This is a genomic window from Arthrobacter sp. MDB1-55 (assembly GCF_059092925.1).
This window is the reverse complement of sequence record NZ_JBNHID010000001.1, coordinates 1,194,160-1,309,502: the sequence shown is the minus strand read 5'-3', so window position 1 is coordinate 1,309,502 and position 115,343 is coordinate 1,194,160. Positions and strand designations below refer to the sequence as shown.

Annotated in this window: 103 protein-coding genes, 1 tRNA gene and 1 riboswitch (2 of these 105 only partly in view); of the genes, 71 read left to right on the top strand and 33 right to left on the bottom strand. The window is 64.4% G+C overall.

Going from position 1 to position 115,343, the window contains the following annotated elements:
• Window positions 1-1,766 carry the start of a Pls/PosA family non-ribosomal peptide synthetase gene (locus AC5RU3_RS06225; RefSeq protein WP_493965153.1) on the bottom strand. The gene continues 2,110 nt to the left of window position 1, outside the view, so only the first 1,766 of its 3,876 coding nucleotides appear in the window; the start codon lies at window positions 1,764-1,766; its stop codon lies beyond the left edge, outside the window.
• A gap of 174 nt (window positions 1,767-1,940) precedes the next feature.
• Between AC5RU3_RS06225 and AC5RU3_RS06220 the strand changes: the two genes are divergently transcribed.
• Together AC5RU3_RS06220 and AC5RU3_RS06215 are read left to right on the top strand one after the other, a co-directional pair.
• A complete protein-coding gene (locus tag AC5RU3_RS06220) occupies window positions 1,941-2,648 on the top strand; it encodes a lipoyl protein ligase domain-containing protein (protein ID WP_493965051.1) in 708 nt (235 codons plus the stop codon).
• Between the two features lie 61 nt (window positions 2,649-2,709).
• Window positions 2,710-3,507, top strand: coding sequence for a PIG-L deacetylase family protein (locus tag AC5RU3_RS06215; protein WP_493965050.1), 798 nt, complete (start codon window positions 2,710-2,712; stop codon window positions 3,505-3,507).
• Window positions 3,508-3,528: 21 nt separating this feature from the next.
• Here the strand turns inward: AC5RU3_RS06215 and AC5RU3_RS06210 are convergent, their stop codons facing one another.
• The 3 genes from AC5RU3_RS06210 to AC5RU3_RS06200 all read right to left on the bottom strand — a co-directional run bounded on the left by AC5RU3_RS06210 (window position 3,529) and on the right by AC5RU3_RS06200 (window position 5,633).
• Window positions 3,529-4,158, bottom strand: a complete 630-nt coding sequence (locus tag AC5RU3_RS06210; RefSeq protein ID WP_493965049.1) for an MBL fold metallo-hydrolase — start codon at window positions 4,156-4,158, stop codon at window positions 3,529-3,531.
• The gene (locus tag AC5RU3_RS06205) at window positions 4,158-5,243 is read right to left on the bottom strand and encodes an S-(hydroxymethyl)mycothiol dehydrogenase (protein ID WP_493965048.1); all 1,086 of its coding nucleotides are present in this window, start codon (window positions 5,241-5,243) and stop codon (window positions 4,158-4,160) included. Before AC5RU3_RS06205 ends, AC5RU3_RS06210 begins: the two co-directional genes overlap by 1 nt.
• A 132-nt stretch (window positions 5,244-5,375) precedes the next feature.
• Entirely contained in the window at window positions 5,376-5,633 is a 258-nt protein-coding gene (locus AC5RU3_RS06200; protein WP_309071908.1) for a mycoredoxin, read from the bottom strand.
• 267 nt (window positions 5,634-5,900) lie between these two features.
• Between AC5RU3_RS06200 and thrS the strand changes: the two genes are divergently transcribed.
• The 6 genes from thrS to AC5RU3_RS06170 all read left to right on the top strand — a co-directional run bounded on the left by thrS (window position 5,901) and on the right by AC5RU3_RS06170 (window position 11,901).
• Entirely contained in the window at window positions 5,901-7,916 is a 2,016-nt protein-coding gene (thrS, locus tag AC5RU3_RS06195) for a threonine--tRNA ligase (RefSeq protein ID WP_309071907.1), read from the top strand.
• 6 nt (window positions 7,917-7,922) lie between these two features.
• Window positions 7,923-8,540, top strand: a complete 618-nt coding sequence (locus AC5RU3_RS06190; RefSeq protein WP_493965047.1) for an HIT family protein — start codon at window positions 7,923-7,925, stop codon at window positions 8,538-8,540.
• Complete coding sequence (pgsA, locus tag AC5RU3_RS06185) at window positions 8,530-9,141, top strand: phosphatidylinositol phosphate synthase (RefSeq protein ID WP_309071905.1); 612 nt, start codon at window positions 8,530-8,532, stop codon at window positions 9,139-9,141. Before AC5RU3_RS06190 ends, pgsA begins: the two co-directional genes overlap by 11 nt.
• Window positions 9,142-9,290: 149 nt before the next feature.
• The gene (pdxS, locus tag AC5RU3_RS06180; RefSeq protein ID WP_309071904.1) at window positions 9,291-10,205 is read left to right on the top strand and encodes a pyridoxal 5'-phosphate synthase lyase subunit PdxS; all 915 of its coding nucleotides are present in this window, start codon (window positions 9,291-9,293) and stop codon (window positions 10,203-10,205) included.
• Window positions 10,206-10,540: 335 nt separating this feature from the next.
• Window positions 10,541-11,557: a CapA family protein gene (locus AC5RU3_RS06175; RefSeq protein WP_309123648.1), complete on the top strand. Its 1,017-nt coding sequence runs from the start codon at window positions 10,541-10,543 to the stop codon at window positions 11,555-11,557.
• Between the two features lie 14 nt (window positions 11,558-11,571).
• Window positions 11,572-11,901, top strand: a complete 330-nt coding sequence (locus AC5RU3_RS06170) for a TfoX/Sxy family protein (protein ID WP_309123649.1) — start codon at window positions 11,572-11,574, stop codon at window positions 11,899-11,901.
• 44 nt (window positions 11,902-11,945) lie between these two features.
• On the opposite strand, the gene AC5RU3_RS06165 is transcribed toward AC5RU3_RS06170, so the two are convergent.
• The 4 genes from AC5RU3_RS06165 to AC5RU3_RS06150 form a co-directional block, all read right to left on the bottom strand.
• Window positions 11,946-12,782 carry a polysaccharide deacetylase family protein gene (locus AC5RU3_RS06165; RefSeq protein ID WP_493965046.1) on the bottom strand — a complete coding sequence of 279 codons (837 nt, stop codon included), beginning with the start codon at window positions 12,780-12,782 and terminating at the stop codon, window positions 11,946-11,948.
• Window positions 12,783-12,843: 61 nt separating this feature from the next.
• The gene (locus AC5RU3_RS06160) at window positions 12,844-13,554 is read right to left on the bottom strand and encodes a GNAT family N-acetyltransferase (protein WP_309071850.1); all 711 of its coding nucleotides are present in this window, start codon (window positions 13,552-13,554) and stop codon (window positions 12,844-12,846) included.
• Window positions 13,551-15,569 (bottom strand): M3 family metallopeptidase, encoded by a 2,019-nt coding sequence (locus AC5RU3_RS06155; RefSeq protein ID WP_309071851.1) that lies wholly within the window; start codon window positions 15,567-15,569, stop codon window positions 13,551-13,553. The genes AC5RU3_RS06160 and AC5RU3_RS06155 overlap by 4 nt, the downstream gene beginning before the upstream one ends.
• A 96-nt stretch (window positions 15,570-15,665) precedes the next feature.
• A complete protein-coding gene (locus tag AC5RU3_RS06150) occupies window positions 15,666-15,929 on the bottom strand; it encodes a hypothetical protein (protein ID WP_309071852.1) in 264 nt (87 codons plus the stop codon).
• Here AC5RU3_RS06150 and AC5RU3_RS06145 point away from each other — a divergent pair.
• On the top strand, window positions 15,928-16,941 hold the full coding sequence (locus tag AC5RU3_RS06145) for a CapA family protein (RefSeq protein ID WP_309071853.1): 1,014 nt from the start codon (window positions 15,928-15,930) through the stop codon (window positions 16,939-16,941). The genes AC5RU3_RS06150 and AC5RU3_RS06145 overlap by 2 nt on opposite strands.
• A gap of 45 nt (window positions 16,942-16,986) precedes the next feature.
• Here the strand turns inward: AC5RU3_RS06145 and AC5RU3_RS06140 are convergent, their stop codons facing one another.
• Complete coding sequence (locus AC5RU3_RS06140; RefSeq protein WP_309071854.1) at window positions 16,987-17,754, bottom strand: type 1 glutamine amidotransferase; 768 nt, start codon at window positions 17,752-17,754, stop codon at window positions 16,987-16,989.
• Entirely contained in the window at window positions 17,751-19,022 is a 1,272-nt protein-coding gene (locus tag AC5RU3_RS06135; protein ID WP_309071863.1) for a Mur ligase family protein, read from the bottom strand. The genes AC5RU3_RS06140 and AC5RU3_RS06135 overlap by 4 nt, the downstream gene beginning before the upstream one ends.
• 125 nt (window positions 19,023-19,147) lie before the next feature.
• On the opposite strand from AC5RU3_RS06135, the gene pdxT reads away from it, so the two are divergent.
• The 9 genes from pdxT (at window position 19,148) to AC5RU3_RS06090 (ending at window position 29,312) form a co-directional block, all read left to right on the top strand.
• Window positions 19,148-19,873 carry a pyridoxal 5'-phosphate synthase glutaminase subunit PdxT gene (gene pdxT, locus AC5RU3_RS06130; protein ID WP_309071855.1) on the top strand — a complete coding sequence of 242 codons (726 nt, stop codon included), beginning with the start codon at window positions 19,148-19,150 and terminating at the stop codon, window positions 19,871-19,873.
• Window positions 19,857-20,615, top strand: coding sequence for a YebC/PmpR family DNA-binding transcriptional regulator (locus AC5RU3_RS06125; RefSeq protein WP_309071856.1), 759 nt, complete (start codon window positions 19,857-19,859; stop codon window positions 20,613-20,615). The genes pdxT and AC5RU3_RS06125 overlap by 17 nt, the downstream gene beginning before the upstream one ends.
• 30 nt (window positions 20,616-20,645) lie before the next feature.
• Complete coding sequence (gene ruvC / locus AC5RU3_RS06120) at window positions 20,646-21,218, top strand: crossover junction endodeoxyribonuclease RuvC (RefSeq protein ID WP_309071857.1); 573 nt, start codon at window positions 20,646-20,648, stop codon at window positions 21,216-21,218.
• 134 nt (window positions 21,219-21,352) lie between these two features.
• Entirely contained in the window at window positions 21,353-21,982 is a 630-nt protein-coding gene (gene ruvA / locus AC5RU3_RS06115) for a Holliday junction branch migration protein RuvA (RefSeq protein ID WP_309071858.1), read from the top strand.
• The gene (gene ruvB / locus AC5RU3_RS06110; protein WP_309071859.1) at window positions 21,982-23,097 is read left to right on the top strand and encodes a Holliday junction branch migration DNA helicase RuvB; all 1,116 of its coding nucleotides are present in this window, start codon (window positions 21,982-21,984) and stop codon (window positions 23,095-23,097) included. Before ruvA ends, ruvB begins: the two co-directional genes overlap by 1 nt.
• 239 nt (window positions 23,098-23,336) lie before the next feature.
• Window positions 23,337-23,801 (top strand): preprotein translocase subunit YajC, encoded by a 465-nt coding sequence (locus AC5RU3_RS06105; RefSeq protein WP_309071860.1) that lies wholly within the window; start codon window positions 23,337-23,339, stop codon window positions 23,799-23,801.
• A gap of 68 nt (window positions 23,802-23,869) precedes the next feature.
• Entirely contained in the window at window positions 23,870-25,630 is a 1,761-nt protein-coding gene (gene secD, locus AC5RU3_RS06100; protein ID WP_309071861.1) for a protein translocase subunit SecD, read from the top strand.
• Window positions 25,627-26,643, top strand: coding sequence for a protein translocase subunit SecF (gene secF / locus AC5RU3_RS06095; protein ID WP_493965045.1), 1,017 nt, complete (start codon window positions 25,627-25,629; stop codon window positions 26,641-26,643). The genes secD and secF overlap by 4 nt, the downstream gene beginning before the upstream one ends.
• 365 nt (window positions 26,644-27,008) lie before the next feature.
• Window positions 27,009-29,312, top strand: coding sequence for a RelA/SpoT family protein (locus tag AC5RU3_RS06090; protein ID WP_309072580.1), 2,304 nt, complete (start codon window positions 27,009-27,011; stop codon window positions 29,310-29,312).
• Here the strand turns inward: AC5RU3_RS06090 and AC5RU3_RS06085 are convergent.
• The 3 genes from AC5RU3_RS06085 to AC5RU3_RS06075 form a co-directional block, all read right to left on the bottom strand.
• The gene (locus AC5RU3_RS06085) at window positions 29,309-29,944 is read right to left on the bottom strand and encodes a hypothetical protein (protein WP_493965044.1); all 636 of its coding nucleotides are present in this window, start codon (window positions 29,942-29,944) and stop codon (window positions 29,309-29,311) included. The genes AC5RU3_RS06090 and AC5RU3_RS06085 overlap by 4 nt on opposite strands.
• Window positions 29,945-30,054: 110 nt before the next feature.
• Window positions 30,055-31,668, bottom strand: a complete 1,614-nt coding sequence (locus AC5RU3_RS06080) for a DUF349 domain-containing protein (protein WP_493965043.1) — start codon at window positions 31,666-31,668, stop codon at window positions 30,055-30,057.
• 51 nt (window positions 31,669-31,719) lie between these two features.
• Window positions 31,720-32,493: a peptidylprolyl isomerase gene (locus tag AC5RU3_RS06075; protein WP_493965042.1), complete on the bottom strand. Its 774-nt coding sequence runs from the start codon at window positions 32,491-32,493 to the stop codon at window positions 31,720-31,722.
• Window positions 32,494-32,710: 217 nt separating this feature from the next.
• Between AC5RU3_RS06075 and hisS the strand changes: the two genes are divergently transcribed.
• Window positions 32,711-34,048 carry a histidine--tRNA ligase gene (hisS, locus tag AC5RU3_RS06070; protein WP_309123657.1) on the top strand — a complete coding sequence of 446 codons (1,338 nt, stop codon included), beginning with the start codon at window positions 32,711-32,713 and terminating at the stop codon, window positions 34,046-34,048.
• A gap of 11 nt (window positions 34,049-34,059) precedes the next feature.
• On the opposite strand, the gene AC5RU3_RS06065 is transcribed toward hisS, so the two are convergent.
• Window positions 34,060-35,298: an APC family permease gene (locus AC5RU3_RS06065; protein WP_493965041.1), complete on the bottom strand. Its 1,239-nt coding sequence runs from the start codon at window positions 35,296-35,298 to the stop codon at window positions 34,060-34,062.
• A 113-nt stretch (window positions 35,299-35,411) separates the two neighbouring features.
• Between AC5RU3_RS06065 and aspS the strand changes: the two genes are divergently transcribed.
• The 9 genes from aspS to hisF all read left to right on the top strand — a co-directional run bounded on the left by aspS (window position 35,412) and on the right by hisF (window position 43,231).
• Window positions 35,412-37,214, top strand: a complete 1,803-nt coding sequence (gene aspS / locus AC5RU3_RS06060) for an aspartate--tRNA ligase (RefSeq protein ID WP_309072070.1) — start codon at window positions 35,412-35,414, stop codon at window positions 37,212-37,214.
• Window positions 37,215-37,297: 83 nt separating this feature from the next.
• Window positions 37,298-37,436, top strand: a riboswitch (FMN riboswitch).
• 186 nt (window positions 37,437-37,622) lie between these two features.
• Window positions 37,623-38,696 (top strand): bifunctional diaminohydroxyphosphoribosylaminopyrimidine deaminase/5-amino-6-(5-phosphoribosylamino)uracil reductase RibD, encoded by a 1,074-nt coding sequence (ribD, locus tag AC5RU3_RS06055; RefSeq protein WP_309072071.1) that lies wholly within the window; start codon window positions 37,623-37,625, stop codon window positions 38,694-38,696.
• Window positions 38,697-39,326 (top strand): riboflavin synthase, encoded by a 630-nt coding sequence (locus AC5RU3_RS06050; RefSeq protein ID WP_493965040.1) that lies wholly within the window; start codon window positions 38,697-38,699, stop codon window positions 39,324-39,326. It abuts the gene before it with no gap.
• A complete protein-coding gene (gene ribB, locus AC5RU3_RS06045; protein ID WP_493965152.1) occupies window positions 39,326-40,006 on the top strand; it encodes a 3,4-dihydroxy-2-butanone-4-phosphate synthase in 681 nt (226 codons plus the stop codon). The genes AC5RU3_RS06050 and ribB overlap by 1 nt, the downstream gene beginning before the upstream one ends.
• Window positions 40,003-40,647 carry a GTP cyclohydrolase II gene (gene ribA / locus AC5RU3_RS06040; RefSeq protein WP_458117062.1) on the top strand — a complete coding sequence of 215 codons (645 nt, stop codon included), beginning with the start codon at window positions 40,003-40,005 and terminating at the stop codon, window positions 40,645-40,647. The genes ribB and ribA overlap by 4 nt, the downstream gene beginning before the upstream one ends.
• A 43-nt stretch (window positions 40,648-40,690) precedes the next feature.
• The gene (gene ribH / locus AC5RU3_RS06035; RefSeq protein ID WP_309072074.1) at window positions 40,691-41,182 is read left to right on the top strand and encodes a 6,7-dimethyl-8-ribityllumazine synthase; all 492 of its coding nucleotides are present in this window, start codon (window positions 40,691-40,693) and stop codon (window positions 41,180-41,182) included.
• A 73-nt stretch (window positions 41,183-41,255) separates the two neighbouring features.
• Window positions 41,256-41,519, top strand: coding sequence for a phosphoribosyl-ATP diphosphatase (locus AC5RU3_RS06030; RefSeq protein WP_309072075.1), 264 nt, complete (start codon window positions 41,256-41,258; stop codon window positions 41,517-41,519).
• Between the two features lie 84 nt (window positions 41,520-41,603).
• Window positions 41,604-42,446, top strand: a complete 843-nt coding sequence (gene hisG / locus AC5RU3_RS06025) for an ATP phosphoribosyltransferase (protein ID WP_309072076.1) — start codon at window positions 41,604-41,606, stop codon at window positions 42,444-42,446.
• Window positions 42,447-42,460: 14 nt separating this feature from the next.
• A complete protein-coding gene (hisF, locus tag AC5RU3_RS06020) occupies window positions 42,461-43,231 on the top strand; it encodes an imidazole glycerol phosphate synthase subunit HisF (protein WP_493965039.1) in 771 nt (256 codons plus the stop codon).
• A 33-nt stretch (window positions 43,232-43,264) separates the two neighbouring features.
• Here the strand turns inward: hisF and AC5RU3_RS06015 are convergent, their stop codons facing one another.
• Window positions 43,265-43,909 carry a TIGR03085 family metal-binding protein gene (locus tag AC5RU3_RS06015; RefSeq protein ID WP_309072079.1) on the bottom strand — a complete coding sequence of 215 codons (645 nt, stop codon included), beginning with the start codon at window positions 43,907-43,909 and terminating at the stop codon, window positions 43,265-43,267.
• A 142-nt stretch (window positions 43,910-44,051) separates the two neighbouring features.
• On the opposite strand from AC5RU3_RS06015, the gene hisI reads away from it, so the two are divergent.
• The 11 genes from hisI (at window position 44,052) to pyk (ending at window position 59,014) form a co-directional block, all read left to right on the top strand.
• Window positions 44,052-44,453 (top strand): phosphoribosyl-AMP cyclohydrolase, encoded by a 402-nt coding sequence (gene hisI, locus AC5RU3_RS06010; protein WP_309071864.1) that lies wholly within the window; start codon window positions 44,052-44,054, stop codon window positions 44,451-44,453.
• Window positions 44,454-44,539: 86 nt separating this feature from the next.
• Window positions 44,540-46,102: an anthranilate synthase component I gene (locus AC5RU3_RS06005; RefSeq protein WP_493965038.1), complete on the top strand. Its 1,563-nt coding sequence runs from the start codon at window positions 44,540-44,542 to the stop codon at window positions 46,100-46,102.
• Window positions 46,099-46,746 carry a Trp biosynthesis-associated membrane protein gene (locus tag AC5RU3_RS06000; RefSeq protein ID WP_493965037.1) on the top strand — a complete coding sequence of 216 codons (648 nt, stop codon included), beginning with the start codon at window positions 46,099-46,101 and terminating at the stop codon, window positions 46,744-46,746. Before AC5RU3_RS06005 ends, AC5RU3_RS06000 begins: the two co-directional genes overlap by 4 nt.
• 62 nt (window positions 46,747-46,808) lie before the next feature.
• Window positions 46,809-47,117, top strand: coding sequence for an HGxxPAAW family protein (locus AC5RU3_RS05995; RefSeq protein WP_458117066.1), 309 nt, complete (start codon window positions 46,809-46,811; stop codon window positions 47,115-47,117).
• Window positions 47,118-47,918, top strand: a complete 801-nt coding sequence (trpC, locus tag AC5RU3_RS05990) for an indole-3-glycerol phosphate synthase TrpC (RefSeq protein ID WP_309071867.1) — start codon at window positions 47,118-47,120, stop codon at window positions 47,916-47,918.
• A gap of 53 nt (window positions 47,919-47,971) precedes the next feature.
• Window positions 47,972-49,291: a tryptophan synthase subunit beta gene (trpB, locus tag AC5RU3_RS05985; protein ID WP_309071868.1), complete on the top strand. Its 1,320-nt coding sequence runs from the start codon at window positions 47,972-47,974 to the stop codon at window positions 49,289-49,291.
• 2 nt (window positions 49,292-49,293) lie between these two features.
• Window positions 49,294-50,088 carry a tryptophan synthase subunit alpha gene (gene trpA / locus AC5RU3_RS05980; protein WP_458117161.1) on the top strand — a complete coding sequence of 265 codons (795 nt, stop codon included), beginning with the start codon at window positions 49,294-49,296 and terminating at the stop codon, window positions 50,086-50,088.
• A 2-nt stretch (window positions 50,089-50,090) separates the two neighbouring features.
• Complete coding sequence (gene lgt / locus AC5RU3_RS05975) at window positions 50,091-51,146, top strand: prolipoprotein diacylglyceryl transferase (protein WP_493965036.1); 1,056 nt, start codon at window positions 50,091-50,093, stop codon at window positions 51,144-51,146.
• A gap of 268 nt (window positions 51,147-51,414) precedes the next feature.
• On the top strand, window positions 51,415-56,010 hold the full coding sequence (gltB, locus tag AC5RU3_RS05970; protein ID WP_309071870.1) for a glutamate synthase large subunit: 4,596 nt from the start codon (window positions 51,415-51,417) through the stop codon (window positions 56,008-56,010).
• On the top strand, window positions 56,003-57,460 hold the full coding sequence (locus AC5RU3_RS05965; protein ID WP_309071871.1) for a glutamate synthase subunit beta: 1,458 nt from the start codon (window positions 56,003-56,005) through the stop codon (window positions 57,458-57,460). The genes gltB and AC5RU3_RS05965 overlap by 8 nt, the downstream gene beginning before the upstream one ends.
• A gap of 60 nt (window positions 57,461-57,520) precedes the next feature.
• The gene (gene pyk, locus AC5RU3_RS05960) at window positions 57,521-59,014 is read left to right on the top strand and encodes a pyruvate kinase (protein WP_309124067.1); all 1,494 of its coding nucleotides are present in this window, start codon (window positions 57,521-57,523) and stop codon (window positions 59,012-59,014) included.
• A 97-nt stretch (window positions 59,015-59,111) separates the two neighbouring features.
• Here pyk and AC5RU3_RS05955 read toward each other — a convergent pair whose 3' ends face one another.
• Window positions 59,112-59,714, bottom strand: a complete 603-nt coding sequence (locus AC5RU3_RS05955) for an ANTAR domain-containing response regulator (RefSeq protein ID WP_309071875.1) — start codon at window positions 59,712-59,714, stop codon at window positions 59,112-59,114.
• A gap of 162 nt (window positions 59,715-59,876) precedes the next feature.
• Between AC5RU3_RS05955 and AC5RU3_RS05950 the strand changes: the two genes are divergently transcribed.
• Together AC5RU3_RS05950 and AC5RU3_RS05945 are read left to right on the top strand one after the other, a co-directional pair.
• Window positions 59,877-59,961: transfer RNA gene (locus AC5RU3_RS05950), tRNA-Leu, on the top strand.
• An 87-nt stretch (window positions 59,962-60,048) separates the two neighbouring features.
• A complete protein-coding gene (locus AC5RU3_RS05945; protein ID WP_493965035.1) occupies window positions 60,049-60,684 on the top strand; it encodes a LysE family translocator in 636 nt (211 codons plus the stop codon).
• Window positions 60,685-60,709: 25 nt separating this feature from the next.
• Here AC5RU3_RS05945 and AC5RU3_RS05940 read toward each other — a convergent pair whose 3' ends face one another.
• A complete protein-coding gene (locus AC5RU3_RS05940; protein ID WP_309071877.1) occupies window positions 60,710-61,192 on the bottom strand; it encodes a hotdog fold thioesterase in 483 nt (160 codons plus the stop codon).
• On the opposite strand from AC5RU3_RS05940, the gene polA reads away from it, so the two are divergent.
• The 3 genes from polA to rpsA all read left to right on the top strand — a co-directional run bounded on the left by polA (window position 61,191) and on the right by rpsA (window position 67,116).
• Window positions 61,191-63,989 (top strand): DNA polymerase I, encoded by a 2,799-nt coding sequence (polA, locus tag AC5RU3_RS05935; RefSeq protein ID WP_493965034.1) that lies wholly within the window; start codon window positions 61,191-61,193, stop codon window positions 63,987-63,989. The two genes, AC5RU3_RS05940 and polA, sit on opposite strands and share 2 nt — an antisense overlap.
• 54 nt (window positions 63,990-64,043) lie before the next feature.
• Complete coding sequence (locus AC5RU3_RS05930; protein ID WP_493965033.1) at window positions 64,044-65,363, top strand: GNAT family N-acetyltransferase; 1,320 nt, start codon at window positions 64,044-64,046, stop codon at window positions 65,361-65,363.
• A 277-nt stretch (window positions 65,364-65,640) separates the two neighbouring features.
• The gene (gene rpsA, locus AC5RU3_RS05925; protein ID WP_309071880.1) at window positions 65,641-67,116 is read left to right on the top strand and encodes a 30S ribosomal protein S1; all 1,476 of its coding nucleotides are present in this window, start codon (window positions 65,641-65,643) and stop codon (window positions 67,114-67,116) included.
• 84 nt (window positions 67,117-67,200) lie between these two features.
• On the opposite strand, the gene AC5RU3_RS05920 is transcribed toward rpsA, so the two are convergent.
• Both AC5RU3_RS05920 and AC5RU3_RS05915 read right to left on the bottom strand, forming a co-directional pair.
• The gene (locus AC5RU3_RS05920) at window positions 67,201-68,328 is read right to left on the bottom strand and encodes a class I SAM-dependent methyltransferase (RefSeq protein ID WP_309071881.1); all 1,128 of its coding nucleotides are present in this window, start codon (window positions 68,326-68,328) and stop codon (window positions 67,201-67,203) included.
• Window positions 68,321-68,998: an IMPACT family protein gene (locus AC5RU3_RS05915; protein WP_493965032.1), complete on the bottom strand. Its 678-nt coding sequence runs from the start codon at window positions 68,996-68,998 to the stop codon at window positions 68,321-68,323. Before AC5RU3_RS05915 ends, AC5RU3_RS05920 begins: the two co-directional genes overlap by 8 nt.
• 61 nt (window positions 68,999-69,059) lie before the next feature.
• Here AC5RU3_RS05915 and coaE point away from each other — a divergent pair, with 61 nt between their 5' ends.
• The 4 genes from coaE to AC5RU3_RS05895 all read left to right on the top strand — a co-directional run bounded on the left by coaE (window position 69,060) and on the right by AC5RU3_RS05895 (window position 75,428).
• Window positions 69,060-70,280: a dephospho-CoA kinase gene (gene coaE / locus AC5RU3_RS05910; protein WP_493965031.1), complete on the top strand. Its 1,221-nt coding sequence runs from the start codon at window positions 69,060-69,062 to the stop codon at window positions 70,278-70,280.
• A gap of 74 nt (window positions 70,281-70,354) precedes the next feature.
• Complete coding sequence (gene uvrB, locus AC5RU3_RS05905) at window positions 70,355-72,442, top strand: excinuclease ABC subunit UvrB (protein ID WP_309071884.1); 2,088 nt, start codon at window positions 70,355-70,357, stop codon at window positions 72,440-72,442.
• 3 nt (window positions 72,443-72,445) lie between these two features.
• On the top strand, window positions 72,446-74,212 hold the full coding sequence (locus tag AC5RU3_RS05900; protein ID WP_493965030.1) for a hypothetical protein: 1,767 nt from the start codon (window positions 72,446-72,448) through the stop codon (window positions 74,210-74,212).
• A 181-nt stretch (window positions 74,213-74,393) separates the two neighbouring features.
• Window positions 74,394-75,428, top strand: coding sequence for a TerC family protein (locus AC5RU3_RS05895; RefSeq protein ID WP_309072399.1), 1,035 nt, complete (start codon window positions 74,394-74,396; stop codon window positions 75,426-75,428).
• Window positions 75,429-75,504: 76 nt separating this feature from the next.
• On the opposite strand, the gene AC5RU3_RS05890 is transcribed toward AC5RU3_RS05895, so the two are convergent.
• From AC5RU3_RS05890 to AC5RU3_RS05880, 3 genes are all read right to left on the bottom strand, one after another.
• A complete protein-coding gene (locus AC5RU3_RS05890) occupies window positions 75,505-76,806 on the bottom strand; it encodes an alpha/beta fold hydrolase (protein WP_493965029.1) in 1,302 nt (433 codons plus the stop codon).
• Window positions 76,803-77,285, bottom strand: coding sequence for a GNAT family N-acetyltransferase (locus AC5RU3_RS05885; RefSeq protein WP_493965028.1), 483 nt, complete (start codon window positions 77,283-77,285; stop codon window positions 76,803-76,805). Before AC5RU3_RS05885 ends, AC5RU3_RS05890 begins: the two co-directional genes overlap by 4 nt.
• An 85-nt stretch (window positions 77,286-77,370) precedes the next feature.
• Window positions 77,371-79,905, bottom strand: a complete 2,535-nt coding sequence (locus tag AC5RU3_RS05880; RefSeq protein ID WP_309072396.1) for a DEAD/DEAH box helicase — start codon at window positions 79,903-79,905, stop codon at window positions 77,371-77,373.
• A gap of 76 nt (window positions 79,906-79,981) precedes the next feature.
• Here AC5RU3_RS05880 and AC5RU3_RS05875 point away from each other — a divergent pair, with 76 nt between their 5' ends.
• Window positions 79,982-80,785 (top strand): trans-aconitate 2-methyltransferase, encoded by an 804-nt coding sequence (locus AC5RU3_RS05875; RefSeq protein WP_493965027.1) that lies wholly within the window; start codon window positions 79,982-79,984, stop codon window positions 80,783-80,785.
• Here AC5RU3_RS05875 and AC5RU3_RS05870 read toward each other — a convergent pair.
• Window positions 80,771-81,409: an MBL fold metallo-hydrolase gene (locus AC5RU3_RS05870; protein WP_309072394.1), complete on the bottom strand. Its 639-nt coding sequence runs from the start codon at window positions 81,407-81,409 to the stop codon at window positions 80,771-80,773. The two genes, AC5RU3_RS05875 and AC5RU3_RS05870, sit on opposite strands and share 15 nt — an antisense overlap.
• A gap of 87 nt (window positions 81,410-81,496) precedes the next feature.
• Here AC5RU3_RS05870 and AC5RU3_RS05865 point away from each other — a divergent pair, with 87 nt between their 5' ends.
• The 14 genes from AC5RU3_RS05865 (at window position 81,497) to AC5RU3_RS05800 (ending at window position 96,205) form a co-directional block, all read left to right on the top strand.
• A complete protein-coding gene (locus tag AC5RU3_RS05865) occupies window positions 81,497-81,874 on the top strand; it encodes a GntR family transcriptional regulator (protein ID WP_309072320.1) in 378 nt (125 codons plus the stop codon).
• A 132-nt stretch (window positions 81,875-82,006) separates the two neighbouring features.
• A complete protein-coding gene (gene uvrA, locus AC5RU3_RS05860) occupies window positions 82,007-84,868 on the top strand; it encodes an excinuclease ABC subunit UvrA (RefSeq protein WP_309124209.1) in 2,862 nt (953 codons plus the stop codon).
• Between the two features lie 58 nt (window positions 84,869-84,926).
• A complete protein-coding gene (locus AC5RU3_RS05855) occupies window positions 84,927-85,631 on the top strand; it encodes an HAD hydrolase-like protein (protein WP_309072318.1) in 705 nt (234 codons plus the stop codon).
• A complete protein-coding gene (locus tag AC5RU3_RS05850; protein ID WP_309072317.1) occupies window positions 85,618-86,283 on the top strand; it encodes a lysophospholipid acyltransferase family protein in 666 nt (221 codons plus the stop codon). Before AC5RU3_RS05855 ends, AC5RU3_RS05850 begins: the two co-directional genes overlap by 14 nt.
• Before the next feature lie 65 nt (window positions 86,284-86,348).
• Window positions 86,349-88,343, top strand: coding sequence for an excinuclease ABC subunit UvrC (gene uvrC, locus AC5RU3_RS05845; RefSeq protein ID WP_309072316.1), 1,995 nt, complete (start codon window positions 86,349-86,351; stop codon window positions 88,341-88,343).
• Between the two features lie 72 nt (window positions 88,344-88,415).
• Window positions 88,416-89,315, top strand: coding sequence for an RNase adapter RapZ (gene rapZ / locus AC5RU3_RS05840; protein WP_309072315.1), 900 nt, complete (start codon window positions 88,416-88,418; stop codon window positions 89,313-89,315).
• Entirely contained in the window at window positions 89,315-90,346 is a 1,032-nt protein-coding gene (locus AC5RU3_RS05835) for a gluconeogenesis factor YvcK family protein (protein WP_309124207.1), read from the top strand. The genes rapZ and AC5RU3_RS05835 overlap by 1 nt, the downstream gene beginning before the upstream one ends.
• A gap of 10 nt (window positions 90,347-90,356) precedes the next feature.
• Window positions 90,357-91,337: a DNA-binding protein WhiA gene (gene whiA / locus AC5RU3_RS05830; protein WP_493965026.1), complete on the top strand. Its 981-nt coding sequence runs from the start codon at window positions 90,357-90,359 to the stop codon at window positions 91,335-91,337.
• 123 nt (window positions 91,338-91,460) lie between these two features.
• Window positions 91,461-92,087: a superoxide dismutase gene (locus AC5RU3_RS05825; RefSeq protein ID WP_309071160.1), complete on the top strand. Its 627-nt coding sequence runs from the start codon at window positions 91,461-91,463 to the stop codon at window positions 92,085-92,087.
• 220 nt (window positions 92,088-92,307) lie between these two features.
• Window positions 92,308-93,318 (top strand): type I glyceraldehyde-3-phosphate dehydrogenase, encoded by a 1,011-nt coding sequence (gap, locus tag AC5RU3_RS05820; RefSeq protein WP_493965025.1) that lies wholly within the window; start codon window positions 92,308-92,310, stop codon window positions 93,316-93,318.
• A 7-nt stretch (window positions 93,319-93,325) separates the two neighbouring features.
• Window positions 93,326-94,573 carry a phosphoglycerate kinase gene (locus AC5RU3_RS05815; protein ID WP_493965024.1) on the top strand — a complete coding sequence of 416 codons (1,248 nt, stop codon included), beginning with the start codon at window positions 93,326-93,328 and terminating at the stop codon, window positions 94,571-94,573.
• Window positions 94,574-94,606: 33 nt separating this feature from the next.
• Window positions 94,607-95,422: a triose-phosphate isomerase gene (gene tpiA, locus AC5RU3_RS05810; protein WP_493965023.1), complete on the top strand. Its 816-nt coding sequence runs from the start codon at window positions 94,607-94,609 to the stop codon at window positions 95,420-95,422.
• Between the two features lie 20 nt (window positions 95,423-95,442).
• Window positions 95,443-95,694: a preprotein translocase subunit SecG gene (secG, locus tag AC5RU3_RS05805; RefSeq protein WP_026543639.1), complete on the top strand. Its 252-nt coding sequence runs from the start codon at window positions 95,443-95,445 to the stop codon at window positions 95,692-95,694.
• A gap of 136 nt (window positions 95,695-95,830) precedes the next feature.
• Window positions 95,831-96,205 carry an RNA polymerase-binding protein RbpA gene (locus AC5RU3_RS05800; protein ID WP_309071156.1) on the top strand — a complete coding sequence of 125 codons (375 nt, stop codon included), beginning with the start codon at window positions 95,831-95,833 and terminating at the stop codon, window positions 96,203-96,205.
• Here AC5RU3_RS05800 and pgl read toward each other — a convergent pair.
• From pgl to tkt, 6 genes are read right to left on the bottom strand one after another with little or no spacing between them, the layout of a single operon-like run.
• Window positions 96,202-97,011 (bottom strand): 6-phosphogluconolactonase, encoded by an 810-nt coding sequence (pgl, locus tag AC5RU3_RS05795; RefSeq protein ID WP_493965022.1) that lies wholly within the window; start codon window positions 97,009-97,011, stop codon window positions 96,202-96,204. The two genes, AC5RU3_RS05800 and pgl, sit on opposite strands and share 4 nt — an antisense overlap.
• On the bottom strand, window positions 97,001-97,942 hold the full coding sequence (locus AC5RU3_RS05790; protein WP_309071154.1) for a glucose-6-phosphate dehydrogenase assembly protein OpcA: 942 nt from the start codon (window positions 97,940-97,942) through the stop codon (window positions 97,001-97,003). The genes pgl and AC5RU3_RS05790 overlap by 11 nt, the downstream gene beginning before the upstream one ends.
• A complete protein-coding gene (gene zwf / locus AC5RU3_RS05785; protein WP_493965021.1) occupies window positions 97,939-99,480 on the bottom strand; it encodes a glucose-6-phosphate dehydrogenase in 1,542 nt (513 codons plus the stop codon). Before zwf ends, AC5RU3_RS05790 begins: the two co-directional genes overlap by 4 nt.
• A complete protein-coding gene (locus tag AC5RU3_RS05780; protein WP_493965020.1) occupies window positions 99,481-101,118 on the bottom strand; it encodes a phosphoglucose isomerase-related protein in 1,638 nt (545 codons plus the stop codon).
• A 6-nt stretch (window positions 101,119-101,124) separates the two neighbouring features.
• Window positions 101,125-102,237 carry a transaldolase gene (tal, locus tag AC5RU3_RS05775; protein WP_309071151.1) on the bottom strand — a complete coding sequence of 371 codons (1,113 nt, stop codon included), beginning with the start codon at window positions 102,235-102,237 and terminating at the stop codon, window positions 101,125-101,127.
• A gap of 47 nt (window positions 102,238-102,284) precedes the next feature.
• Window positions 102,285-104,456: a transketolase gene (tkt, locus tag AC5RU3_RS05770; protein WP_493965151.1), complete on the bottom strand. Its 2,172-nt coding sequence runs from the start codon at window positions 104,454-104,456 to the stop codon at window positions 102,285-102,287.
• Between the two features lie 440 nt (window positions 104,457-104,896).
• Here tkt and AC5RU3_RS05765 point away from each other — a divergent pair, with 440 nt between their 5' ends.
• Together AC5RU3_RS05765 and AC5RU3_RS05760 are read left to right on the top strand one after the other, a co-directional pair.
• Window positions 104,897-105,847: a heme o synthase gene (locus tag AC5RU3_RS05765; RefSeq protein ID WP_309071150.1), complete on the top strand. Its 951-nt coding sequence runs from the start codon at window positions 104,897-104,899 to the stop codon at window positions 105,845-105,847.
• Between the two features lie 31 nt (window positions 105,848-105,878).
• Window positions 105,879-106,784: a dihydrodipicolinate synthase family protein gene (locus AC5RU3_RS05760; protein ID WP_309071149.1), complete on the top strand. Its 906-nt coding sequence runs from the start codon at window positions 105,879-105,881 to the stop codon at window positions 106,782-106,784.
• A gap of 3 nt (window positions 106,785-106,787) precedes the next feature.
• Here the strand turns inward: AC5RU3_RS05760 and AC5RU3_RS05755 are convergent, their stop codons facing one another.
• From AC5RU3_RS05755 to AC5RU3_RS05745, 3 genes are read right to left on the bottom strand one after another with little or no spacing between them, the layout of a single operon-like run.
• Window positions 106,788-107,738 (bottom strand): COX15/CtaA family protein, encoded by a 951-nt coding sequence (locus AC5RU3_RS05755; protein WP_309071148.1) that lies wholly within the window; start codon window positions 107,736-107,738, stop codon window positions 106,788-106,790.
• A gap of 4 nt (window positions 107,739-107,742) precedes the next feature.
• Window positions 107,743-108,483, bottom strand: a complete 741-nt coding sequence (locus AC5RU3_RS05750; protein WP_309124019.1) for an ABC transporter permease — start codon at window positions 108,481-108,483, stop codon at window positions 107,743-107,745.
• A complete protein-coding gene (locus AC5RU3_RS05745) occupies window positions 108,480-109,427 on the bottom strand; it encodes an ABC transporter ATP-binding protein (protein ID WP_309071146.1) in 948 nt (315 codons plus the stop codon). The genes AC5RU3_RS05750 and AC5RU3_RS05745 overlap by 4 nt, the downstream gene beginning before the upstream one ends.
• A 167-nt stretch (window positions 109,428-109,594) precedes the next feature.
• Here AC5RU3_RS05745 and AC5RU3_RS05740 point away from each other — a divergent pair, with 167 nt between their 5' ends.
• The 6 genes from AC5RU3_RS05740 (at window position 109,595) to AC5RU3_RS05715 (ending at window position 114,805) form a co-directional block, all read left to right on the top strand.
• Window positions 109,595-110,434 (top strand): helix-turn-helix transcriptional regulator, encoded by an 840-nt coding sequence (locus tag AC5RU3_RS05740; protein ID WP_309071145.1) that lies wholly within the window; start codon window positions 109,595-109,597, stop codon window positions 110,432-110,434.
• On the top strand, window positions 110,434-111,909 hold the full coding sequence (sufB, locus tag AC5RU3_RS05735) for a Fe-S cluster assembly protein SufB (RefSeq protein ID WP_309071144.1): 1,476 nt from the start codon (window positions 110,434-110,436) through the stop codon (window positions 111,907-111,909). The genes AC5RU3_RS05740 and sufB overlap by 1 nt, the downstream gene beginning before the upstream one ends.
• Complete coding sequence (gene sufD / locus AC5RU3_RS05730; protein WP_309071143.1) at window positions 111,909-113,219, top strand: Fe-S cluster assembly protein SufD; 1,311 nt, start codon at window positions 111,909-111,911, stop codon at window positions 113,217-113,219. The genes sufB and sufD overlap by 1 nt, the downstream gene beginning before the upstream one ends.
• Window positions 113,219-113,596 carry a non-heme iron oxygenase ferredoxin subunit gene (locus AC5RU3_RS05725; protein ID WP_458117095.1) on the top strand — a complete coding sequence of 126 codons (378 nt, stop codon included), beginning with the start codon at window positions 113,219-113,221 and terminating at the stop codon, window positions 113,594-113,596. Before sufD ends, AC5RU3_RS05725 begins: the two co-directional genes overlap by 1 nt.
• Before the next feature lie 72 nt (window positions 113,597-113,668).
• Window positions 113,669-114,442 (top strand): Fe-S cluster assembly ATPase SufC, encoded by a 774-nt coding sequence (gene sufC / locus AC5RU3_RS05720; protein WP_309071141.1) that lies wholly within the window; start codon window positions 113,669-113,671, stop codon window positions 114,440-114,442.
• Between the two features lie 33 nt (window positions 114,443-114,475).
• The gene (locus AC5RU3_RS05715) at window positions 114,476-114,805 is read left to right on the top strand and encodes a metal-sulfur cluster assembly factor (RefSeq protein ID WP_309071140.1); all 330 of its coding nucleotides are present in this window, start codon (window positions 114,476-114,478) and stop codon (window positions 114,803-114,805) included.
• A 91-nt stretch (window positions 114,806-114,896) separates the two neighbouring features.
• On the opposite strand, the gene AC5RU3_RS05710 is transcribed toward AC5RU3_RS05715, so the two are convergent.
• Window positions 114,897-115,343, bottom strand: partial view of an O-acetyl-ADP-ribose deacetylase gene (locus tag AC5RU3_RS05710; protein WP_458117096.1) — the 3' portion only. 78 nt of this gene lie beyond the right edge of the window; the window shows 447 of its 525 coding nt (coding positions 79-525); the start codon falls outside the window, past its right edge; its stop codon occupies window positions 114,897-114,899.

The window sequence follows — 115,343 nt, the reverse complement described above, 5'->3', positions numbered from 1 at the left end:
AACACCTGTGCCTTGCGGCTGGTCCGGACCACGCGACGTTCAACCGCATCAGCTGCGACCTCCGTCTGCCGCACCATGTCGATCAGGGCACCCACACGGGGATGCGAGTACACGTCGGCAACCGTGATGCCCGGATAGCGGCGCCGTAGTGCGGAGACCAGCTGCGCCGCGGACAGGCTGCCGCCCCCCAGCGCGAAGAAGTCGGCGTCAAGGGAGGTGACGGGCGCCCCAAGGATGGCGGCGAACTGGTCGGCTATCCACTGGGCGGTTTCATCGAGGTCAAGCGAGGCACCGTCGTCGTCGTGCCCTGCGCCGGGCAATGGCCACAGCAGGGCTGCCCGGTCCACCTTCCCGCTGGTTTTCGTGGGAAGCGAGTCGGACTCGGTGAGTAGGGGGATGAGCGGTGCGGGGAGGGAGGCGGCCAGTTTCTCGCGGAGGGCCACCAGATCCAGGGGGTGGCCCGTCGGCACGAGGTAGCCCACCAATACCTGGGTGCCGGCGGCTGTGTCCTTGACCGCCGCAGCTGCTCCGGACACTCCCGGAAGCGCCTGAAGGGCCGCGTCAATCTCGCCCAGTTCAATGCGGCGGCCGCCGAGCTTGACCTGCTCATCCGCCCGCCCCTTGAAGATGAGCCCCTCGGGTTCGAACTGGACCAGGTCCCCGGAACGGTAGGCGCGTTCCCACCCCAGGGTGGGGAACGGAGCGTACTTCTCTCGATCCTTCGCCTCGTCGAGGTAGCGGGCAAGACCGACGCCGCCGATGATCAGCTCCCCGACTCCACCCTCGGCCACCGGAAGGCCTTCCGGATCGACGACGGCGAGATCCCATCCGTCCAGCGGAAGCCCGATGCGCACTGGGCCGGTCCCGGTCAGCGGCGCTGCACAGGCGACGACCGTCGCCTCGGTGGGCCCATAGGTGTTCCATACCTCCCGTTCACCGTCGGCAAGCCGTGCTGCGAGCTCGGGAGGACAGGCTTCGCCCCCGAAGATGAGCAGGCGCACCGACTCGAGCGCTTCCACTGGCCAGAGCGCCGCGAGCGTCGGAACAGTGGAGACGATCGTGACGCCGCGCGTCACCAGCCATGGTCCGAGGTCCATTCCGGTCCTGACCAGAGCGCGCGGGGCGGGGACCAGGCATGCGCCGTGCCGCCAGGCCAGCCACATCTCCTCACAGGAGGCGTCAAAGGCTACGGACAGTCCAGCAAGCACACGGTCGCCTTGTCCTGCCGGATCCCGCTGCAGGAAGATCCGGGCTTCAGCGTCGACGAAGGCAGCAGCGGAGCGGTGGCTCACCGCCACGCCCTTCGGCGTGCCCGTGGAACCGGAGGTGAAAATGACCCACGCGTCGTCATCCGGCAGCGGCTGCCGGGGCCGGGGAAAGGGTCCTTTCCGGTCCTTGCGTACCTTGATACGGCCACCCGTCAGGATGACACCGGCAACCTCCGCCTCACTGAAGACGAGCTTCGCGCGCTCCTCCGGGTCGTCGGCGTCAACGGGCACGTAGGCCGCCCCGATCATGAGCGTGGCCAGAATGGAGACATACAGCTCGGCCGTGCCCGACTGTATGCGGATCCCGATGCGATCTTCTGCGCCCAGCCCGGCGCTGTGCAGTGTGCGTCCCACGGCGCGCGCCGCATCCAACAGCTCGGTGTAGCTCATCCGGCTGGTGCCGTCGTCCAGGGCCGACGCGTCGGGGTATGCTTCGGCGGTTGCTGCCAGGACGTCGATCAGCGTCCGGGGTGGGGGAGTGGACTGGCTGCCGGGCATCTGGGGGGCATGGGTTGTCACGGGGTCATGATGTCATCAGACAAGCCCGATCGCGCCATTCCACGCACGCGCCCGAAGGAACTGTGACGAGTTCCATTGGCGACACCGAACCTGCAGAAGTGACCCCGGAGGATATAAATGGGAAGGAAAACCACAGATGGGAGCCGGAACCTCGTGAGTGCCCAACCGTGGTCGTGCGGCCAGCTCGCCATTGTCCATGATCCTTCGAGGGGCGCTGCGGCGGACCTTGCACGCGGCATCGAGCTGCTGCGTGCTGCCGCGTCCGGTCAACTCCCGCCGACGCTCCGGCTGTACCGGCCGTACCCCACCGTTGCCTTCGGGCAGAGGGATGCGCGCCTGCCCGGATTCGATGAAGCGGCCGAGGCCGCACGCGGTGCCGGTTTCGAGCCGCTGATCCGCAAGGCGGGCGGGAGGGCGGCGGCCTATCATCAGGGCTGCCTGATCGTTGACCATATTGAACAGCACGACGACGCGATCGCCGGCTCACACGCCCGTTTCGGCCTGCTCGGTGAGCTCCTCGCTGAGGCGCTGCGCCGGGTCGGCGTCGATGCGTCTGTGGGCGAGATTCCGGGCGAGTACTGCCCCGGAGAGTTCAGCGTCCACGGTAACGGTCCGGTCCAGGTGAAGCTGGTCGGGACGGCCCAGCGGGTTGTTTCGGGTGCCTGGCTGTTCTCATCCGTCATTGTGGTCGAGGACTCGGCACCGATCAGGGCGGTACTGGAGAAGACCTACGCCGCCCTGGGTCTCGAATGGAATCCGGCAACCGCCGGGGCGGCCGACGACCTCGTGCCCGGCCTGACGGTCGATACGGTCGCGGACGCCGTCGTCGCCGTTTACGAGGATGCGGTACGGCGCAGTTGATGCTTTTCCTGATCCGGGTGAGCTGCTGGTCGTTGACTGGGGCGCGGCGCTAGGGTGAGCCATGGCGAACAGACCCTCGCGCACTCTGATGCTCGTTGTCGCCCACCCGGACGACGACGCGTACGGGCTCGCTGGAACGGTGGCACTTCACGCTGATGATCCTGACTTCCGATTCGTCCTTGTGCATGCGACCGACGGCGCGGCTGGGGACATCGCGCATGGTTTTCCTGCTACGCGCGAGAACCTCGGACTAATTCGCCGGGAGGAATGTAGCCGCGCCTGGCGGTCACTCGGCCGGGAGCCGGACCGGCACGACTGGCTGGACTACGACGACGGCACCGTTGCCCAGGCGCCCTTCGCAGAGCTCGTCGACCGTATCGCCGCAATCATGAGGGAAGAAGCACCCGACGTCGTTGCCACCTTCGGTCCGGACGGGATAACCGGACATCCGGACCACATCGTCGTGGGCGCGGCGACGGATGAGGCGTTTCACCGGGTCCGCGCCTCCGGCAGCGCGGGACTGCACCGGCTGTTGCACGGGGCCCTGCGCGAGTCCACTTTTCGCCGCTGGAACACAGCGCGGGCCAAAGAGGGCGACGAGCCCTGGGATCCCTCCCGCGTCTATCACCTGCGCGGCGTGGGCGATGACCAGATCGGCGTGGAGGTCGACACGACTTCTGTTGCATCGCGCATCGTGGCCGGGCTGAACGAACACCGCAGCCAACGCCACGTAATCTACGGTCAGGACCGTTCAAACGAGCAGTGGGAGCGTTCTGTTGGACGGGAGAGCATGGTGATTGCGTGGCCCCCGGTGACACCGGGGGCGCCGCTTCTTTCGGACGTGTTCGAAGGCCTCTGAGCCGCCGGAAGGCGACGCAAATCAGTGCCCGCGGGCGATCCATTCCTCAAGTTGTGGAGCTTCCTCGGCGATGCTGGTCGAGTCACCGTGCCCGGTTCGCACCACGGTGTCGGGCGGAAGGGTCAACAGCCGGGCGCGGATCGACTCGATGATGGTGGGGAAGTCGCTGTACGAGCGGCCGGTCGCTCCCGGCCCGCCGCGAAAGAGGGTGTCTCCGCTGAACAGCGTGCCGGCGTCGGGCAGGTAGAAGCACACCGAGCCAGGTGAGTGGCCGGGGGTATGAATTGCCTGAAGGGTCGCTCCGGCGACGGTAAAGGTGTCTCCGTCCGCGATGGTGCCGCCCGGAGAGGTGTCCGGGTACACGGCATTCCAGAGCATGCGGTCGTCGGGGTGGAGGTGGATCGGTGCCCGTACCGCGTCGAACAGATCGCCGACCGCCCGGATATGGTCATCATGTCCGTGCGTCAGCAGGATCGCGCGGACCTGACGTCCGTTGATCTGATCAATGATCGCATCGGCGTCGTGCGGAGCGTCGATGACGATGCACTCCGAATCATCACCGATGATCCAGACGTTGTTGTCCACCTCCCACGTCCCACCGTCGAGGGAGAACGTGCCGGAAGTGACGAGGTGATCGATGCGTGCGCCCATCAGAGCTCCACCACCGAACGCAGCACCACGCCGTCGTGCATTTTGGCGAAAGCGGCCTCAACCTGGTCGAGCGCGATCCGCTCGGTGACGAAGGCGTCAAGGTCAAGGTTGCCCTGCTTGTAGTGGCTGACAAGCATGGGGAAGTCCCGGGAGGGAAGGCAATCGCCGTACCAGGACGATTTCAGCGCTCCACCGCGGCCGAAGACGTCCAGCAGCGGCAGTTCAAGCGTCATCTCCGGTGTCGGCACGCCCACCAGCACAACGGTCCCGGCGAGGTCACGGGCGTAAAACGCCTGCTTGTAGGTTTCAGGGCGTCCGACGGCGTCAATCACCACGTCGGCACCGTTGCCGTCGGTCAGCTCCCGGATTGCCTCGACCGGGTCGGACTCCTTGGAGTTCACGGTATCCGTGGCACCCAGGCCCTTCGCGAGATCCAGCTTGCGGCTGTCGATGTCGACGGCGATGATCCGCGTTGCCCCGGCGAGCTTTGCGCCGGCGATCGCTGCGATGCCCACGCCGCCGCAGCCGATCACAGCTACGGAATCACCACGCCGGACGTTTCCGGTGTTGATGGCCGCGCCGATGCCGGCCATGATCCCGCAACCTAGCAGGCCCACAGCTGCCGGATCCACATCGGGATCAACCTTGGTGCACTGGCCCGAAGCCACGAGCGTTTTCTCCGCGAAGGCGCCGATCCCGAGGGCGGGGGAGAGTTCGGTGCCGTCGTCGAGCGTCATTTTCTGGGTGGCGTTGTGCGTATTGAAGCAGTATTGCGCTTCCCCGCGCAGACACGCCCGGCACTGTCCGCAAACGGCCCGCCAGTTGAGGATGACGCGATCGCCCGGCTGCACATTGGTGACGTCCGGTCCGACGGCGCTGACGACGCCGGTGGCTTCGTGCCCCAGCAGGAAGGGGTAGTCATCGCTGATGCCGCCCTGCTTGTAGTGCAGGTCCGTGTGGCACACGCCGCACGTGAGAATGTCGACCAGTGCCTCGCCCGGACCGGGGTCGGGCACATTGATGGTGACGACGGTGGCCGGCGCATCCTTTTCCATGACGACGACGCCCTTGACGCTGTGTGGCATTGACACTGTCCTTTTCCTCGAGGGTGGGGGAACGCCTCCAGCTTATAGATAGTGGACGGACGACTATCGAAAAAGCAGGACACGCCCCTTATCCACTCGGACAAGGGGCGTGTCCTGCCGAATCACCGCGGGCTAGACGCCGACGCGCGCCTTCACCTCGGATGCCGAGGGGTTGGTGGCGGTGCTTCCGTCCGGGAAGATGACGGTAGGCACGGTCTGGTTTCCGCCATTCAGGGACGCAACGAGTTCCGCCGTTCCGTCAACTTCCTCGATGTTGATCTCCTGGTATCCGATGCCCTGCGCATCGAGTTGTGACTTGAGCCTGCGGCAGTAACCGCACCACGAGGTGCTGAACATGGTGATGGTGCCGGCAGCGGGTGTGTAATCCACAGTGCTCCTTTGGTGCGTGGCGGACTCGTTCCGAATCCGCCTGAGAGGTGGTTTCTGTCGGCAGGTATAACGCCCGGGGAGCGAGGCGCATTCCCCGAGAGCACTGCCGCTACGGCCCGGAGTTCGGTTGGTTGGCCGCTGACGTAACGGATACCATCGAGAAGACCGCGGCGGGAGTGTTGGGGGATTGTGCCCCTCGTCCGCCGGTACGGTTGATTGACCAATTTTGGAACCCGTTCAGTTCACCCTTATCAAGAGGAGACCTTAGTGTCAGCGCCCCCATCACTCACCCTCATCGTCGACGGCGAAGAGCAGCGGGTGACCACCGGCACTACGGGAGCGGACCTCTTCAAGGAGCAGCGCGACGTCGTCGTAGTCCGGGTTAACGACGAACTGTGGGATCTAAGCCGCGAACTGGAGGACGGTGCGCGCGTTGAGCCCGTCACCATCGATTCCCCCGACGGCCTGAACGTTCTTCGCCACTCCGCCGCGCACGTCATGGCGCAGGCTGTCCAGCAGCTCCGTCCCGATGCCAAGCTTGGCATCGGCCCGTACATCACTGACGGCTTCTACTTCGATTTCGATGTCAACGATCCCTTCACGCCGGAGGATCTGAAGCAGCTCGAGAAGATGATGCTGAAGATCGTCAACGCGAACCAGCTCTTTGAGCGCCGGGTCGCGAGCGAGGATGAAGCCCGCGAAGCCATGAAGGACGAGCCCTACAAGCTCGAACTCATCGGCCTCAAGGGCGGCAACGGAGACATCACCGACGACGACGGCGCATCCGTCGAGGTCGGCGCGGGCGAATTGACCATCTACGACAACGTGGACCGCAAGTCCGGGGACGTGGTGTGGAAGGACCTGTGCCGCGGCCCGCACCTGCCCAACACCAAGCTGATCTCGAACGCCTATGCGCTGACCCGTTCGGCTGCGGCCTACTGGCGGGGCAGCGAAAAGAACAAGCAGCTGCAGCGCATCTACGGCACGGCCTGGCCCACCAAGGATGACCTCAAGGCCTACCAGGAGCGGCTGGCCGAGGCTGAGCGCCGCGACCACCGCAAGCTCGGCAGCGAACTTGACCTGTTCTCTTTCCCGGACGAGCTCGGATCCGGGTTGCCCGTTTTCCATCCTCGCGGCGGCATCATCCGCAAGGCGATGGAGGACTACTCGCGTCAGCGGCATGTCGAAGCCGGTTACGAATTCGTCTACACCCCGCACATCACCAAGGGACACCTCTACGAGGTGTCCGGACACCTTGACTGGTACCGCGACGGCATGTTTCCGCCCATGCACGTGGACGCTGAGCTCGACGCCGACGGCAAGGTGCGCAAGCCCGGCCAGGATTACTACCTGAAGCCGATGAACTGCCCCATGCACAACCTGATCTTTCGTTCCCGCGGACGGTCCTACCGCGAACTGCCGCTTCGGCTCTTTGAATTCGGGTCGGTGTACCGGTACGAGAAGTCGGGAGTGGTGCACGGGCTGACCCGCGTGCGGGGCATGACCCAGGACGACGCCCACATCTACTGCACCCGGGAACAGATGAAGGACGAGCTGACCACCACGCTCAACTTCGTCCTCGGGCTGCTGAAGGATTACGGACTGGACGACTTCTATCTGGAACTCTCCACGAAGGACCCTGAGAAGTACGTGGGGGATGACCAGACCTGGGAAGAAGCGACCCGGACACTGGCCGAAGTCGCTGAGGCATCCGGGCTGGACCTGGTCCCCGATCCCGGAGGAGCGGCGTTCTACGGACCGAAGATCTCCGTGCAGGCCCGCGACGCCATCGGCCGGACCTGGCAGATGTCCACCATCCAGCTGGACTTCAACCTGCCGGAGCGTTTCGAACTTGAATACCAGGCAGCGGATGGTACGCGCCAACGGCCGGTCATGATTCACCGTGCACTGTTCGGCTCCATCGAACGGTTCCTGGGCGTGCTCACCGAGCACTACGCAGGGGCCTTCCCCGCCTGGCTGGCTCCGGTGCAGGTGCGTGCCATTCCGGTGGCGGACGCGTTCAACGACTACCTGTTCGACGTCGTCGACAAGCTCAAGGCGGAGGGTATCCGGGCCGAGGTGGACATCAGCTCCGACCGGTTCCCCAAGAAGATCCGCACGGCAAGCAAGGAGAAGATTCCGTTCGTCCTGATCGCGGGCGGAGATGACGTCGACGCCGGCGCTGTGTCCTTCCGCTTCCGGGATGGAAGCCAGGAGAATCAGGTGCCGGTCGACCAAGCCGTGAAGCGGATTGTGGAAGCCGTCCGCAGCAGGGAACAGTAGCGGTCCATGGGGAACACAGGCGCTGACGGGCAGTATGGCGACGACGGGGACGTAACGGACAGGTTTGAGCTGGCCGGTGTGCCCGATGCCTTCCAGCGCCTGTGGACTCCGCACCGGCTGGCCTACATCAAGGGTGGCCAGGGTCAGTTCAGCAAGCAGGAGGACTGTCCCTTCTGTGCCGCGCCCGCGCGGTCTGACGAGGAATCGCTCATTGTCCACCGCGGAGAAAGTGCGTACGTCGTCCTGAACCTCTTCCCGTACAACCCCGGCCACCTGCTGGTATGTCCCTACCGCCACGTGCCCGACTACACCGACATCACGTCGGAAGAAACGTTGGAGATCGCGCAGCTTACGCAGGCAGCCATGCATGCGCTGCGCAGCGTGGCGCGGCCCACCGGATTCAACCTCGGCATGAACCAGGGAGTCACCGGCGGCGCGGGCATCGCAGCACACCTGCATCAGCATGTGGTTCCTCGGTGGAACGGCGACGGCAACTTCTTCCCAATTATTGCCCAGACCAAGGCCATCACCCAGACCCTCGATGAGGTAAGGGAACAATTGGCAGCGGCCTGGGATGAAGCAGCTGCAGCCTCGATGGACACCGGTGCGGGCCATGCTGAATAAGTACGCCCGGTCCTTCTTCACCTCCCTCTTCACACCGCTGGCGACGCTGCTCCTGAAATGGCGGGTATCGCCGGATACCGTCACCGTTATCGGAACGGTCGGTGTTGCGGGGGGAGCGCTGGTCTTCTATCCCTTGGGGCAGCTGTTCTGGGGCACGGTCTTCATCACACTTTTTGTCTTCTCGGACGTGGTTGACGGGATCATGGCGCGCATGCAGGGGCGCAGCAGTTCCTGGGGAAGCTTCCTCGACTCGACCCTGGACCGCATCGCGGACGGTGCACTTTTCGCCGGCGTCGCTGTCTGGTTCTTCCTCGGCGGCAGTAACAACGCGATCGCACTCGCCGCGCTGGCCTGCCTCGTGCTCGGCATGATCGTTTCCTACGCACGGGCCAAAGCTGAGTCGCTGGGCTTCACTGCCAACGTAGGCATAGCCGAGCGTGCGGAGCGGCTGGTTTCGGTGTTGGTAGTGACCGGGCTGACCGGACTGGGCCTGCCGGAGGTGGTTCTCCTGGCTGTGCTGGTCCTCCTGGCTCTGGCGAGTGTCATCACCATCGTGCAGCGCATCATGACGGTGCGGGTCCAGGCCGCCGCCGCAACCTGAGCGCGGTTCCTGGCGCCGGCTTCGTGCGGGGAGCCGCTGTCCGGTTGCACAACTTCAATTCCGTTACGTCTGGTTGCTGACCGACGCTTTGCGGCTGCGCGCGGGCGTATCATGGATTGTTATCTTTTCTCTACCCGAGGGGCCAAACTGTGTCCACTGTTGAAGAAGCTTCCACCACCGCGCCAGTGACCGGGAGCAGCCGGGTCAAGCGCGGGATGGCGGAGATGCTCAAGGGCGGCGTCATCATGGATGTCGTCACTGCGGAGCAGGCGCGCATCGCTGAGGATGCCGGTGCCGTTGCTGTGATGGCTCTTGAGCGCGTTCCCGCTGATATCCGTGCTCAGGGCGGAGTGTCCCGGATGTCTGATCCGGACATGATCGAGAGCATCATCGAGGCTGTGTCCATTCCGGTCATGGCCAAGGCCCGGATCGGTCACTTCGTCGAGGCGCAGGTGCTGCAGTCCCTCGGTGTTGACTACATTGACGAGTCCGAGGTCCTGACCCCGGCGGATTTCACCAACCACATCGACAAGTGGAAGTTCACTGTCCCCTTCGTGTGCGGTGCCACGAATCTCGGTGAGGCGCTTCGCCGGATCAACGAGGGTGCGGCGATGATCCGTTCCAAGGGTGAAGCCGGTACCGGGGATGTCTCCAACGCCACCATGCACATGCGTAAGATCCGGGCGGAGATTGCCCGGCTCAGTTCCATGCCGGAGGACGAGCTGTATGTCGCGGCCAAGGAGCTTCAGGCGCCGTATGAGCTGGTCAAGGAGGTTGCCGCTGCGGGCAAGCTCCCGGTAGTGCTGTTCACCGCCGGCGGTATCGCCACCCCGGCTGACGCTGCGATGATGATGCAGCTCGGCGCCGACGGCGTTTTTGTCGGGTCGGGTATCTTCAAGTCCGGCAACCCGGCCGAGCGGGCCGCGGCGATCGTGAAGGCCACCACCTTCCACGATGATCCCGATATGATCGCCAAGGTCTCCCGAGGCCTGGGCGAAGCAATGGTCGGCATCAACGTCGACGAGATCCCGCAGCCGCACCGCCTCGCCGAGCGCGGCTGGTAATACCCGCTTCACTATGAAGGGTCGGACGAATTCGTCCGGCCCTTCGTTGTTTCCAGGGGCGGGGCTAGGCTTGTCGCGTGAGCGGGCGCAGGAGAACCATCGGGAAAGCCGTGACGCTTGTGATGCTTCTGTCGCTCACCGGTTGTACGGCGGGCGGCCCGCCTCCCCAGGGCGTGCCATCGGGCACTCCTCCGCCGTCCGCACCATCATCGGCCGCACCATCATCCTCCGGCCCGGCAACCTCCGCCACGGCATCATCTCCGCCGCAACCACCAGCGCCCGCTTCAACGGAGCCGGAACCGGGCGGCTGTCCAGGGGAAGATTGCCTCTCGGTTGTGTTCACCGGGGACCTTCTCCTTCATGAGAGACTCTGGCAACAGGCAACGCTCGACGGCGGTGGGGACCTCGATTTCCGGCCGCTCCTGGCCGCGCAGGAAGCGTATGTCGCGCCCGCAGATCTTGCTGTCTGCCACCAGGAGACACCGCTGGCGGAGCCCAGCGGACCGTTCTCAGGCTTTCCCGCCTTCAACGTGCCGCCGCAGATCGCCGACGCCGTCGCCGCGTTGGGCTACGACGCCTGTACGACCGCCAGCAACCACACGCTCGACGCCGGCACGGATGGGCTGAACCGCACCCTCGACACCCTGGATCAGGCGGGAATCGAACATACCGGTTCCTACCGCACAGCCGAGGAGGCAGCAGAACCGTTCATCATGGACAACGGAGAGGCGAAGGTTGCGATAGTCTCCGGCACTTACGCGCTCAACGGGATCGTCCCGGAGTTTGACTGGCAGGTAGACCGGTTGGATACAGCCGCGATGATCGCGAAGGCGGACGCCGCGCGCCATGCGGGTGCCGACGTCGTACTCGCAGCTGTGCATGCCGGCGACGAGTACGCCGACTACGCCAATGCTCAGCAGCAGGAGGTGGCGCACGCACTGGTGGACAGCGGCCGCTTCGATCTGATCTACGGACACCACAGCCACTCGGTGCTGCCCATCGAGAAGTACAACGGCGTGTGGATCGTCTATGGTCTCGGGAACACCATTGCCGCCCATCTCACGCCGGATATCCGCAACACGGAGGGCCTTCTGGTCCGTGCGGACTTCGAACGCGACGACGACGGCGGGTTCCAGGTGGCCGAGCTTCGCTGGCTGCCGGCCACCTGGAATGGTCCTGAACATCGCTGGTGCCCTGTGGCAGCCTCCAGCCTGCAGGAGATGGCCGCCTCGGGAGCGTCATGCGTCTCGAATGAGGAGGACGCCGCGAGCCGCGCGCGCACCAAGGCAACGGTGGAGTCTCTGGGAGCAGCGGAGGCGGGTGCAGTGGAGTGGCCTGGAGTTGAGGACTAGGACAGGGAGATGGGATGACTGCAGAGCGTGAGGCACTGGCTGCCCGGATCAGGTCGATGATTCAAGACGGCGGGCCCGTTCGCGAGGTCGCCATGTTCGGCGGGATAGCGTTCATGCTGGAGGACCGGATGCTGGTATCCGCTGGTCGTGACGGGTCACTCCTCGTCCGGGTTGATCCGGCCGACAGCGAAGAATTACTGCAGCGGAAGGGCGCCGGCCTGTCATTCATGGGTATAGAACGGCCCATGGGTCCGGGTTGGCTCACCGTGCAGCCCGACGCGCTGCTGGGGGACGAGGACCTCATGCAGTGGATCGGCGTCGCTCTTGACTTTCACTCGCGCTAGAGCGGCGGGTGCAGGTGCAACGTGTGTCAGTGTGAGCGCGAATTTCACCGTGCGCCCGGCGCCCAGGGGGTGAAGATGTCGTTCAACGTCACGGTGATGAGTTGACGGTCGTTGATCAGCTGACGAAGTTGTGGGAACACGTTGGTGACGGGCAGGTAATTGAGATGACCAATGATGATGTGCGCGGGCCTGAACCACTCGGTGGCGAGATTAACGATTTCTTGCTCGGGCAGCAGACCCGAATCAGCGAGGGAGCCGTACCACAGGACTGGGCACGTGTAGCCGATCGACGCTGCGAGAGCGTCCGTACGCGCGTCGCGGTACCCGTAGGGCGGGCGGTAGTACGGGCGTGCGTCGACGCCGAAGGTGGCGGAGATGAAATCGTGGTTGCGCTGGAGTTCGGCGACCACTTCCGCGTCGCTCACGCTGGTGAGATCGGCATGGGACCACGTGTGGTTGGCGACCTGCACCTGCCCGGACGCGACGAGCGGCTTCAGGAGGGAAGCGTGCTCGGTCCAGCCCGGGTATGAGCCGTTGAGGAAGAACGTAAGCCGGGTGCCGCTGTCACGGGCGAACTCGGCGTATCGCCGCACGACTTCGCTGTCAGACCCATCGTCGACCGTCCAGGCGAGGACGGGTTCCGTCGTGGGAAGGCCGGTGATGATGCCGGGAGGCAGGGGCACCTTCGTTACGGCGGGAGGAGCCGGCACCGGACTCGGAGTGGGGGAGGTTGAGATCGGTGAAGGAGTAGGTTTTGGTGCTGCGGGCGGCTTCGTCAGGACCTGTGCGCCGCTTGAGCTTCGCTCGGCGCCGGCGCAGGCCGCCAGCCCACAACCGATTCCGGTAGCTGCCAGCGCACCGATAAACGCCCGTCGTTCCACAGTGAAACCTTCCCCCAAGAATTTTGCCGCAGCTAGAAGCGTATAACGGCTGAGAGGCCGCTCAGTCCAGCCGCAGCCACCAGGTCTGCCCACGCCCGATCAGTTCGAAGCCGCGGCGGGAATACAGCTCGTAACCTTCGGGCGTGGCATTCAACGCGAGCTCCCTGGCGCCCGCCGCCGCGGCCTCCCGGGCAAGGGCTGCAAGAAGAGCTGTGCCGTGCCCGCGACGACGGAACCCGGGGTGGACTTCCATGTTGAAGACGCCGCCGAGGCCGCGGGGGTTGTCGATCCCGTCATAAAACGAATACGCCGACCCAACGAGGGACTCACCCTGCCGCGCCACCGCGTGCCAGGCCCTCCGCGGTTCGGCCCGGGCGACAGCCAGTTCAGTGGCAGGCGGCCCATCGAACTCAGAAACCGACGCCGTAATGGTCGTTCCACTGCTGTCGAAGGCAGTGACAGCGTCAACCGGAGCGCTCATCCACCACGGCTGCCAGCCCTGTTCGAAGCCGAAGCTTCCAAGCTCCTGTCCCCGAACCGCACCATTGAGCCATACACCCACGGTCCCCGCCCCAAGCCGGACCCCCTCGGCGAGGCCGGGCCTCAACCCGGCAGGGGACACTGCAGTCGGGAACATCAGCATGAGCTCGCGCCGTGCAGGCAGCCAGATCCAGTCACACTCGTGCGTCGAGAAAGTCCTGCCGCCGGTTGCCCGGGCCATCGCAGCGAACCATGCCCGCTGCAGCCTCTGGCAACCGGCGATCGTGGTCATGGCTTCTCAGCCAGCCCTCGACGCGCCAACAGCGGATCGATGCTTGCAGCCCGCCCACGGAATGCAGCGAACGCCTCGAGCGGGTCGACGCTGTAGCCGCGCGAGAGCAGCTCACGACGGAAGTGCTCGCCGTTCTCGCGGGTGAGCCCGCCGGACTCCTTGAACCACTCGACGCTGTCCGCATCAAGGACTTCACTCCAGATGTAGGCGTAGTACGCTGCCGCGTAGCCGCCCGCGAAAATATGCTTGAAATAACCGGTGCGGTACCGCGGCGGCACAAGTGCGTAGTCCACTCCGGCGTCGTGCAGTGCCTGCTTCTCAAAGGCTAGTGGATCCTCCACCGTTGTCCCCGGCGGCAGCTCGTGCCAGGCCAAGTCCAGAAGTGCAGCGGCGAGATACTCGGTCGTGGCGAATCCCTCACCCCACTGCCGTGCGGCAACCAGCTTGTCGATCGTGTCCTGGGCAAGCGGCTCGCCGGTCTGGTGGTGGCGCGCGTAATTATTCACCACTTCCGGCCAGAGCATCCACATCTCGTTGACCTGTGAGGGGTACTCCACGAAGTCGCGGGGCACGCTCGTGCCCGAGAACAGCGGATAGGCGACGTTCGAGAACAGACCGTGCAGTGCGTGTCCGAACTCGTGGAACGTGGTCCGGACCTCGTCGAACGTCAGCAACGTGGGTTCACCCGCCGGCGGCCGGGTGACATTGAGATTATTGACGACGACGGCGCGCGTCCCGGCCAGCCGGGATTGCTCCACGAAGGAATTCATCCAGGCGCCGCCGTTCTTGGTCTCGCGCGTGTAGTAGTCCCCGAGGAACAGCCCGAGTTCCGTTCCGTCCTCCTCGCGGACCTCCCAGACCCGCACATCCGGATGGTAACCCTGCAGGTCGTCACTCTCATGGAACGACAGCCCGTACAACTTGTTCGCGGCGAAGAAAACCCCGTCCTTGAGTACCCGGTCCAGCTCGAAGTAGGGGCGCAGCGCGGACAGATCGACGTCGTAACGCTCCGAGCGCACCTTCTCGGAGTAGAAGGACCAGTCCCATGCCTCGATCGGGTGGCCGGCAACGCTCTCCAGCTGTTCAGCTTCGGCACGCGCATTCCGCACCGCAGGTCCTGCCAACCGGCCCAGCATGTCGTGGATGGCGTCCAACGAAGGTGCCGTCTGGTCGTCCGTGGCGAGCTCGGCGTGATTGGCGAAGCCGAGCAGGGCGGCGCGTTCTGCACGCAGGGCGGCCATGGTCGCCGCGACGCCGACTGTGTTGTTGGAGTTGTCGCGGAAGCCGCGGTTGATGGAGGCTTCGTGGAGGCGGCGCCGGGTTTCCCGGTTGGTCAGGGACTCCAGTGCAGGCTGGGAGGTGGGCAGGATGAGGGTCAGGAGGTATTTGCCCGGATGTCCTGCTGCCTTGGCGGCGTCGGCCGCTGACGCGACGTCGTCCGCTGTCAGGCCGTCCAGTTCCGCCGGGTCGTCGATCAGAAGCGCAGAATCATTCGTTTCCCGGAGCAGCCGTTGGCTGAACTCGGTGCCGAGTTCGGAGAGCTTTCCGTTCAGTTCGCGCAGGCGGTGCTGCGCATCATCGTCGAGCTGGGCACCCGCGCGGACGAAACGCTGCCTGTATTCATCGGCGAGCCGCGCCGATTCGGGGTCCATGTCGGAGGCATCGACAGCGTTGACGCGCGCAAAGAGAGCGGTGTTCAGGTAAATGTTGTCCCCGTGCGCAGCGAGCCGCGGTGCAATCTCCTTCTCCACCGCCTGTATACCGTCGGTGGAGTGCGCCGACGAGTTGTTGTAGAACACCAGAGAGACGCGGCGGAGAGTCTCACCGGCCAGTTCCAGCTCAACGATCGTATTGTCGAACGTCGCTGGTTCAGGGTTGGAGACGATCGCGTCGATCTCGCTCAGATGCTCCTGCATGCCTGCTTCGAAGGCCGGAAGGTAGTCCTCTTCTCGGATCTGGGCGAAGGGCGGCAGCTGATACGGCAGCGTACTGGGACTGAGGAAGGGATTGCTCATGGAAACCAACCTTGGCATAACGGTTGGCGCCACTCCAGCAGATCGGGGCCGTTTCTCCCCGAATCCGTGCTGTGCCGCACCTATCATTGAGAGTCATCACCCGAGGGAGGAAGCTGTGTCCGAAAAGGCGCTAGTACGAGGCAGGTGGGCAGCGCTGGGACTGGCGCTCACGCTTGCGTGCTCAGGCTGCATGGGGGCAGGGGAAGGGCGAACCACGGAGGGCGCAGAACCATCGACGACAGCGCCCGCCGCCTCCTCGGCGCCTGAAACCGCCTCCACGTCGGAGGCGCCGGAACCCACGCCGGAGCCGACTCCCGGCAGGGGTCCCGACTGCCCCACCGACCGGTGTTTCTCGTTCATGGCTTCGGGCGATCTTCTGGTACACCCGCAGTTATGGGAGCAGGCCACCGCCGATGCCCAGCAGACCGGCAAGGGCTCTCTCGACTTCGAGCCGCTCCTGTCCGGACAGCGTCCGTACATCCAGGCCAGTGATCTCGCCATGTGCCACATGGAAACCCCGGTTGCCGCACCGGAAGGACCGTTCAGCGGCTACCCGCAGTTCAACGTGCCCCCGCAGATCCTCGACGCCGCAAAGGCCGTCGGCTACGACGCCTGCACCACTGCAAGCAACCACACGATCGACGCCGGCACCGAAGGGCTGGTGCGCACCCTGGACACACTCGATCGGCTGGAATTGCCGCACACCGGCTCCTACCGGACGGAGGAAGAATCGCGCGAGCTGATGATTCTCGAGACACCCGCGGCGAAGGTAGCGGTCATCGAGGCGACCTACGGGCTGAACGGGCTGATCGCGGAGTTCCCGTGGCAGGTGGACATGCTCGACTCCGCAACAATGATCGCGAAGGCAGAACGGGCGCGTGCGGAAGGCGCCGACGTCGTTATCGCTGCCATCCACGCCGGAGATGAGTACGCTTCACTGCCCAACCAGCAGCAGATCGACCTCGCCCACGCGCTGGCGGACAGCGGGGCCGTCGACTTCATCTATGGACACCACACGCACTCGGTGCTTCCCATCGAGTATTACAACGACACCTGGATCGTGTACGGACTCGGCAACGGAGTGACCGAGCTGTCACCGGTGTATGACGTGAACAACGAAGGGCTGACCATCCGGGCTCAATTCGCCGCTGACGAATCGGGTGAGTGGACGGTCAGCGATCTGGCCTGGGTTCCTTCCGTCATCGTCCGGGACCCGTACCGCTGGTGCTCGCTGGCACCGGACCGGGAGCCCGGCTCGTGCTCGACTCCCGAGCACGAGGAAGCCGTCAAGGCGCGCACCCTCGCAACGGTGGACGCCTTCGGAGCGTCCGACGACGGTGCTCACCAGTGGCTGGTGTCTGAAGAGGAATAGTCCGGCCGGGGACTGGTTCAGCGGAGCTGGTGGCTCAGGGCCCGGTCAGCGTGGGCGGGTCGCGGCGTGCCGGCGCGCAAGCTCAGCCAGGCTGTCGTCCACGTCACCGGGCTCGAAAGACCCGAACTTGCGGGTGGCTGCTTCACGGATGAGGAAGTCCGCGATCGCCGGGTTTTTCGGCAACAGTGAACCGTGGAGGTAACTTGCAACAATGTTGAGGTGGCGGGCGCCCTCGTGATCCTCGGAAGAGTTGTTGCCCTCGCCTTTGGTCACTGTCGCAAGAGGCCGGACACCGGGACCGAGGTAGGTCTGGCCGCTGTGGTTCTCATAGCCGTGGATGTCGCCGAATTCCTCGCTGCGGGCAACGACGTTACCGATCAGCCGCTCGCTGCCGCCGTGTGTCTCGATGTCCAGGATGCTGATGCCGGGGATGACTGTGCCGTCGTGCGTCTTGAAGAAGTTGCCGAACAGTTGGTAGAGGCCGCAGATGGCCAGCATCGGCGTGCCGTCCTCCGCCAGCGCGCGAAGGTGCGCCGCATTGGACTGCAGGTCCTGCTGGATCACCACCTGCCCGCTGTCCTGGCCGCCGCCGCCGATCAGGATGTCGACGTCGTCCGGGAAGGTATCACCGGCGTTGTGTTCGAGGATCTCGGCATCGTAGCCGTGCCAGGCAAGGCGCTGCTTGAGCACCAGTACGTTGCCCCAGTCACCGTAGATGTTCATGTCCCGCGGGTACAGCTGCAGGATGCGCAGCGTGCCCTTGTGTGCTGAATTGCTGTGTACTGGAGTGCTCTCCTGGGCGCCGGAAGTCATGAAACCACCTTCACATCGGTAATTTTGGACAGATCCCTGCGGATGGCGAGCATCGCCGTGTAGGTGCAGAAGATTCGTTTCGGCTGACCCTTCGCGCGGCTGATGAAGGTGCGCAGGGCGGAACCGGTGTCCGGGTCGATGTCGCGGGCGGCGACGTCGTCGTACTGGAGGCGAAGGGCCATGTCATAGGCGCGGACGCCGCTGACCATGTCGACGCCGTCGTTCCTCAGGCTGTCGAAATCGACATCCCAGAGCCACGACATGTCCCTGCCGTCCGCATAGTTGTCATTGATGGCGATCATGGTCGCGTACCCGGCGGCATCGAATGATTTCAGGCCCAGCCGGAAACCGCTCGGATTCTTCACGAGGACGAGTTCGAGGGGCTGACCGTCCACAACGAGCGATTCACCGCGGCCGAAGGCAGGCTCAACCGCTGCCAGCGAACTGAGCATCTCTGCGCGTTTCGCGTTACCACCCAGGATGATTCGCGCCATCGCCAGCGCAGCGGCGGCGTTGAAGATGTTGTAGACGCCGCGCAGGCTCAGCTCGATTGTGCTCGTTTCGCCGTCCATCGAGAACGTCGCGGTATTCGAGTTCACAGACTCAAGCACGACGTCGGCCGGAAGACTCGAGGCCGGAGCGGTGCCGGTGGCGCCGCGCAGGTCATCATCGCTGGGGAAGGTCGAACGCAACGATTCGTCCAGGCCGAAGTAGGCCACCGATGCCGACCGGACCGACGACGCGATGGAGGCGACCCGCGGGTCCTCCCGGTTTAGGACGACGGTGCCGGTGGTTTTCACCGCGATCTGCTCAAGCAGCCGGGTTGTCTTGTCGATCTCACCGAAGCGGTCCAGCTGGTCGCGCAGGACGTTGAGCAGCAGGCAGTGCGTCGGCGGAACCAGGTTCACGAAGTGGACCGCGTGGGCCTCGTCCAGTTCGAGGACGGCGACGTCGGCCTTCAGACGGCCCCGCCAGTCGACGTCGCCCAGGAGTGCAGCGGCGACCCCGCGGGTGAAGTTGCTGCCGGTCCGGTTGGTGAAAACGTTCAGGCCCTGGCCTTCGAGGAGCTCAACGACCATCTTGGTAGTGGTGGTCTTGCCATTGGTCCCACTCACGACGATGACCCCGTGGGGGAGGTTGCGTAGCGCTCGCGCCATGAAACCGGGGTCGATCCGCTCGACTACCAGACCCGGGAACGCAGAACCGCCACCCCGTAAACGGGAAAGCGCCCGCACTGTTTTGCCCAGGGGCACGCTCACGCTCGACAGAACAGACATGATGTCTAACTTATCGCGGTTTGCAAGCGTCTTAGGCATGCGCACCTCAGCGGCGGGAGGAGCCGGCGTCGTGATCGATTCGGTGGGAAGGGCTCTGGCCAAACTAGAATGGGTCGGTGACTTCCACCAATTCTCCTCAGGGCTCCGCGCTGCGCGTGGGCGTTCTCGCCGTCCAGGGTGACGTCCGCGAACACATCCGGGTGATCGAATCCCTCGGAGGCGTCGCTTCGCCCGTCCGGCGTCCCGACGAGCTGGACCAGGTCGAAGGCCTGATCATTCCCGGCGGCGAGTCGACTACCATGGACAAGCTGACCCGCGCCTTCGACCTTGCCGAGCCGCTCCGTGAACGCATTCGTGACGGGTTTCCTGTCTACGGATCCTGTGCCGGAATGATCATGCTGGCCGACACCATTGCGGATCCTTCGGTGGACCTGCAGGGCAGTCCCCAGCAGACTATCGGCGGGCTGGATATCGTTGTGCGCCGCAATGCCTTCGGCCGGCAGCGGGAATCCTTCGAGACGGATCTGCCGTTCGCCGAGCTGCCGGGAGACGGCGACGATGTCCACGCGGTATTCATCCGTGCGCCGTGGGTGGAAAAGGTAGGAGAGTCGGTGAAGATCCTCGCGCAGGTCGAGGCGCCTGATACTCCGCCGGCCGAACACGGCGCTGAGCAGGACGCCGGCAAGGGCCACGCACCGCCGATCGCTAGAATTGTTGCAGTTCGCTCGGGAAACCTGCTTGCCACCAGCTTCCATCCGGAGGTCACCGGTGAGCACCGCATCCACGAGCTTTTCCTATCGATGATCGCTACCAGAAGGGCAGAGCATGTCGGGGCACTCTAAATGGGCAACCACCAAACACAAGAAGGCCGTGATCGATGCCAAACGTGCAAAGTCCTTCGCGAAGCTGATCAAGAACATTGAGGTTGCCGCCCGTGCCGGTGGAGCCGACCTGTCGGGCAACCCTGCACTGGAACTCGCCGTACAGAAAGCCAAGAAGACCTCTGTTCCCAACGACAACATCGACCGCGCGATCAAGCGCGGCGCCGGCCTGACCGGCGAGGTCATCGATTACTCGGAGATCATTTACGAAGCGCGCGGCCCCCAGGGCTCAGCCCTGCTGATCGAGTGCCTGACGGACAACAAGAACCGTGCCGCCTCCGAGGTCCGGGTAGCCATCACCCGCAACGGCGGAACCGTTGCCGATCCTGGTTCGGTGGCGTACCTGTTTGCACGCAAGGGCGTTGTCTCGCTGCCGAAGAAGGACCTGTCCGAAGATGACGTGCTGATGGCAGTCCTCGACGCCGGCGCTGAAGAAGTCAAGGAATCGGGGGACTCCTTCGACGTTCACTCCGAGCCCTCCGACCTGCGCGCCGTCGTTGCCGGCCTGGAGGAAGCAGGGATCGAGTACGAGACCGATGAGGTCGAGTTTGTCCCCTCCATGCAGGTGGAGCTCGACGCCGATGCCGCACGCAAGTTCCTCAAGCTGGTTGACGCGCTCGAAGAGCTGGACGACGTGCAGAACGTGTACTCGAACGCAGACCTCAGCGAAGACGTCATGGCCGAGTTGGAGAGCGACGATTAGTCTCATTCAGGCGGTCCCGGAGCGTTCCGGGTGACCTTGCGCGTCCTGGGTATCGACCCTGGCCTCACGCGCTGCGGGTTGGCGGTGGTCGATGTCGAACCAAACCGCCGGGCCACGCTCGTGGCCGTCGGAGTGGTTGGCACACCCGCTGACCACACGCTCGACCGGCGGCTTCTCATGATTGCGGAGTCGGTCGACACGTGGCTTGATACCCATGCGCCGGACGTCCTCGCCGTCGAACGTGTCTTCAGTCAACTGAACGTGAGCACCGTGATGGGTACAGCGCAGGCATCCGGCGTCGTGATTGCTGCGGCTGCACGCCGCGGGATTCCTGTCGCACTGCACACGCCCACCGAGGTCAAGGCCGCTGTTACCGGCAACGGCCAGTCAGACAAGGCTGCGGTGACGAAGATGGTCACGAAGATCCTGCGGCTTTCCACCGCACCGACCCCCGCCGACGCGGCGGACGCACTGGCGCTGGCCATCACGCACGCCTGGCGAACCGGTTCGTCGTCGTCCGTCCGTGCGCAAGGCGGTTCCGGCCTGACCGCAGCGCAACGACTGTGGGCAGAAGCAGAAGCGAAAGCCCGACGACGGCGCTAAGCGCCCGTATGCGAATCCGCCTCTGCCTCGGCATCGGTGTGGCGGGCGTGAAATAGTCACCGCCTGCCCGTACGCTGATTCGTAGATATGTTCGGTGTTATTCGTTTCAATCCTCAGCACCTGGAGCCGCACGCATGATCAGCTCTCTGACCGGGACCGTAAGCCACGTCGGCCTGCACTCGGCTGTCCTCGACGTCAACGGGTTCGGCATGCAGGTGCAGGCAACGCCCCAGACCCTCTCAACATTGCGTCCCGGGAACCAGGCCAAGGTCTTCACATCGATGATCGTCCGTGAGGACTCGATGACCCTGTTCGGTTTCACCGAGCCGGAGGAGCGCGAGGTCTTTGAAACGCTGCTAGGGGTCAGCGGTGTCGGCCCAAGGCTCGCGCTGGCTGTCCTCGCCGTGCATGCTCCGGCAGCCATCCGCACCGCGGCGTCGTCGGGTGATGACAAGGCCTTCAGCAAGGTTCCCGGCATCGGGCCCAAGGGGGCCCGGCGAATAGTGCTCGAACTCGCGGACAAGCTTGTTCCGCTCGAGGCTGACTCACCAGCAACCTCAGCCGGTGCCTGGCAGTCGCAGGTCCTCGCAGCCATGATGGGCCTCGGTTGGTCGGAGAAGGACGCCGGCTCGGCCATAGAGGCAGCCGTCAAGGAATCGCCGGAGACCGCTGCTGCCGGTGACGTCGGCGCCATCCTGAAGCTCACCCTGCGCCGGCTCGGCCAGGACGGTGCGCGCAGCTCGGCACGGGCCTCGGTGAACTGATGGCGGCAGATCAGGAACAACCTCTCGTCTCGCCCTCGGTCGATCCTGAGGACCGGGCCGTCGAGGCAGCCCTCCGGCCGAAGAACCTCGACGACTTCGTGGGCCAGGCGAGGGTGCGCCGACAGTTGTCCCTGGTTCTTGAAGCGTCGCGCATGCGCGGTCGAAGCGCAGACCATGTGCTGCTGTCCGGCCCGCCCGGACTCGGAAAAACCACCCTCGCCATGATCATCGCAGCAGAAATGAACGCCCCGCTGCGGATCAGTTCCGGTCCTGCGATCCAGCACGCCGGGGATCTCGCGGCTATCCTCTCGTCACTCACTGAAGGTGAGGTGCTGTTCCTCGACGAGATCCACCGGATGTCGCGCCCCGCCGAGGAAATGCTGTACATGGCCATGGAGGACTTCCGGGTCGACATCGTTGTGGGCAAGGGCCCCGGGGCGACCGCGATCCCGCTGGAACTTCCGCCATTCACGCTGGTTGGGGCCACTACCCGGGCAGGGCTGCTTCCGGGTCCCCTGCGTGACCGGTTTGGGTTCACGGGGCACCTTGAGTTCTACTCCACCGCGGAGCTTGAACTCGTGCTCCGGCGTTCGGCAATGATGATGGACATGCGGGTCAACTCCGCGGCCTTTGCCGAGATTGCGGGTCGATCGCGGGGCACTCCCCGAATCGCGAACCGGTTGCTGCGCCGCGTTCGTGACTGGGCACTCGTGCACGGCGTGGACGTCATAGACGCACGATGCGCCGGTTCCGCCCTGGACATGTACGAAGTCGACGCGAAGGGCCTTGACCGGCTAGACCGGTCGGTGCTGACCGCCCTGATCACGAAGTTCAACGGGGGACCGGTGGGCCTCTCCACGCTCGCGATCGCGGTAGGTGAGGAGCCCGAGACCGTGGAAACCGTGGCCGAGCCCTATCTTGTGCGTGAAGGGATGCTCGGCCGAACGCCCCGGGGACGTATTGCCACGGCTGCTGCATGGGAACACCTCGGACTGGTCATGCCGCCAACCGTCGCTGCCGCCATGCCTGAGGACCTGTTCTCCGTCTATCAGGAAGATCCCGCCCTGGGAACCGCTCTGGAGAACGAAACGGAATGGAGTCGTAACGAGGGCTAGGCGTCAGTTGCGCCGGGTTCCCCGTAGACTGGTATGACGTGTGGCACACGCATGGTCTAAATCGCCGGAAACGCTGTTCACGGTTTCCTGTCCCGTCTCACCGTTGTGAAATACGGGGCACGGAGTCGATACCCTGAAGGCAGTACCCCTGCAGACCGCGCGTGGCCGCGGAATTCGGCGTCGCAACCGCATGTGTTGCGGCCCGCTGCGCCGACCAAATATAGAAACGGATCTTCTCTGTGCTCGCAAACGTAGTTGCCCAGACCACTCAGACAACCGGCGGCTTTGACATCTTCAGCCTGCTGCTCCCGTTGGCCCTGGCTTTCCTGATCTTCACCATGTTCCGCAAGCAACGGAAGATGAAGCAGCAGGTTGCCGAGCAGCGCACCCAGATGGTTTCGGGAACCGAAGTCATGACCAACTTCGGCTTGTTCGGCACCATCGTTTCCCTCGATGACGAACACAACAAGGCCGTCATTGAAATCTCGCCGGGTGTCACGGCCACGGTCCATACCCAGACGCTGACCAAGGTTGTCACCCCTGAGCCGGTGGTCGAGGATGAAGGTACCGTTCCGAACGATGCCTCCTCACTGACGGACCCGGCCACGGATGACCAGCGCCCGGTACGCGAGGAGACCCCGGAAGAGACCGTCGAGCGACTGAACCGGGAAAACTCCCGCGACCGAAACGACAAAGACCAGTAACCTGCGACCCGGCCCCTATGTAGGCTCCGTCAAGTCTCGCGCTCCAACACCCGAAGGATTCACCCACCATGGCACGAACCGGCCCAGGCTCCGCCGCCAGACGCACACTCGTCTGGCTCGGCGTCGTCTTTGCACTCCTCGCGCTGCTGCTCGGCGGCGGCTCGCTGTGGAGTAGCGCCAGCTGGGCACCAAAGCTGGCCCTCGATCTCGAGGGTGGTACCCAGATGATCCTTGCGCCTCAGGTTCAGGGGGGTAGCGACGAAATCACCCCCGAGCAGCTTGACCAAGCGGTCGAAATCATTCGACAGCGCGTCGACGGCAGCGGCGTGGCCGAGGCCGAGATCAGCACGCAGTCCGGTCGAAACGTCATTGTTGCTCTCCCCGGCATCCCGGAACCTGAAACACGGGAGCTGATCCAGGCTTCCGCGCAGATGGAGTTCCGGCCGGTCCTGTTCGGCGGGCCCGGGCTTGCCCCGGCCGCTGAGACGCCGACGCCCGAAGACCAGCTGCCGACGCCCAGCGCGGAACCCACGGATGGGAGTGATCCGAACTGGATCACCGCTGAACTGATGCAGGAATTCGAGACAACGGACTGCACGAATCCCGAAGCCCTGCAGCCTGCGGTGGAGCCCGCGCCGGCCGACCAGCCCATGGTTGCGTGTGAGCCGGACACGCAGGGCAAGTACATCCTCGGACCGGTCGAGGTTCGCGGTACGGAGATCGACTCCGCCGACTACGGCATGGCGCGCAGCTCGCAGGGCCAGACCCTCAATGAGTGGGTCGTCAACATCGACTTCAACGATGAGGCAACGGAAACTTTCCGCTCGGTCACGGAGCGGTTGTTCGCGATCGGCTCCGGCGACCCGAGGAACCAGTTCGCCATCGTGCTCGACGGCATCATTGTCTCGGCCCCGACAACCAACGCTGTGATCCCTGACGGGCGGCCGCAGATCAGCGGCAGCTTCACCGAGGAGTCATCGGCGGCTCTGGCCGAACAGTTGAAGTACGGCGCGTTGCCGATCAGCTTCGAAATCCAGAGTGAGCAGCAGATCTCCGCCACCCTGGGCGCCGACCAGCTGCGCCTCGGCCTCATCGCGGGCGTGATCGGCCTGGTTCTCGTCGCCGTGTACTCGCTGTTCCAGTACCGGATGCTCGGCCTGGTGACGATTGCCTCCCTGGTGGTGGCCGGCGCGCTCACCTACCTTGCGATCTGTATCCTCGGCTGGACTGAGAACTACCGCCTGTCGCTCGCCGGTGTGGCCGGACTGATCGTCGCAATTGGCCAGACCGCCGACTCGTTCATCGTGTACTTCGAACGTATCCGGGACGAGCTTCGCGACGGTCGCGGCCTGGTATCCGCGGTCGAGAACGGCTGGAGGCGAGCCAAGCGCACGGTACTCGCCTCCAAGGCAATGAACCTGCTTGCCGCCGTCGTGCTCTACTTCGTGGCCGTCGGCAACGTACGTGGGTTTGCGTTCACACTCGGCCTCACCGCCATTGCCGACCTCGTGGTCGTGTTCCTCTTCACCCACCCCATGATGCGGTTGCTGGCGATGACCCGGTTCTTCGGTGAAGGCCACCGCTGGTCGGGCCTCGACCCGTCACGCCTCGGTGCGCTTCCGCTATACCGCGGAGCCGGTCGAGTGCGGCACAAGCCAGTGGAACGGCCTGAGGTTGAACTGCGCGGCCGGAACAAGGCAGCGGCAGGAGAAGCGGAACGGCGCATGACCATTGCGGAGCGGCGCCTCGCCGAACAGCGGAAGGCCGCTGAAGAACAAAAGACCGTTACTGCGCAAGCACGCGGATCCGAGGAAGGGGATAACCGATGAGCCGTTTCAGTTTCGCCGAGTTCGGAAATGAGCTGTATTCCGGCAAGCGGTCGTACCCCTTTGTGGGCAAGCGCAAGCTATGGTTCCTCATCGCGGCGGCTGCCATCCTGCTGTCGATTCTGATCCCGATCGTCAAGGGCGGGTTCAACCTCGGTATCGACTTCCGGGGCGGGTCGGAGTTCACGGTGTCGAACGTGGAGAACACGGATGTCACCGCCGGTGAACAGGCGGTCACCAACGTCGTACCGGAAGCTGTTCCACGGGTGACCAACATCGCGCCTGGAACCATGCGGATCCAGACGGAGCGGCTGACCGACGACCAGACCCTGAGTGTTCGCGACGCGCTGATCGGCGCCTATGACGTTACGGAGGAGGAGGTCACCTCCAACTTCGTGGGACCGACCTGGGGTGAGGACGTCAGCCGTCAGGCGATCATCGGACTCATTGTTTTTGTCGCCCTTGCTGCGCTGCTGATGGCTATTTATTTCCGCACGTGGAAGATGTCCGTGGCCGCGATGGCGGCGCTGGTCGTGGTGATGACCACGTCCGCGGGCATCTATGCGCTCAGCGACTTCGAAGTAACGCCGTCCGCCGTCATCGGGTTCCTCACCATCCTGAGTTATTCGCTCTATGACACAGTCGTGGTCTTCGACAAGATCCGCGAGAACACCGCGGATCTGGAGGTGTCCAGCAAACGGACCTTCAGCGAGCAGGTGAACCTCGCGGTCAATCAAACCCTGGTCCGGTCCATCAATACGTCGGTCGTGGCCGTCCTGCCGGTGGCCGCCATCCTCTTCATCGGGGCAATGCTGCTGGGCGCGGGTACGCTGCGGGACCTGTCGCTGGCCCTCTTCGTCGGCATCATCATCGGTACGCTGACCACGGTATTCGTGGCGGCTCCGATGTACGCGATGCTGCGGATGAATGAGCCGGAGATCCGCAAACAGGAAAAGCGCGTGCTGCACCGTCGCTCGCTTGAAGCAAGCGAACCGTCGCCCACGGTACCCGCCTAGCGGAAGCCCTGACGGAAGATCAAGGCCCGGAAAGCGGCCCGGTACCCCTGGATATCGGGCCGCTTTCCCGTTCCCGGTTCGGCAGCGGCTCGAGCCCGGCACCAGCGTGCAGCCAGGCAGGATCCGATCCTTACTCCGTGAGGCGAAACGTGCACGGGAAGTCTCGCGCGGTGGATAAACTTGGATAGTCAACCAGGGTGTGGCATGTTGTAGCCTTACCCGCGGCGGCGGGGTTGGCGAAAACTTTAACGGAAGTAGGGTATTGGGTGGCTGAAGCCAGTGGTCCCGGACGCCCGTCCGGTACCGGACCGTCCACAGGGTCCGGCGTCGAATCGCGCCCCCAACCCATCCGCGCCGTGACGCCCGTGCAGGCACGCCCAGGGCCGGGGTCGGCCGTTCCCGTGGAGCCGCCCAGCTCTCCTGGTCGCAGGGAGCGCACCCGTGCACGCCTCGCGCGCCTGGCCGGCCGCGGAAGCACCGGTTATTCCCCCATTCTTGAACCACTCCTGCGCACGGTGCGCGCGAACAATCCCAAAGAGGACCTGGAGTTCATCAAACGCGCCTATGAGGTCGCTGAGCGCAGCCACGAAGGGCAGAAGCGCAAGAGCGGTGATCCGTACATCACCCACCCGGTGGCCGTTGCCACCATTCTGGCCGAGCTGGGCATGACGGGCACCACGCTCGCCGCAGCACTCCTGCATGACACGGTGGAAGACACCAACTGCACCCTCGACGACATCCGCCGGGACTTCGGCCAGGAAGTTGCCATGCTGGTGGACGGCGTCACCAAGCTGGACAAGGTGTCCTTCGGTGACGCAGCGCAGGCCGAAACCGTCCGCAAGATGGTCGTGGCGATGGCGAAGGACATCCGGGTCCTCGTCATCAAGCTCGCTGACCGGCTGCACAACGCCCGGACCTGGCGGTTCGTCTCACCGGAATCTTCCGCCCGTAAGGCGAGGGAAACGCTCGAAATCTTCGCTCCGCTTGCACATCGCCTCGGCATGAACACCATCAAGTGGGAACTGGAAGATCTTTCCTTTGCGGCGCTGCACCCGAAGGTTTACGAGGAAATCGTCCGGATGGTCGGCGACCGCACCCCGGAACGGGAGAAGCACCTGAACCTGGTCCGCGACCAGATCGGTGAGGACCTGCGGTCAGTCAAGATCAAGGCCACCATCACCGGACGCCCGAAGCACTACTACTCGATCTACCAAAAGATGATCGTCAGGGGTAAGGACTTCGACGACATTCATGACCTGATGGGCGTGCGAGTCCTCGTTGACTCGGTTCGCGACTGTTATGCGACCCTTGGCCAGCTGCACGCACGGTGGAATCCGCTCCCGGGCCGCTTCAAGGATTACATCGCGATGCCCAAGTTCAACATGTACCAGTCGCTGCACACCACGGTTATCGGACCCGGCGGACGGCCCGTTGAAATCCAGATCCGCACCCACGACATGCACCGGCGTGCCGAGTACGGTGTGGCGGCGCACTGGAAGTACAAGAACCAGGGCGGCGCCGGCACCAGTGGTGCCCCGGACAACAGCGACATGGGTTGGCTTCGCAGCCTCGTGGACTGGCAGCAGGAGACTTCCGACCCTGACGAGTTCCTCGATTCATTGCGGTTCGAGATCAACGCCCGTGAAGTGTTCGTCTTCACTCCCAAGGGCGAGGTCATGGCGCTGCCCGCTGGGTCAACCCCTGTGGATTTCGCCTACGCAGTGCACACGGAGGTCGGCCACCGGACCATTGGCGCCCGTGTCAACGGCAAGCTTGTTCCGCTCAACAGCGAACTCAATCACGGCGACTGGGTGGAGATCTTCACCTCGAAGGCCGAGGGCGCCGGACCGAGCCAGGACTGGCAGGGCTTCGTCAAGAGTCCGCGAGCACGTAACAAGATCCGGCAGTGGTTCACCAAGGAACGCCGCGAGGAAGCGATCGAGAAGGGCAAAGATCAGCTCACCCGCACCATGCGGAAGCAGAACCTCCCCCTTCAGCGCATGATGACCCACGACGCGCTCCTTGCCGTAGCACAGGAACTGCGGCACGCGGACATTTCTGCGCTCTACGCGGCCGTCGGTGACGGCCACACGTCAGCCCAGAATGTCATAGAGCACCTGGTGACGCTGATGGGCGGCCATCAGGGGGCCGAGGACGACATCGCCGAGGCCACCGTTGCCACCCAGCCCCGCCGCCCCAAGTTCTCGGACTCCGGAGTGACCGTTGTGGGCGTAGGCGACGTTTGGGTCAAACTGGCCCGCTGCTGCACGCCTGTGCCTCCCGACCCGATCGTCGGATTCGTCACGCGCGGGTCCGGCGTCTCCGTGCACCGCAGCGACTGCCGTAATGTTCAGGAGTTGCGTGATCAGCCCGACCGCATTGTTGACGTCGAGTGGGCGCCCACACAGTCCAGCGTGTTCCTCGTGGAGATTCAGGTGGAGGCGCTGGATCGAAAGAGCCTGCTCTCCGACGTGACCCGGGTATTGTCCGAGAACCACGTGAACATTCTCGCTGCGAGTGTTAATACCTCGACCGACCGGGTGGCGATGTCACGGTTCGCCTTCGAGATGGGCGACCCGAAGTACCTGAGCCACATCCTGAGTGCGGTTCGTCGGATCGACGGAGTGTTCGACGTCTACCGGACAACCGGGTCACAGCGCCGCATCTAGCGCTCCACCCGCATTGCTTCGCGGAGCCGGCTCAGTGCGCGCGCCTTGCCTGGAACCCGCGGAGACGCCTCCAGCGAGAGAGTGACAAGGTGCAGGGGGCAACGCAGTTCAGGCGCTGCGGCGATTCTCTTCAGGGTGTCCACTGCCCACTGCTCGGAGCCGTGTACTGCCACATCGAGGGCAGTGCGAAGGGGAGACGTCACCTCAACGCCTCCGATGGTGGACAGATCGCACGGCCCGAGCGTTACCTGGTGCATTACTGCCTCGCAGAACACGGGCAGGGCAGTGGTCCGCCGCCGGTGGTCGGTGACGAGGCTGACAATCTCCGGGGCCGGCGCGCACCCGTAGACCCAGGCAGCGCTTTGTCTCGCCAACGCGACCCGCCGGTGCAGGGTCCTGGGCACAGCGTTGATCGCGGATTGCGCGCGGATGGCCGGGGTGGAAGGTTGATCCGTGCGCACGTAGGACTTGCCGCACACGTGGGTCATCAGCCCGTCCAGCCGCATGGCCTGCAGTTCCACATGGGTGAACAGTGCGCCGCCGTGGAAGAGCACGCCTCCGGTGGAGTTGATGGCGAGATCCCGGCGGACTGCCGTGCGCCCCTGCACGGAGGACCCTTGGGTGATTGACATGCATCAAGCTTTCCCAATCCGGAAGCAAAGGAAAAGTCCCGGTCGAGCCGCTGTGGAAAACGGCTGACCGGGACTTCTATCTAACGCGCGAGCGGCTGCAGGAGGGTCCCCTAGGAGAAGTCCTGTGCCGACCTCTGCAGCATGTCCAGCCACTGCCGGCGGGCAGCGAGCGCCTCTCGGGCCTCGGAGATCCGGCGCGCGTCTCCATTCTTTTCCGCGGCCGCCAGGTCGTCCTCAAGGGAGGTGATGGTGCTCTCCAGCTGACTGAGCGCACTGTTGGTGCGGGCCTTGGTCTCCGGATTGGTCCGCTGCCAGTGCTCCTGCTCGGCAGCCTGCACCGCATCCTCGACCTCGCGCAGGCGCGCCTCGACGCGTCCCATATCAGCGCGCGGGACCTTTCCGGCGTCCTCCCAGCGGTCCCGGATGGACTGCAGGGCCTTGCGAGCCGCTGCCGGATCCTTGACCGGCAGGAGCTGGCGCGCTTCGGCCAGCAGGGCTTCCTTCACTGCCAGGTTCGCGCCGTACTCCTCATCAATTGCCTCGTTCGCCGCCTTACGTGCAGCAAAGAAGGTGTCCTGAGCAGCACGGAAGCGGGACCACAGGGCGTCGTCGTCCTTGCGGCTTGCGCGCTTGGAGGTTTTCCATTCGTCCATGAGGCGGCGGTACTCGGCAGCTGTGTGGCCCCAGTCGGTGGAACTGGAGAGTTCCTCGGCCCGCTTGATGAGTGCTTCCTTGGCGCGCTTCGCCTCGGCGTTCTCATTGTCGAGCTGGGAGAAATAGGCCCGACGGTGCCGGTCAAAGATGGTGCGGGCCGAGCGGAACCGCTTCCAGAGTGCGTCCTCAGTGCCGCGTCCGAGCCGCATTCCCGACTTCTGGGCGGTCTTCCACTGCTCGAACAGTTCGTTCATGCGGTTGCTGCTCGCCTTCCACTGCACGGAGGAAGGGTCCCTGCCGGCGATCTCCTCGGCCTCGGCGACAATCGCCTCGCGCGCCTGCAGCTCGCGGGCTCGGGCAGCGTCCTGCTCCGCCTTCTCCGCAGATTCGAGGTCGGCGATGAGAGTGAGGAGGGCTTCGAGACGGGACTCGAGTGCGCGGACATCGCCCACCATCTTCCGCTCGGCCACCTGCTCGGCAAGGTGGGCCGCAGTCTTGCGCATATCCGTAGTGGGAGCCTTGGCATGCACGCGCTGCTCAAGCAGCGTGACCTGGCCGGCGACGTCGTCGTACTTGCGTACGAAGTAGCCGAGGGCTTCCTCGCGGGACGCGTCCGGGTACTGGCCGACGGCGAACTCCTCGCCGTCCACGATGAGGAAGACATGCCCGTCTTCCTCCACGCGGGCGAACTTCTCCGCCTCGGTCAGCGGAGTGGAGTGGATCGGGGGAGCCGCGACAACTGTGGGCGCTGCTGCGCCACTGGAACGGGGGGCCATGGCAGCCGGCGTCGGGCGGGGCCGCGCAGGCTTGCCCGGAACCGGAGTGGACTCCTGCCGGGGAACGGAAGGGACCGGCTGCTCGGCAGCGGGGGAAGCATCGGGAGTGGGGGACTCATCGTCGGCCGCGGACTCGTCGGCTGCGGACTCGCCGGCGGCTGCAGCAGTGTCGGCTGCAACAGTGTCGGCTGCAGCCGGCTGCTCGGCAGCGGCACTATCTGTTCCAGTGCTGGGCTGCTCGATCTCGGCCGCTTCGGTTACAGGCGCTTCGTCGGATTTCTGACTGTTTGTCACCGCTAAAAGTCTTTCGCTCGATGGTCGGCCCCAAGGCCGGTCCCGGTTGATTTACTGCAGGGTTAACGAGTCTATCGTCACAGGAGTGGCGGGGGCTCCGTCCTCGCCGCCGCCTTCGACTCCAGCCTCCGCGACCTCCTGAACAGCGTCCAGGCCCGAGGTCACGGAACCCATGATGGTGTACCCGCCCGTATTCTGTGGAATCTGCGAGTCCTTGTACACGATGAAGAACTGCGTACCGTTGCTGTCCGTGCTCGCTCCGCGCGCCACTGCGATGCTCCCGGCCGGATACAGGCCGTCCGCCGGCGTGTTCTCCACCGGACCCCACTGATAGGCCGGGTCACCCACGCCGTCGCCGTTCAATGAGCCGCACTGCAGTACCCCCATGCTCTCGGCGGTCGTCAGCCGATGACAGGTCTTGCCCTCGAAGAACCCCTCCTCAGCGAGAGAGGAAAAGACAGCCACTGCCTGCGGAGCCACGTTTCCGTCGAGCTCGACGCCGATGTCACCGATGCTGGTGGAAAGTGTGCCCTCGAATACTACTCCCTCGGCGATAGACGGGTCGGGAATGTTCGCGCTGTTCGGCTCCGCCGTCTCCGTCACCCCGGGACTCTCCTCGAGCGCGTCGATTTCCGCCGCCGTGGGATCCGAACTGAACCAGACCGCTTGCAGGAGGACGGCGAGGGCAAGGGTTGCTGCCGCCGCAATGCCAGCCACTGTGCTGTCCTTCCGGCGGCGTTTCTCCTGTGCGCGCTTCAGCTCGCGGCGTGCTTCGATCTGGCTGATGTGACGGCGCATTTCGCGTCCGCGACGGTCTACGGCCACGCGACCTCCTGTGTCCGACGTTGTTCCAGCACGGTTCCGGCATGGTCTGGCACTTCAGGCGCAGCGCCCTGGGCCGGTTAGCACGGCCCAGCACGAACCCCCTAAAATGAATGCCGCAGACAGTGTAGGCACAGCAGACCGTCCGCCCTACGATTCACCGCAGGATCCCGAGCCATCAGGTTGGGGACACAAGCGTCACCCAAGGAGAGTTGCTTACATGGCACGAAAGTCCTCGTTGTCCGGATTCCCCGAGTGGCTCCCGCAGGAGCGCCTCGTGGAACTGCATGTCCTGGACATCCTGCGACGGACCTTCGAGCTTCACGGCTTCTCCAACGTCGAGACCCGGGCCGTTGAGACAGTGGGTCAGCTGCTCCGCAAGGGCGAGATCGACAAGGAGGTCTACGCCGTATCCCGTCTGCAGGATGAGGACGGATCTGCTCCCGCCGGCGAGGACTCGCTAGCCCTCCACTTCGACCTGACGGTGCCGTTCGCGCGGTACGTCGTCGAAAACGCCGGTTACCTTGCCTTCCCCTTCCGCCGGTACCAGATTCAGAAGGTCTGGCGCGGCGAGCGTCCGCAGGAGGGGCGTGCCCGCGAGTTCACCCAGGCTGATATCGACGTGGTCGGCGACGGCTCACTGCCTTTCCGGTACGACGTCGAAATCGCCCTTGTGATCGCCGAGGCCCTGAGCGCCCTGCCGATCCCTGACTTCCAGCTGCGCGTGAACAACCGCAAGCTCGCAGAGGGGTTCTACCGGGGAATCGGCTTGACCGATACGCCGGGCGTACTGCGGAGCATCGACAAGCTCGAGAAGATCGGCGCAGGCAGGGTCGCGGAACTGCTCAAGGCCGAACTGGGTGCCACCGACGAGCAGGCCAAGGCCGCTCTCAGCCTGGCGGAGATCCGCACCCAGGACACGTCCTTCGTCGAGCGGGTTCGCGCTTTCGGCGTGACGGACCCGCTGCTCGATGAAGGACTTGCGGAACTCGAGCAGGTTATCGCCGAGGCCTCGAAGCGGGCACCGGGCAAGGTCATTGCGGACCTCAGTATCGCCCGAGGCCTGGACTATTACACCGGCACGGTCTACGAGACGGTGCTGGTCGGCCACGAGGCACTCGGGTCCATATGTTCCGGTGGGCGTTACGACGCGCTCGCGAGCAAGGGCAACCGGACCTTCCCCGGCGTCGGACTCTCCATCGGCGTCACACGCCTGGTCACCCGCATTCTCAGCCAGGAGTTCGCCGCCGCAACGCGGCAGGTTCCGACGGCCGTGCTGGTCACCCTCGCCAATGATGATTCCTGGTCAGCCGCCCAGGACGTCGCTGCCGCGCTGCGCAGCCGTGGCATCCCGGTGGAGGTGGCCGCCTCCGCCGAGAAGTTCGGCAAGCAGATCAAGTTCGCCGACCGGCGGGGCATCCCGTTCGTCTGGTTCACTTCCGAGGACGGCACCCACGAAGTCAAGGACATCCGCTCGGGTGAACAGGTATCCGCAGACCCCCGATCGTGGACTCCGCCCGCCGAGGATCAGTGGCCCGCGGTGTTGCCGCAGGGCTGAATCATGAGTCTCTAGGCTGAACCCCCGCGCCCCCGCACGAGAATCACCGCGGCGCGGCCCAGAAGCCCGACCAGCAGTATCCCGGTCATGGTGAGAACCGACTGCACCGGGAGGGTGAATGCGAGCACCAGACAGCCCACCACCCCGAGCACGTTCAGGGCCCGTGGCGCGTACCAGGGCCGGGTACGGAGGGTCAGCGCCGACAGGTTGGCTACCGCGTAATAGAGCAGCACACCGAAACTGGAGAAACCCACCACCGTCAGGACGTCGGTTCCCAGCAGCAGGGCAATCACGACGACGGCGATGGCCAGCTCGGCGACGAACGGCGTGGCCCGGCGCGGAGACACCGATCCGAGCACTCGGGGCAGGTCGCCTTCGCGCGCCATGGCAAGCGTGGTGCGGGCGATGCCGCTGATCAGGGCGAGCAGGGCACCCAGGCTCGCGAGCGCAGCAGCAATGGCAACGGCGAGGACCGGTATTGACTGGCCTCCGGTGAAGACTTCGGTGAGTGGGGCGGCCGACTCGGCGAGCATGTCCGGTCCCACTGCCCGAAGCAGGCCGAATGCGAGCAGCAGGTACAGGGCGAGGGTGAACCCCAGTGCCCCGAAGATGGCTCGCGGGATATTGCGTTCGGGTTCGCGCACCTCTTCACCCATCGTGGCAATGCGCGCATATCCGGCGAATGCGAAGAACATGAGGCCCGCCGCCTGCAGGACCCCGGCGGGTCCGGCAGGCGAGGCGCCGCCGTCGTGCGCGTCCTGGGTGAACGCAACCACAATGACGAAGGCGAGCACGGGAACCACGAGTGAAACGATGATGCGTGTCATCATAGCCGTGCGGGTAACACCCAGGAGGTTCACGGCAGTCAGCGCCGCGACCGCGGCCACACCGGCTGCCTTCTCGAAATCGGGGGCGGCGTAGAGCCCGAAAGTGAGCGCCATGGCGGCGCAGGAGGCGAGCTTGCCGGTGATAAAACTCCAGCCGGCGAGGAAGCCCGGCCATTCGCCCAGTTGGCGCCGGCCGTAAGTGTAGGTGCCTCCGCTGACCGGATGCACCGCCGCCAACTGCGCTGACGCCGCGGCATTCGCGTAGGCAATGATCGCGGCAAGGCCGACGGCGAGGGGCAGGAGGGATCCCGCCGCAGCAGCGGCCGGGGAGAAGACGACGAAAACCCCGGCGCCGATCATCGAGCCAATGCCGACCGTCGTGGCATCGAAACCGCCAAGCTGTCTCTTCAGCGCCTGTGGCATGCGCGGGTCCCCGTCCGGTGAATGGTGTGGCCGGGAGCGCGGTGCATCCGGCGGTAAACTCGAACACTGAGCTGTAACTCCACCAACCTTAACCACACACCGGAAGGAATGCTGTGCTGCGCACACATGACCTTGGTTCCCTGCGAACCGGGCACATCGGACAAACCGTTACTCTCGCCGGATGGGTGGCCCGCCGTCGTGATCACGGTGGCGTGGCGTTCCTCGATCTGCGTGATGCTTCCGGGGTTGCGCAGGTAGTGGTGCGGGAAGAAGACGTGTTCTCGACCCTCCGCAACGAGTACGTGCTGCAGATTATCGGCACGGTCGAGAAGCGCCCCGAGGGCAACGAGAACCCCGCCCTGGCCAGCGGCGAGATCGAGGTCATCGCGGAGAAGGTGACTATCCTCAACACGTCTGACCCGCTGCCGTTCCAGATCGACGAGCACGTGGAGGTCGGCGAGGAAGCACGGCTGAAGCACCGTTACCTCGACCTGCGGCGTCCCACACCGAACGCGAACCTCCGCCTGCGCTCCGAGGCCAACAGGGTCGCCCGCGAGCTCCTGCATTCCGACGGATACGTGGAGATCGAAACCCCGACCCTGACGCGCTCCACGCCGGAAGGCGCCCGCGACTTTCTTGTTCCCGCGCGGCTGGCACCGGGCTCCTGGTACGCGCTCCCGCAGTCGCCGCAGCTCTTCAAGCAGCTGCTTCAGGTCGGCGGGTTCGAGAAGTACTACCAGATCGCCCGCTGCTACCGCGACGAGGATTTCCGCGCCGACCGGCAGCCCGAGTTCACGCAGCTGGACATTGAGGCGAGTTTCGTTGAGCAGGACGACATCATCGCCCTCGGCGAGCAGCTGGTGAAGGCGCTGTGGAAGCTGATCGATGTGGAGATCCCCACACCCATCCAGCGCATGACCTACGCAGACGCCATGGCGCGCTACGGCTCGGACAAGCCGGACCTGCGCTTTGGCCTGGAGCTGACTGAGCTGACCGAGTACTTCAAGGACACGGAGTTCGGCGTCTTCAAGGCATCCTATGTCGGTGCCGTGGTCATGCCCGGCGGCGGTTCCCAGCCGCGCCGGCAGTTGGATGCCTGGCAGGAATGGGCCAAGCAGCGCGGCGCGAAGGGCCTTGCCTACGTGCTGATCGACGACGACGGCGGGCTGCGCGGACCTGTGGCGAAGAACCTGACGGATTCCGAACGGGAGGGCCTGGCAGCTGCCGTCGGTGCAAACCCGGGAGACTGCATCTTCTTCGCCGCGGGGGAGAAGTCGTCCGCACGTGCACTGCTCGGCGCGGCGCGCGTGGAGATCGGCCACCGGACGGGACTCATCGATCCCAAAGCCTGGGCCTTTGTCTGGGTTGTCGACGCACCCATGTTCGAGCCGGCGTCGGACGCCGTCGCGGCCGGTGATGTCGCCGTGGGGTCGGGAGCCTGGACAGCAGTCCACCACGCCTTTACCTCGCCGAAGCCGGAGTACCTCGACTCCTTCGACACTGACCCGGGGAGCGCACTGGCGTACGCCTACGACATCGTCTGCAACGGCAACGAGATCGGCGGCGGGTCGATCCGTATCCACCAGCGTGACGTTCAGGAACGGGTTTTCTCGGTGATGGGAATCAGCCCCGAGGACGCACAGGAGAAGTTCGGATTCCTGCTCGAGGGCTTCAAGTACGGTGCGCCTCCGCACGGCGGAATCGCCTTCGGCTGGGACCGTGTGGTGGCACTGCTGGCCGGAAGCGATTCCATCCGCGACGTGATCGCATTCCCCAAGTCCGGCGGCGGCTATGACCCGCTGACTGCGGCACCGGCGCCGATCACCCCGCAGCAGCGGAAGGAAGCAGGGGTTGACGCCAAGCCGGTTGTGAAGTCGGACGCGAAGCCCGAGGCGAAGCCCGCGGCAGGGGCCTGATCTGCTTCGGGAGGGTGCGGTGGTGCGTGTCACCACCGCACCTTCCTGCACATCCTCAATTATGTGAAACAATGGGCGTCGTAAAACGTGCTCCGGGGTCGGTGTAATTCCGAACCGGCGGTTATAGTCCGCGACCCGCGCGCAGCCCTCACGGGCAGCAAACGGTTGAGCCGGTGAAATTCCGGCACCGACAGTCAAAGTCTGGATGGGAGAAGCGCGTACAGCTACGGCTGTGCTTTGTTGTCGGCTCTTCGCGCCGTCGGCAGCGCCAGCCTTGCCTGTCGTTCCCCGGAGCCTTCACGCGAGCTTGAGGAACGGCATGGATTTTCTGAAGTGGCTCTTCGAAGCCCAGATTGTCATTGGCGGCAGTCATGAGCCTCGCGCCGCCGAGCCTGCGCCGAGCCTGTCATGACTGCATCCGGAAACATCACCGCGCAGGAAATGATGGCGATGGAGCACGCGCTGCTCCTTGCCGGCCAGGGTGTGCGCGGCGCCAATCCGTTGGTGGGCGCTGTCCTCCTCGATGACGACGGCGGCATGGTCGCCACAGGCGCTCATTTCGGTGCCGGAACCGACCACGCGGAGGTCGCCGCACTGAAGAACGCGGCCCTGCACGGAGTCGACCCCGCAGGCTGCACCATGGTGGTGACGCTCGAGCCCTGCAACCACACCGGACGCACGGGGCCTTGCACTGAAGCCATCCTTGCTGCCGGAATCAGCCGCGTGGTGTACGCCGCATCCGATCCCAACCCCGAGGCAGCCGGCGGCGCGTCGCGGCTGGCGGAGAATGGGATCGATGTGGCCGGCGGGCTCCTCGCCGACGCCGCAACGGAACTGAACCGCCGGTGGCTGGACGCAGTGCGGACGCGCCGTCCATTCGTCACGGTCAAGGTGGCACAGAGCCTTGATGCACAGTCAGCCGCGGCGGACGGTTCAAGCCAATGGATCACCGGACCGCATGCCCGCGCGGACGGCCACGCCATCCGCGCCCGGGTTGATGCAGTCCTCGTCGGCACCGGAACCGTCCTTGCAGACAACCCCCGCCTGACTGCGCGGGCGCTCGACGGTTCCGACGCGAACAGCCAGCCGCTCCGGGTCGCCGTCGGTGAGCGGGACGTTCCCGATGACGCGGCGATGCGCGGCCAGGGCTTCATTCACCTGCGGACGCACGACCCCGCCGCAGTACTGGAGGAACTGTATGGGCGGGGCGTGCGGCACGTCCTGGTGGAGGGCGGTCCCCAGCTTGTCGGGGTATTCCTCATGGCGGACCTGGCGGATGAGCTCTTCACCTACATTGCGCCCATGCTCCTTGGCGCCGGTGTTCCGGCCTTCCAGCGCCTTGGGGTGGCAACCCTGGCCGACGCCCATGTATGGCGTCTGGATCCGGATGGCGCCGCCGCGGTAACCCAGATTGGCGACGACGTCCGTCTGCATTTCAAACCCATAGCGCCGGCACCGGCGTCCTTTGAGAAAGGCTCTTGAGTGTTCACAGGAATAGTTTCCGGGCAGGGCACCGTCACCTCCCTCCGCAGCTCCCCGGACGGCGGCAGCGCGGTGCTTGTGTTCGAGGCCGGTCCCACAGGAGAGGGGCTCGAGCTCGGCGGGTCCATCGCTGTGGACGGGGTATGCCTGACCGCGACCCTCATCGACGACGGCCGAATCAGCGTGGACGTGATGGGGGAGACGCTGAGGCGTACGACAATCGGGGGCCTGACCGAGGGCCGCAGGGTCAACCTGGAACGCTGCGTACCGGCGAACGGCCGTTTGGACGGCCACGTCGTGCAGGGTCACGTCGACGGCGTCGGTACGCTCCTTGAGCGTGAGAACCTCGGCGATTGGGAGCGCCTGCGTTTCAGCCTGCCCGTCCCGCTGGACCGCTATGCGGCCGAGAAGGGATCCATCGCCGTGGACGGCGTTTCACTGACAGTGACGGCCGTGAGCGACGCCGGAACACCCGACCCCTGGTTCGAGGTCGGCCTGATCCCCACAACCCTCACCGAGACCGGCCTGGGGGCAAAGGACATCGGGGATCCCGTGAACCTGGAGATGGACGTCCTGGCCAAATACGCTGAGCGGCTGCTCGCGTTCACCGGAAAGGAAGGCCGGGCATGATGCGCAGCGGCGAGGGCAGTGCCCCGGACACGCAGAGCGGTGCGGTGCTTGAGATAGCGCTTGACCCGGTGGAGACGGCCGTTGCCGCAATGGCTGCAGGCCGTGCCGTCGTCGTTGTTGACGACGCCAACCGGGAAAACGAAGGCGACATCATCTTCGCCGCGCAGTTCGCCACGACGGAACTGACCGCCTGGACCATCCGCTACACGTCCGGTGTCCTGTGCGTCCCGATAACGGGGGACACGGCGGACCGCCTGCAGCTTCCCGCCATGGTCATCAACAACCAGGACGCCAAGCAGACCGCCTACACGGTTTCGTGTGATGCTGCCGTCGGTGTGAGTACGGGCATCAGTGCAGCGGATCGCGCGCTGACTGCGCGTGTGCTCGCCTCGGCTGCGTCCACGCCCTCGGACCTCACACGGCCGGGCCACATGTTTCCGCTGCGTGCGGTCGACGGCGGCGTCCGTGAGCGGCCTGGACACACCGAAGCCGCGGTCGACCTATGCCGACTGGCCGGGGTGGAACCGGCAGCTGTCATTGCGGAGGTAACCCACGACGACGGCGAGATGATGCGCCTGCCGGCGCTGCGCGAGTTCGCCACCCGCTTCGATGCCCCGCTGATCTCCATCGAGGACCTCGCGGGCTATCTTGCCGTACGCAGTGCAGGAGCCGCCGAATGAGCACAGTCATTGGGGGCCCGGTTGTCACCATTCCGACGCCGTTCGGTCCCTTCACCGCGCAGGCCTGGACTGACACCGCCTCCGGGGTGGAGCACCTCACCATGTCCGCGCCGGGGTCGCGGGCCGACGGAACTCCGCTGGTCCGCATGCACTCCGAATGCCTGACCGGCGATGTGTTCGGCTCCTACCGGTGCGACTGCGGCGAGCAGTTGGAACAGGCGCTCGGACTGGTTCAGGAGCAGGGCGGAACGGTCGTCTATCTGCGCGGCCAGGAGGGGCGCGGCATCGGCCTCGCCAACAAGCTCCGCGCCTACGCCCTGCAGGAAAACGGGGCAGACACCGTCGAGGCGAACGAGCAGCTCGGACTGCCGGTCGACTCACGCGACTACCAGGCGGCTGCCGAGATCCTTACCAACCTCGGCATCCCACGGATTCGGCTGCTGAGCAACAACCCGGTCAAACGCGAGCACCTGGAACGCTACGGGATCGCCGTGGTGTCGATGGTGCCCTCCGAGATTCCGTCCCGCCTCGAGAACCAGCGTTACCTCGAGACGAAGCGTGACCGGCTCAACCACCAGCTGTCGCATCTGGAAGAACGGTTCCATCAGCGCCCCCAGGAGAAGATCGTCCAGCAGAGCTGACGATCCCCCTACCAGCAAACCCCCTCATACCCCAAGGAGAACCATGGCCGGACACGGCGCCCCCACGATTGATGTCACCTCCCTCGCGCAGGGCCGGAATGAGCAGGAGCCGGTTCGGCTCGCGGTCGTCGCGGCCAGCTGGCACACCGCAATCATGGACGGCCTGCTCGACGGCGCCCGCCGTGCAGCAGCTGATGCAGGCATCGAGCCCGACGTGATTCGTGTGCCGGGCAGCTTCGAGTTGCCGGTCGCTGCCGCGAGGCTGGCACCGCACTATGACGCCGTCGTCGCGCTCGGCGTGGTTATCCGCGGGGGAACGCCCCACTTCGACTATGTGTGCCAGGCGGCGACGTCGGGACTCACCGAGGTCAGCGTACGCACCGGAGTGCCGGTGGGCTTTGGTGTGCTGACCTGCGACACGGAGCAGCAGGGCCTCGATCGGGCGGGCCTTGCCGGTTCAAGTGAGGACAAGGGATACGAGGCCACCGTTGCTGCGCTGGCAACGGCCGCGGTGCTTGGGCCCTGGGGCACGTGAGTACGCCTAGAGGTTCGTCACATACGGCGGGCAGGATACGGCGGATCCAGTGGAACCCAGTAACCTAGGCAGAGTGAAATCCTTCGATACCCTCTTTGCCGAGCTGAGCGAGAAAGCTGCCGCCCGTCCGTCCGGGTCGGGCACCGTGGCCGAATTGGACTCAGGCGTACACGGCATCGGCAAGAAAGTTGTCGAGGAGGCTGCCGAAGTATGGATGGCGGCCGAGTACGAGTCGAACGAGGCTGCCGCAGAAGAAATCTCGCAGTTGCTCTACCACCTTCAGGTCATGATGATCGCCAAGGGGCTCACTCTCGAGGACGTCTACAAGCATCTGTAGCCGCGCGCCAGGCTCCTGGTTACCGCGCGGCACACTCCCGCTTTCTGGCAGTCCCAAGGAAACCCTCCTCACTGAAGGAAACCCATGCTTCGAGTTGCAGTCCCCAACAAGGGATCCCTGTCCGAATCCGCGTCCGCGATGCTCGCCGAGGCGGGCTACCGCCAGCGCCGCGATACCCGCGAACTGGTGATGGTGGACCCTGAAAATGAAATCGAGTTCTTCTTCCTCCGGCCGCGGGACATCGCCGTGTACGTCGGTTCCGGAACGCTCGACGTCGGAATCACCGGCCGAGATCTCTTCCTCGACGCGCAGGTGGATGCCGAGGAGCTCCTGCCCCTCGGCTTCGGCGCCTCCACCTTCCGGTTCGCCGGACCGGTAGGAAACTTCGCCTCCGTCGCTGAACTTGAGGGCCGGCGCCTGGCCACGAGCTATGACGGCCTCCTGCGCGCCTTCCTCGCCGAGGAAGGCGTCAATGCGACAGTGGTCCGGCTCGATGGTGCGGTGGAATCCTCAGTGCGCCTTGGCGTTGCGGATGCCATAGCGGACGTCGTGGAGACCGGCAACACCCTGAAGGCAGCCGGCATGGAAATCTTCGGTGAACCGATTCTGCGCAGTGAGGCCGTCCTCATCGGACGCAAGGGGGCAACTCCGGTCGGGCTGGACATTTTGATCCGACGGCTTCAGGGCGTGCTCGTTGCCCGGCAGTACGTTCTGCTCGACTATGACATCCGCAAGGAGCTGGTCGACCAGGCAGCGGCGCTCACCCCCGGCCTTGAGTCGCCGACCGTATCGCCGCTGCGCGACTCCGACTGGGTTGCGGTTCGCTCGATGGTTAAGCGCAACAGCACCAACCAGATCATGGATGAGCTGTACGACCTCGGCGCCCGAGCCATCTTGGTCAGCACCATCCACGCGTGCCGGATCTAGGGCAGGATCGATCGATGAGCGTGGCAATCCGCGTCATTCCCTGCCTTGATGTTGACGCCGGCCGTGTGGTTAAGGGCATCAACTTCGAGGACCTTCGGGACGCCGGAGACCCGGTGGAACTGGCCCATCGCTATGACCGGGCAGGCGCCGACGAACTGACCTTCCTGGATGTCACTGCATCCTCCGGCAACCGGGCAACCACTTTCGACGTGGTTGCCAAAACGGCTGAGGAAGTCTTCATTCCGCTCACTGTCGGCGGAGGCGTGCGGGAGATTTCCGACGTCGACCGCTTGCTGCGTGCCGGCGCCGACAAGGCGTCCATCAACACCGCGGCCGTGGCGCGCCCGCAGGTCATTGATGAGATCACGTCCCACTTCGGTTCGCAGGTGCTGGTGTTGAGCCTTGACGCGCGTCGGACCCACGACGGTTCAACGCCGTCAGGCTTCGAGGTCACCACGCACGGCGGCCGCAAGGGAACCGGGATCGACGCGGTCGCCTGGGCGCAGGAGGCCGCCGACCGGGGTGTCGGAGAGATCCTCCTCAACTCGATCGATGCCGACGGAACGCGTGAGGGCTTCGACCTGGAGATGATCCGCGTGGTCCGGGCTGCGGTGAAGGTACCCCTGGTTGCCTCGGGTGGTGCAGGGGAACCAGCACATTTCCCGCCCGCGGTCGCTGCCGGAGCGGATGCCGTACTCGCAGCTTCGGTCTTTCACTTCGGCCCGGTCGATGCGATCGCTGAAGTGAAAAAGGCGATCCGGGACGCCGGTTTCCCCGTTCGCTGAGGACTCGCCGTCCGTTGAGAACGCCCGGGCCGGTTAGAGCCCGACCTCCGCGCTCTCGAGGAGTGCCACGGCGTCGGGCTGTCCTTCGAAAGTGACCAGGGCATGGCGGGTTCGCCCGTGAGCGTGCATGAGGAGTTCGCCCGGCTCGCCGACGATCGCAACGGACACCGGCGCACGTTTTGCAACGTGCCGTGGACCGTCAGGCCTCACGAGCACGATGCCCAGGTCGACACCCCGGTAGAGGATGGCGGCGCGCTTGATCAGCTCGTCCCAGAGTGCGTTCGAGTAGTCCTCGTCCAGCGCCCGCGGTGCCCATCTGCTGGTTGCCCGGCGCACGTCTTCGGTATGCACGAAGTACTCGATGAGGTTGGTGCTGGTGTCGATGGACTGGAAGCGCATCGGTGAGTAGAACGGGTGGCCCTTGCGGAAGTCGTTGACCAGTTTCTCGTAGGCCGGCGTGGATGCGCACTTGGCGCCGAGCTTCCGCGTTGCCTTCTCCGACACGACGGACAGCGGCTTGATGAGTGCCCCTATTCCGACGCTGGGCTTGTGTCCCCGGAGGTACAGGTGTGCAGCCAGTTCCTTGGTCTGCCACCCGTCGCACAGCGTGGGTGAGTGAGGACCGGCCGCAAGCAGGGTTTCGGCGAGGACTTCACGGGAGGGATCAACGAAATGCATCACTGTTGAAAATAGCATGATGGGCCATCCGATGTCCGGGTATGGGGTCGGTCCTCCGGCGAAAGCACCCCAAGGCTCCAAAGCGCGCCGCAGCTGGTCCCCGATGCGGCGCTCCGTCCCGGCGCGACTAGAATCAGATGCGATGTCACAACACCCTGAACCTGCCTCTTCCATCGCTGCGGACGATTCGCCGGAGCTGGACCCTGCGATCGCCGACGCGCTCAAGCGGGATGCCGCTGGGCTGGTCGCAGCCATCATCCAGGACCATGACACCGGTGAGGTCCTCATGCTGGGCTGGATGGACGACGAAGCGCTGCGGCGAACTCTCACCAGCGGCCGTGTCACCTTCTACTCCCGCTCGCGCCAGGAATACTGGCGCAAGGGAGACACCTCGGGTCACGTGCAGTTTGTGCGGTCGGTCGCCCTGGATTGCGACGGCGATGCGCTCCTCGTGCGGGTTCATCAGGTCGGAGCTGCATGCCACACCGGCACCCGGACCTGCTTCGAGGGCAGGGAGCTCGCAGCCGTCGTCGGCTCCGAGTAGGACGCCGCACAGAACAATTCAGGCAGCACCACCCCCGCAGGACGCCCGCCAGGTGGATGGGCGCAAGGAACGAGGAAACGCATTTCATGGATGAGCTCGGAGTAATCAGCCCCGGCCTGGAAGAGTTCCGCGCTCTTGCCCGGGACCGGAGGGTCATACCTGTTCGCCTCACGGTACTTGACGACGCCCACACACCTATCGGCATCTACCGGAAGCTCACTGACGGGCACCCAGGTACGTTCCTGATGGAATCCGCCGCGGAGGGCGGCGTCTGGTCGCGGTATTCCTTCATCGGTGTGAACTCCCGCGCAACACTCACCACCCGGGGCGGCGAGGCGTGCTGGCTGGGGGAGCCGCCGGCAGGAGTGCCCGTCGACGGCAATCCGGTTGAAGCCCTGCGCCGCACCGTCGAGGAACTTCAGACGGCGCGCTTCGACGGCCTTCCCCCGTTTACGTCCGGCATGGTGGGATTCATCGGTTGGGAATCGGTGCGCCACTGGGAACGCCTCACCTCGCCGCCGGAGGATGACCTCGACCTGCCGGAGCTGGCCATGAACCTGGTCACTGATATGGCCATTCATGACAACGCCGGCGGCAAGGTCACTCTGGTGGCGAACGCCATCAACTACGACAACTCGACAGCGCGCGTTGACGAAGCCTGGCACGACGCCGTCGCCCGCTGCAGGAGCATGCTCGAGCGGCTTGCGTCCCCCTCGGAGCAGCCGGTTTCGGTTCTCGCGGAGGGGGCAGCGGACACCACAGCGCTGATGTCCCGCGTCCGTGAACGCTGGGACCGCGACCGCTACCTTGCTGCGATTGAGCGCGGCAAGGAAGCCATCGTGGACGGTGAGGTGTTCCAGGTTGTCATCTCCCGCCGGTTCGAACTCGACTGCGATGCATCAGCCCTCGACGTCTATCGCGTCCTGCGGACGACCAACCCCAGCCCCTACATGTATCTCTTCAGCCTCGAGGATGCTTCGGGGCGCCCCTACTCCATCGTGGGCTCGTCTCCGGAAGCGCTCGTCACAGTCAACGGCTCAGAGGTCATCACGCACCCCATCGCAGGTTCAAGGCCGCGTGGCAAGACCGCCGAGCTGGACCGCGCGCTGGCAGAAGAACTGCTCGCTGACGAAAAGGAGCGCGCGGAGCACCTGATGCTGGTTGACCTTGCGCGCAACGACATCTCAAAGGTGTGCCGGCCGGGAACGGTGGACGTCACCCAATTTATGGAGGTCGAGCGGTTCAGCCACATCATGCACCTCGTCTCGACCGTCGTCGGCCAGTTGCATCCCGACCGGACGGCCTACGACGTCCTGGCGGCAACCTTCCCCGCGGGAACCCTTTCCGGCGCGCCCAAACCGCGGGCGCTGAGACTGCTCGATGAGCTTGAACCACACAAGCGGGGCATCTACGGGGGAGTGGTCGGCTACTTCGACTTCGCCGGGGACATGGACATGGCAATTGCCATCCGGTCCGCACTGCTCCGTGACAACCGCGCCTACGTCCAGGCCGGCGGCGGGATTGTGGCGGATTCCGAGCTTGAGGCAGAGGCGCTGGAAACCGTCAACAAGGCCGCCGCTCCGTTGCGCGCTGCGTTGCTGGCATCAAGCCTTCAGCCGGTCACTGAAGCCGGCGTGGGCACACCGTGAGTACGGCTCCCGATCCGGACGCCCCCGCCGGTAACCGCCCGCCCGCCTACCGGCGCAGGGGCGCCGTCGTACTGGCAACCGTGATTGCCGCCCTGGCGGCCTTCGGCAGCACCACGCAGACCTGGCTGACGGTCGCGCTGCCGCAGACCGCTGTCCAGACTCCGTCCATTCAGGTCCCGGGTTCCGACGCCGCCACTGCCGTTACCGCGTTCGCGCTGGTTGGTCTGGCCGCAGGCCTGGCGGCGTCGATCGCAGGTCGCGTTGCCCGTTGGGTTATCGCCGGGATCCTGGTCGTCGCGGGCGCAGGCATCATTTTCAGCAGCGTTGCGGTGCCCATGGACCCGGAGGGCTCCGCGTCACCCGCTATCGGGGAAGCCCTCGGGGTCACCAGCCAGAGCGGGGCATCGGTCACCGTCACGGCCATGCCGTGGGTAGCGGCGCTGGCCGGTCTGCTGCTCGTGCTCTCGGCGGTCTGGCTGGTCGTCGTGGGTAGACGCTGGCTTGCTGCCCGCCGATACGAGAACCGGACCAGAAAGTCCGGTCCCCGCGACAAGGCGGCGGCGACCAATACGAACGCTGACGAGATCGACAGTTGGGACAGCCTCAGCCGGGGCGAGGACCCGACCAGCGGACCGTCCAGGTAAATCAAAGTCCTTCTGAATCAATGGCAGAATGGACTGAAGACCACAGCACAAGGAGAACTGCCATGGCTAAGACCGCGCCCGAGACCGGTACTAACGACACCCCTATGATCCAGCATTCCGCGGCCCGCGACGAGACCATCGGTCACGGCAACAGCCCTGCAGCGTGGACCTGTGTATTCGTCATGCTTGCCGGCGCGGCTCTGTCTTCCTTTGCGTTCGTGTTCGCCAGCACCGAAGGCAACAAGGACGCCGGCACCGTGCTGTTCTGGATCGGTGCGCTGATCATGGTGATCGGCCTCGTGCTCGGGATCATCCTCAAGAAGGCCGGATTCGGCGTCGGCGGCCACCGGCTCAAGAACTCCGGACACTAAGTGAGCGTTCTCGACGACATCATCGTCGGAGTGCGCGCCGATCTCGACTCGCGCCGCACACTCCTTCCCCTCGAGGAAGTTCAGGTCCTCGCGGAGCAGGCTCAAGGGCCCCGTGACGCCTACGGGGCTCTGAGCACGAAGGGCGGCGGCGTTCGCGTCATCGCCGAGGTGAAGCGGAAGAGTCCATCCAAAGGCGCACTCTCCGACATCCCGGATCCTGCCGAACTGGCCGCCGCCTACGAGCGCGGCGGGGCGAGCGTCATCAGCGTCCTCACGGAAGAGCGACGCTTCGGAGGCTCTCTGGAAGATCTCGATGCCGTTCGGGCAGCGGTGGATCTTCCTATCCTCCGCAAAGACTTCACGGTCGATGAGTACCAGATCTGGGAGGCCCGCGCGCACGGCGCGGACCTGATCCTTCTCATCGTCGCCGCGCTCGACGACGCGACACTCAGGTCTTTCCTGGAACTCACCGAGCGGCTCGGCATGCACGCGCTCGTCGAGACGCACACGACTGAGGAAGTGGAGCGCGCTGTCGCCGTAGGCGCGCGGATCATCGGCGTCAACGTGCGCAACCTCAAAACCCTGGACATCGACAGGTCTGTTTTCCCTGCCTTGGCAGGGCTCATCCCTTCCGATGCCGTCGTCGTCGCGGAATCGGGCGTTCGGGACATCGCCGACGTCGAACGCTTCGTTGCTGACGGAGCGCAGGCAGTTCTGGTGGGCGAAGCGCTGGTGCGCCACTCGAATCCGGAGGAGACAGTCCGCGAATTCGCCCGCGCCGGCAGCGCACTGCATTCCTGAGGCTCTCGCCGTTCCAACGGCCGGGCAAAACCATCACGAAAGACAGCAGGTTCATGACCGACACCCCACAGCCGCAGTCTGACACTGAGAGCGCGGCAGAAGCTTTCCTGGCAGGAGGATCCCTGCGCCACGCACAGGGTCCGTACTTCGGAGCCTACGGCGGGCGCTGGATGCCCGAGTCGCTCATCGCCGCCCTGGACGAGTTGGAGGAGACCTTCGACAAGGCCAAGTCGGATCCCGAATTCCTGGCTCAGGTCGCTGAGCTCAACCGGTCCTACTCGGGACGTCCGTCCCTGCTGACTGAAGCACGCCGTTTCGCCGAGCATGCGGGGGGAGTGCGTGTCTTCCTCAAGCGCGAGGACCTGAACCACACGGGCTCACACAAGATCAACAACGTGCTGGGCCAGGCCCTGCTCGCAAAGCGCATGGGCAAGACCCGGGTGATCGCCGAGACCGGAGCCGGTCAGCACGGTGTTGCCAGTGCCACTGCCGCTGCACTGCTCGGTCTTGAGTGTGTGGTCTATATGGGAGCCGAGGACTGCAGGCGCCAGGCACTGAACGTGGCCCGGATGCAGCTGCTCGGTGCGGAGGTCATTCCCGTCACCAATGGCTCGCAGACGCTCAAGGACGCCATCAATGACGCCCTGCGTGACTGGGTCGCCAATGTTGACACCACCCACTATCTGCTGGGCACCGCAGCCGGTGCGCACCCCTTCCCGGCAATGGTCCGGTACTTCCACGAGGTCATCGGCGAAGAGGCACGGGAGCAGATGCTCAGCACAACAGGCCGTCTGCCTGACGCCGTCTGCGCGTGCATCGGAGGCGGATCGAACGCCATCGGAATTTTCCACGGTTTCCTGGACGACCGCGACGTGGCGCTGTACGGGTTCGAGGCCGGCGGTGACGGCGTCGAGTCGGGCCGCCACGCCGCGACCATCACACTCGGCCGGCCGGGAGTACTCCACGGTGCGCGCTCGTACCTGATGCAGAACGACGACGGACAGACCATCGAGTCCCATTCCATTTCGGCCGGTCTGGACTACCCCGGTGTGGGTCCGGAACATGCGTTTCTCGCGGACATCGGGAGGGCGCGCTATGAGCCCATCACCGACGCCGAAGCCATGGAAGCGTTCCGGCTGCTCTGCCGCACCGAAGGCATCATTCCAGCCATCGAATCCGCACATGCCCTCGCAGGTGCACTGAAGGTGGGGCAGCGGCTTGCGGCCGAGCCGGGCGATCCAGGCGAGAAGATCGTACTGGTGAACCTCTCCGGGCGTGGCGACAAGGATGTGGCGACGGCGGCGGAATGGTTTGACCTGCTGCCTGAAGACAGTGCAGAGGCGGAAATCGGCGCAGAGGGGGAGCAGCTGTGAGCATCGGAACCGTGAGTAAGTCTGCCGCCGCGATCGAGCGTGCGCGCGCTGCCGGCCGAACTGCCCTCATCGCGTACCTGCCCGCCGGTTTCCCTGACGTTCAGACCACGATCGATGCCGCTGTCGCACTGGCAGAGAACGGCGTCGATCTGATCGAAATCGGTATTCCGTATTCCGACCCGGTCATGGACGGCGCGGTCATCCAGCAGGCCACGGTCGAGGCGCTCCAGAACGGATTTGCCGTTCGTCAGATCTTCGACGTGGTGAAGGGAATCACCGACCGCACGGACGCTGCGGTCCTCGTGATGACCTACTGGAACCCCGTCATGCGCATGGGCGTCCGTGATTTTGCGCGCCGTCTCGCCGAAGCCGGCGGCGCCGGCCTGATTACGCCTGACCTCATCCCCGACGAAGCTGGCGAATGGATCGCGGCGTCCGATGAGTTCGGCCTCGACCGCGTGTTCCTGGTGGCTCCTTCAAGTTCGCCGGAGCGGATGCAGTCAACGGTCGACGCCACCCGCGGATTCGTCTACGCGGTCTCGATCATGGGCGTCACCGGTGCACGGACGGCGGTCAGTTCCGCTGCGCGTGAGGTGGTCGACGCTGCTCACCGAGCCGGGGCAGAGAGGGCCTGCGTCGGGCTGGGCGTCTCCACCGCCGACCAGGTGCGGGAAATCGGCGCCTACGCGGACGGGGCGATCGTTGGTACAGCGCTGGTCGCGGCCCTTCGCGACGGCGGTGTTCCCGCTGTCGCCGCCCTGGCCAAAGACCTCAGCTCCGGAACCTCGAAAGGCTGAGCATGATCCCCGCCAGCATCCCCAGTCCGCCCGCAGAATGGGCCAGCTTTTCCATTGGACCGGCCACCATCCACGTTTACGCGCTGTGCATACTCGCTGGAATCGTTGCCGCGTTGCTGCTCACCTCAGCCCGCTGGAGGCGCTACGGCGGTAACTCTGACGTCGTCTGGGATGTAGCCATCTGGGCCGTACCGTTCGGACTCATCGGCGGACGTCTCTACCACGTGTTCTCGTCGCCGGACGCCTACTTCGGGCCCGATGGAGATCTCTCCCGCATACCCCGTATCTGGGAGGGCGGTCTGGGAATCTGGGGAGCAATTGCGCTCGGCGCTGTCGGCGCCTGGATCGGATGCCGACGCGCAGGAGTTCGCCTGTCGGCTTTCGCTGACGCTGCCGCACCGGGGGTCCTCCTCGCACAGGCCATCGGGCGTTGGGGAAACTGGTTCAATCAGGAGCTCTTTGGTGCCCCGACGGACCTGCCCTGGGGTCTTGAGATCGATGCGAACAACCCCAATTTCCCGGCGGACGCTGATCCCGGAACCCTTTTCCATCCCACCTTCCTGTATGAGTCGCTCTGGAGCCTGGCCGGTGTCGCACTCCTCCTTCTCCTGGATCGCAGGTTCTCACTGCGCAGGGGCAGAATGTTCTGGCTGTACGCCGCGTACTACACGGCGGGTCGCATCTGGATCGAGGCACTGCGTATCGACGACGCGGAGATGATCAGCATTCTCGGCGTCACCCAGCGACTGAATGTCTGGACGAGCGTACTTGTGCTGCTGGTGTCCCTCGCGGTCTTCATCTATCTTTCCGTGAAGCAGCAGGGGGTGAAGGAACACTCCGTGTACCTGCCGGGGCGCGGTCCAGACTCAGCCGACGACGCCGCTGCCACCGCGACGGATGCGGGTAGCGGATCAGGCACGGACGTCCACAGTCCGGACACTTCGGCTGGAAAAAGTCCGGATCGTGGTAACCTTCCAGAAATAAAAGACGCCTCAGGTGCGGCCGCCTCCGCGGACCAAGCCCCTGAGGAACCCCGGGAATCAGACTCCCGAAAGTAGCGTCCAGCGGGGCCACCGCCCTACCCACGGACGATGTCACAGCGTCGTGGCTCCGCTCGGTACACCAGCTAGCTCACCGGCTTTCGCGCCGTACCGGGATTGATCAGGCCCACCGCCATCAGACCATTCCGGCAATCCATGTCGGCATGTGGCGTGCGCCTCTACAATGTGCACTAGAAATACGCAGCGCCTCCCTGAAGGGACAAGCGCGCCTCGGGGCCGAAGTCGTCCCCTCCCGACGCTCCATCATGGGGGAAGGACTCTATCTATGACTGCACCCACTACCGGTCTCGTGCCGGAAGACATCACTGCGGAATCGCCCTTCACGCGGTTTGCTTCCTACCCGGAAGCCTCCGGGCTGTACAACCCGGAGAACGAAAAGGACGCCTGCGGCCTGGCTGTCATTGCCACGCTCCGGGGTGAGCCCGGCCACGACATCGTCGACGCCGCCCTCACAGCGCTGCGCAACCTGGAACACCGCGGCGCCGTGGGCGCTGACGAGGGAACCGGTGACGGTGCTGGTCTGCTGACGCAGGTTCCTGACGAGTTCTTCCGCGCCGTTGTCGATTTCGAACTTCCGGCTCCCGGTTCCTACGCCGTGGGCACAGCCTTCCTCCCTGCTGTCGCGAGTGAAGAAGCAACGGCCCGTGCCGGCATCGAGAGCCTTGCAGAGGCTGAGGGCCTGACGGTCCTTGGCTGGCGTGAGGTTCCTGTGGTCGCTGACCTGGTCGGGTCGATGGCCCGCGCCTGCATGCCACACTTTGTACAGCTCTTCATCGCACCCGTCGCAGGCAAGGCAGCGGACCTTGACGCCAAGGCGTTCCGGCTGCGGAAGCGTGCCCAGAACAAGTACGGTGTGTACTTCCCTTCCCTGTCCTCGCGCACCATGGTCTACAAGGGAATGCTCACCACCGCGCAGCTCGAGCCGTTCTACCCGGACCTTTCGGACCCGCGCTTCAAGACCAAGCTCGGCATCGTCCACTCGCGCTTCTCAACGAACACCTTCCCGTCGTGGCCGCTGGCCCAGCCGTTCCGCACGATCGCGCACAACGGCGAGATCAATACGGTCAAGGGCAACCGGAACTGGATGCGCGCACGCCAGTCGCTCCTTGCACATCCACTCCTCGGTGATTCGCCCGAGGAACTGTACCCAATCTGCACCCCGGGCGCGTCCGACTCAGCCTCCTTCGACGAGGTCGCGGAACTCCTGATGCTCGCTGGGCGTCCCATCACCCACGCAATCATGATGATGATCCCGGAGGCCTGGGAGAACCACACCTCCATGGATCCGGCGCGGCGCGCGTTCTACCAGTACCACTCCATGCTCATGGAGCCCTGGGACGGGCCCGCGGCGGTCTCTTTCACCGATGGACGCCTTGTCGGAGCTGTCCTGGACCGTAACGGTCTTCGTCCTGCCCGCTACTGGGTCATGGAGGACGGGCTCGTGGTCCTGGCCTCCGAGGTCGGCGTGGTCGACGTCGAGCCTTCGAAGATCGTCCGGAAGGGACGCGTTTCGCCCGGCAAGATGTTCCTCGTCGATACCGAGGACGGCCGCATCATCGAGGACCAGGAGGTCAAGGCCGAAATCGCCGCCGCTAACCCCTGGGGTGAGTGGGTCAAGGAAAACCTGATTGACCTGAAGGACCTGCCCGATCGCGAGCACGTGGTGCACACCAAGGCCTCGATCAACCGCAGGCAACGCACCTTCGGCTACACCCAGGAGGAACTGCGTATCCTGCTTGGTCCCATGGCGAAGGCCGGGGCGGAGCCGCTGGGTGCCATGGGTTCAGATACCCCAATCGCGGTGCTTTCCAAGCGGCCCCGCCTTCTGTTCGACTACTTCGTCCAGTCCTTTGCGCAGGTTACCAACCCGCCGTTGGACGCCATCCGCGAAGAACTCGTCACGTCGATGGGTGTCACCATCGGCCCGGATGGCAACCTGCTGTCCTCCAGCCGGGTCCGCTCCAAGCAGATCGCCCTGAACTTCCCGGTCATCAACAACGATGAGCTCGCCAAGATCGCCAACCTGGAGTCCGACGACGGCGACCGCCTCACCGTTCGCGTACGCGGTCTCTACCGGGTCGACGGCGGCGAAGCGTCCCTGCGTGCCCGCCTGGCCGAGATCTGCGAGCAGGTTTCAAGCGCCATCAACCGCGGCATCCAGTACGTGGTGCTCTCCGACCGCGACTCGAACGCGCAGTGGGCTCCTATCCCTTCGCTGCTGCTGGCTAGTGCCGTTCATCATCACCTGCTGAAGAGCGCGAACCGCACCAAGACCTCCCTTGTGGTCGAGGCCGGCGACGTTCGGGAGGTGCACCATGTGGCCGTGCTCATCGGTTATGGCGCGTCCGCAATCAACCCCTACCTCGCGATGGAAAGCTGCGAGGAACTGGTGCGTAACGGCGACATCACCGGTGTCACTGCGGAACAGGCTGTGGCCAACCTGATCAAGGGCCTCGGCAAGGGCGTCCTCAAGATCATGTCGAAAATGGGTATCTCCACCGTCAGTTCCTACTGCGGTGCGCAGACGTTCGAGGCCCTGGGACTGTCCCAGGAACTCGTGGACGAATACTTCCACGGCACGCAAACCCAGCTTGGCGGGGTCGGCCTCAATGTTGTCGCTGCCGAGGTAGCGGCTCGCCACGAGTACGCGTACCCCCAGGACGGCATTGAGGACCCGTACCGCAGCCTGGACAACGGTGGTGAGTATCAGTGGCGCCGGGAAGGACCGCCGCACCTGTTCAACCCGGAAACGGTCTTCCGCCTGCAGCACGCAACCCGCGAGCGTCGCTACGACATCTTCAAGTCCTACACCAAGGGCGTTGACGATCAGTCCCGCGAGCTGATGACCCTGCGCGGCCTGCTCGGCTTCAAGGAAGGGCTCCGGCCTGCCGTCCCGCTCGAGGAAGTGGAGCCTGTCTCGAGCATCGTCAAGCGCTTCTCCACAGGTGCGATGAGCTATGGGTCCATCTCCCAGGAGGCCCACGAAACCCTCGCTATTGCCATGAACCGGTTGGGTGCGAAGTCCAACACCGGCGAAGGCGGCGAGGACGTCGAGCGCCTGCTCGATCCGGAGCGCCGCTCCGCCATCAAGCAGGTTGCGTCAGGGCGGTTCGGAGTCACCAGCCTGTACCTGACCAATGCTGAGGACATCCAGATCAAGATGGCGCAGGGAGCCAAGCCCGGTGAGGGCGGCCAGCTCATGAGCCAGAAGGTCTACCCGTGGGTGGCTCGTACCCGGCACTCGACGCCCGGCGTGGCGCTGATCTCGCCTCCGCCGCACCACGACATCTACTCGATCGAAGACCTCGCTCAGCTCATCTACGACCTGAAGCGGGCCAACACATCGGCACGTGTCCACGTGAAGCTCGTGTCGGAAGTGGGGATCGGCACGGTGGCTGCCGGTGTCACAAAGGCGAAGGCCGACGTCGTACTGATTTCAGGTCACGACGGCGGTACCGGCGCCAGCCCGCTGAATTCGCTCAAGCACGCGGGCGTCCCATGGGAGCTTGGAGTTGCCGAAACGCAGCAGACCCTGATGCTCAACGGACTCCGGGACCGGGTGGTGGTTCAGGTGGACGGGCAGCTCAAGACCGGACGTGACGTACTGATCGCCGCGCTGCTGGGCGGCGAAGAATTCGGTTTCGCCACAGCGCCGCTGGTGGTCTCGGGCTGCATCATGATGCGTGTGTGCCACCTCGACACCTGTCCGGTAGGCGTTGCCACGCAGAACCCCGAGCTGCGCAGCCGCTTCACCGGCAAGCCCGAGTTCGTGGTCAACTTCTTCGAGTTCATCGCAGAAGAGGTCCGCGAGCTGCTGGCCGAACTTGGTTTCCGCTCGCTGGACGAGGCGATCGGCCACAGCGAGGTACTTGACGTGCAGCGGGCCGTTGCGCACTGGAAGGCGGACGGGCTCGACCTCGAACCGATCCTGCGCGGCAACGAGTTCGGCGAGGACGCTCCACTGCGGAACATGTTCCCGCAGAACCACGAGCTCGATCAGCACTTCGACAACAAGCTGATCGAGATGAGCAGCGACGCGCTTGATCACCGGGCCCCGGTCCGGATCACCCTCGACGTCGTGAACACCGACCGCTCAGTCGGCACCATGCTCGGCTACGAGGTCACACGCCGCTTCGGCACCGACACGCTGGCAACGGACACCATCGACGTGACACTGACCGGTCACGCCGGCCAGTCGCTCGGCGCGTTCCTCCCCGCAGGAATCACCCTGCGGTTGCTTGGTGACTCGAACGACTACGTCGGCAAGGGACTGTCGGGCGGGCGCATCATCGTTCGGCCGGACCGCGCCAACGTCTTCGCCGCCGACCGCAACGTCATCGCCGGCAACGTGATCGGCTACGGGGCAACCAGCGGTGAGATCTTCCTGCGGGGCCAGGTGGGGGAGCGGTTCCTCGTGCGCAACTCCGGCGCAACGGCTGTCGTGGAGGGGATCGGTGACCACGGCTGCGAGTACATGACCGGTGGCCAGACGCTCATCCTCGGACGGACGGGGCGGAACTTCGGCGCCGGCATGTCCGGAGGTACGGCCTACGTGCTGGACCTCGACCAAACCCGCGTGAACGTACAGGCGCTCAACAGCGGCGAACTGCAGCTCGAAGAGCTGGACGCGGAAGACATCGAGATCGTCCGCCAGCTGCTTCTGCGGCACCAGGAAGAAACCGAGTCGCCGCTCGCTGCCCAACTACTCGATGAGTTCGAGACGACCGTGCCGCGCCTGACCAAGGTGCTGCCGCGTGACTACGCACGCGTTCTCGATGCCCGGGCCGCCGCCATCGAAGAGGGACTCGATCCCGACGGTGAAGAGGTCTGGAACAGGATTTTGGAGGTTACCGGTGGCTGACCCACGCGGATTCATGAAGGTGCGCGAGCGGCAGACGCAGCCGCGCAGGCCCGTTCCGGTCCGGATCATGGACTGGAAGGAAGTGTACGAGGCCCAGGAAAAGGGCGTCCTGAAGAGCCAGGCCGGGCGCTGCATGGATTGCGGCATCCCGTTCTGTCACCAGGGGTGCCCGCTCGGGAACCTCATTCCGGAATGGAATGACCTCACGTGGCGGGACAAGGGTCGCGAGGCGATTGACCGTCTGCACGCCACCAACAACTTCCCCGAGTTCACCGGCCGGCTGTGTCCTGCTCCGTGCGAGGCGTCCTGTGTTCTCGGAATCAATCAGCCTCCGGTCACGATCAAGCAGGTTGAGGTTTCGATCATCGACGAAGCGTTCGACAACGATTGGGTGCACCCGCACCCGCCGGAGCGCCTGACGGGCAAGACCATCGCCGTCGTCGGCTCCGGACCTGCCGGTCTGGCTGCTGCCCAACAGCTGACCCGCGCGGGCCATACTGTGGCCGTATATGAGCGCGACGACCGCATCGGCGGGCTCCTGCGCTACGGAATCCCCGACTTCAAGATGGAGAAGATCCAGCTTGACCGTCGCCTCGACCAGATGAAGGCGGAGGGAACACGTTTCCGGGCCGGCGTCGAAGTAGGCCGCGACATCAGCTGGGACCAGCTGCGGCGCCGTTACGACGCCGTCGTGGTCGCCACCGGCGCCACCGTTCCACGCGACCTGCCTATTCCCGGACGCGAGCTCGACGGCGTTCACTTCGCAATGGAGTACCTGGTGCAGGCAAACCGGGTTGTGGCGGGCGAGGAAATCGAGGACCAGATCCACGCCGAAGGCAAGCACGTGGTCATTCTGGGCGGCGGCGACACAGGTGCGGACTGCATCGGCACCGCGCATCGCCACAAGGCTGCCTCCGTCACCACGCTCGCCATCGGGCAGCAACCGCCGCTCGAGCGCATGCCTAACCAGCCATGGCCTACCTTCCCAACGCTGTTCGAGGTAGCCAGCGCCCATGAAGAGGGCGGTGAGCGCACCTACCTCGCGTCAACGGTCGAGTTTGTTGGTGACAACGGAAAACTGACTGCGGTTCGCGTCGCCGAGACGGAGTTCGTCAACGGCAGACGGGTGCCGAAGGCTGGAACCGAGCGGGATATCCCGGCGGACCTGGTCTTCCTCGCCCTCGGATTCACCGGCCCGGAACCTGCGGGAATCGCCGAACAGCTCGACGCTGGCTTCGACGGACGGGGTAACGTTGAGCGTGACGGGTATTACATGACCAGCACTCCCGGAATCTTCGTAGCCGGCGACGCAGGACGCGGGCAATCCCTCATTGTGTGGGCAATCGCGGAGGGCCGTGCGTGTGCCGCTGCGGTTGACCAGTGGCTGATGGGTCAGACCAAGTTGCCCGCACCCGTGGCACCGACAGACCGGGCCCTCAACGTCCTGTAATTCCCAGGTGCGCAGGAGCCAAAGAGCAATCCACGAACACGACATGACAGGCAAGGTTTTATGAGACGCGCAAAGATAGTGGCCACTTTCGGCCCGGCAATCGCGAGCTATGAAAACACCCTCGCAGTTCTTGAAGCCGGGGTGGACGTAGCTCGTATGAACATGAGCCACGGCGACCATTCCGTACACAACCAGACGTACGAATTTGTCCGTAAGGCAGCAGAAGAGCTGGGCCGGCCGGTGGGCATCTTCGCCGACCTTCAGGGCCCCAAAATCCGTCTCGGGCGCTTCGTCGACGGACCCCATATGCTGCTTCCCGGTGACACGTTCACGATCACCACGGAGGACGTCGAAGGCACCGCGGAGATCTGCTCCACCACCCATAAAGGGCTGCCTCACGACGTCAACGTCGGCGACATCCTCCTGATCGACGACGGCAAGGTCGCGATGCGCGCTACCGCCGTCGACGACGTCAAGGTCACCGCTGAGGTCACCGTCGGCGGAGCGGTTTCGAACAACAAGGGCATCAACCTGCCCGGCGTCGCAGTGAACGTGCCTGCGTTGAGCGACAAGGACGAGGAAGACCTCCGCTGGGCAATCCAGCGTGGCGTCGACATGGTTGCCCTGTCCTTCGTGCGCAATGCGGCCGACGTCGAGCGCGTACACGAGATCATGGACGAAGAGGGCCGGCGCGTCCCGGTGATCGCCAAGATCGAGAAGCCGCAGGCTGTGGACGCCATCGAGGAAATCATCGATGCGTTCGACGCAATCATGGTTGCTCGAGGCGACCTCGGCGTTGAGCTGCCCCTCCAGGACGTCCCCATCGTGCAAAAGCGTGCCATCGAGCTCGCCCGCCGCTGGGCCAAGCCGGTCATCGTGGCCACCCAGGTCCTCGAGTCCATGATCGATAACCCCCGCCCCACGCGCGCGGAGGCTTCTGACTGTGCCAACGCAGTGCTCGACGGCGCTGATGCGGTCATGCTGTCCGGCGAGACCAGCGTGGGCAAGTACCCCATCGATACGGTCCGCACCATGGCAGACATCATCGAGTCTACCGAGAAGCACGGCCTCGATCGGGTTCCGCCTCTGGGCAGCAAGCCCAAGACGCGCGGCGGCGCCATCACCCGTGCAGCCGTGGAGATCGCCGACCAGCTGGATGCGAAGTACATCTGTACCTTCACCCAGTCGGGCGACTCCGCACGCCGCCTCTCCCGCCTTCGTCCGACGAAGCCGGTCTTCGCCTTCACTCCGGTGCAGTCGACCCTCAACACCATGTCGCTGATCTGGGGTGTTCAGCCGATGCTCGTCGAGTACGCCGAACACACGGACCAGATGACTGCGCAGGTTGACCGCGTACTGTTCGAGCAGAAGCTTGTTGACCTCAACGACCTCGTGGTCATCGCGGCCGGTTCCCCTCCAGGGCAGTCCGGTTCGACGAACTCCATCAAGGTGCACAAGGTCGGGGATATCGCCGACGCGGGCCAGTTGCCCGAAGGCTACACACCGAGCAAGGAGAAGGTCGGTCCCTGGCCGGTCAAGAACAAACACAAGTAGCCCGCACGCGACGCACATACAGAAGGACCCCGCCTCGGCGGGGTCCTTCTGTATGTGCGAGCTGTTTGGTGTGTGGTTCTCCGTGTGGAAGCGCCCGCTAATTGACCTGATTGATGATCGTCTCGGCAACTTCGCGCATGCTGAGGCGGCGGTCCATGGACGTTTTCTGGATCCAGCGGAAGGCTTCGGGCTCCGTCAGCCCCATCTTCGTGGTGAGCAGGCTCTTCGCGCGCTCTACGAGCTTCCGGGTAGCGAACTGCTCCTGGAGGTCGGAAACCTCATTCTCAAGCGCCTTGATCTCTTCATGGCGGGAGAGAGCGATCTCGATCGCCGGCACCAGATCGGCTGGAGTGAAGGGCTTCACCACGTAGGCCATGGCTCCGGCGTCGCGCGCACGCTCCACGAGTTCCTTCTGGCTGAAGGCGGTCAGCAGGACGACAGGGGCGATGCGCGCCTTCACAATCTGCTCCGCAGCGGTGATTCCGTCCATGACCGGCATTTTTACATCCATGAGGACAAGATCGGGCTTGTGCTCATGCGCCAGCTCAACTGCTTTCTCACCGTTGTCGGCTTCGGCGACCACGTCGTAACCCTCGCCACGCAGGATCTCCACAATGTCGAGACGAATGAGGGTTTCATCCTCAGCGACGATGACGCGCCGTGCCGGGCTCGTGTTCGCTGAGTCGCGGTTCTGGGACACTGAGGCTCCTTGGTATGCGTTTATTGGTTCTGCGTGCCCCGGCGCAGGAGCAGCCCTGAAGGCGCGCTGCACGGGTTCACTGGAACAGCCTATCGGCATGTAGAGTAGATTCGCGCACCCGGGGGTCCCCGAGTCACGGAACTCACGTCGGTGCACTGATCAGCCCGAATGGCGGAATTGGCAGACGCGCTGCACTCAAAATGCAGTATCGAAAGGTGTGTGGGTTCGAGTCCCACTTCGGGCACCAGCATGCACTGACTTTTACGGTCAGTCGTCCAGTCATATTGACTGACTTGTTTCTGAGAATCCTTCCGGACTGGCTTCTAATAGGGACATGGCAATGTCTTCCTACCTGGCCTTCTGCGGCATGTGCGTGGTTCTCGCCGTAACTCCCGGTCCCGACAGCTTCCTGATCCTCCGGTTCAGCCTGCGGAAGCTTCCATCCGGTATTGCGGCTTCGTTCGGCTCCGCTGCCGGGTACCTGGTCTGGGCTGTGCTCGTTGCTGTCGGCCTCGCCGCCCTCATCGAACAGTCGGCCGTCGCTTACCGCGGGCTCAAGGTCCTTGGTGGTATCTATCTGGTCTATTTGGGGATCAAAGCTATTCGGGGGGATAGGAAGAAATCATCGGCCCCCGTGCCCGACGGCGTCGTCATGGTGGAAGCGCGTGCGTTGAGTTCGTGTGCAGCCGGACTCACATCCACCATGCTCAACCCGAAGGTGGGCCTGTTTTTCCTTGCCGTGGTCCCGCAGTTCCTTCCCAAGGACGGTTCCGTTTTTGCTGTCACGATGCTGCTGGGGGCAACTCTCGGCTTCATTGTGCTGATGTACCTTGTGGGCTTATGCCTGCTGGCCGCCAAGGCGAACGAGTGGCTGAACCGTCCGCGGGTGACCCGCAATCTGGAGATTTCATCCGGCGGGATACTCGGCGTGCTCGGCGTCGGGACAGCGGCGTCGGCCGCCCAGGCCTGATCCGGTTCCTGGCCTCAGAACCGGGTCAGCGTACGTCCCGGATGAGGTTGGTGATGCGGGCTGAGGAGAGCCGTCTGCCGTCTTCGTCGGTCATGATCACCTCGTGTGTGGCCAGCGTACGGCCGAGGTGGATGGCAACGGCAGTTCCTGTGACCAGGCCGCTCGAGGCGGACCGGTGATGGGTGGCCCCGATTTCAATACCGACAGCCTGGCGGCCCGGGCCTGCATGGATGCCCGCCGCGAATGATCCCAATGTTTCAGCAAGGACCAGATGGGCCCCTCCGTGCAGGATCCCGGCAACCTGCTGGTTCCCCTCGACCGGCATGGTGGCCACCATGCGCTCCGCGCCCATCTCCTGAAAAACGATCCCCATCTTGGCAGCGAGCCGCCCGATGCCGTGGCCGCGAAGCCAATCGTGCATGTGCTCGGGAACACCCGCAGCGGTCAGTTCGGCAAGGTAGGGGTGGTCGCCGTCGGAACCTGGGCCCGGAGTGAATTTGTCATCCATGGGAACTAGGCTGGCACCTGTGAGCCAAACAAACCAAACCGTAGATTCCGACGTGCAGATCGACGTGCAAACCAGTGTCCAGACCGATGCCGCCGCGCATGCGGTGCCTGCACCGGCACCCACGGGGAAGCGGTCGCGGTTGTTGGTCGTCGATGGTCACTCGATGGCGTTCCGCGCGTTCTACGCGTTGCCGGCCGAAAATTTTTCTACTGACACGGGCCAGCACACCAATGCGGTGTATGGGTTCACCGCCATGCTCATCAACCTGCTGCGCGACCAGGAGCCAACGCACGTCGCAGTCGCCTTCGACCTCGACACACCGACCTTCAGAGACACCGAATACACCGAGTACAAGGGCGGACGGTCCCGCACCCCGGAGGAATTCCACGGCCAGATCGACCTGATCATCAAGGTGCTGGAGGCCATGCGCATTCCTACTTTGTCGATGGAGGGCTACGAGGCCGACGATGTCCTCGCTACCCTTGCCGTCGACGCCGCTGCCAGGGGTTGGGACGTACAGGTAGTCAGCGGAGACCGGGATGTCTTCCAGCTCGTCAATGATCGCGTGACGGTCCTGTATCCCAAACAGGGAGTCACGAATATCCCGCAGATGGACGCCAAGGCCGTTGAGGAGAAGTACTTCGTTCCGCCGCACCTCTACTCGGACCTGGCGGCGCTGGTGGGCGAGACCGCGGACAATCTTCCGGGTGTGCCGGGCGTCGGGCCGAAGACCGCGGCCAAGTGGATCCTGAAGTATGGCGGCCTCGAAGGCATCCTCGAGAACCTGGACGCGATCGGCGGCAAGGTGGGAATCGCACTCCGGGAGAACATCGAGAACGTCAAGCGGAACCGGCGCCTCAACCGCCTGCTCACGGACCTCGATCTGCCGGTGGATCTGCAGGCGATGGCAGCGCAACGTCCGGACCGGGACGCCGTTGAGGACCTTTTCGACGCCCTGCAGTTCAATGTGCTTCGGAAGCGCCTGTTTGATCTGTTCGGCGAGGAGGAAGCGGATACAGCCAGGGATGAAATGTCCCCGCCGCAGCATGAAATCCTCACCGAAGCGAACTCCCTGACCGCCTGGATCAATGGAACCAATCAGGCTCCCGCGGCTGTCCACGTGGTCACACGTTCCACGAGCGGAGGAGAGGAAGCCGTCGGCGTTGCGCTGGTGACCGCCGCGGTCGCTGCCTATATCCCGTTCGAAGAGTTGGATCAGGACGCCGAGAGCGTCGTCGGGGAGTGGCTCCAGGACTTGGACGCGCCCAAGGTGGTGCACGACTTCAAAGCGGCCTACAAGCTGCTCCATGCCCGCGGTTTCACCCTTGCGGGCGAGGTGGACGACACCGCCATCTCGGGCTACCTCATTCAGCCCGACCGGCGCAGCTATGAGCTTGCTGACCTCAGCCAGGTGCACCTGAAGCTCACCCTGCCGACGTCGAACGCTGCGACGGGCGGCCAGCAGGCGCTGGCACTCGAGGAGGAGGATGTCGCAACCCCAGCGGTAGCGGCGGCCTTCGCAGCATTGGAACTCAGCCAGCACTTCACGGGCCAGCTCGTAGAGCGCGGCGCCAATCAGCTGCTCGCGGGTCTGGAACTGCCGCTGTCCGAGGTGCTGGCGCGGATGGAGCTGACGGGAATCAGCGTGGCTGTCGACGGTCTCGACCGCCTGTACGACGACTTCTCCGCGACCATGGCGAACACCAGCGCCGAAGCGTTCAGGATCATCGGCAAGGAGATCAACCTGGGCTCGCCCAAGCAGCTTCAGACCGTTCTTTTCGACGAGCTGGCCCTGCCGAAAACCAAGAAGATCAAGACCGGGTACTCCACCGACGCAGATGCGCTCACGGACCTGATCGTCAAGACGGGACACCCGTTCCTTGAGCAGCTGCTGGCACACCGGGATGCCTCCAAGCTTCGGCAGACGGTGGAGGGCCTCCGGAAGTCGGTCGCAGAAGACGGTCGAATTCACACGACCTACGTACAGACCATTGCAGCGACTGGCCGGCTGTCCTCCATGAACCCGAACCTGCAGAACATTCCGATCCGCTCGGATGAGGGCCGCCGGATCCGGGAAGCGTTCGTAGTAGGTCCCGGCTATGACTGCCTGATGACGGCGGACTATTCGCAGATCGAAATGCGCATCATGGCGCACCTCTCGGGCGATGAGGGTTTGATCCAGGCGTTCAACGAGGGCGAGGATCTGCACCGCTTCGTGGGCTCCTCCATCTTCCACGTGGCCCCGGAGGAAGTGACCAGTGCGATGCGCTCAAAGGTCAAGGCCATGTCCTACGGGTTGGTGTACGGGCTGAGCTCGTTCGGGCTGTCGAAGCAGCTTGCCATCTCGGTGGATGAGGCCCGGACCCTGATGGGTGACTACTTCGACCGGTTCGGCGCCGTCCGTGACTACCTCCGCGGAATCGTGGAGCAGGCACGCAAGGACGGTTTCACCTCAACCATCGAGGGAAGGCGGCGGTACCTGCCGGACCTGTCGAGTGACAACCGCCAGCTGCGGGAGATGGCTGAGCGGGCGGCGCTCAACGCACCGATTCAGGGTTCGGCGGCAGACATCATCAAAAAGGCAATGCTCGGTGTCGATGACGAGCTGCGACGCCGCGGGCTCACGTCGAGGATGCTTTTGCAGGTCCACGACGAACTGGTACTCGAAATCGCGCCGGGGGAACGTGACGAAGTGGAGCAGCTGGTGCGCGCGGAGATGGCGGGTGCGGCCGAACTGACGGTGCCGCTCGACGTCTCGGTCGGTACCGGCACCAGCTGGCACGAAGCGGCGCACTAGGAACAGGTGCCGCGGCATAGCCCGTCGGCTGTCGGAGGATTAGGCTGGGGAACCGTGAGCACGCAAACAGGGATCAACACCGCCGCATCCACGCTTCGGATCGAGACCTTCTCCGTAGACGGGGATGCCGATACCTCAGCAGAGGGCCCGTTGGCCGCCTGGTTCGAGGGCGTCAGCTTCGGATTCCACGAGGGCCGGCTGGAGGTCGAGGACCTGCCGAAACTGGCTGAGGCGTATGCGGCGGACCGGCGCATCCTGTGGGGCGCCTATGACGACAATCCGGGTCCCCATGCGTGGAATCCGCGCATTCCCGTAGCCACTTACGGCACTATGGTGAATTCGCTGAACGTCGGTGGGGGCAGGTTGCTGGACGCCCATCTGGTCACCGCGGTCACGGTTCGCCCGACACACCGGCGTCGGGGACTGCTGCGCCAAATGATCACTGCCGACCTTCAGGGCGCGGCCGAACGGGGTTTTGCCGTCGCGGCCCTGACTGCGTCGGAAGCCACCATCTACGGTCGCTTCGGGTTCGGTACGGCAACGCACACCACCTCGATCGAGGTCGACGTTCGGGAGCGCTTCGCCATCACTTCCGTACCGTACGGGCGGATGGAGGTGGTTTCGCCGGAAGCTGCCGTCGACCTCACCCAGGAAGTTTTCGCTGGTTTTCACTCACACTCGCTGGGTTCGATCGGCCGCCAGTTCGCGTACTCCCGCCGGTCAGCGGGTCTGTGGGGTGAGGATCGTCCCCAACCCGACAAGGCGCTGCGCACCGCCGTCCATTATGACGACGACGGCCGCCCGGACGGCTTCGTCTCCTACTCGTTCGCGGGTTGGGAGAAGACGCCGTACACCATGCGGGTGAAGGATCTGGTGGCGGTATCGGATGCCGCCTACCTCGAGCTGTGGCGTTATCTCGGCTCGCTGGACCTGATCGACCGGGTCACCTTCGGGTCGGCGCCTGTCCAGGATCCGCTGCCGTGGGCTCTGGCTGACCGGAGATGCCGTGAACTGAAATCCGATGAAGACGTGCTTTGGCTGCGGATCCTCGATCCGGTGGCCGCGCTGTCCCAGCGCAACTATGAGCACGACGGTGTCCTGTCCCTGTCAATCACGGATGCGCTCGGTCATGCCGAGGGCGCTTTCGAACTGAGTGTGGCGAACGGTGCGGGCACCGTCCGTAGACTGGGCGACGGGTCCGGGACGGACATCACGCTCGATGTAGCTGCTTTAGGGTCGTTGTACCTTGGGGGAGTGGACGCGCGGATTCTTGCCAGTGCAGGCGGTCTGACCGGAGGTTCCCCTGAAGGTGTTGAGAGTGCCGCAACGTTGTTCTCGGTGGCCCGGGCACCCTACTGCATCACGCATTTCTGACGGTCCGCTCCGGCCCGCTCACCATGACCGCACGGGAAGCAGCCAGCACGCTTTGACCGGCGTTGCAGCAGAACGCTAGACTGGGTGGGCATGTCCCGCGCACAGTGGGCCCTGCAATGTGTCCTGCACAGCCTCTGCGTTGTGTTGGCACAGTGTTCTCCATATTTCCATTTGTCCGCATCCGGGCAGGTTCCTCATGGTGGGTACATCAACATGTACCCGCGCGGGTCCAAGAAGTCCGGATCAAATTCATAATCCACAACGGAGCCCCAACTACATGACCATCACCACCACCGAGAAGCCAGGTGCCCCGCAGGTCGCTATCAACGACATCGGCACCGCTGAGGACTTCCTCGCAGCTATTGACGCCACCATCAAGTACTTCAACGACGGAGACCTCGTCGAAGGAACGGTAGTCAAAGTTGACCGCGATGAAGTTCTGCTCGACATCGGTTACAAGACCGAAGGTGTCATCCCTTCCCGCGAGCTTTCCATCAAGCACGATGTCGATCCGGGGGACGTGGTCTCCGTTGGTGACGAGGTTGAAGCGCTTGTCCTCACGAAGGAAGACAAAGAAGGCCGCCTGATCCTCTCCAAGAAGCGTGCTCAGTACGAGCGCGCCTGGGGCGACATCGAGAAGGTCAAGGAAGAAGACGGTGTTGTCACCGGTACGGTCATCGAGGTTGTCAAGGGTGGTCTCATCCTCGACATCGGCCTGCGCGGCTTCCTTCCCGCTTCCCTCGTTGAGATGCGCCGTGTCCGCGACCTTGCTCCGTACATCGGTCAGCAGATTGAAGCCAAGATCATCGAGCTGGACAAGAACCGCAACAACGTTGTGCTGTCCCGCCGTGCATGGCTCGAGCAGACCCAGTCCGAGGTTCGCTCCACTTTCCTCAACAAGCTGGAAAAGGGCCAGGTCCGTCCGGGCGTTGTGTCCTCCATCGTCAACTTCGGTGCATTCGTCGATCTTGGCGGCGTAGACGGACTGGTTCACGTTTCGGAACTGTCCTGGAAGCACATCGACCACCCGTCCGAGGTTGTCGAGGTCGGCCAGGAAGTCACCGTCGAGGTTCTCGAGGTGGATCTGGACCGCGAGCGCGTTTCCCTGTCGCTCAAGGCCACCCAGGAAGATCCGTGGCAGACCTTCGCCCGCACTCACGCGCTGGGCCAGGTTGTCCCCGGTAAGGTCACCAAGCTGGTTCCGTTCGGTGCGTTCGTTCGCGTCGAAGACGGCATCGAAGGCCTCGTCCACATCTCTGAACTTGCTGTGCGCCACGTTGAACTGGCCGAGCAGGTTGTCTCCGTTGGTGACGAGCTCTTCGTCAAGGTCATCGACATCGACCTTGAGCGCCGCCGCATCTCGCTGTCCCTCAAGCAGGCCAACGAGGGCGTCGACGCAGACAGCACCGAGTTCGATCCGGCTCTCTACGGCATGGCCGCTGAGTACGACGAAGAGGGCAACTACAAGTACCCCGAGGGCTTCGATCCCGAGTCCAACGAGTGGCTTGAAGGCTACGAGACCCAGCGCGCAGCGTGGGAAGCCCAGTACGCCGAGGCCCAGTCCCGCTGGGAAGCTCACAAGAAGCAGGTTGTGCAGCACGCGTCCGACGACGCCGCCGCAGCCAACGAGCCGGCGGACTCCGGTGCAACCAGCTACTCCTCGGAGCCGGCTGCAGAGTCACCCGCAGGGTCCGGTACCCTCGCGTCGGATGAGGCTCTCGCCGCACTGCGTGAGAAGCTGACCGGCAACTAGGTCCGATCTCCTCAGGAAACCCCCGCCATTGGGCGGGGGTTTCCTGCGTTAAGCACTGCCCGGCAAAACGCAGGGCGTAGATCTTCAGCTGCGAGTGGACACCGTGACCGTGAACTTGCGGTCGCGCGCTACCTGGCGGGTGGGTCCCACAAGCCGCTCCAGCGCACCGCGGTACTGCAGATGGCTGTTCCACACGGTCCACAGTTCGCCGCCGGGCGCCAGCGAACGCCCCGATTCGGCAAACAGCTTCAGTGCTATTCCCGCATGGACGGTATGACCGGAATGGAACGGCGGGTTCAGGACGATCAGATGGTCACCGGAATCGGGCCGCCCTGACAGGGCGTCGTCGCGCACAACGGTTACCCTGTCGCCTACACCGTTCGCGTCGACCGTAGCCCGGGTGGCGGCCACCGCCGCCGCCGAGGTATCGGTCGCGATGACGGAGAGTCCCGGGTGGGTCAGGGCAAGGTAAGCGGCGATTGTCCCGTTGCCGCAGCCAAGGTCCACGGCGTGGCTGGATGGTCGTGTTCCTTGGAGGTGGGGGAGCAGGAAGCGGGTGCCGGGGTCGAGCTTCGCGCCCCCGAACGTTGCCCCGAAGGCGCGTAGCCGCAGCGGGCGGGGGAGTCCGACGTCGTACTCTGCTTCGGAAGGAAATGGGCATGGGCCCGTCGGGAGCGGGCACGACGCAGTAAGGATCCGGGACTTCTGCCGCGCCAGCCCGGCCTCGACGGTGCGGAAGTACTTGGCCAGGACCGTGGTCATGGCCGGAGTCATGTGTTTGACTCTCCCTCCCGCGAAGACGGTGACGTCGGGATGTGCGGCGGTTGCGATATGCCACGCGATCTCCTCCAACGCGTCAAGGGAGCGGGGGAGTTGCAGCAGCACCAGGCGGACGCCGTCGAAGAGGTCCTTGCCCAGGACCGTTGAGGTGTACAGACCGCTGAGCGGAAAGCTGCGTGCATTTGCCGCGAGCGCACGCTCGCCGGTGACTGAGTCCTGATGGACGCGCACGTGCTCAGCGCCGGCATGCAGCGTGCCGAGAGTCAGGGCGCCGTGTGTGTCACCGACGACGGCGACTTCACCCGCAGCACAGCCCCGCAGGGCTTCACCTGCTGTATCGAGGAGCAGCCTGTCCGTGGCATCGACCGCGTGCAGGTTCTCGGCTTCCACGTCAGGCCAGCGCCTGAGAGCGTTGAAAGGGAAGTCAGCCACGGTCCACCCATTCGCGGCTCACTGGCACTGCGGTCAATTCACCGGCTGTGATCGCTGCAAGGCGACTTGAGAAGGAGCCCATTGCGGCGGCGTCGTCATCAACCGCGACGGTGAGGCGAGCCAGCTCCCCTTCGTAGTGCACCGCCAGCACTGGAGTGCCGACGGCTCGCAGCTCATTCTCGACCCGCCCGGCGGTGGCGGAAGGCGCCGCGATCTCGAGCAGCTGCCGTCGCTCCCGGGTGATCATCGGCGCGGCATCGAGCGCCTGGGACACCGAGTCCGAGTACGCACGCACCAATCCGCCGGCGCCCAGCAGGATCCCGCCGAAGTAGCGCACGACGATCGCAGCAAGATCGCTCAGATCCGCTCGATCAGGGGAAGTGGCCCGTCTGATGATCGCGTCGAGCATCGGTTGGCCGGCGGTACCGGAGGGCTCGCCGTCGTCGTTGGCGCGCTGGATCTCGCGGCTGGGTCCAAGAACGACGGCGCTGCAATGGTGCCTCGCATCGTGGAACTCCCGGCGCACCCGGGTAAGGAGGTCACGGACCTCGTCCTCGGACTCCACCCGCTGCAGCACGGTGATGAAGCGGGACCGGCGGACCTCCAGTTCGTGTCGATGAGAACCAGCGATAGTCGTGTATCGCGCCACCGTTCCCGCCGTCCCTGTCACTCCTCCAGTGTAGGCAACCCGGAGAGGGCAGGGAGCGACGTCCGCAGGTAGCCTTGCAGTCATGTTGAGGGTTGGATTGACGGGCGGGATTGCTGCGGGAAAGTCGCTGGCGGCGTTAACACTTCGTGAGCTGGGAGCGGTACTCATCGACGCCGACCAGCTTGCCCGCGCTGTAGTGGAGCCCGGCACCGAGGGTCTGCGGGAGGTCGTTGCAGCGTTTGGGCAAGGCGTGCTCCGGCAGGACGGCTCACTGGACCGGCCTGCGCTCGGGGCCGTCATCTTCGCGGACCCTGCCGGACGCGCAACGCTGAACGCAATCATCCATCCGCGGGTCCGTCAGGAGGCAGCGAAGGCAGAGGCCGACGCGCGCGCACGGTCAAGCGGCGCCGTTGTGGTGCATGACATCCCGCTCCTCGTGGAGACCGGGCAGGAAGACAGCTTTCACCTGGTGCTGGTGATTGACGCGCCCCAGGAGATGCGGCTTCGCCGCATGGTGGAGCAGCGCGGGATGACGGAGCAGGAGGCACGAAAGCGGATGGAGGCGCAGGCCGAACCGGACACGAGAAATGCGGCAGCCGACGTCGTACTGGACAACTCCGGGTCCCCGGCGGCGCTCATCAGCGCCATAGAGGAATTATGGGAACAGCGGATTGTGCCGTTCGCACGGAACCTCACTGAACAGGAACGGGCGCAACGCCGCGGGGGACCCGTACTCCTGCATGATGACGACTGGCAGCGCCAGGCCGCCCTGCTGGGCCGCCGCCTGAAGCGGCGCGATCCGCGAGTGCTCCGCGTCGACCACATCGGATCCACCGCCGTCCCGGGTTTGCCGGCGAAGGACGTCATCGACCTCCAGCTGACGGTCGCCTCCCTTGAGGACGCCGACGCCCTCTCCGGCCCTCTCGCAGAGGCAGGGTTCCCACGCCTACCGGGCGTCTGGCGGGATACGCCCACCGCAGACCTTCCGCACCCGGAGCTGTGGCAGAAACGGCTGCATTGCAACGCTGATCCGGGGCGGGCGGTGAACCTGCATGTCCGTGTCGAGGGTTCCCCGGGGTGGCAGTACGCCCTGGCCTTCCGGGACTGGCTGCGGGCCAATCCTGATATGGCGGCGGCATATGCAGCAGAGAAGGACCGGTGCGCCGGCATCCATCGGAACGACGCCTCCACCTCGGGTTACGCCGCCTGCAAGGAGGAGTGGTTCAGCACCTTTGCGGCCCCGCGTGTGACCGCCTGGAAGTACGACGTCGGCTGGTCACCGAGCCCGCCCGTCGCGGGCTGAGCCGGGGTTCAGCCTCCAGCAAAGAACACCTATCACGGACTGTGGTTGTCCGCGGCGGGCGGTAACGTAGAACCATGAGTCTTGCGCAGGAAATCAACCGTGTTGTTGCGCCTTTTGAGGTGATCAGCGAGTACCAGCCTGCCGGTGACCAGCCGACCGCCATCAAGGAACTTGCGGAGCGAATCAACGCCGGTGAGAAGGACGTGGTGCTCCTTGGCGCCACCGGTACCGGCAAAAGCGCCACGACTGCATGGCTCATCGAGCAGGTACAGCGGCCAACGCTGGTCATGGTCCAGAACAAGACCCTCGCGGCCCAGCTTGCCAACGAATTCCGCGAGCTCCTGCCGAACAACGCGGTCGAGTACTTCGTCTCCTACTACGACTACTACCAACCCGAGGCATACGTCCCGCAGACCGACACCTTCATCGAAAAGGACTCCTCCATCAATGAGGAGGTTGAGCGGCTGCGCCACTCCGCTACGAACGCGCTGCTGACCCGGCGCGATGTCGTGGTGGTCGCCACTGTCTCGTGCATCTATGGTCTCGGTACACCCGAGGAGTACGTCTCCGCGATGGTCACCCTGCGGCAGGGGCAGGAGATGAACCGGGATGCCCTGCTGCGTCAGTTCGTGGCGATGCAGTATGTCCGCAATGACATGGATTTTCATCGCGGCACATTCCGAGTACGCGGGGACACCGTTGAGATCATTCCGATGTATGAAGAGCTTGCGCTGCGCATAGAGTTTTTCGGCGATGAGGTTGAGCGCATCTACACGCTTCACCCGCTCACGGGTGAAGTGGTGCGGGAGGAGACGGAGATGTACGTCTTCCCGGCCTCGCACTATGTGGCCGGACCGGAGCGGATGGCCCGGGCGATCACACGCATTGAAGACGAATTGCGGGAGCGTCTCGAGGAACTTGAGTCACAGAACAAGCTGGTCGAAGCACAGCGGCTGCGCATGCGCACCACTTATGACCTCGAGATGATGCAGCAGATGGGTTTCTGCAACGGCATCGAGAACTACTCCCGCCATATCGACGGACGAACCAAAGGCAGCGCGCCGCATTGCCTCATCGATTACTTCCCTGACGACTTCCTGCTTGTCGTGGATGAATCCCACGTGACCATTCCGCAGATTGGCGCTATGTACGAGGGCGACATGTCCCGCAAGCGCACCCTGGTTGACCACGGCTTCCGCCTCCCGTCCGCCATGGACAACAGGCCGCTGAAGTGGGATGAGTTCCTCGAGCGCATCGGCCAGACCGTCTACCTCTCGGCTACCCCCGGAAAGTACGAGCTGAGCAAGTCAGACGGTTATGTCCAGCAGATCATCCGACCCACCGGGCTGGTGGACCCGGAGATCGTCGTCAAGCCGAGCAAGGGCCAGATCGACGACCTTCTCGGGGAGATTCAGGTGCGGGTGGAGCGCGATGAGCGGGTCCTGGTCACCACCCTGACCAAGCGCATGGCCGAAGACCTTACCGGCTACCTTCTGGAACACGGGGTGAAGGTCGAGTATCTGCACTCAGACGTGGACACCCTTCGCCGGGTGGAGTTGCTGCGTGAGCTCCGGATGGGCACGTTCGACGTGCTGGTGGGCATCAACCTTCTGAGGGAGGGCCTGGATCTGCCGGAAGTGTCTCTGGTCAGCATCCTGGACGCGGACAAGGAGGGTTTCCTGCGCAGTTCCACCTCACTGATCCAGACCATCGGCCGCGCCGCCAGGAACGTTTCCGGTCAGGTGCACATGTACGCCGACCGGATCACGGATTCCATGGCGAATGCGATCGAGGAGACCACCCGGCGACGCGACATCCAGATCGCCTTCAACAAAAAGAACGGCGTGGATCCCCAACCCCTGCGGAAGCGCATTGCGGACATCACGGACTCCCTGGCAAAGGAGGACGCGGATACCCGGGCTCTGCTCGAGAAAACGGCCAAGTCGTCCAAGGGCAAAGGTAAGGGCAAGGTCCCAACCGTCCGGCACGATGGCCTCGCCGCGGTGCCGGCAGAAAACCTCACCGATCTGATCAGCCAGTTGACTGACCAGATGCACGCCGCAGCCGAGGAGCTCCAGTTCGAACTGGCGGCCCGGCTCCGCGACGAGGTCAGCGATCTGAAGAAGGAACTGAGGCAGATGCAGTCCGCCGGGCACGCCTGACCAATGGCCGACGAGGTTGCGGCAGGCAGCGGGTCCTTCACCGAGATCCGGGTCCATGGGATTGGAGACCACGAGTACTACACCAGTCTTGGGTTGCCGGTTGAGAAACGACTCAATGCCTGGGTTCAGGTCGCCGCCCCTCCGCCGCTGCCGGAACACCGGCTGCGCATTGTGAACTGGTCGCGGTCACGGCGGCAGAAGACCGGCTTCCTCTGGTATCTGGCATTCCCGTTCACCCTTGCAAACGTGGCGGGGCGCATGGAACCCGTGGGAGCAGGAGCTCCGGCAGTGGCAACCCTGCGAGCCATGGTTGGCGTCATCGGCGTCGTGCTGACGCTGTCGCAGCTTGCCTGGCTGATCGTGCTGGGTGAAACGGTCCTGAGGTATCTGAGCCTTCCGTCTTCCGTTCTGCGCATCGTGCCGCTGATTGCAGCGGCCCTACTGGTTGCATGGCTGGCCTTCCGCTACCGGACCGTCGTCCGGGTACAGTCCGGGCACAACCGCGGGAGTGCCGTGCCCGTCATGCACGCCGCCTTTGTCGTTGTGGGCGGTATCGCGCTCAGCCTTGCCCCGCCGGCGCAACTCATTCACGCAGGCTGGCCCTCAGCCGCGCTTCCCACCGGTCCGCCGCGCCTGGACGCCATGGCGCTCTGGATCGCCGCAAGTACGGTCGCGGGCTTCGCGGCGGCGTTCGTACTTTCCGCGCTGGGCAGGGGAAGCTCAGGTGCGCGCGAGAAGGTGCGGGGGCCGCTCGCTGCTGCTGGTGTCCTGCTGGCTGTTGCAGTACCCCTGATGCACTCCGTCACCGCGCTGGTCCGTATGGTTTTGGACAACCTGCTCGGCTACGTCACCGGGCTTTTCGGGTGGGTGCGGGTTCCGCAGCCGCTCTCCGGCATTCTCCTTCCCTATGACAATCCCGACGATCCCGGCGACAGCCGGCTTGACCTCTTCCCGTTCCTCGCGCTGATCGCCGCAGCAGCAGCGCTGGTCGCCATCGCTGTCGTGCTGGCTTCGGGCGCCGGACCGGGCTTGCCGCCTCTCGGGCATGGTAAGGCCGAACGCGGGCGCTGGTGGCACGCTGTGTGCGCCCAAGCGCCGCAGTTGGTGCCACGCATTCTGCCGCTCGCCCTCGTACTCGCGCTGGCGGCGATGACGGCGGTAATCGTCCTCGGCGAGGGCAGGCTCGGTGGTCCTTGGCTGGCACTGGCGATCCTGGTGCTCCAGGCTGCGGGGGCGGTGGTGGTGCTCGTGCTCCTTCTCGGGCAGCTTCGTCCCTTGCGGGAGGTGCTCGGGAAGACAGCCGACGTCGCCGGCTTCTGGCCCGTCCTGGACCATCCGCTGGCCGGCTCATCGTACCGGGACGCTGCTGTTGACGGTATCTCGAACCTGGTGGACCGGCATGCCCGGGGCCAGGTTGTCCTCGTCGCCCACAGCCAGGGCTCGGTACTCTGTGCCTGGCTTGTCGCTCGCACCTCCGTCGATGGCGTGCGGCCGCACCTCGTGACGGCCGGGTCACCCGTCCACTCCGTGTATGCGCGGTTTTTTCCGGCCACCTTCACGCCGGAACTGCTGGCCGACGCCGTTGCCGGATCCCGAAGCTGGCGCAATTACTGGCGGGCAACAGATCCCATCGGGTTCCCCATCCCGGGGATCGCAAACAGCGAACTTCCAGATCCGCGGCCCGACGGCCTGGTCCGAGGTCACAGCGACTACTGGACCGAGCCCGACATCGTGCAACATGTCGCCGGGTTGGCGCAGCTCCGTACTTGACTTGCGTCTTGTTTCCCGATCCCGACCGGCCGCGGGTACCATGGGACGAACGTAGGGGAGTATCCTTTCGCGCTACGAACGTCAACACGCAGGCCGACGACGGTCTGCCGGGCGTAGCGGTCGCACAACGAATGCGACGGAGAGACTTGCGAATCCCGTTGTACCTTCGAAAGGGTCCCTAGTGCTTGAACTGCCCCTTGCCTTTGAAATAGGCACATTTGTCGTTCTGGGAATTATCCTCCTGTTCGACCTCCTGCTTGTCGTGAAGCGGCCCCACGAGCCTTCGATGAAGGAAGCCGGCTTATGGGTCTCCTTCTACGTGGGACTCGCTCTGATCTTTGCCGTACTCATGTTCGCTATAACAGGCCCCGAATTCGGCGGGCAGTTCGTCGCCGGCTGGGTGACGGAGTACAGCCTGAGCATCGATAACCTGTTCGTGTTCATCATCATCATGGCCAGGTTCTCCGTGCCGCGGAAGTACCAGCAGGAAGTGCTGATGGTGGGCATTATCATCGCCCTGATACTGCGCGGAATCTTCATCCTTTTGGGTGCGGCGCTGATCAGCAACTTCTCCTGGATCTTCTACATCTTCGGCGCATTCCTCCTGTGGACCGCTTACCACCAGGCGAAAGACTCCGGTGAAGAGGAAGAGGAGAAGGAAAACAAGCTCATTGCCAAGCTGCGCACTGTGCTGCCTATGACCGACAAGTACGACGGCGGCAAGGTCCGCACCGTGGTCAACGGCAAGAAGGTCTTCACACCGATGCTCATCGTCTTCGTCACGATCGGCCTCACCGACCTGCTGTTCGCTGTGGACTCCATTCCCGCGATCTTCGGCCTGACCGAAAGTGCGTTCATCGTGTTCACCGCGAACCTGTTCGCGCTGATGGGCCTGCGCCAGCTGTACTTCCTCCTGGGCGGTCTCATGACCCGACTGGTGTTCCTCAAGCACGCGCTCTCGATCATCCTCGCCTTCATCGGTGTGAAACTGATCCTGCACGCCATGCACGAGAACGAACTGCCGTTCATCAACGGCGGCCAGCATATTGAATGGGCCCCGGTAATCCCGACGTTCGCTTCGCTGGGCTTCATCGTCGCCACCATCGTGATAGCTGTCGTAGCGAGCCTGCTGAGCCCTGCCGGGAAGCGCGCCAAGCTCGATGCCGAACTCGCTGCGGACGCCGAAAAGGCCCGCACGGGCGGTCCGGAACACTGAACCACGCCTGAGAGCTGATACATAAGGCGCCGATCCTGCAGTGCAGGGTCGGCGCCTTCTACGTTGCCGAGGTTCCCTAGCCGCGGCGGGTCATGGCGAGCAGACGCGAGAAAATGGCGTCGCCGTCGTCGTTGATTCCGTCATGATGAAAGTCCGAGGTTTCCCACACCTGGAGGCCACGGACCGCCGCTGCCGTCTCAAGGGACAGGTCCCGGTCCACGTAGATGTCATCGCTGTAAACGGCAGCTGCGACGGGCACATCGTTGCGCGCAAGCCGGGCCGGATCGTACAGCAGCCCCCAGTCGTCTGCCGCTGCGATGAGTTCAGCCGTTTCCTTGAGCGGAATCAGTGCGGGGTCCTCATCGAAGTACCAGGGATAGATCATTTCACCGGTGAGCAGCGGATCCGTTGCATCGGGCGCGAAGTCGGGGAACTCTTTCAACACCCGCCATGCCGCCCACCTCGAGGCTTCGCCCTGGCAGTAGATGGACTCGTGAAGGAGCGCGTACAGCGGGTTCGATCGACGGCTCACGACGGACTGCACCTGATCCAGGAAACTGGACGAGAGACGTTCCCCGCCGGGGGCCGGGACGAAGGCGTCCTCCAGCAGGTAGTGAAGTGCATCCACCCGCGCGTTTCCGCCGAGGAAGGACCCGACCATCTGGAATCGGTGCGCAGTAAGCCGTTCGCCGCTAGGCAGGAACTCCTCGACCGCGTCGAGGTGGCGCATGAGGCGTGTGGCCAGTGCCCGGTCCTCGGGATACCAGGAGAAGTACTCGGCGTTGCGCTTCGCTACGCGCTTGAAAGTTGATCGGTAGACACGCTCCGGCGGTCCGGCGAGTGGTGCCAGTCCGCCTGTGATCAAGGCGCGTTCCACCCCCTCCGGAGCGAAGGAAAGATAGGACAGGGTGCAGAATCCGCCGAAGCTTTGCCCGAATACTGTCCACGGTTCCGAACCCAGGGCGTTACGGATGGATTCCGCATCCGCAACGATCGAGTCAGCGCGGAAGCGGCGAAGGTAGCGCGCCTGCTCAGCCGGGGTGCCGCGCAGGGGGAGCGTCACGGTGTCGGCGGGCGTGGAGAGCCCGGTACCGCGCTGGTCAAGCATCAGGATCCGGAAATCACGGGCGGCTGCCTTCATCCAGCCGGAGAGCTGGGTGGTGCGGTTACCACGCACGCCGGGCCCGCCCTGAAGGAAGAGCAGCCACGGGAGCCGCGTTGCGTCGTCGTGATCCGTGGAGCTGTACTCTCGAGCGAAAACCGCGATGTGCTCACCCTCAGGAACGGTGTAGTCCAGTGGAACGGCGAAACGGTGGGGCGTCGTCTTCACGCCTCGCATCACCCGGGTGGGCCCCGTTTCATGAGCCGGGGCGGTCATGCGCCGTTGCCCGCAAACTTCGTCAGCGGATCGCCGGTGAGCCTGAAGGTGGTCCACTCGTCCTGCGGAAGCGCCCCCAGACTGCGGTAAAAGGCAATCGAAGGTTCGTTCCAGTTCAGTACGGACCACTCCACGCGTGCATAACCGCGTTCGGACGCGATTCCGGCGAGTCTGCGCAGCAGCGCTTTCCCGTAGCCCGATCCCCGCGCTTCAGGGCGTACGTACAAATCTTCAAGGTAGATGCCGTGCACGCCCTCCCAGGTGGAGTAGTTGAGGAACCACAGAGCGAAACCCTGGACGCCGCCGTCGTCCTCGGCCACATGCGCAAAGATGCCGGGATGTGGTCCGAACAGCGCTTCCTCAAGGCCCTGCACCGTATTGCGGACGGCGTCAGGTTCCTTCTCATAGACCGCAAGGTCGTGGATCAATTGCAGGATGATGGGCACGTCATCACGACGCGCTTCCCGGATAGGAGTCATGATCCATAAGCCTACTGGCCGAGGGACCCGCGCCGAGCGCCAGCGAGGTGTGGAAGGCCGCGGTTCAGGGTCCGCTAGACGCGGTTCAGGGACCGCCCACGGAAGTGACCGCCAGAACCGGGAATCCCGCCTCGTCTGACGCCGCGAGGTCGATGACCGCGTTAATGCCCCAGTCCTGGTCGCCGGCCGGGTCCTTGAAGATCTGCCGCACCTCCCAGCGTCCGGGAACCTGCTTGATGATGAGCAGGGCGGGCCCGCGGGCATCAGGACCGTCGTCGATGTCGTCGTGAGCGTCGAAGTAGCCGTCCATTGCTTCGGCCCATCGGTCTGCGTTCCAGCCCGACGCCTCATCCAGCCGGCCAAGTGCTTCCTCGTCCTCCGCGGCGAACAGCTTCACCCGCTGGAACATCTCGTTGCGCACCATGACCCGGAACGCCCGCTCGTTCGAGGTAACGGAATCGGGCTCCGGGGGAAGATCAACAGTCCCTGTGTCCTGGCCGGACACGCCCGCCGCCAACTGTTCCCACTCATCGAGCAGGCTCGAGTCCACCTGGCGGATCAGCTCCCCGAGCCACTCGATGATGTCGGTCAGGTCTTCGCGCAGGGCGTCACGGGGGACGGTCTGACGCAGGGCCTTGAAGCAGTCGGCAAGGTACCTGAGGAGAATCCCCTCGGAACGGGCCAGGGAGTAGAACGCGATGTACTCGCCGAAGTTCATGGCCCGCTCGTACATGTCGCGGACTACCGACTTGGGCGTGAGTTCGAAGTCCCCCAGCCAGGGAGCACCCGAGCGGTAGGTCTCGAAGGCCTGGAACAACAGCTCGGCGAGCGGTTGCGGATAGGAGATCTCCTCGAGCCTGGCCATCCGCTGGTCGTAGTCAACGCCGTCGGCCTTCATTGCGGCTACGGCCTCGCCGCGGGCCTTCTTCTCCTGCGCGCTGAGCACCTGGCGCGGCTTCTCCAGGGTGGCCTCGATGACCGAAACGACGTCGAGGGCGTAGGCCGGGCTCTCGGGGTCGAGGAGTTCGAGGCTGGCGAGCGCGAAGGGGGAGAGCGGCTGGTTGAGCGCGAAGTTCGCCTGCAGATGGACCTTGAGCCGGATGGTCCTGCCCTCGTCGTCGGGCTCGGGGAGCCGCTCCACGATGCCCGCTGTCACCAGTTCGCGATAGATGCTGATTGCCCTGCGAAGGTGCATGAACTGGCGGGCGGGAGGTTCATGATTACCGCGCAGCAGGTCCTGCACCGCCCTCAGCGGGTCCCCCGGACGCTCGAGCAGATTCAGCAGCATCGAGTGACTCACCGCGAAACTGGAACCGAGCGGCTCCGGTGTGCCCTCGACGAGCCTGTCATAGGTGGGCCTACCCCAGGAAACAAACCCCTGGGGAGGCTTTTTACGCACCACCTGGCGGAGCTTCTTCTGGTCATCGCCGAATTTTGCTGTGGCCTTGGCCATTGCCTTCGTATTCTCGACGACGTGGTCGGGCGCCTGCACCACCACCGTTCCGGAGGTGTCGTAACCCGCCCGCCCCGCGCGGCCGGCGATCTGGTGGAACTCCCGCACGTTGAGCAGGCGGGTGCGAACGCCGTCGTACTTGCTGAGAGCCGTGAGCATGACGGTCCGGATGGGCACGTTGATGCCCACGCCAAGCGTGTCCGTGCCGCAGATGACCTTGAGCAGCCCCGCCTGTGCAAGCTGCTCAACAAGCCGCCGGTACTTGGGCAGCATCCCGGCGTGATGTACACCGATACCGTGGCGCACCAGCCGGTTCAGGGTCTTGCCGAAGCCGGAGGAGAACCGGAAGTTCGCAATGAGGGCCGCGATCCTGTCCTTCTCCTCACGTGTGCAGACATTGATGCTCATCAGGTTCTGCGCGCGTTCGATGGCGTCCGCCTGGCTGAAGTGCACCACGTAGACCGGTGCCTGGTGCGTGGAGAGCAATTCCTCGAGGGCTTCCTGCAGGGGCTCCTCGGAATAGTAGAAGTTCAGCGGAATGGGTCGATCACCCGAACTGACCAGAACAGTGGCCCGGGAGGTTCGCTCGGTCAGGTCCTTCTCGAAGCGCTCAACATCGCCGAGGGTTGCGGACATCAGGAGGAACTGTGCCTGCGGCAGCTCCAGCAGGGGGACCTGCCAGGCCCACCCGCGCTGCGGATCAGCATAGAAGTGGAACTCATCCATGACCACCGTGCCGACATCGGCGCGGCTTCCCTCGCGCAGTGCGATGTTCGCCAGAATCTCCGCTGTACAGCAGATGATGGGGGCATCCTGGTTGACGGCGGAGTCGCCCGTGACCATGCCGACGTTCTCGGCGCCGAAGATCGCGCACAGTGCGAAGAACTTCTCCGAGACCAGCGCCTTGATCGGGGCGGTGTAGTAGCTTCGCCGCCCCTCCGCGATCGCATGGAAGTGAGCTGCGACGGCCACCAGTGATTTGCCTGATCCGGTGGGGGTCGCGAGGATGACGTTGTTCCCGGAGACAAGCTCGAGGACGGCTTCATCCTGCGCCGGGTACAGAGTGATCCCGGTGCTGGCGGACCAGGAATGGAAGGCCGTGTAGACGGTGTCGGCGTCGGGAGCGGGTGCTTCGCCGGGCTGGGGGAGATGTTCCTGGATAGTCATTTAGTTCCAGCCTATCCGCTTGTGCCGGATGTGCCCTGTCCGTCGGCCTGAACCCTCGACGGCTAGGCTTGCCCTCATGCGCTGGGACCCTTCACAGTATGCCGCCTTCTCCGACCACCGGTCGCGACCGTTTTTCGACCTGGTGGGCCGGATCGGCCATGCCGCGCCGCGGCGGGTGGTTGATCTCGGTTGCGGGCCCGGAGAGCTTACTGCTGTGCTTGCGCGCAGATGGCCCAATGCCGAGGTCGTGGGACTGGATTCATCACCGGAGATGATTGACCGCGCACGGGCGCTCAAGGATGCTCCTCCGAACCTGCTCTTCTCGCTGGCCGACGTCCGGGACTGGGCTGTGGAGCCGGGCATCGACGTCGTGGTATCCAATGCTGTGCTGCAGTGGGTGCCTGGGCATCAGGAGCTGCTGGCGCGCTGGGCCCGCGACCTTGGGGAGCACGCCTGGATAGCGTTCCAGGTTCCAGGCAACTTCTCGGCGCCCTCGCACTCGCTGATGCGAAGACTGGCAGAGTCCGTGCGTTGGAGGGAGCAGCTTGGATCTGTGCTCAGACACGACGACGCCGTCGGCTCACCAGAGGAATATCATCGCCTGCTCAACAACGCGGGTCTTGAAGCAGATGTGTGGGAGACGACCTATCAGCACCGGCTCTCGGGTGCCGATCCGGTCCTTCAGTGGGTGCGAGGTACCGGGCTGCGCCCGGTTCTTGCCGCCCTCGCTGAGGACGAGGCCGCCGAGTTCGAGCGCGCCTACGCCGACCTGCTTACCGAGGCGTATCCGCCCGAGCCCGACGGCGGCACTCTCTTTGCATTCAGGCGTGTGTTCGCCGTGGGTGCGAAGCAGGGGAGGGACGGCTCACCAGCCGCGTGAACGCCACTCGGCCAAAGACGGCCGTTCCGCCCCGAGAGTGGTCGGCTTACCGTGGCCGGGATGGACGATGGTGTCGTCATCGAATCGGTTGAAGATCCGCTCCACTACGTCGCTGTACAGGGACTCGAACCGCTGAGGGTCCCCACCGGTGTTACCGACACCGCCTGGAAACAGCGAGTCGCCGGTGAAAAGGTGGACGGGCCCGTCGGGGTCCCGGTACACCAATGCGACGGACCCCGGCGTGTGTCCGCGCAGCCCAATTGCTTCGAGCTCGAAACCGTCGAACTCACCCACGTCGCCGTGATTGAGCGGTACATCGGTGGGGACCGCAATATCGCCGACGTCCTCCACGCCGGCGGCCGTGCGCGCGCCCGTTGCCCGGACAACGTCCTTCAGCGCCCGGACGTGATCCCAATGGGAGTGGGTGGTCACGACGAGGGCCAGTTGTGAGGGGACTTCCGCATCGGCAGCACCTTCGGCGATCAGACGGTGGATGGCGGGCGCGTCGTCAGCCGCATCGATGAGGACTTGCGCTCCGGTCGCCTTCCCCGTGATGAGGTAAACGTTGTTGTCCATCTCGCTGACAGAGATGCTCCTGATGGTCACATCGGCAAGATCGTGCATGCGGGCAACTCTAATACTGATGGTGATGCATGACACCGCGTGGCACAATGTGAGCACCTTTCCCACTGTCGTCCAGGAGCGCGCACCGTGAATTCTGATGTATCGGCGTGGCTGCGGATCGATCCCAACAGCTCAGTGCCCCCGTACGAACAGTTGCGCGTGCAGATACTGGACGCCGCCAATGACGGCTCCCTGCCGGTGGGTACCCGGCTGCCACCGGTCCGCACTCTCGCGGGCCATCTCGGTGTTGCAGTCAATACGGTTGCCCGGGCTTACCGGGAACTGGAGCAGGCGCATATTGTCGTCACACGTTCGCGGGCGGGGACTGTGGTCGCGGCGGCGGGGGACGAGGCGCGGCGCAAGGCAGCAGAAGGTGCGGCCGAGTATGCACGGCTCATCAAGGCGAACGGCCTGACCGAGGAGGAAGCAGTCTCTTATTTGCGGGCGGCTCTGCGCCGTCGGTGAACATACGAGGCGACACGCCGCGAATACCCGGAAAAATCGACGTTCGAATATGTCTTCGAACACTGTTTCCTCTAAAGTGAAATGGTGTCTATAGCAACCTCCGTGGATTCCGCTTTCGCCCACCCCGACAAAATGCCCCAGGATCTCTCGCGGCTTGTGGTCAAGGGTGCACGGGAACACAACCTGCGCAACGTCGATTTGGACCTGCCCCGGGACGCGATGATCGTCTTCACCGGTCTCTCCGGCTCCGGTAAATCCTCCCTCGCTTTCGACACCATCTTCGCGGAGGGGCAGCGCCGCTACGTCGAATCCCTCTCTGCTTACGCACGCCAGTTCCTCGGACAGGTGGACAAGCCCGACGTCGACTTCATTGAGGGTTTGTCTCCTGCGGTTTCCATCGACCAGAAATCGACCAGCAAGAACCCGCGGTCCACCGTGGGAACCATCACCGAAATCTACGACTACATGCGGTTGCTGTGGGCACGCGTGGGTCGGCCCCACTGTCCGCAGTGCGGTGAAGCGGTCACCAAGCAAACTCCACAGCAAATCGTCGACCAGCTCATGGAGCTCGCTGAAGGCACAAGGTTCCAGATACTCGCGCCCGTCGTGCGCGGCCGCAAGGGTGAATTCGTCGATCTCTTCCAGGACCTGTCGGCAAAGGGATACTCCCGGGCACGCGTGGACGGTGACCTTATCCAGCTCACCGATCCACCGAAGTTGGGCAAGCAGTTCAAGCACACCATCGAGGTCGTCGTGGACCGCCTGGTCGTCAAACCGGGTGTACGGCAGCGGCTCACCGATTCCATCGAGACGGCGCTCAAGCTCGCCGAGGGGCGGGTGCTGGCAGACTTCGTCGACCTCGAGTCCGACGATCCGCATCGGCTGCGCGCATTCTCCGAGAATCTGGCATGCCCCAACGAGCACCCGCTTGCGCTGGATGAGATCGAGCCCCGGTCGTTCTCCTTCAACAACCCTTTCGGTGCGTGCCCGGCCTGCACCGGTATCGGCACCAAGCTTGAAGTCGATGAGGAACTCGTCGTACCCAACCCTGACCTTTCGCTCCGCGAAGGCGCAATCGCCCCCTGGGCACTCGGCGCCGCCACCCTCGAATATTGGACACGCCTCCTCGAAGGGCTCTCCAAGGAGCTCGATTTCTCCATGGATACCGCCTGGAAGAAGCTGCCCGCGCACGCCCGGGATGCCGCCCTGTACGGCAAGGACCACAAGGTCGTTGTGCAGTACCGCAACCGATTCGGACGTGAACGGAAGTACAGCACCGGATTTGAGGGAGCGGTCCAGTACATTCACCGCAAGCACCTCGAGACGGAGTCCGACTACGCGAGGGACCGCTATGAGGAATACATGCGGCAGGTTCCCTGCCCCGAATGCGGTGGAGCCAGGCTCAATCCCGCTTCCCTGTCGGTGCTCATCAACGGCCGTTCGATCGCCGAGGTCGCGGCCCTGCCGATGCGCGAATGCAGCGACTTCCTGAACAACCTCGTCCTGACGGGCCGCGAGGCGCAGATTGCCTCCCAGGTTTTGAAGGAGATACAGGCCCGCCTTCGTTTCCTGCTGGATGTCGGTCTCGAATACCTCAATCTCGAACGGGCGGCAGGTACGCTGTCCGGCGGTGAGGCGCAGCGTATCCGCCTGGCCACCCAGATCGGCTCCGGCCTGGTTGGCGTGCTGTATGTACTCGACGAACCCTCCATCGGCTTGCACCAGCGCGACAACCGCCGTCTCATCGAGACCCTCACGCGGCTGAGAAACCTCGGAAACACACTGATCGTCGTTGAGCACGATGAAGACACCATCAACGAAGCGGACTGGATCGTGGACATCGGCCCGGGCGCCGGTGAGCACGGCGGCGAGGTAGTCCACTCGGGTTCCTTGGAGGACCTGCTGCGCAACGAGCGGTCCATAACGGGCGATTACCTCTCGGGGAGGCGGAAGATCGAGCCTCCGGCGAAGCGTCGAAAGATCGACCGTTCCCGGCAGCTCAAGGTCGTCGGCGCTCGTGAGCACAATCTGAAGGGCGTCGACGCCACCTTCCCGCTGGGCGTGCTCACTGCCGTCACGGGGGTCAGCGGATCGGGCAAGTCCACCCTGGTCAATGAGATCCTGTACAAGGTCCTCGCGAACAAGCTCAACGGCGCCAAGCAGGTCGCCGGTCGGCACCGCCGAATCGACGGCCTCCAGCACCTCGACAAGGTCATCCACGTCGACCAGGGGCCGATCGGCAGGACGCCGCGATCCAACCCGGCAACCTACACCGGGGTGTTCGACAACATCCGAAAGCTCTTCGCCGAAACCACCGAAGCGAAGGTCCGCGGCTACCTGCCGGGAAGGTTCTCCTTCAACGTCAAGGGCGGACGCTGCGAGGCCTGCTCGGGTGACGGCACCCTGAAGATCGAGATGAACTTCCTCCCCGATGTCTACGTGCCGTGCGAGGTCTGCCACGGTGCGCGCTATAACCGGGAAACCCTCGAGGTTCACTACAAGGGCAAGACCATCGCCGATGTTCTGGACATGCCCATCGAGGAAGCCGCGGAGTTCTTCGCTGCTTTCACACCGATCGCACGGCACCTGACCACCCTCGTGGATGTAGGCCTGGGTTACGTGCGGCTCGGGCAACCCGCCACCACCCTCTCGGGCGGTGAGGCACAGCGCGTCAAGCTGGCCAGTGAACTGCAGAAGCGTTCGAATGGACGCAGCATCTACGTGCTCGATGAGCCGACCACCGGTCTGCATTTCGAGGACATCCGCAAGCTGTTGCAGGTTCTTCAGGGGCTCGTGGACAAGGGAAACACCGTGATCACCATCGAGCACAACCTCGACGTCATCAAAAGCGCGGACTGGGTCATCGACCTCGGCCCGGATGGCGGTTCGGGCGGCGGCGAGATCATCGCCACCGGAACCCCCGAGCAGATCGCGCTCACCGAAGGAAGCCACACCGGCCAGTTCCTGGCGGAGGTACTCGACCCGGCGTCCTAATATTCCGACGCCGGCATGCCATTTCCGGCACGGCGTCGCACTATGGGAAACTTGCTCGGTGAAGAATACGCGGCTGCTCATCCTGTTCGACCTGGATGGAACGCTGGTGAACCCGGAAGGAGCAATCACAGGCGGGATCGCTGCGGCGCTGCGATCGCTCGGGCTGCCTGTGCCGGGTGCTGACGACATGCGGCGTATGGTCGGGCCTGCGCTGGTGCGGTCACTCGTGGACATCGCCGGCGTGCCGGAGGATCGCGTGGCGGAGGTCATCGCCCTGTACCGTGCCGGGTACCGCATGCACGGTATGGCGGAAAGCAGCCCCTATCCAGGCATCGTCGAGGCCGTCCGGATGCTCCGGGACCGGGGCCACCGTGTCGGGGTAGCTACCCAGAAGCCGGAGCGGCTGGCGCGTGAGCTTCTCGAAATACAAGGGATGACGCCCCTGTTCGAGTCCATCCACGGGGCGCCCAATGATGAACAAGCCGCTGCGCTGCTGGACGGCAAGCGGACAATCATCGCAGCGGCTCTCGCTGAGCACCAGGGTAACTTCGACCACGCGCTGATGATCGGGGACCGGCTTCACGACATCGAGGGTGCAGCCGCGAACGGCTTGGAATGCATTGCCGTGCAGTGGGGATTCGGCAGTATGGACGAGTTCACGCAGGCCGGCGCGGCCGCCGTCGTAAGTTCGTCCGCAGAACTTGTGGAACGGGTGCTCGCATACGCCGAACCCTCGCAGGTGGTGGCCCATGGGCGTCTATGACCTCACCCGCAGCAGCACCCGCGGTCTGATCGCAGGTCTCTGCCGCCCCACGGTCCTTGGCCTGGAGAACGTACCGGCAACGGGTGGCTTCATTGTTGCGGCCAATCATCTCTCCTTTCTCGACAGCGTTCTGGTTCAGGCACTCATGCCTCGGCCCGTAGCCTTCTTCGCCAAGGCCGAGTACTTCACCGGCACAGGAATAAAGGGGGCTTTGATGCGATCCTTTTTCGAGGGCGTCGGCTCCATCCCGGTACAGCGCGGTCAGCAGGCCGCAAGCGTGCAGGCGCTGAAGACACTGCTCACCATGCTTGAGCATGGAGACGGGGTCGGCATCTACCCGGAAGGGACGCGCTCCCGTGACGGGTTGCTGTACCGGGGCCGGACGGGCGTGGGGTGGCTCGCCCTGACGACGGGCGCCCCGGTCGTTCCGGTCGGCCTTCTGGGCACTGAGCGCCTGCAACCCGCGGGTGCCCGGTGGATCCGGCCGCAGCACTTCACGATGAAGATCGGTGAGCCGCTGTATTTCGAGCGAACCGGACCCGATCACTCGCTACCCGCGCGACGGCAGGCGACAGACGCGGTGATGGACGCTATCGCCGCCTTGACAGGGCAGCACAGGGCAGCCGGGTACAACAAGGGCCCTTCCGAATAACCGGGCGCGTCTGCACCAACAGCGTCGGCGCCACCCCGCAAGCAGCGCGCCGGTAGGATATTTGGGTGGCAGATCCAGCAACATACCGCCCGAAAACCGGCGAGATCCCACAGGATCCGGGGGTTTATCGGTTCCGGGACCAGCATCGGCGGGTTGTCTACGTCGGTAAGGCAAAGAACCTTCGCTCCCGGCTTAACTCCTACTTCGCCAATCCTCAGGGACTGATGCCGCGCACCCGCGCCATGGTGCACACGGCGGCAAGTGTTGAGTGGACCGTCGTCGGCAGTGAACTTGAGGCGCTCCAGCTGGAGTACACCTGGATCAAGGAATTCAATCCGCGGTTCAACGTCATGTTCCGCGACGACAAGTCATACCCATACCTCGCAGTAACGCTGGGGGAAAAGTACCCACGGGTGCAGGTGATGCGCGGGGACCGCCGGAAGGATACCCGCTACTTCGGGCCCTTCTATCCGGCGAAGGCCATTCGGGAGACTGTAGACACCCTGCTGCGCGTCTTTCCCGTCCGAACCTGCAGTTCCGGCGTTTTCAAGCGCGCCGAGCGTTCCGGCCGTCCTTGCCTGCTCGGGTACATCGACAAGTGCTCAGCGCCCTGCATCGGACGCGTGTCGCCTGAAGAACACCGCGAACTGGCTGTACAGTTCTGCGATTTCATGTCCGGCCAGGCCAACCGCTTCATCCGCGAGCTGGAGCAGAAGATGTCGGCGGCCGTCGCTGAACTGGACTATGAGTCGGCAGCGCGCGTCCGCGACGACATCGCCGCCCTCAAGCGCGTTTTTGAACGGAACACCGTGGTGCTCAGCGAGGATACCGACGCCGACGTGTTTGCCCTTGCGGAAGATGAACTTGAAGCGGCAGCGCAGGTGTTCCATGTTCGCGGGGGCAGGATTCGCGGGCAGCGGGGGTGGGTTGTCGAGAAGGTCGAGGACATGACTACCGCCGACCTGGTGGAGCATCTCCTGCAGCAGGTTTACGGCGAGGGGAGCAGCAGTAACAACCGCATTCCCCGTGAAGTCCTCGTGCCCGAGATGCCGAGCAACGAAGAGCAGATGCGCGAGTGGCTGTACGGGTTGCGGGGAGCCCGCGTGGACATCCGCGTCCCGCAGCGGGGGGATAAGGCGACATTGCTCGGGACGGTCGCCCAGAACGCTGCTGATTCCCTCAGGCTCCACAAGAGCCGCCGGGCGGGAGACATCACCACCCGGTCCGCAGCACTGCAGGAACTCCAGGAAGCGCTGGACCTGCCCATGCCGCTGATGCGCATCGAGTGCTTCGACATCTCCCACGTGCAAGGCACCAACGTGGTTGCCTCCATGGTGGTGGTCGAGGACGGCCTTCCACGTAAATCCGACTACCGCAGGTTTTCCATCACCGGAGATGCCGCACGGGACGACACGTCCTCGATGTATGACGTGATCTCCCGGCGCTTCCGCAACTACCTGGCGGAGCGCAATCCGCTCGACTCCCTGCCCGGTACCGACGACGGCGCCGGCTCCCTTCCGGAGGAGGCGAAAGCGCCGTCGCGCCAGAAGTTCGCCTACCCGCCGAACCTCGTGGTGGTCGACGGCGGTCAGCCCCAGGTCCGCGCGGCTGCGCGCGCGCTGGAAGACCTCGGTATCGACGATGTCTTTGTGATCGGACTCGCCAAGCGCCTTGAGGAGGTGTGGCTCCCGGAGGGAGACTTTCCAATCATTCTTCCCCGCGCCTCTGAGGGGCTGTTCCTTCTGCAGCGTATCCGCGACGAGGCCCACCGGTTTGCCCTGGCCTACCACCGGCAGAAGCGGGGGAAGTCCATGACCGTGTCAGTACTGGACGGCGTTCCGGGCCTTGGTCCGGCGAAGCGGCGATCCCTGCTCAAGCACTTCGGATCCGTTCGTAAACTGAAGGCGGCAAGCGTCGAGGAGCTGCAGGAAGTGCAGGGGGTGGGACCGGCGCTGGCCGCTACGATCAGGCGCCAACTTGCCGAGGACGGCGGAGATGCAACCGGCGACGCTGCTGCCCCCGCCGTGAACATGATGACCGGCGAAATAGTGGATTCTTAGCTAGGGTAGACGTGGCTGCCGGCGCCCAGCCGGCTTACATTTGCGTGCAACGGTGGGACGGACAACGAACACATGAACGAGACTGACGGTCTGACGCCGGTCAAACCTGCCGAATCCGAGTTGCTCGTCGTCACGGGCATGTCGGGGGCCGGCCGAAGCACGGCGGCGAACGCGCTGGAGGATCACGGCTGGTACGTCGTGGAGAACCTTCCCCCGCAGATGCTCGGCACCCTCACGGAGATTGTTTCGCGGACTCCTGAATCGATCCCGAAGCTGGCCGTAGTGATCGATGTACGAAGCAAGGAACTATTCCAGAACGTGCAGGGTTCGCTGGCCGCACTGAGGGCCGCGGGCATCACCTACCGGGTCCTGTTCCTTGACGCGGCGGACAACACCCTTGTACGGCGGTTCGAGCAGGGACGCCGCCCGCACCCGCTTCAGGGAGACGGACGCATCCTGGACGGTATCTCCGCTGAGCGGGAGGTGCTTAAGGAACTGAAGCATGCGTCCGACGTCGTCGTGGACACCACTCAGCTGAATGTGCACGCCCTCGCGACCACCATCACCGAGTTGTTTTCGGAGTCGGGGCCGATCGTCCTGCGGCTGAACGTCATGAGCTTCGGCTTCAAGTACGGATTGCCCGTTGACGCGAACTTCGTCGCTGACGTCCGCTTCATCCCCAACCCGCACTGGGTGCCGGTGCTCCGACCGCAGACCGGCATGGACGAGCCTGTACGGGACTACGTGCTGGGTGCAAACGGCGCCTCCGATTTCATCGACAGGTATGTCCATGCACTGGAGCCGGTGCTTGAGGGCTATCGCCGTGAGAACAAGCACTACGCCACTATCGCTGTGGGCTGTACCGGCGGGAAGCACCGCTCGGTTGCGGTGACCGAGGAGATCGCACAGCGCCTAGCCCAGCTGCCCCGTCTGCAGGTGACCGCTCATCACCGTGACCTCGGGCGCGAATAGTGGCGGTCCTCACCGGATCACTGCCCCTGATTCCAGCCACTTCGACCGGCCGGGCCGGTACCGGATCGCAGGACAATGCTCCATCGGTGGTGGCTCTTGGTGGGGGGCATGGTCTGTCAGCCTCGCTCTCGGCACTGCGCCTGCTCACCTCCGAACTCACGGCCGTGGTCACCGTAGCCGACGACGGCGGTTCCTCCGGACGGTTGCGGCATGAACTCGGCGTCCTCCCGCCGGGAGACCTCCGGATGGCTCTTGCGGCGCTGTGTGATGACACGGACTGGGGGAGGACCTGGCGCGATGTTATGCAGCACAGGTTCGCATCCCGGGACGGAGTGGAGGGATCTCTCGACAACCACGCCCTCGGCAATCTCCTCATCGTGACTCTCTGGGAGTTGTTGGGCGACCCTGTCGCGGGACTGCAGTGGGCAGGGGCGCTCCTGGGTGCGCGGGGGCGGGTGCTGCCCATGGCCAGCGTGCCGCTGACCATCGAGGGCGACGTACTGACTGAGGTCGACGGCAGCCTTCGGCTACGGAAGGTTTCGGGGCAGGCGCAACTCGCCGTGGCGGGAAGCGCCGGCAATGTGAGCAAGGTACGTCTTCTCCCCGAAGATGCCCCGGCGTGCGTCGACGCACTCAATGCCATAGAACTCGCGGATTGGGTGATCCTCGGACCGGGTTCCTGGTACACCTCGGTCCTTCCCCACCTGCTCCTTCCCGAGTTACGGGACGCACTGTGCAACACCACTGCGCGTCGGTGCCTGACGATGAACCTGAGCAACGACACCAAGGAAACACAGGGGATGAGCGCCGTCGACCACCTCTCGGTGATCAGGCGTTACGCGCCGGAGTTCCGCATTGATGCCGTTATTGCGGACCCCTCCGTGGTTGCCGACCGCGACGAGTTCGAAGCGGCCGTCAGCGAAATGGGGGGACGGGCGTTCTTGGGTAAAGTAGGGTCTTCAAGCGGCGGACCGGTTCATGACGCGTTGCGCCTGGCAACTGCCTATCAAGACATGTTCGGCGAATTCTAGGAGGGTGTCTGTGGCGCTGACCGCGGATGTGAAAGAGGAACTCTCGCACCTCGACGTCAAAAAATCGTCGGTACGCAAGGCTGAGGTTTCCGCACTCCTGCGCTTCGCCGGCGGCCTGCATATCATCTCCGGACGGATTGTCATCGAGGCGGAGGTTGACCTTGCGTCAACCGCTCGTAGGCTCCGGAGCGCTATCTCTGACGTCTATGGCCACTACAGCGAGATCATCGTGGTATCAGGCAACGGCTTGAGGCGGGGGAACCGCTATGTGGTCCGCGTTGTGCGCGACGGAGAATCGCTGGCACGGCAAACCGGGTTGCTCGACAACCGGGGGAGGCCCGTGCGCGGGTTGCCGTCCGTCGTCGTCAATGGTTCTGCCGCCGATGCGGAGGCGGTCTGGCGTGGCGCTTTCCTGGCCCACGGATCTCTCACCGAACCCGGCCGCTCCTCGGCACTGGAGGTCACGTGTCCGGGGCCGGAGTCGGCCCTCGCCCTGGTCGGGGCGGCGCGCCGGCTCGGCATCACGGCGAAGGCCCGGGAAGTCCGCGGTGTGGACCGCGTGGTGATTCGCGACGGCGACACCATCGCAGTCCTGCTCACCCGGATGGGAGCCCATGACGCCCTCATGGTGTGGGAGGAGCGGCGGATGCGCAAGGAAGTTCGCGCCACCGCGAACCGCCTTGCCAACTTCGACGACGCAAACCTCCGGCGGTCTGCCCAGGCCGCGGTCGCTGCCGGTGCGCGCGTGGAGCGTGCCCTGGAGATTCTGGGTGAGGAAGTGCCGGATCACCTCAAGTACGCGGGGGAGCTGCGCGTAGCGCACAAGCAGGCAAGCCTCGACGAGCTCGGGCGCATCGCAGACCCGCCCATGACGAAGGACGCCATTGCCGGCCGCATCCGGCGGTTGCTCGCGATGGCGGACAAACGCGCAGTGGAACTCGGCATCCCGGGAACCGAGGCCAATGTGACTGCAGACATGCTGGATGACTGAATACCTGCATAGGATGGAACTTCAAGGGGCTCTGCGCGCCGTCAAAGGTTGCGGGGCCTCGCCTGGAGAAACGCAATAGCCGGGCTGCAGCCCGGATCAGCAACACAGGACCTGGAGGATTTCGTGAGCGAATACGTTTTGCCTGAACTCAACTATGACTACGCGGCGCTTGAGCCGCACATCTCCGCCCGGATTATGGAGCTGCACCACAGCAAGCATCACGCTGCCTACGTCAAGGGCGCCAATGATGCGCTTGCGCAGCTCGCCGAGGCCCGCCAGAACGGTGACTTCACCAACATCCCCAAGCTGTCCAAGGACCTGGCATTCCACACCGGCGGCCACGTCAACCACTCTGTCTTCTGGAACAACCTTTCGCCGGATGGTGGCGACAAGCCCGAGGGCGAGCTCGCTGCTGCACTCGATGATGCTTTCGGGTCCTTCGACGCGTTCCGCGGGCATTTCAACGCGGCTGCTCTGAGCCTTCAGGGTTCGGGGTGGGCGCTGCTCGCCTGGGAGCCGATCGGCGGCAACCTCGTCATCGAGCAACTGTACGACCAGCAGGGCAACGTCCCGGTCGGAACCACCCCCATCCTCATGCTGGACATGTGGGAGCACGCGTTCTACCTCGACTACGTCAACGTCAAGGCTGATTACGTCAAGGCGTTCTGGAACATCGTGAACTGGGCGGATGTGTCCCGCCGGTTCGAGTCTGCGCGCGCAAACGCCAGCGGACTGATCACTCTCTCGTAGCAAGACACGCCCGGCGTAACCTTTCCTGCCCGTCCGGGCAGGAAAGGCGCCCGGTGCGTACTATGATGAATGTCGCCTCCGTCACACTCTGCGGAGGCAACCTCCAAGTTCACACAAGACGCGCACAGTGCGGTGCATTGATTTTCAGACGCCGAAGCGGTCCGCCTTTCTTGAGGGCAACAGCCGTCGGCAGCAACCCCCATCAAGGAGATAGAAAACAGTGACTACCCGTATCGGAATCAACGGATTCGGCCGCATTGGGCGCAACTACTTCCGCGCGGCCCTGGAACAGGGCGCAGACCTCGAAATCGTCGCAGTCAACGACCTCACCAGCCCCGAGACGCTTGCACACCTGCTGAAGTACGACTCCGTCACCGGCCGACTGGGCGTCAGCGTGGAGGTCGCAGATGGCAGCCTTATCGTCGACGGCAAGACCATCAAGGTCCTCGCCGAGCGCGACCCGTCGAACCTGCCCTGGGCCGACCTGGGCGTAGACATCGTCATCGAGTCCACCGGGTTCTTCACCAAGGCTTCGGACGCGCGCAAGCACATCGATGCAGGGGCCAAGAAGGTTCTGATTTCGGCTCCCGCCTCCGATGAGGACATCACCGTCGTACTCGGCGTGAACGACGATCAGTACGATCCCGAGACGCACCACATCATCTCCAACGCGTCCTGCACCACCAACTGCCTTGGCCCGCTGGCCAAGGTGCTCAATGACGCATTCGGCATCGAGCGCGGACTGATGACCACCATCCACGCTTACACTGCCGACCAGAATCTCCAGGACGGTCCCCACAAGGACCTCCGCCGTGCGCGTGCAGCGGCCATCAACATGGTTCCCACCTCCACCGGGGCTGCAAAGGCCATCGGTCTGGTCCTCCCGGAACTCAAGGGTAAGCTTGACGGCTACGCCATCCGCGTTCCCGTGCCCACCGGCTCCGCGACCGACCTCACGGTCACCGTGGGCCGCGAGGTTTCCGTGGAGGAAGTTAATGCTGCGTACAAGGCCGCTGCAGCCGAAGGACCGCTGAAGGGGTACCTCACCTACACCGAGGACCCAATCGTCTCCTCGGACATTGTCACCGATCCCGCTTCCTCGATCTTCGATTCCGGCCTCACCAAGGTCATCGGCAACCAGGTGAAGGTTGTCTCCTGGTACGACAACGAGTGGGGCTACTCAAACCGCCTGGTCGACCTCACCGAAATCGTCGCATCGAAGCTCTCCTAGGAAGACTGTGAGCTACGCATCCCTGAATGATCTGCTAAGCGAAGGAGTCCGCGGGCGGCGCGTTCTGGTCAGGTCGGACCTGAACGTGCCCCTTGAGGGCGATCTCCCCAACCTTCGGGTGACCGATGACGGACGCATTCGTGCATCCCTCCCGGTCCTCCAGAAGCTCACCGAAGCCGGCGCAGCCGTCATCGTGATGGCCCACCTCGGCCGCCCCAAGGGCGCGCCCGAGGAAAAGTACTCGCTCAAGCCCGCGGTGGACAGGTTGGCCGAGCTTGCCGACTTCGAGGTGGCGTTCGCCGACGACGTCAGCGGCGAGAACGCGCGCGAACATGCGCAGTCGCTCACTGAGGGAAGTGTTCTCGTTCTGCAGAACGTGCGGTTCGATGCCCGCGAAACGAGCAAGGACGACGCCGAACGTGCCTCTTTTGCGGACGAGCTCGTCCAGTTGACCGGCGAGAACGGCGCGTATGTTGACGACGCGTTCGGAGCGGTCCACCGCAAGCATGCAAGTGTCTACGATGTCGCGTCCCGTCTGCCCTCCTACCAGGGTGACCTGGTCAAGGCCGAGGTTGACGTACTGCAGCGGCTCACCAGCGAGCCTGAGCGGCCCTTCGTGGTCGTGCTGGGCGGTTCAAAAGTGTCCGATAAGCTCGCGGTCATCGAAAACCTCATCGGCACTGCCGACCGGCTGCTCATCGGCGGCGGAATGGTCTTCACATTCCTCGCCGCCCAGGGGCACTCAGTGGGTGCCAGCCTGCTGGAAGAGGACCAACTCGACGCAGTCCGCGGATACCTGGCCCGCGCCAGGGACGCCGGTACCGAGTTCGTGCTGCCCACCGACATCGTGGTAGCGGAAAAGTTTGCAGCAGACGCAGGCAGCGAGACTCTTCCGGCCGAGTCGATGGAAACCGGGCAGTATGGTGCTTCCGGCCTAGGGTTGGATATCGGCCCTGAATCGGGCAAGGCATTTGCCCGCCATATCGGCGAGGCCCGGACCGTCTTCTGGAACGGGCCCATGGGTGTGTTCGAGTTCGACGCGTTCGCAGCCGGAACCAGGGCCGTGGCGCAGGCGCTTGCCGACGCTACGAGCAACGGCGCGCTGACTGTGGTCGGCGGCGGTGACTCCGCCGCGGCAGTCCGGGGGCTCGGCTTTGACGAATCGAGTTTCAGCCACATCTCAACCGGCGGCGGTGCCAGCCTGGAATACCTTGAGGGCAAGGAACTCCCGGGCCTGACCGCGCTGCAGCGCTGAAGCGACAGGCAATACTTCTAGAACTGGAGAACTATGACTTCCTCGACGAACGGCACTTACGACCGTCGTCCACTGATCGCGGGCAACTGGAAGATGAACCTGGACCATGTTCAGGGCATCACTCTGTTGCAGAAGCTCGCGTGGACCCTCGATGACGCAAAGCATGACTACTCGCGTGTAGAGGTAGCAGTGTTCCCGCCCTTCACGGATCTTCGTGGCGTGCAGACACTGGTAAAGGGCGATGACCTCGATGTTGTGTACGGGGGACAGGACCTTTCGCCGTTCGACTCGGGCGCCTACACCGGAGACATCTCCGGGCAATTCCTCGAGAAGCTCGGCTGCGCGTACGTGCTGGTCGGCCACTCCGAGCGGCGCACCATCCACGGCGAGTCGGATGAGCTCCTCGTTCAGAAGGTCCAGGCAGCCTACCGTCACAACATCGTGCCGGTCCTGTGTGTCGGTGAAGGGCTCGAGGTCCGTCAGGCTGGAACCCATGTGGAGCACACACTGAACCAGCTCCGGGCGGACGTCGCAGGTCTGAGCGCAGAGCAGGCGTCTGATCTGGTCGTCGCCTATGAACCGGTCTGGGCCATCGGAACCGGTGAAGTAGCGGGACCTGCGGACGCGCAGGAGATGTGCGCGGCGATCCGGGCCGAACTGGCCGTGCTTTTCGACGAGTCGGTCGCCGCACGTGTACGGCTGCTCTACGGAGGATCAGTCAAGGCCGCCAACGCTGCCGCAATCCTGAAGGAACGCGACGTAGACGGCGTCCTCGTCGGCGGAGCGAGCCTCGACGTAGATGAGTTTGCTAACATTGTCAGGTTCGAGCACCATCTGGTGACCGACTAAGGTCACGCTGAAAGGTCACCGTGGAAATTCTCCGTATCATCCTGCTGGTATTGCTGGGCATCACCAGCTTGCTGCTGACGCTGCTCATCCTGCTTCATAAGGGGCGGGGCGGCGGCATGTCCGACATGTTCGGCGGCGGCATGACCACCAGCATGGGATCCTCCGGAGTCGCAGAGCGCAACCTCAACCGGTTCACGGTGGCCCTCGGGCTCGCCTGGGGTGTTGTCATTGTTGCCCTCGGATTGATTCAGCGCTTCGCCGGAGACTCCTGACCCACGGCCTGCGGAAACAGGATTTCCGCAGGCACCCGGAACTTCAGGGCACCACAAGCTATCCCGCGTCCACCACTTCAGGGCGTACACTGAACCTCGAAACGCAGGTCGTGTGCGGTACTGATGGGAGAAATCCATGGTGAACGCGGGACACGCTTTTAAGGGAACACGTATCGGCTCCGGCTCCAGTACACAGGCTTCCGGCCGCCACCTCGACGCCGAGCGGAGGCAGAGCGCCGCTGAGCGTACGGTTGTGAGCTACTGGTGTCTGGATGGCCATGAGACGAGACCGACCTTCGCCAAATTGAGCGATGCCGAAATCCCCGAAGTATGGGAGTGCGGTCGCTGTGGCAGGCCTGCCGGACGCTCACCGGGAGTAGAGCTCAATATCGACGGTGATGAGCCGTTCAAGAGCCATCTGCAGTACGTGAAAGAGCGTCGCACTGAAGCTGAAGCAGCCCGAGTGCTGGAGGAAGCGCTGGCGCAGGTGCGCCAGCGCCACTCCGTTTAGTCGGCGTCAGACTCGCCGTTGTTTATCAAACGTCCGGGCAGCTGGCTGGCGGCCTCCTGGTCTATCAGCCAGAGCGTCTTCCGCCGTCCCCGGGCACCCGCGGCCGGCACCTGCACGTGACCCGCGCCGGCGAGTGCAAGTCCGACAGCGCCGGCCTTATCCTTGCCTGCGACCGCGAGCCAAACCTCTTCCGCTGAATTGATGGCCTCCAGTGTGAGGCTGATGCGTTCAGGCGGAGGCTTCGGAGCGTTGCTCACGCCGGTCACAGTCTGGCCCTTGGTGCGAATTCCTGCCATTTCCGGGAACAGGGAAGCGACATGGGCGTCGGGACCGACGCCGAGCAGGAGAATGTCGAACTGGGGCAGCCGGGGGTCTCGCAGCTCGATGCCCTGCGCCGCTTCCTTCTCTGCCGCTTCCTGCAAGGCCGAGGCATAGGCTGCAGCGGCGTCATCCTGGCTGCTGTAGGCGTCAGCCGTCCCGAACTCGTGCACGCGGTCTTCGGAGACACCAATCTGGTCAAGAAGCGCGGCACGTGCCTGGACAGCGTTGCGATCCTCATGCCCTGCGGGCAGGAACCGCTCATCGCCCCACCAGAAGTCGACCGCCGACCAGTCAACCGCTGACCGCGCCGGCGACTCCGCCACTGCGCGCAGTGCCCCAATGCCAAGCGTTCCGCCCGTGAGGACTACCGTCGCCGTCCCTCGTTCGTTCTGCACATCCACGAGGCGCGTGACCAGGCGTGCCGCGACGGACGCCGCAAGCAGCCCGGCGTCAGGATGGATACTGACTTTGGGTTCAGTGGTCACTGGTACGTACGCTCCTCAAGTTGGTCCGTGCCAGGCCCTCGGTAATCACTTCCCCGAAAACATCATCGGGGTCGAGGCGCCGCAACTCTTCCGCGAGACAGTCTTGCAGGCTGCGCCGTGGTAGGGAAATTTTCTGCACGGGCTGGTCGGGCTGATGCAGCTCCGCCACAGACCGTCGCGGTCGGTCGAGCTCGACGTCGCCCGCCGGACGCGACAGGCGCACCCGGTGCAGGCCGGTCCCCGGCTCGCCGGCCACAATCGACACCGGCGTATCAAGGGAGAGCGTCAGCCAGGCTGCCAGCAGCACGGTACTGGGGGAGTCCGAGGCGCCTTCCACCGTCACCGAGGTGATGGGCGATCCGTCCAGCTGCTCAAGAACCGCTGCGAGCTGGATCCGCCAGTTGGTCAACCTGGTCCACGCGAGATCCGTGTCGCCGGCTTCGTATGTCCGCCGGATGTTGAACAGCGCAGCCGTAGGGTCCGGTTCGTTCGCCGAATCGGTGATGCGTCGGTGGGCGATGCTGCCGATCGACGTCCGAGCGGCCGCATCGGGAATGCCGCGCGGCCACCACGCGACGATCGGGGCATCGGGAAGCAGTAGCGCGGAAACCAGCGATTCGCTTTCCCCGGCGAGCTCACCATAGCCGCGCAGAACGATAACCTCGGAAGCACCCGCGTCGCCTCCTACACGAATCTGCGCATCAAGCCGCGTCTCCTCGGCGTCTCCGCCTTCCGCGAGCACAATGATGCGGCACGGATGTTCACGACTGGCTTCGTTCGCAGCGAGGATCGCCTCCTCTTCATGCCCTGAACGGGTGATGACCACGAGCGTGAGTACCCGACCAAGGGCTACCACTCCGCCCTTGTCCCGCATGGTCATGATTTCCTTGGAAACCTTGGACGTCGTTGTATCAGGAAGATCGACGATCATGGCCGCCTCCACGTCCTTCCGTCGCGCGCGAGCAATTCATCAGCGGAGTCCGGTCCCCAGCTGCCGGGGATGTACTTCTCAGGAGCTGACGAGAGGGTGGCCCAGTAATCCTCGAACGGGTCAAGGATCTTCCAGGACAACTCCACCTCCTGATGACGCGGGAACAGAGGGGGTTCCCCCAGCAGGACGTCCAGAATCAGGCGTTCGTAGGCTTCTGGGCTGGACTCCGTGAACGAGTGGCCGTACCCGAAGTCCATGGTCACGTCCCGCACTTCCATCTGCGTCCCGGGAACCTTGGATCCGAAACGGATGGTGGCGCCCTCATCGGGCTGAACACGGATGACCACTGCATTCTGGCCGAAATCATCCTCGCCGTGGTCGCGGAAAAGGAGGTTCGGTGCACGCTTGAAGACGACGGCGATTTCTGTCACGCGGCGGCCCAGCCGCTTGCCGGCGCGCAGGTAGAACGGCACACCGCTCCAGCGCCTGGTGTTGATGTCGAGCCTGATGGCGGCGTAGGTTTCCGTCATGGAATCTTCGGGGATTCCGTCTTCGTCCAGGAAGCCGTTGACCAGTTCCCCGCCCTGCCAGCCGCCGTCGTACTGTCCGCGTGCGGAGTGGGTGGACAGATCCTCAGGAAGTTTCACCGCCGCAAGGACCTTCTCCTTCTCGGCACGAAGGTCCTCAGCGTTGAAGGAAATGGGTTCTTCCATGGCCGTGAGGGCCAGCAGCTGCAGCAGATGATTCTGGATGACGTCGCGGGCCGCGCCCACGCCGTCGTAATAGCCGGCCCTGCCGCCGATGCCGATGTCTTCTGCCATGGTGATCTGGACGTGGTCAACATAGTTGGCGTTCCAGAGCGGCTCAAAAAGCTGGTTGGCGAACCGTAGCGCAAGGATGTTCTGGACCGTTTCCTTGCCCAGGTAGTGATCGATGCGGAAGACGGCGTCGGGCGGGAACACCTGCTCGACTATGGCGTTCAGTTCGCGTGCGGACTCAAGGTTGTGCCCGAAGGGCTTCTCGATCACCACTCGGCGCCATTTGCCTTCTTCGGGCTGTGCGAGACCGTGCTCCGAAAGCTTCTGGCACACGAGTTCGAATGCCTTGGGAGGGATGGAAAGGTAGAAGGCGTGGTTGCCGCGGGTTCCGCGCGTGGAATCAAGCTCCTCCACGGTCTTCTTCAGCTCAACGAAGGCGTCGTCGTCGTCGAAGTTGCCCCGGACGAACCGGACGCCCGCAGAGAGCTGCTCCCAGACCGACTCATCGAACGGTGTGCGGGCATACTGCTTCACCGAGGACAGCACTTCCTGTGCGAAGTCCTCATCGCTCCATTCCCTGCGTCCGAAGCCGACCAGGGCGAAGCTCGGGGGCAGCAGACCGCGGTTCGCGAGATCGTAAACCGCCGGCATCAGCTTCTTGCGGGCCAGATCTCCCGTTACACCGAACAGGACCAGGGAAGCGGGACCGGCGATTCGGCTGAGCCGTCGGTCCCGTGGGTCGCGCAGTGGGTTCCTGGATTTGGCGCTGTTGTCAGGCATCTACCCGTTTCCGTTTTCAACTGATCGACCGGACAAGTGCTCGACGACGTCGCGAAGCTGCTTGAGGCCCGCAGCCCGGTCCGCCAGGTGCAGTCTGAGGACCGGTCGCCCGGCATCCTCCAGAACCTGCGCGTCTCCCGCTGCCTGAGCAGCTATCAGCTCCCCGAAGGTGAACGGCCGCTCAGGGATCCCCAAATCTTCGGTTGTGGCTCCTGTGACCTGGAGGAACGTGCCCACCGCCGTACCGCCCTTATGGAACTGACCCGTCGAATGGAGGAAGCGGGGCCCCCACCCGAACGTCACCGGGCGCCCGGTAGCCCGCGCCAGCGCAGGCCTCACCTCTGCGAGGGGTGCCTCCGCAATGCGGTCGAGGTACGCGTGTACCGCGAGGTACCCATTCGGCTCAAGCGTTCCGAAAAGCGCCTCAAGTGCTTCACCGACGGTGGTCGCCGATCCCAGGAGGGCTGCGCTTCCGCGAACCTCAACAGCACCGTCCACGAAGTTCGGCGCCGAGGCCGCCGGCTGGGCATCAAGCAGCCCGCGGGCGGCCTGCTTGGCCGCCTCGACGTCCGGCTGGTCAAACGGGTTGATGCCGAGGAGCCTGCCGGCAACGGCGGTTGCGAATTCCCACACCAGCAGCTGACTGCCAAGCGTTCCACCGACGGCTATGGCATCCCCGGACGGCTCTGTGCTCCACTCGGGCGAAACGAGATGGACAGCCAGGACGTCCGTGGCGCCGGATGAGAGTTCCGGAGCGTCCTGCTCGACAACCACGGGAAGGACGCCGGTACCCAGCTTGCCGGTGGATTCGGCGATGAGCTGTTCCACCCAATCGCCTAAACCGACGATTCCGGATCCCTCATCGACAAAGACGATCTTGTCGCGCAGCGGCAGTGTGCCGCCAAGCACGGCGCCGAGGCGCAGTCCGACGTTCCCGGCGTCGTCGTCGGCCAGGAACTCGGAGATCGACTCCGCGTCATCCAGCAGCGTCGCGATATCCGCGCCGGCCAGCCCCGAGGGCACGAGCCCGAACGCCGTGAGCGCAGAGTACCGGCCGCCCACGTTCGGATCCGCGTTGAAGACTGCACGGTAACCTGCTGCACGGGCGGACTCGTCGAGGGGCGAGCCGGGGTCCGTGACGATGATGACCCTGCTCTTGGCGTCGACCCCGGCGTCGGCGAAAGCCTGCTCGAACGCGCGGCGCTGGGAGTCCGTCTCCACGGTGGAGCCCGACTTCGAGGACACCACGATCGCTGTGCTTTCGATCCGGTCAGCCAAGGCTGCACGGACCTGCGCCGGGTCTGTCGAGTCAAGTACGGTCAGTTCCACTCCCGCTGATCGCGTGATGACCTCAGGGGCGAGGGAAGATCCACCCATCCCGCAGAGGACGATATGGTTCACCCCCTCGTCCGAAAGGTCGCGCTGCAGCTGCTCGATTTCGGGCAGCAGAGCGCGCGATGCGTCAATGAGATCGACCCAGCCCAACCGCACGGATGCCTCGGACGTGGACTCCGGACCCCACAGGGTGGCGTCCTTGGCCATGATCCGGGAGGCAACCTGCTCCTCCACGAGTTCCGGTATGGCTCGCTCGATCGCTTCAGCGGCGGCCCCGGATGCGTTGACAAAGAGGGTGGCCATGGTGCTTCAGCCCTTTGCGGAATCGAGCGCCGTGGTAACCGTCTCGAGCAGTTCGCCCCAGCTCGCGACGAACTTGTCCAGGCCTTCCTCCTCGAGGAGGTGAACGACCTCCTTGTAGGAAATGCCGATTGTCTCCAGGCGATCCAGGATCTCGTTTGACTCGGCGTACGTTCCCGTCACCGTGTCACCGGTGATCTCCCCGTGGTCAGCCGTAGCTTCGAGTGTCTTCTCCGGCATGGTGTTGACTACGCCCTGCGCAACGAGGCCCGTGACGTAGAGGGTGTCCGGGTAAGCCGGATCCTTCACCCCGGTGGACGCCCAGAGCGGACGCTGCGGGTGGGCACCAGCCGATGCGAGCACCTTCCAGCGCTCGGAGCTGAAGGCTTCCTCATAGACTTCGTAGGCCAGACGCGCATTGGCCAAACCTGCCTTGCCGCGGAGCGCGGAGGCCTCGTCGGTGCCCAGCGCATCGAGTCGCTTGTCGATTTCAGCATCGACACGCGAGACGAAGAACGACGCAACCGAGTGGATGGTGGCCAGATCATGCCCATTATCCTTCGCCTGCTCGAGGCCGAGCATGAAGGCGTTGATGACCTCGCGGTAACGCTCCAGGGAAAAGATCAGGGTCACGTTGACGCTGATACCGGCAGCCAGAGTCGCCGTGATCGCCTCGAGGCCCTCGGCCGTGGCCGGGATTTTGATGTGCACGTTGGAGCGGCCGACGGCGTCGAAGAGGTGGCGGGCCTCTGTGATGGTACCGGCAGTGTCGCGGGCGAGCCGGGGGTCGACCTCAATGGACACTCGGCCGTCGACACCGTTGGTCTTCTCCGCCACCGGGGCGAAGATGTCACAGGCCTGCGCAACGTCGGTGGTGGTGATCTCGAAGACCGCGGTATCGACATCCGCGCCGTTGGCAGCAAGCTGTTTGACCTGCGCCGAGTACGACTCGCCGTTCTTCAAAGCAGCGGCAAAGATGCTCGGGTTGGTGGTGACGCCGACGACGTCGCGCTCGGTGATGAGTGCTTTCAGGGTTCCGGTGGTGATCCGCTCACGGGAGAGGTCATCCAGCCAGATGGATACGCCGGCTTGCGAGAGGGCGGCGGTAGGGGTGGGAGTCATGGTTTCTCCTTGATCCAGGGTGGAATGTGCTGTTCGGTGAGGGATTGCTAGAGGCGGTCGCCGGTAGCTGAGGCTGAGGCGCCGGCAGCGGCGGCCGTTCCCTCGGGAGCGTTACGCGTTCCCGAGGCAGCGATCGATTCGCGGGCAGCCTCTACCACGGCTTCGGTGGTGATGCCGAACTCGCGGAAAAGGGTTTTGTAGTCAGCCGACGCACCGAAGTGCTCCAGCGATACTGACTTTCCGGCGTCACCTACGAGTTCGCGCCAGCCCTGCGCAATACCGGCTTCGACGGACACGCGCGCCCGGATCGTGGAGGGCAGGACTGATTCCCGGTAGGACTCACCCTGCTTGTTGAACCACTCAAGGCAGGGGAGGGACACAACGCGCGCAGCGATGCCGTCCTTTTGCAGGACAGCCCGTGCTTCAACGGCCAGCTGAACCTCGGACCCGGTGGCGATCAGGATGACATCAGGGTCGCCGTTCGGTGCTTCCGCGAGCACGTATCCGCCCTTCGCAACACCCTCGGCGGACGCGAACGTGTCACCGCTGGCTGCCCCTTCGCCGCGTTCCCAAGTGGGGATGTTCTGGCGGGTGAGAACGATGCCGGCGGGATTGGAGGTGTTCTCCAGGATGGTGCGCCACGCGATCGCAACTTCGTTGGCGTCACCCGGCCGGACAACATCCAGACCGGGAATGGCCCGCAGCGAGGCGAGCTGCTCGACCGGCTGGTGGGTCGGGCCGTCTTCGCCCAAGCCGATGGAGTCGTGGGTCCACACGTAGATCGCCGGGACTCCCATGAGCGCGCCGAGCCTGATGGCGGGTCGCTGGTAGTCACTGAAGATGAGGAAAGTGCCGGAGAACGCGCGGGTGCTGCTGTGCATCACGATGCCGTTCACGATGGCGGCCGCGGCGTGCTCGCGGATGCCGAAGTGGAGGACGCGGCCGTACGGGTTCCCCGACCAGGCATCAGTCTGCTTGCTCGCGGGAACGAAGGACGGAGAGCCTTCGATCGTGGTGTTGTTCGACTCGGCGAGGTCCGCTGATCCGCCCCACAGCTCGGGCAGTACCGGGCCGATGGCGTTGAGCACCTTGCCGGACGCTGCGCGGGTCGACACATCCTTGCCGGCTTCGAACTCAGGAAGGCTCGATTCCCAGCCTTCGGGAAGCTCACGTGCCGAAATGCGGTCGAGCAGTGCTGAGCTGTCCGGGTTGGCGGCCTTCCAGGCGTCGAACGTCTCTTCCCAGCTCTTGCGGGCGTCCTGACCGCGATCCACGACCTTCCGCGCGTGGGCGAGTACCTCGTCGTCGATCTGGAAGTCCTTCTGCGGGTCCATTCCCAGAGCGGACTTGAGTGCGGCAACTTCATCCTTGCCGAGGGCTGAACCGTGGATCTTTCCGGTGTTCTGCTTGTTCGGGGCGGGCCAACCGATGATGGTGCGCAGCGAGATGATGGAGGGCCGTGTGGTTTCAGCCTTCGCAGCGGTCAGGGCGTTGTAGAGCTCTGCGACATCTTCGACATATTCGCCGGTCTTGGTCCAGTCCACCCGCTGCGTGTGCCAGCCGTAGGCCGCGTACCGGCCAAGCACGTCTTCGGTGAAGGCGATGTCGGTGTCATCTTCGATCGAGATGTGGTTCTCGTCGTAAATCACCACGAGGTTGCCGAGTTCCTGATGGCCGGCAAGGGAGCTCGCCTCGGAGGTGACGCCTTCCTGCAGGTCGCCGTCGGAAGCGATCACCCAGATGGTGTGGTCGAACGGGCTCTCGCCCTGGGGTGCTTCCGGATCCAGCAGCCCGCGCATGCGGCGCTGAGCATAGGCGAACCCTACGGAGGAGGCGAGGCCCTGTCCCAGGGGACCGGTGGTGATTTCGACGCCCGCGGTGTGGCGGTATTCCGGGTGGCCCGGGGTTTGGGAGCCCCAGGTGCGCAGCGCCTTCAGGTCATCAAGCTCCAGGCCGTATCCGGAAAGGAAGAGCTGGATGTACAGGGTGAGCGAAGTGTGGCCGGGGGAAAGCACGAAACGGTCGCGGCCGGTCCACTCCGGGTCAGTCGGATCATGACGCATGAACTTCTGGAACAGAAGGTAGGCCGCCGGGGCGAGGCTCATCGCCGTTCCCGGGTGTCCGTTGCCGACCTTCTCCACGGCATCGGCAGCGAGTACGCGAATTGCGTCTACTGCGCGCTCATCCAGTTCATTCCAGTCGAGTTCCTGATTTTCCAGCTGTGGCACGTTCACCGGGCCCCTCTCTTTACGTCACGGCCAGCGCCGCGGCGCCGAGTGGGACTGCGCCACGGACGCGAAAGTCCCGCGGCCAGCCGGCCGTTCACCGTTGAAATCTTGAATACTGCTGCGATTCGACCAAACCCGATACGACGCACGTCGTGGTAGTACTGACAAGTTCCAAAGGGCGTTCCCTGCGGTATCTGTTCGTGTATCCCGGCGTGCGGAAGTGATCCAGGCGATATATGTCACCTTAGCGCTTTCGCGTCCGGATATGCGCGGAACGGACTTTTGTGAAGGGTCACACAAGGACACGAACGACGGCGCCGCGTACCCGCCGCATCCATCCGGTCGTTTTCTACGAACTGTAAAAAAGACACAACGACCGGGTATGATGGCGGAGGACTTTAACCTCACAAAGAGAAGCAGAGCATCCCTCCGTGAATTTCCACCAGGCGGCAGTTGCGCCCAGCGTGCATCAGGCAGGCGGCGGCGTATCCCGCAAGCTCCGGGCGTATTTGGCACTCACCAAACCCCGGGTCATTGAACTGCTGCTGGTGACAACTCTGCCCACCATGATCTTTGCCCAGGGCGGGTTCCCGTCGCTCGGCCTCGTGCTCGCCACCATGGTCGGCGGAGCGTTTGCCGCAGGCAGCGCGGGCGCTTTCAACTGTTATCTCGACCGGGACATCGACAAGGTCATGAACCGCACGGTCAACCGTCCGCTGGTTACCGGCGAGGTGACACCGCGGGAAGCTTTGATCTTCGCCTGGGCGCTCGGCGTGGCCGCTGTGGCCATCCTATGGTTGGGAGCCAATCCCCTGGCGGCGTGGCTGGGAGTCGCCGCCATCTTCTTCTACGTGGTCATCTACACGCTCATCCTGAAGCGGCGGACCGCGCAGAATATCGTGTGGGGTGGTGCCGCGGGCTGCATGCCTGTGCTCATCGCGTGGGCTGCGGTAACGGAAACGGTGGAATGGCCCGCCGTCGTACTGTTCCTCGTCATTTTCCTGTGGACTCCGCCCCATTACTGGCCCCTGTCCATGAAATACAGCGATGACTACAACGCCGCGAATGTTCCCATGCTGGGCGCTATCGCGGGAGCGGGGATCGTCTCCGTGCAGGTGGTCCTTTATGCGTGGGCCACGGTGGTCTGTTCGCTCCTGCTCATTCCGGTTGGCGGTGCCGGCTGGGTCTATACCGTTGCAGCGCTGGTCGGCGGCGGATGGTTCATTCTCGAGTCGCACAAGCTGCACTCCGCTGCCCGTGCAGGGACAGTGACCGGCAAAGGGGCAATGAAGGTCTTCCACGGATCAATCAGCTACCTCACGGTGCTGTTCCTGGCCCTGGCGATCGACCCGTTCGTCGGTGCCTCCGTCTTCGCTTCCTGAGGCGGCCCCATCCTCCGCCTAGGATGGTGGGATGGTCTTCACCGGAGTCGTTGCGTACCCACTGACACCCTTCGACGCTGACGGTGCGGTGAACTCAGCGGAGCTTGCCTTGCTCGTTGACCGTCTCGCTCAATCCGGGGTCGACTCGATCGCTGTCCTCGGATCTTCGGGCAGCTTCGCGTATCTCGATGCCGAGGAGCGCAAGCAGGTTCTGGCGAAGGCAATTGAAGCGGCTGCGGGCCGGATGCCCGTTGCGGCAGGAATCAGCGCAGTCGCCACCCGCGAAGTCGTCGCCGGTGCGCGCGCCGCCGAACAGCTGGGAGCTGATGGGGTGGTGATTTCACCGGTGTCCTACCTGCCGCTGACCGACGACGAACTCGTGGCACTGGTGGAAGAGGCGGCGTCCGCGACCACGCTGCCCATCTGCCTCTACAACAACCCGTCCACCACGCAGTTCTCCATCGACGTCGAACTGGTAGCCCGGCTGGCGCACGTACCCACGCTCGTAGCGTTCAAGGACACGGCTGCCACGCCCGCCGAGTTCGCCCAGCGCTCGGCGCGGCTGCGCGGATCCCTGGATCGGCCACTGAGCCATGGCGTCAGCGGGGACTCACTCATTGCGACCGGCGAGGTGGCGGCGGATGCCTGGCATACCGGCCTGGCCGCGTTGCTGCCGGCAAGTTATCTTGCCTTTCGAGCTGCTGTCCTCCAAGGGGACTCCGCCCGCATCGCCGCCGAGCGTTCCCGCCTTGTCCCAGTGGTTCAGGCAGTCCAGCGTCTCCGGAAGCTCAGCGGTCTCCATGCCCTGGGCAGGGCGTGCGGAGTGGATGCCGGCGATCCTCGCCGACCACTGCTTCCGATTGCCGGCAGCGAGCAGCGGGATCTCGCTCGGCTGGCGGAGGCGTTCGACGACGTCGAGGACGGCGTTCTGCGCTGACCCTCAGCTGACCTGGGATAGCTCGTCAACCGTGCGGCGCGTATAGCCGACATAGACAGCGTGGGCCATTGCTGCGGTCAGCAGTGAAGCACCGAGCATGTGCAGCGCGACCAGTGCGACCGGCAGGTGAAGGAAGTGCTGCAGGTAGCCGATCCCACCCTGTGCGAACACGACGACGGCAAGGAGAACCAGCGCGGCTTTCAGCCGGGGGGCGACCCGGAGCCGGTATGCGGCCACCACCAGGACGAGCACGGTCAGGACCAGCAGGTACACCGGCGCTGCGTGGATACGGGTCATCAGGTCGGGGTTGAGGTTGTTGCGGGCCGCACCGGCGTCGCCCGCGTGAGGTCCGGAGCCCGTGACAACGACGCCGAGCAGCACCGCGACGGCCACCAGCACCGCGGCTGCGCCGAGGAGCTGCCGGAGTAAGGGAGTGGCGCGGGGTGGGTTATCGGCAGCAGTCTCTGCGCTGGAAAGCCTGCTCCGGTTCACCAGTACTGTGGCCACGGCAATCAGGACCATGGAGATGACGAAGTGCCAGCCGACGACCCATGGATTGAGCTGGGTCAGAACCGTAATCCCGCCGACAACCGCCTGGGCAGGGATGCCTGCCAGAAGCAGGACAGCGGGAATGAAGAGGTCGCGACGGGTCTTGCGCATGTTCCAAAGGGAAACGAGCATGGCGATCGCGATGGCGGTCAGGACGAACGTGAGCAGGCGGTTACCGAACTCGATCACTCCGTGGATACCCATCTCGGCCGTAGTGACCATGGAATCCGCTGTGCATCGCGGCCACTCGGGGCAGCCGAGTCCGGAGGCGGTCAACCGAACCGCACCACCGGTGACGACAATGAGGATCTGGGAGATGAGCGAGGCCAGCGCCAGTATGCGCACGGTCGGCGTGACCGTTCTTGGCAGACGGTCGGTTACGCGAGCGGGGGAGAGCTGAGTCATGTTCCTAACTCCATTTGAACCAGCGGACGGCGGCCAATCCCACGACGACAGCCCATCCGCTGAGCAGTGCGAAGGACAGGAAATCAAACGTGCCGGATGTCAGTGCAGCCCGAAGGCCGTCGCCGAGGGCAGCGGACGGCAGAATTGCAACGATGGGCTCGATGGCATCCGGCAGGGCACTGCGGGGGATGATCGTGCCTCCTACGGCAGCAAGCAGGATCCAGGCCAGGTTCGTTACGGCCAGGGTTGCCTCAGGCCGGAGGGTGCCCGCTATCAGCAGCCCGAGCGCAGTGAAGGCCCCGATTCCCGGGATCAGCATCAGAAGCGCCGGGAGAACCCCGGTAAGGGGCGGTTCCCAACCGAGCAGTACCGCCGTCGTGCAGATGACCACTAGCTGAAGAGCGAGCACAGCGCCGACGGCGAGAATCTTGCCGAGGATCAGTCCGCTGCGGCCCAGGGGCGTGGTGGAAAGGAAGCGAAGCACGCCGTACCGGCGGTCGAATCCCGTCGCGATTCCCTGCCCGGTGAAGGCCGTGGACAGGACACACAGCGCAATCACTCCGGGAGTTCCGGTCCCAAGCCGGGGCACGCCCAGGACATCGAAGAACGGCGTTACGGCGATCGCCGCGAGGGCGAGCATCGGCAGCACAATGGCAAGAACAAGCTGCTCGCCGTTGCGGAGCATGGCAACAGTCTCATATTTTCCGTGCTGCAGTACGCGCACCGTCAGCGGGGATGCGCTCATCGGATGCTCCGTCCTGAGATGTCCAAGAATACGTCTTCGAGTGAGCGGGAGGTCAGGGAGATAGAGGAAGGGAGGATGCCCTCCTCGGCCCACCAGGATGCCAGCACCGCGAGGTCCTTCGGCGTCAGTGCGCCGCTGACCTGGTACTGGCCCGGTGCGCATTCGATGACCTCGAGGTGCGGAAGGCGGGCAGTGGGCAGCGGCAGGCGGGCCGAGGCTTCGAACTTCAGCTCGCGGGCGGCGTCTGAGGCGTGAGCGGTCAACTCGGCGACCGTTCCCTGCCGGACGGTCTGGCCCTGGTCGATGATGTACACGTAGTCGGCGAGTCTCTGCGCGTCATCGAGGAGGTGGGTGGTCAGGATGATAGCGAGACCTTCCGTGCGGAGCTCGTTGATCAGCTCGAACACGATGTTGCGGGACTGCGGGTCGAGGCCGGCGCTCGGCTCGTCCAGAAACAACACTTCGGGGTTTCCGACGAGCGCGCACGCGAGGGCGAGCCGTTGTTTCTGGCCGCCTGAAAGGCGCCGCACGGTGGTGCGCGCAAAGGAGTGGAGACCGAGCCTGGTGGCCAGGTCGTCAACATCCCGAGGCGCGGAATACATGCCGGCGATGTGGCGCAGCAAGGGCAGGGGCCGGACAGCGGGGGGTAGGCCGCCTTCCTGGAGCATGATCCCCACCCGGCTGCGCAGGTCGGCACCGGCACGCCAGGGGTCCTCGCCCAGCAGGCGGACGGTTCCTCCGCTGGCCTTCTGCAGGCCCTGAGCGCATTCGAGGGTGGTGGTCTTACCTGCTCCGTTGGCCCCGAGCAACGCGGTAACGCGGCCTTTGTCAGCGCGCAGGCTGACGCCGTCGAGCACCCGGATCATCTTGCCGTCGAGGGATGGCACCGGGCCGAAGTCCTTGACAAGTCCGCTCACTTCGACGGCGGGGGAGGAGGGAGGCACCGCATAATTCTACGCCACGTAGTAACTGGGTGGGCTCCTTTCCGTGGGTAGCCTCGCCTTACTGGAAGCGGGTGAGGATCTGGAATAGATTAGGGCACGCTTATGTTGTCTTAATTGGTCGGGTGCCGCCCGGCTCTTTTCCCGGCGAACCCTAAGGAGGCCTCGCGATGTCACATTCAGTGGTGTCCGGGCAGGCCAGGGCAGCCGCCGCTATCAGTGGGACCGACGACGCCGATTCGCGGCGCTCCGTCGACGAGCGCACCAGGGACAAGGTACTTTCCGCGGTGCTGGAGCACGGGCCGGTCAGCGCCGCAGAGCTGGGCGACCGGCTGGGCTACACCCCGGCAGCCGTCCGGCGGCACCTGGACGCCCTGTCCCGCGACGGCCTCATCGAAGTCAAGGTGATCGGCAATCCCTCACCGGGCGCCGGCCGGCCGGCGCGGCGATACGTGCTGAGCCAGCGCGGTCAGACGAGGCTCGGCAATGATTATCTGCATATTGCGCAAGCCGCTTTAGGTCAGTTGCGGGAAGCGGCAGGGCCCGACGCCGTTCGCCAGTTTGCAGCCAGCCGGTTCGCCGACATGGAGCAGCGGTATCGACCCGTTGTGGAATCAGCAGGCGACCGCATTGAAGACAAGGCAGCTGCGCTGGCAGAATCCCTGAGCCAGGACGGGTTTGTGGGCTCCACCCGGGAGATCGGACGTAACGCGCCGAATGCCGCCATGTTGAGCGTGCAGCTCTGCCAGGGGCACTGTCCGATCCAGGAACTAGCGTCCGCTTTTCCGGAATTCTGCGAGCAGGAGACGGAAGTGTTTGCCCGCCTCCTCGGCGTGGACGTCCGGAGGCTATCGACCCTGGCAAGTGGCGGACATGTCTGCACCACCCACATACCTATTGGCCGGATAGCGCGCGCCGGTCTTTCCGGCAGCCCGCCACCGGGTGCCGTTGAACCGGCGCCTCACCCATTCTCAACAAACGTCTCCAACCATCAGCAAGGAAGGCCGTGATGACGGATCAGACAGATCAGAAGGCATTGGTTCCCGACGCCGTGCCGGCAGGAGTGATCAGCGACATCCTCGAGAGGAACCCGGAGCTTCACGGCATCGGCAACTACGAGTACGGCTGGGCCGACAAGAACGACGTCGGTGCCAACGCCAAGCGCGGTCTTAATGAAGAGGTCGTTCGCGACATCTCCGCCAAGAAGAACGAGCCCGAGTGGATGCTCGACATGCGGCTCAAGGGCCTGAAGTACTTCGACCGTAAGCCCATGCCCGCATGGGGTGCGGACCTGTCGGGGATTGATTTCGACAACATCAAGTACTTCGTGCGCTCCACCGAGAAGCAGGCCACCAGCTGGGAAGAGCTGCCCGAGGACATCAAGAACACCTACGAGAAGCTTGGTATCCCCGAGGCTGAGCGTAACCGCCTTGTTGCTGGCGTCGCTGCCCAGTACGAGTCCGAGGTTGTCTACCACCAGATCAACGAGGAACTCGAGCGTCAGGGTGTCATCTTCATGGACACCGACACAGCGCTGCGCGAGCACCCCGAATTCTTCGAGGAGTACTTCGGTTCGGTCATTCCTGTGGGCGACAACAAGTTCGGCTCGCTGAACACCGCTGTATGGTCCGGCGGCTCCTTCGTCTACGTTCCCCCGGGCGTGCATGTCGAGATCCCGCTGCAGGCATATTTCCGGATTAATACCGAGAACATGGGCCAGTTCGAGCGGACGCTCATCATCGCCGACGAGGGCTCCTACGTTCACTACATCGAGGGCTGCACCGCGCCGATTTACACGTCGGACTCGCTGCACTCCGCCGTAGTAGAGATCATCGTGAAGAAGAACGCCCGCGTTCGCTACACCACCATCCAGAACTGGTCCAACAACGTCTACAACCTCGTCACCAAGCGCGCCATCGCGCACGAGGGCGCCACCATGGAGTGGATCGACGGAAACATCGGCTCGAAGGTCACCATGAAGTACCCGGCCGTCTACCTGGTAGGCGAGCATGCCAAGGGTGAGACGCTCTCGATCGCCTTCGCAGGCGAGGGCCAGCACCAGGACACCGGGTCGAAGATGGTACACATTGCGCCGAACACCAAGTCCTCGATCATCTCCAAGTCGGTTGCACGCGGCGGCGGACGCGCAGCCTACCGCGGCCTCGTCCAGGTCCGGGAGGGCGCCTCGCACTCCGCTAACACGGTGCGCTGTGACGCGCTGCTCGTTGACACCATTTCCCGGTCTGACACGTATCCGTACGTGGACATCCGCGAAGATGACGTCACCATGGGCCACGAAGCTACCGTCTCCCGCGTCAGCGAGGAGCAGTTGTTCTACCTCATGTCCCGCGGCATGCCCGAGGATGAGGCGATGGCGATGATCGTTCGCGGATTCATCGAGCCCATTGCGCGTGAACTCCCCATGGAGTACGCCCTCGAACTGAACCGCTTGATCGAACTCCAGATGGAAGGAGCCGTAGGCTAATGGCCGAAACCTCACAGTTGAGCCCTGACTTGTCCGAAAGCCTGAGCGATGAGAAGGCCCGGGTCGGGGCCCCGTCAAGCGCCGAGAAGATTGCCATCGACGGCTTCACCGAGGAGGGCGAGAACCTCTCTCCGCTGAACACCGGCACCGAACAGCATGGTGCGCGCCGCCATAGCCACGGCGACGAGCCAGTCGTGCCCGAGGCGTCACGCGGAGAGCGGCTGAAGTCCTACCGCCTGGCCGATTTCGCTCCACTGACCGGCCGCGAGGAGGACTGGCGGTTCACGCCGCTCAAGCGCCTGCGCGGGCTGGACTCCGCCCCGCTGACCGGTGAGGGCCCCTCGGTCACCGTCACTGGCGCTTCGAACATTCAGGTTGAGACCGTCAGCCGGGACGACGCACGGTTCGGCTCGGCAGCCGTTCCCGAGGACCGGGTCTCCGCCGCCGCCTGGGAAGCCGTCACTACCGCAACAGTGGTTACCATTCCCGAGGAGACCGTTGCTGACTGCGAGGTGACCGTGAGCGTGCGCGGAAGCGACAACGCCCCGGCTGCCCAGCACCTGATCATCGACGCTCGCCGGTTCTCGCGCGCCGTGGTCGTCCTCGACCACCACGGCAGCACCGTCCTTGCCCAGAACGTCGAGATCGTCGTGGGCGACGGCGCTGAGCTCACTGTGGTGAGCGTGCAGGAATGGGACGACGACGCCGTTCACGTTTCCTCGCAGCAGGCGAAGGTGGGCCGCGACGCACGTTTCAAGCACGTCGTGGTCAGCCTCGGCGGCGACCTTGTGCGCCTGACGCCGTCGTCGTTCTTCACCGCTCCCGGCTCCGAGGTCGAGATGTACGGTCTGTACTTCGCCGATGCCGGACAGCACCTTGAGCAGCGACTGCTGGTGGACCACGCCGTACCGAACTGCAAGTCCCGCGTCACGTACAAGGGCGCGCTGCAGGGCAAGGACGCACACACCGTCTGGGTGGGCGACGTCCTGATCCGGAAGGAAGCAGAAGGAACGGACACCTACGAGGTCAACCGCAACCTGGTGCTGACCGATGGTGCGCGGTCCGATTCCGTGCCAAACCTCGAGATCGAAACAGGCCTGATCGAGGGTGCCGGCCACGCAAGCGCCACCGGCCGTTTCGACGACGAGCACCTGTTCTACCTGATGGCCCGAGGCATCGATGAAAAAACCGCACGCCGCCTGGTGGTGCGGGGATTCCTCAATGAGGTCATTCAGCAGATCAAGGTCCCCGTCCTGGAAGAGCGTCTCACGGAAGCCGTGGAACGCGAGCTGGCTGCAGGGAACTACTGATGACAGAATCACCGTCGAACGGATCATCGCCGAAGGGCGAGCTGGTCTGCAACGTGAACGACATCGAGGTGAAGCAGGCTCTGCGGATCCTGATCGACGACTACCCGGTGGCCATCGTGAAGGACTCCGACGGCGGTATCCACGCCATTGGGGATACCTGTTCACATGCCGATATTTCCCTGTCCGAAGGGGATGTTGAAGGCTGCAGGATCGAATGCTGGGGACACGGTTCCCAGTTCGACCTGCGTACCGGTATGCCGCTTCAGCTGCCGGCCTACGAACCTGTGCCTGTGTTCGCCCTGGAGATCCACGGTGAAGAGGTCTACGTGGACGTCACTACCGTGATCAACTCGGCCCCCGTCCCAGACCGCGGCTGAACCAGCACACAGCTAACACTTCCGAATATTTGAGCAACCCTGCGCATGCAGGATGCAAAGGAGAAATTCCAGATGTCCACCCTTGAGATCAAGGATCTGCACGTCAGCATCGAGACGGAACAGGGCACCAAGCCCATCCTCAAAGGCGTCAGCCTGACCATCAACACCGGTGAGACCCACGCCATCATGGGCCCGAACGGCTCCGGCAAGTCCACCCTCGCCTCCACGATCGCGGGCCACCCGCGGTACACCGTGGACAGCGGCTCCATCACCCTCGACGGTGAAAACGTCCTCGAGATGAGCGTGGACGAGCGCGCCCGCGCCGGTCTCTTCCTCGCGATGCAGTACCCCGTCGAGGTTCCGGGCGTCACCATGACGAACTTCCTGCGCACCGCCAAGACTGCGCTCGACGGTGAGGCTCCGAGCCTCCGCCACTGGACCAAGGACGTCAAGGAAGCAATGACGCAGCTGCGCATCGACGCAGACTTCGCCCAGCGCAACGTCAACGAGGGCTTCTCCGGCGGCGAGAAGAAGCGCGTGGAGATCCTTCAGCTTGAACTGTTCAAGCCGAAGTTCGCGATCCTGGACGAGACCGACTCCGGCCTTGACGTCGACGCGCTGAAGGTTGTCTCGGAGGGCGTCAACCGTGAGCACAGCAAGGGCAAGATGGGCACGCTGCTCATCACCCACTACACGCGTATCCTTCGTTACATCAAGCCGGACTTCGTACACGTCTTCGTTGACGGACGCATCGCCGAGGAGGGTGGCCCGGAGCTCGCCGACCGCCTTGAGGAAGAAGGCTACGACCGCTTCCTCGTTCCCGGTACCGCAACCGCCGGCGCCTGACCACCGCATTCCGAGAGAGAAAGGCTCCTCCACATGAGCGATGTGAATGCAGCACAGACGTCCCTTGAGGATGTTGAAGAGTCGCTGAAGGACGTCATCGACCCGGAGCTCGGTGTGAACATCGTCGACCTGGGCCTCCTGTACGGCCTGAAGTATGCCGACGACGGCGCTCTCCTGATTGACATGACCCTCACCACCGCCGCATGCCCTCTCACCGATGTGATCGAGGAGCAGGTCGGACAGGCGCTGGATGGAACAGTCGACGACTGGAGGCTGAACTGGGTCTGGATGCCGCCGTGGGGCCCGGAGCGCATCACCGAGGACGGACGCGACCAGATGCGCGCCCTCGGCTTCAACATCTAGCGGGTCTCTTACGACCGTTCTGCCCGGAAGGGGGCGGCAGCGCACTGTGCGCTGCCGCCCTTTCTCCATTGGGTCGGATCCTGTGCTCGTGTCAGACGGTGCGGTTCGCGTGCACCTTCCGGAAGGTTTGAGCAAGGCCGGCGGAGAACAGGACGAACCTGACCTCCCGGACGCCGCCGTCGTAATCTGCGACGGCTGTGAACGCTGCCCCGGCCACCTCTTCCGGATCCCAGCCGAAGATGCCAGCGCTGATCGCCGGGAAGGCGATGGAGCGGGCCTCGAGTTCGTCCGCTACGTCAAGGCTGCGGCGGAAACAGGATTCCAGCAAAGCCGGGTCGGTCTGACCGGCATGGCGGTTTGGCCCGACGGTATGGATGATCCAGCGCGCCGGGAGCCTGAAGCCGGGGGTCGCTACTGCGTGACCGACCGGCAGTCCGTCAGGAAGCGAATCCCGGCGGAGAGCACGGCAGGCCTCCAGTAGGTCCGGGCCGGCTGCGGCATGAATGGCGCCGTCAACCCCGCCGCCCCCGAGCAGGGC

Excerpts from the sequence above, each read along its gene's own strand:
- coaE (WP_493965031.1), top strand. The coding sequence starts at position 69,060 with ATGTTGAGGGTTGGATTGACGGGCGGGATTGCTGCGGGAAAGTCGCTG.
- AC5RU3_RS05940 (WP_309071877.1), bottom strand. The coding sequence starts at position 61,192 with ATGGATGACAAATTCACTCCGGGCCCAGGTTCCGACGGCGACCACCCC.
- AC5RU3_RS05715 (WP_309071140.1), top strand. The coding sequence starts at position 114,476 with ATGAGCGATGTGAATGCAGCACAGACGTCCCTTGAGGATGTTGAAGAG.
- AC5RU3_RS05850 (WP_309072317.1), top strand. The coding sequence starts at position 85,618 with ATGGGCGTCTATGACCTCACCCGCAGCAGCACCCGCGGTCTGATCGCA.
- AC5RU3_RS06140 (WP_309071854.1), bottom strand. The coding sequence starts at position 17,754 with ATGACTTCCGGCGCCCAGGAGAGCACTCCAGTACACAGCAATTCAGCA.
- AC5RU3_RS05780 (WP_493965020.1), bottom strand. The coding sequence starts at position 101,118 with ATGGCCACCCTCTTTGTCAACGCATCCGGGGCCGCCGCTGAAGCGATC.
- sufC (WP_309071141.1), top strand. The coding sequence starts at position 113,669 with ATGTCCACCCTTGAGATCAAGGATCTGCACGTCAGCATCGAGACGGAA.
- hisI (WP_309071864.1), top strand. The coding sequence starts at position 44,052 with ATGTCACAACACCCTGAACCTGCCTCTTCCATCGCTGCGGACGATTCG.
- ribH (WP_309072074.1), top strand. The coding sequence starts at position 40,691 with ATGGCCGGACACGGCGCCCCCACGATTGATGTCACCTCCCTCGCGCAG.
- AC5RU3_RS05725 (WP_458117095.1), top strand. The coding sequence starts at position 113,219 with ATGACAGAATCACCGTCGAACGGATCATCGCCGAAGGGCGAGCTGGTC.
- AC5RU3_RS05790 (WP_309071154.1), bottom strand. The coding sequence starts at position 97,942 with ATGATCGTCGATCTTCCTGATACAACGACGTCCAAGGTTTCCAAGGAA.
- ribD (WP_309072071.1), top strand. The coding sequence starts at position 37,623 with ATGACTGCATCCGGAAACATCACCGCGCAGGAAATGATGGCGATGGAG.
- AC5RU3_RS06125 (WP_309071856.1), top strand. The coding sequence starts at position 19,857 with ATGTCGGGGCACTCTAAATGGGCAACCACCAAACACAAGAAGGCCGTG.
- AC5RU3_RS05900 (WP_493965030.1), top strand. The coding sequence starts at position 72,446 with ATGGCCGACGAGGTTGCGGCAGGCAGCGGGTCCTTCACCGAGATCCGG.
- AC5RU3_RS05875 (WP_493965027.1), top strand. The coding sequence starts at position 79,982 with ATGCGCTGGGACCCTTCACAGTATGCCGCCTTCTCCGACCACCGGTCG.
- AC5RU3_RS06150 (WP_309071852.1), bottom strand. The coding sequence starts at position 15,929 with ATGAACGAGAAACACCGGTCGGTGGGGCAGTCGGGACCCCTGCCGGGA.
- AC5RU3_RS06155 (WP_309071851.1), bottom strand. The coding sequence starts at position 15,569 with ATGAGCAATCCCTTCCTCAGTCCCAGTACGCTGCCGTATCAGCTGCCG.
- hisG (WP_309072076.1), top strand. The coding sequence starts at position 41,604 with ATGCTTCGAGTTGCAGTCCCCAACAAGGGATCCCTGTCCGAATCCGCG.
- sufB (WP_309071144.1), top strand. The coding sequence starts at position 110,434 with ATGACGGATCAGACAGATCAGAAGGCATTGGTTCCCGACGCCGTGCCG.
- AC5RU3_RS06015 (WP_309072079.1), bottom strand. The coding sequence starts at position 43,909 with ATGCATTTCGTTGATCCCTCCCGTGAAGTCCTCGCCGAAACCCTGCTT.
- AC5RU3_RS05945 (WP_493965035.1), top strand. The coding sequence starts at position 60,049 with ATGGCAATGTCTTCCTACCTGGCCTTCTGCGGCATGTGCGTGGTTCTC.
- sufD (WP_309071143.1), top strand. The coding sequence starts at position 111,909 with ATGGCCGAAACCTCACAGTTGAGCCCTGACTTGTCCGAAAGCCTGAGC.
- AC5RU3_RS05880 (WP_309072396.1), bottom strand. The coding sequence starts at position 79,905 with ATGACTATCCAGGAACATCTCCCCCAGCCCGGCGAAGCACCCGCTCCC.
- rapZ (WP_309072315.1), top strand. The coding sequence starts at position 88,416 with ATGAACGAGACTGACGGTCTGACGCCGGTCAAACCTGCCGAATCCGAG.
- AC5RU3_RS05740 (WP_309071145.1), top strand. The coding sequence starts at position 109,595 with ATGTCACATTCAGTGGTGTCCGGGCAGGCCAGGGCAGCCGCCGCTATC.
- secF (WP_493965045.1), top strand. The coding sequence starts at position 25,627 with ATGAGCCGTTTCAGTTTCGCCGAGTTCGGAAATGAGCTGTATTCCGGC.
- AC5RU3_RS05890 (WP_493965029.1), bottom strand. The coding sequence starts at position 76,806 with ATGACCGCCCCGGCTCATGAAACGGGGCCCACCCGGGTGATGCGAGGC.
- AC5RU3_RS06215 (WP_493965050.1), top strand. The coding sequence starts at position 2,710 with ATGGCGAACAGACCCTCGCGCACTCTGATGCTCGTTGTCGCCCACCCG.
- ribA (WP_458117062.1), top strand. The coding sequence starts at position 40,003 with ATGAGCACAGTCATTGGGGGCCCGGTTGTCACCATTCCGACGCCGTTC.
- rpsA (WP_309071880.1), top strand. The coding sequence starts at position 65,641 with ATGACCATCACCACCACCGAGAAGCCAGGTGCCCCGCAGGTCGCTATC.
- uvrB (WP_309071884.1), top strand. The coding sequence starts at position 70,355 with ATGAGTCTTGCGCAGGAAATCAACCGTGTTGTTGCGCCTTTTGAGGTG.
- tpiA (WP_493965023.1), top strand. The coding sequence starts at position 94,607 with ATGACTTCCTCGACGAACGGCACTTACGACCGTCGTCCACTGATCGCG.
- AC5RU3_RS05755 (WP_309071148.1), bottom strand. The coding sequence starts at position 107,738 with ATGACTCAGCTCTCCCCCGCTCGCGTAACCGACCGTCTGCCAAGAACG.
- AC5RU3_RS05870 (WP_309072394.1), bottom strand. The coding sequence starts at position 81,409 with ATGCACGATCTTGCCGATGTGACCATCAGGAGCATCTCTGTCAGCGAG.
- ruvA (WP_309071858.1), top strand. The coding sequence starts at position 21,353 with ATGATCAGCTCTCTGACCGGGACCGTAAGCCACGTCGGCCTGCACTCG.
- AC5RU3_RS06210 (WP_493965049.1), bottom strand. The coding sequence starts at position 4,158 with ATGGGCGCACGCATCGATCACCTCGTCACTTCCGGCACGTTCTCCCTC.
- pyk (WP_309124067.1), top strand. The coding sequence starts at position 57,521 with ATGAGACGCGCAAAGATAGTGGCCACTTTCGGCCCGGCAATCGCGAGC.
- AC5RU3_RS06145 (WP_309071853.1), top strand. The coding sequence starts at position 15,928 with ATGGCTTCGGGCGATCTTCTGGTACACCCGCAGTTATGGGAGCAGGCC.
- AC5RU3_RS06005 (WP_493965038.1), top strand. The coding sequence starts at position 44,540 with ATGGATGAGCTCGGAGTAATCAGCCCCGGCCTGGAAGAGTTCCGCGCT.
- AC5RU3_RS05885 (WP_493965028.1), bottom strand. The coding sequence starts at position 77,285 with ATGACTCCTATCCGGGAAGCGCGTCGTGATGACGTGCCCATCATCCTG.
- AC5RU3_RS06190 (WP_493965047.1), top strand. The coding sequence starts at position 7,923 with ATGGGGAACACAGGCGCTGACGGGCAGTATGGCGACGACGGGGACGTA.
- lgt (WP_493965036.1), top strand. The coding sequence starts at position 50,091 with ATGATCCCCGCCAGCATCCCCAGTCCGCCCGCAGAATGGGCCAGCTTT.
- gltB (WP_309071870.1), top strand. The coding sequence starts at position 51,415 with ATGACTGCACCCACTACCGGTCTCGTGCCGGAAGACATCACTGCGGAA.
- AC5RU3_RS06065 (WP_493965041.1), bottom strand. The coding sequence starts at position 35,298 with ATGCCACAGGCGCTGAAGAGACAGCTTGGCGGTTTCGATGCCACGACG.
- uvrA (WP_309124209.1), top strand. The coding sequence starts at position 82,007 with ATGCCCCAGGATCTCTCGCGGCTTGTGGTCAAGGGTGCACGGGAACAC.
- AC5RU3_RS06085 (WP_493965044.1), bottom strand. The coding sequence starts at position 29,944 with ATGTCAATCACCCAAGGGTCCTCCGTGCAGGGGCGCACGGCAGTCCGC.
- ruvB (WP_309071859.1), top strand. The coding sequence starts at position 21,982 with ATGGCGGCAGATCAGGAACAACCTCTCGTCTCGCCCTCGGTCGATCCT.
- secD (WP_309071861.1), top strand. The coding sequence starts at position 23,870 with ATGGCACGAACCGGCCCAGGCTCCGCCGCCAGACGCACACTCGTCTGG.
- AC5RU3_RS06205 (WP_493965048.1), bottom strand. The coding sequence starts at position 5,243 with ATGCCACACAGCGTCAAGGGCGTCGTCGTCATGGAAAAGGATGCGCCG.
- AC5RU3_RS05760 (WP_309071149.1), top strand. The coding sequence starts at position 105,879 with ATGGTCTTCACCGGAGTCGTTGCGTACCCACTGACACCCTTCGACGCT.
- AC5RU3_RS06160 (WP_309071850.1), bottom strand. The coding sequence starts at position 13,554 with ATGACCACGATCGCCGGTTGCCAGAGGCTGCAGCGGGCATGGTTCGCT.
- trpB (WP_309071868.1), top strand. The coding sequence starts at position 47,972 with ATGACCGACACCCCACAGCCGCAGTCTGACACTGAGAGCGCGGCAGAA.
- AC5RU3_RS05800 (WP_309071156.1), top strand. The coding sequence starts at position 95,831 with ATGGTGAACGCGGGACACGCTTTTAAGGGAACACGTATCGGCTCCGGC.
- hisS (WP_309123657.1), top strand. The coding sequence starts at position 32,711 with ATGGCACGAAAGTCCTCGTTGTCCGGATTCCCCGAGTGGCTCCCGCAG.
- ribB (WP_493965152.1), top strand. The coding sequence starts at position 39,326 with ATGCGCAGCGGCGAGGGCAGTGCCCCGGACACGCAGAGCGGTGCGGTG.
- AC5RU3_RS06170 (WP_309123649.1), top strand. The coding sequence starts at position 11,572 with ATGACTGCAGAGCGTGAGGCACTGGCTGCCCGGATCAGGTCGATGATT.
- tal (WP_309071151.1), bottom strand. The coding sequence starts at position 102,237 with ATGACTCCCACCCCTACCGCCGCCCTCTCGCAAGCCGGCGTATCCATC.
- hisF (WP_493965039.1), top strand. The coding sequence starts at position 42,461 with ATGAGCGTGGCAATCCGCGTCATTCCCTGCCTTGATGTTGACGCCGGC.
- polA (WP_493965034.1), top strand. The coding sequence starts at position 61,191 with ATGGGAACTAGGCTGGCACCTGTGAGCCAAACAAACCAAACCGTAGAT.
- AC5RU3_RS05750 (WP_309124019.1), bottom strand. The coding sequence starts at position 108,483 with ATGAGCGCATCCCCGCTGACGGTGCGCGTACTGCAGCACGGAAAATAT.
- AC5RU3_RS05995 (WP_458117066.1), top strand. The coding sequence starts at position 46,809 with ATGGCTAAGACCGCGCCCGAGACCGGTACTAACGACACCCCTATGATC.
- zwf (WP_493965021.1), bottom strand. The coding sequence starts at position 99,480 with ATGCCTGACAACAGCGCCAAATCCAGGAACCCACTGCGCGACCCACGG.
- pgsA (WP_309071905.1), top strand. The coding sequence starts at position 8,530 with ATGCTGAATAAGTACGCCCGGTCCTTCTTCACCTCCCTCTTCACACCG.